Origin of the sequence: Streptomyces camelliae (assembly GCF_027625935.1) — a bacterium.
GTDB lineage: Bacteria > Actinomycetota > Actinomycetes > Streptomycetales > Streptomycetaceae > Streptomyces > Streptomyces camelliae.
In genome coordinates this window covers 4,062,942-4,176,947 of record NZ_CP115300.1, presented here as the reverse complement: position 1 = coordinate 4,176,947, position 114,006 = coordinate 4,062,942, and the positions used below count along the sequence as shown (strand labels likewise).

103 protein-coding genes, 1 tRNA gene and 2 pseudogenes (2 of these 106 running past the window's edge) are annotated in these 114,006 nt (G+C 72.0%); 66 read left to right on the top strand and 40 right to left on the bottom strand.

The annotated features are described in order from the left end of the window. The 7 genes and pseudogenes from ssd to O1G22_RS44895 all read left to right on the top strand — a co-directional run. Positions 1-847: the 3' portion of a septum site-determining protein Ssd gene (ssd, locus tag O1G22_RS19005; protein ID WP_270082431.1), read on the top strand. The gene continues 260 nt to the left of window position 1, outside the view; the window shows 847 of its 1,107 coding nt (coding positions 261-1,107); its start codon lies beyond the left edge, outside the window; the stop codon is at positions 845-847. Further along, on the top strand, positions 844-2,034 hold the full coding sequence (locus O1G22_RS19000; RefSeq protein ID WP_270082430.1) for a TadA family conjugal transfer-associated ATPase: 1,191 nt from the start codon (positions 844-846) through the stop codon (positions 2,032-2,034). The genes ssd and O1G22_RS19000 overlap by 4 nt, the downstream gene beginning before the upstream one ends. Positions 2,035-2,108: 74 nt before the next feature. After that, complete coding sequence (locus tag O1G22_RS18995; protein ID WP_270082429.1) at positions 2,109-2,990, top strand: type II secretion system F family protein; 882 nt, start codon at positions 2,109-2,111, stop codon at positions 2,988-2,990. A 98-nt stretch (positions 2,991-3,088) separates the two neighbouring features. Further along, positions 3,089-3,868 (top strand): type II secretion system F family protein, encoded by a 780-nt coding sequence (locus O1G22_RS18990; RefSeq protein ID WP_270082428.1) that lies wholly within the window; start codon positions 3,089-3,091, stop codon positions 3,866-3,868. Positions 3,869-3,943: 75 nt separating this feature from the next. Further along, on the top strand, positions 3,944-4,150 hold the full coding sequence (locus O1G22_RS18985) for a DUF4244 domain-containing protein (protein WP_270082427.1): 207 nt from the start codon (positions 3,944-3,946) through the stop codon (positions 4,148-4,150). A gap of 22 nt (positions 4,151-4,172) precedes the next feature. Then, entirely contained in the window at positions 4,173-4,511 is a 339-nt protein-coding gene (locus O1G22_RS18980) for a TadE family type IV pilus minor pilin (RefSeq protein WP_270082426.1), read from the top strand. Continuing rightward, positions 4,508-4,948 (top strand): annotated as a pseudogene (locus O1G22_RS44895) (Rv3654c family TadE-like protein); the annotation flags it as partial. The gene O1G22_RS18980 and the pseudogene O1G22_RS44895, both read left to right, overlap by 4 nt. 40 nt (positions 4,949-4,988) lie before the next feature. On the opposite strand, the gene O1G22_RS18970 reads toward O1G22_RS44895, so the two are convergent. Beyond that, a complete protein-coding gene (locus tag O1G22_RS18970) occupies positions 4,989-7,643 on the bottom strand; it encodes a DEAD/DEAH box helicase (RefSeq protein WP_270082425.1) in 2,655 nt (884 codons plus the stop codon). A gap of 81 nt (positions 7,644-7,724) precedes the next feature. Here O1G22_RS18970 and bldG point away from each other — a divergent pair, with 81 nt between their 5' ends. The 11 genes from bldG (at position 7,725) to O1G22_RS18915 (ending at position 24,544) form a co-directional block, all read left to right on the top strand. Further along, positions 7,725-8,066, top strand: coding sequence for an anti-sigma factor antagonist BldG (bldG, locus tag O1G22_RS18965; protein ID WP_225097280.1), 342 nt, complete (start codon positions 7,725-7,727; stop codon positions 8,064-8,066). 158 nt (positions 8,067-8,224) lie between these two features. Next, positions 8,225-8,659 carry an ATP-binding protein gene (locus O1G22_RS18960; RefSeq protein WP_225097279.1) on the top strand — a complete coding sequence of 145 codons (435 nt, stop codon included), beginning with the start codon at positions 8,225-8,227 and terminating at the stop codon, positions 8,657-8,659. Between the two features lie 271 nt (positions 8,660-8,930). Next, positions 8,931-11,333, top strand: coding sequence for a sodium-translocating pyrophosphatase (locus tag O1G22_RS18955; protein WP_270082424.1), 2,403 nt, complete (start codon positions 8,931-8,933; stop codon positions 11,331-11,333). 237 nt (positions 11,334-11,570) lie between these two features. After that, on the top strand, positions 11,571-12,197 hold the full coding sequence (locus O1G22_RS18950) for a small secreted protein (protein WP_270082423.1): 627 nt from the start codon (positions 11,571-11,573) through the stop codon (positions 12,195-12,197). An 88-nt stretch (positions 12,198-12,285) separates the two neighbouring features. Continuing rightward, positions 12,286-13,806 (top strand): N5-glutamine methyltransferase family protein, encoded by a 1,521-nt coding sequence (locus tag O1G22_RS18945; RefSeq protein ID WP_270082422.1) that lies wholly within the window; start codon positions 12,286-12,288, stop codon positions 13,804-13,806. A gap of 560 nt (positions 13,807-14,366) precedes the next feature. Continuing rightward, on the top strand, positions 14,367-14,564 hold the full coding sequence (locus O1G22_RS18940) for a hypothetical protein (protein ID WP_270082421.1): 198 nt from the start codon (positions 14,367-14,369) through the stop codon (positions 14,562-14,564). Between the two features lie 269 nt (positions 14,565-14,833). Further along, entirely contained in the window at positions 14,834-17,653 is a 2,820-nt protein-coding gene (gene topA, locus O1G22_RS18935; RefSeq protein ID WP_270082420.1) for a type I DNA topoisomerase, read from the top strand. Positions 17,654-17,791: 138 nt separating this feature from the next. Continuing rightward, positions 17,792-21,202: a dTMP kinase gene (gene tmk / locus O1G22_RS18930; protein ID WP_270082419.1), complete on the top strand. Its 3,411-nt coding sequence runs from the start codon at positions 17,792-17,794 to the stop codon at positions 21,200-21,202. Positions 21,203-21,419: 217 nt separating this feature from the next. After that, complete coding sequence (locus O1G22_RS18925; protein WP_270082418.1) at positions 21,420-22,625, top strand: DNA polymerase III subunit delta'; 1,206 nt, start codon at positions 21,420-21,422, stop codon at positions 22,623-22,625. Between the two features lie 100 nt (positions 22,626-22,725). Continuing rightward, positions 22,726-24,339, top strand: coding sequence for an alpha/beta hydrolase (locus O1G22_RS18920; protein ID WP_270082417.1), 1,614 nt, complete (start codon positions 22,726-22,728; stop codon positions 24,337-24,339). Positions 24,340-24,470: 131 nt separating this feature from the next. Next, positions 24,471-24,544, top strand: a tRNA-Thr gene (locus tag O1G22_RS18915). Positions 24,545-25,005: 461 nt separating this feature from the next. Here the strand turns inward: O1G22_RS18915 and grpE are convergent. Genes grpE through O1G22_RS18895 form a run of 3 tightly spaced genes read right to left on the bottom strand, consistent with a single transcriptional unit; the run spans position 25,006 to position 27,812 of the window. Further along, a complete protein-coding gene (gene grpE / locus O1G22_RS18905; protein ID WP_270082416.1) occupies positions 25,006-25,563 on the bottom strand; it encodes a nucleotide exchange factor GrpE in 558 nt (185 codons plus the stop codon). A 2-nt stretch (positions 25,564-25,565) separates the two neighbouring features. After that, positions 25,566-27,416 carry a molecular chaperone DnaK gene (dnaK, locus tag O1G22_RS18900; protein WP_270082415.1) on the bottom strand — a complete coding sequence of 617 codons (1,851 nt, stop codon included), beginning with the start codon at positions 27,414-27,416 and terminating at the stop codon, positions 25,566-25,568. A gap of 45 nt (positions 27,417-27,461) precedes the next feature. Next, a complete protein-coding gene (locus O1G22_RS18895) occupies positions 27,462-27,812 on the bottom strand; it encodes a J domain-containing protein (protein WP_270082414.1) in 351 nt (116 codons plus the stop codon). Between the two features lie 194 nt (positions 27,813-28,006). Here O1G22_RS18895 and O1G22_RS18890 point away from each other — a divergent pair, with 194 nt between their 5' ends. The 7 genes from O1G22_RS18890 to O1G22_RS18860 all read left to right on the top strand — a co-directional run bounded on the left by O1G22_RS18890 (position 28,007) and on the right by O1G22_RS18860 (position 34,547). Then, positions 28,007-28,435 carry an Hsp20/alpha crystallin family protein gene (locus O1G22_RS18890; RefSeq protein WP_270082413.1) on the top strand — a complete coding sequence of 143 codons (429 nt, stop codon included), beginning with the start codon at positions 28,007-28,009 and terminating at the stop codon, positions 28,433-28,435. 412 nt (positions 28,436-28,847) lie between these two features. After that, positions 28,848-29,234, top strand: a complete 387-nt coding sequence (locus O1G22_RS18885; protein WP_270082412.1) for a hypothetical protein — start codon at positions 28,848-28,850, stop codon at positions 29,232-29,234. A gap of 129 nt (positions 29,235-29,363) precedes the next feature. Continuing rightward, entirely contained in the window at positions 29,364-30,836 is a 1,473-nt protein-coding gene (locus O1G22_RS18880) for a lipase maturation factor family protein (RefSeq protein ID WP_270086458.1), read from the top strand. A 70-nt stretch (positions 30,837-30,906) separates the two neighbouring features. Then, positions 30,907-31,650: a hypothetical protein gene (locus tag O1G22_RS18875; protein ID WP_333492308.1), complete on the top strand. Its 744-nt coding sequence runs from the start codon at positions 30,907-30,909 to the stop codon at positions 31,648-31,650. A 280-nt stretch (positions 31,651-31,930) separates the two neighbouring features. Next, positions 31,931-33,451: a sensor histidine kinase gene (locus O1G22_RS18870; protein ID WP_270082411.1), complete on the top strand. Its 1,521-nt coding sequence runs from the start codon at positions 31,931-31,933 to the stop codon at positions 33,449-33,451. Next, positions 33,442-34,125, top strand: coding sequence for a LuxR C-terminal-related transcriptional regulator (locus O1G22_RS18865; protein WP_270082410.1), 684 nt, complete (start codon positions 33,442-33,444; stop codon positions 34,123-34,125). Before O1G22_RS18870 ends, O1G22_RS18865 begins: the two co-directional genes overlap by 10 nt. Before the next feature lie 155 nt (positions 34,126-34,280). Beyond that, on the top strand, positions 34,281-34,547 hold the full coding sequence (locus O1G22_RS18860) for a hypothetical protein (RefSeq protein ID WP_270082409.1): 267 nt from the start codon (positions 34,281-34,283) through the stop codon (positions 34,545-34,547). Between the two features lie 52 nt (positions 34,548-34,599). On the opposite strand, the gene serS is transcribed toward O1G22_RS18860, so the two are convergent. From serS to O1G22_RS18845, 3 genes are all read right to left on the bottom strand, one after another. Further along, entirely contained in the window at positions 34,600-35,889 is a 1,290-nt protein-coding gene (serS, locus tag O1G22_RS18855) for a serine--tRNA ligase (protein WP_270082408.1), read from the bottom strand. A gap of 84 nt (positions 35,890-35,973) precedes the next feature. Beyond that, complete coding sequence (locus O1G22_RS18850) at positions 35,974-37,263, bottom strand: MFS transporter (RefSeq protein ID WP_270082407.1); 1,290 nt, start codon at positions 37,261-37,263, stop codon at positions 35,974-35,976. Then, the gene (locus O1G22_RS18845; RefSeq protein WP_270082406.1) at positions 37,260-38,027 is read right to left on the bottom strand and encodes a hypothetical protein; all 768 of its coding nucleotides are present in this window, start codon (positions 38,025-38,027) and stop codon (positions 37,260-37,262) included. Before O1G22_RS18845 ends, O1G22_RS18850 begins: the two co-directional genes overlap by 4 nt. On the opposite strand from O1G22_RS18845, the pseudogene O1G22_RS18840 reads away from it, so the two are divergent. Then, positions 38,009-38,137, top strand: a pseudogene (locus O1G22_RS18840) (helix-turn-helix transcriptional regulator); the annotation flags it as partial. The gene O1G22_RS18845 and the pseudogene O1G22_RS18840 overlap by 19 nt on opposite strands. Here O1G22_RS18840 and O1G22_RS18835 read toward each other — a convergent pair. After that, the gene (locus O1G22_RS18835; protein WP_270082405.1) at positions 38,132-39,625 is read right to left on the bottom strand and encodes an MFS transporter; all 1,494 of its coding nucleotides are present in this window, start codon (positions 39,623-39,625) and stop codon (positions 38,132-38,134) included. The pseudogene O1G22_RS18840 and the gene O1G22_RS18835 overlap by 6 nt on opposite strands. A gap of 55 nt (positions 39,626-39,680) precedes the next feature. On the opposite strand from O1G22_RS18835, the gene O1G22_RS18830 reads away from it, so the two are divergent. Continuing rightward, positions 39,681-40,430: a TetR/AcrR family transcriptional regulator gene (locus O1G22_RS18830; protein WP_270082404.1), complete on the top strand. Its 750-nt coding sequence runs from the start codon at positions 39,681-39,683 to the stop codon at positions 40,428-40,430. Here the strand turns inward: O1G22_RS18830 and O1G22_RS18825 are convergent. The 9 genes from O1G22_RS18825 to O1G22_RS18785 all read right to left on the bottom strand — a co-directional run bounded on the left by O1G22_RS18825 (position 40,416) and on the right by O1G22_RS18785 (position 50,113). Then, a complete protein-coding gene (locus O1G22_RS18825; protein WP_270082403.1) occupies positions 40,416-41,261 on the bottom strand; it encodes a metallophosphoesterase family protein in 846 nt (281 codons plus the stop codon). The two genes, O1G22_RS18830 and O1G22_RS18825, sit on opposite strands and share 15 nt — an antisense overlap. Next, positions 41,258-42,412 carry an NAD(P)/FAD-dependent oxidoreductase gene (locus O1G22_RS18820; RefSeq protein ID WP_270082402.1) on the bottom strand — a complete coding sequence of 385 codons (1,155 nt, stop codon included), beginning with the start codon at positions 42,410-42,412 and terminating at the stop codon, positions 41,258-41,260. The genes O1G22_RS18825 and O1G22_RS18820 overlap by 4 nt, the downstream gene beginning before the upstream one ends. After that, complete coding sequence (locus O1G22_RS18815; protein ID WP_270082401.1) at positions 42,409-43,635, bottom strand: threonine synthase; 1,227 nt, start codon at positions 43,633-43,635, stop codon at positions 42,409-42,411. Before O1G22_RS18815 ends, O1G22_RS18820 begins: the two co-directional genes overlap by 4 nt. A 78-nt stretch (positions 43,636-43,713) precedes the next feature. After that, the gene (locus tag O1G22_RS18810; RefSeq protein WP_270082400.1) at positions 43,714-45,315 is read right to left on the bottom strand and encodes a class I adenylate-forming enzyme family protein; all 1,602 of its coding nucleotides are present in this window, start codon (positions 45,313-45,315) and stop codon (positions 43,714-43,716) included. Beyond that, a complete protein-coding gene (locus tag O1G22_RS18805) occupies positions 45,312-46,085 on the bottom strand; it encodes an SDR family NAD(P)-dependent oxidoreductase (RefSeq protein ID WP_270082399.1) in 774 nt (257 codons plus the stop codon). Before O1G22_RS18805 ends, O1G22_RS18810 begins: the two co-directional genes overlap by 4 nt. Further along, complete coding sequence (fabG, locus tag O1G22_RS18800) at positions 46,082-46,879, bottom strand: 3-oxoacyl-ACP reductase FabG (protein ID WP_270082398.1); 798 nt, start codon at positions 46,877-46,879, stop codon at positions 46,082-46,084. Before fabG ends, O1G22_RS18805 begins: the two co-directional genes overlap by 4 nt. Further along, the gene (locus O1G22_RS18795; RefSeq protein ID WP_270082397.1) at positions 46,876-47,058 is read right to left on the bottom strand and encodes an MbtH family NRPS accessory protein; all 183 of its coding nucleotides are present in this window, start codon (positions 47,056-47,058) and stop codon (positions 46,876-46,878) included. The genes fabG and O1G22_RS18795 overlap by 4 nt, the downstream gene beginning before the upstream one ends. Positions 47,059-47,134: 76 nt before the next feature. Further along, positions 47,135-48,358 carry a cytochrome P450 gene (locus O1G22_RS18790; protein ID WP_270082396.1) on the bottom strand — a complete coding sequence of 408 codons (1,224 nt, stop codon included), beginning with the start codon at positions 48,356-48,358 and terminating at the stop codon, positions 47,135-47,137. Between the two features lie 3 nt (positions 48,359-48,361). After that, positions 48,362-50,113, bottom strand: coding sequence for an amino acid adenylation domain-containing protein (locus O1G22_RS18785; protein ID WP_270082395.1), 1,752 nt, complete (start codon positions 50,111-50,113; stop codon positions 48,362-48,364). A gap of 415 nt (positions 50,114-50,528) precedes the next feature. Here O1G22_RS18785 and O1G22_RS18780 point away from each other — a divergent pair, with 415 nt between their 5' ends. The 3 genes from O1G22_RS18780 to O1G22_RS18770 all read left to right on the top strand — a co-directional run bounded on the left by O1G22_RS18780 (position 50,529) and on the right by O1G22_RS18770 (position 55,601). Further along, positions 50,529-50,936 carry a hypothetical protein gene (locus O1G22_RS18780; RefSeq protein WP_270082394.1) on the top strand — a complete coding sequence of 136 codons (408 nt, stop codon included), beginning with the start codon at positions 50,529-50,531 and terminating at the stop codon, positions 50,934-50,936. Between the two features lie 75 nt (positions 50,937-51,011). After that, positions 51,012-51,905 carry a glycosyltransferase family 2 protein gene (locus O1G22_RS18775; protein WP_270082393.1) on the top strand — a complete coding sequence of 298 codons (894 nt, stop codon included), beginning with the start codon at positions 51,012-51,014 and terminating at the stop codon, positions 51,903-51,905. A gap of 459 nt (positions 51,906-52,364) precedes the next feature. Further along, positions 52,365-55,601 (top strand): AfsR/SARP family transcriptional regulator, encoded by a 3,237-nt coding sequence (locus O1G22_RS18770; RefSeq protein WP_270082392.1) that lies wholly within the window; start codon positions 52,365-52,367, stop codon positions 55,599-55,601. 7 nt (positions 55,602-55,608) lie between these two features. On the opposite strand, the gene O1G22_RS18765 is transcribed toward O1G22_RS18770, so the two are convergent. From O1G22_RS18765 to O1G22_RS18750, 4 genes are all read right to left on the bottom strand, one after another. After that, positions 55,609-57,309, bottom strand: a complete 1,701-nt coding sequence (locus tag O1G22_RS18765) for a bifunctional 3'-5' exonuclease/DNA polymerase (RefSeq protein ID WP_270082391.1) — start codon at positions 57,307-57,309, stop codon at positions 55,609-55,611. A gap of 288 nt (positions 57,310-57,597) precedes the next feature. Next, positions 57,598-58,368: a Clp protease N-terminal domain-containing protein gene (locus O1G22_RS18760; RefSeq protein WP_270082390.1), complete on the bottom strand. Its 771-nt coding sequence runs from the start codon at positions 58,366-58,368 to the stop codon at positions 57,598-57,600. A gap of 70 nt (positions 58,369-58,438) precedes the next feature. Then, positions 58,439-59,065 carry a LysE family translocator gene (locus O1G22_RS18755; RefSeq protein WP_270082389.1) on the bottom strand — a complete coding sequence of 209 codons (627 nt, stop codon included), beginning with the start codon at positions 59,063-59,065 and terminating at the stop codon, positions 58,439-58,441. Between the two features lie 66 nt (positions 59,066-59,131). Then, on the bottom strand, positions 59,132-59,659 hold the full coding sequence (locus O1G22_RS18750) for an ArsR family transcriptional regulator (protein ID WP_270082388.1): 528 nt from the start codon (positions 59,657-59,659) through the stop codon (positions 59,132-59,134). A gap of 56 nt (positions 59,660-59,715) precedes the next feature. Here O1G22_RS18750 and O1G22_RS18745 point away from each other — a divergent pair, with 56 nt between their 5' ends. Together O1G22_RS18745 and O1G22_RS18740 are read left to right on the top strand one after the other, a co-directional pair. Continuing rightward, the gene (locus O1G22_RS18745; protein ID WP_270082387.1) at positions 59,716-60,639 is read left to right on the top strand and encodes a S41 family peptidase; all 924 of its coding nucleotides are present in this window, start codon (positions 59,716-59,718) and stop codon (positions 60,637-60,639) included. Positions 60,640-60,820: 181 nt separating this feature from the next. Next, positions 60,821-61,927, top strand: coding sequence for a DUF2786 domain-containing protein (locus O1G22_RS18740; protein ID WP_270082386.1), 1,107 nt, complete (start codon positions 60,821-60,823; stop codon positions 61,925-61,927). A gap of 6 nt (positions 61,928-61,933) precedes the next feature. On the opposite strand, the gene O1G22_RS18735 is transcribed toward O1G22_RS18740, so the two are convergent. After that, entirely contained in the window at positions 61,934-62,455 is a 522-nt protein-coding gene (locus O1G22_RS18735; RefSeq protein ID WP_270082385.1) for a DUF4232 domain-containing protein, read from the bottom strand. Positions 62,456-62,658: 203 nt separating this feature from the next. Continuing rightward, positions 62,659-63,135 carry a hypothetical protein gene (locus O1G22_RS18730; protein WP_270082384.1) on the bottom strand — a complete coding sequence of 159 codons (477 nt, stop codon included), beginning with the start codon at positions 63,133-63,135 and terminating at the stop codon, positions 62,659-62,661. Between the two features lie 715 nt (positions 63,136-63,850). Between O1G22_RS18730 and O1G22_RS18725 the strand changes: the two genes are divergently transcribed. The 4 genes from O1G22_RS18725 to O1G22_RS18710 all read left to right on the top strand — a co-directional run bounded on the left by O1G22_RS18725 (position 63,851) and on the right by O1G22_RS18710 (position 65,535). Beyond that, positions 63,851-64,255, top strand: a complete 405-nt coding sequence (locus tag O1G22_RS18725; RefSeq protein ID WP_270082383.1) for a VOC family protein — start codon at positions 63,851-63,853, stop codon at positions 64,253-64,255. A 7-nt stretch (positions 64,256-64,262) separates the two neighbouring features. Beyond that, positions 64,263-64,610, top strand: coding sequence for an ArsR/SmtB family transcription factor (locus tag O1G22_RS18720; RefSeq protein ID WP_270082382.1), 348 nt, complete (start codon positions 64,263-64,265; stop codon positions 64,608-64,610). Then, positions 64,607-65,083 carry an SRPBCC family protein gene (locus O1G22_RS18715; protein ID WP_270082381.1) on the top strand — a complete coding sequence of 159 codons (477 nt, stop codon included), beginning with the start codon at positions 64,607-64,609 and terminating at the stop codon, positions 65,081-65,083. The genes O1G22_RS18720 and O1G22_RS18715 overlap by 4 nt, the downstream gene beginning before the upstream one ends. A gap of 179 nt (positions 65,084-65,262) precedes the next feature. Then, positions 65,263-65,535 carry a DUF397 domain-containing protein gene (locus tag O1G22_RS18710; RefSeq protein WP_225097233.1) on the top strand — a complete coding sequence of 91 codons (273 nt, stop codon included), beginning with the start codon at positions 65,263-65,265 and terminating at the stop codon, positions 65,533-65,535. A 103-nt stretch (positions 65,536-65,638) separates the two neighbouring features. On the opposite strand, the gene O1G22_RS18705 is transcribed toward O1G22_RS18710, so the two are convergent. Then, a complete protein-coding gene (locus tag O1G22_RS18705; RefSeq protein ID WP_270082380.1) occupies positions 65,639-66,178 on the bottom strand; it encodes an ATP-binding protein in 540 nt (179 codons plus the stop codon). A gap of 345 nt (positions 66,179-66,523) precedes the next feature. Here O1G22_RS18705 and O1G22_RS18700 point away from each other — a divergent pair, with 345 nt between their 5' ends. The 5 genes from O1G22_RS18700 to O1G22_RS18680 all read left to right on the top strand — a co-directional run bounded on the left by O1G22_RS18700 (position 66,524) and on the right by O1G22_RS18680 (position 70,261). Then, positions 66,524-67,348, top strand: coding sequence for a helix-turn-helix domain-containing protein (locus O1G22_RS18700; RefSeq protein WP_270086456.1), 825 nt, complete (start codon positions 66,524-66,526; stop codon positions 67,346-67,348). A gap of 146 nt (positions 67,349-67,494) precedes the next feature. Then, positions 67,495-68,958, top strand: a complete 1,464-nt coding sequence (locus O1G22_RS18695) for an aldehyde dehydrogenase family protein (RefSeq protein ID WP_270082379.1) — start codon at positions 67,495-67,497, stop codon at positions 68,956-68,958. Between the two features lie 57 nt (positions 68,959-69,015). Then, entirely contained in the window at positions 69,016-69,279 is a 264-nt protein-coding gene (locus O1G22_RS18690) for a type II toxin-antitoxin system prevent-host-death family antitoxin (RefSeq protein WP_270082378.1), read from the top strand. Further along, entirely contained in the window at positions 69,276-69,761 is a 486-nt protein-coding gene (locus O1G22_RS18685) for a type II toxin-antitoxin system RelE family toxin (protein WP_270082377.1), read from the top strand. Before O1G22_RS18690 ends, O1G22_RS18685 begins: the two co-directional genes overlap by 4 nt. After that, positions 69,644-70,261 carry a PadR family transcriptional regulator gene (locus O1G22_RS18680; RefSeq protein ID WP_270086455.1) on the top strand — a complete coding sequence of 206 codons (618 nt, stop codon included), beginning with the start codon at positions 69,644-69,646 and terminating at the stop codon, positions 70,259-70,261. The genes O1G22_RS18685 and O1G22_RS18680 overlap by 118 nt, the downstream gene beginning before the upstream one ends. Positions 70,262-70,280: 19 nt before the next feature. On the opposite strand, the gene gad is transcribed toward O1G22_RS18680, so the two are convergent. Then, positions 70,281-71,690, bottom strand: a complete 1,410-nt coding sequence (gene gad, locus O1G22_RS18675) for a glutamate decarboxylase (RefSeq protein WP_270082376.1) — start codon at positions 71,688-71,690, stop codon at positions 70,281-70,283. Between the two features lie 520 nt (positions 71,691-72,210). On the opposite strand from gad, the gene O1G22_RS18670 reads away from it, so the two are divergent. After that, the gene (locus O1G22_RS18670) at positions 72,211-72,972 is read left to right on the top strand and encodes a MerR family transcriptional regulator (RefSeq protein WP_270082375.1); all 762 of its coding nucleotides are present in this window, start codon (positions 72,211-72,213) and stop codon (positions 72,970-72,972) included. A gap of 54 nt (positions 72,973-73,026) precedes the next feature. Here the strand turns inward: O1G22_RS18670 and O1G22_RS18665 are convergent, their stop codons facing one another. Continuing rightward, positions 73,027-73,395: a YbjQ family protein gene (locus O1G22_RS18665; RefSeq protein ID WP_225097226.1), complete on the bottom strand. Its 369-nt coding sequence runs from the start codon at positions 73,393-73,395 to the stop codon at positions 73,027-73,029. A gap of 166 nt (positions 73,396-73,561) precedes the next feature. Between O1G22_RS18665 and O1G22_RS18660 the strand changes: the two genes are divergently transcribed. Beyond that, complete coding sequence (locus tag O1G22_RS18660; RefSeq protein WP_270082374.1) at positions 73,562-74,491, top strand: DedA family protein; 930 nt, start codon at positions 73,562-73,564, stop codon at positions 74,489-74,491. Between the two features lie 6 nt (positions 74,492-74,497). Here the strand turns inward: O1G22_RS18660 and O1G22_RS18655 are convergent, their stop codons facing one another. After that, positions 74,498-76,153, bottom strand: a complete 1,656-nt coding sequence (locus O1G22_RS18655) for a threonine/serine exporter family protein (RefSeq protein ID WP_270082373.1) — start codon at positions 76,151-76,153, stop codon at positions 74,498-74,500. 120 nt (positions 76,154-76,273) lie between these two features. Beyond that, positions 76,274-76,765 carry an inorganic diphosphatase gene (locus O1G22_RS18650; RefSeq protein WP_029381130.1) on the bottom strand — a complete coding sequence of 164 codons (492 nt, stop codon included), beginning with the start codon at positions 76,763-76,765 and terminating at the stop codon, positions 76,274-76,276. 79 nt (positions 76,766-76,844) lie between these two features. Between O1G22_RS18650 and dacB the strand changes: the two genes are divergently transcribed. From dacB to folE, 6 genes are all read left to right on the top strand, one after another. Continuing rightward, positions 76,845-78,482, top strand: coding sequence for a D-alanyl-D-alanine carboxypeptidase/D-alanyl-D-alanine endopeptidase (dacB, locus tag O1G22_RS18645; protein WP_270082372.1), 1,638 nt, complete (start codon positions 76,845-76,847; stop codon positions 78,480-78,482). A gap of 64 nt (positions 78,483-78,546) precedes the next feature. After that, the gene (locus O1G22_RS18640; protein ID WP_270082371.1) at positions 78,547-79,695 is read left to right on the top strand and encodes a zinc-dependent metalloprotease; all 1,149 of its coding nucleotides are present in this window, start codon (positions 78,547-78,549) and stop codon (positions 79,693-79,695) included. Positions 79,696-79,886: 191 nt separating this feature from the next. After that, entirely contained in the window at positions 79,887-80,945 is a 1,059-nt protein-coding gene (gene tilS, locus O1G22_RS18635; RefSeq protein ID WP_270082370.1) for a tRNA lysidine(34) synthetase TilS, read from the top strand. 77 nt (positions 80,946-81,022) lie between these two features. Continuing rightward, complete coding sequence (gene hpt, locus O1G22_RS18630; protein ID WP_225097220.1) at positions 81,023-81,583, top strand: hypoxanthine phosphoribosyltransferase; 561 nt, start codon at positions 81,023-81,025, stop codon at positions 81,581-81,583. Positions 81,584-81,798: 215 nt separating this feature from the next. After that, positions 81,799-83,841, top strand: coding sequence for an ATP-dependent zinc metalloprotease FtsH (ftsH, locus tag O1G22_RS18625; RefSeq protein ID WP_225097219.1), 2,043 nt, complete (start codon positions 81,799-81,801; stop codon positions 83,839-83,841). Positions 83,842-83,974: 133 nt separating this feature from the next. Further along, positions 83,975-84,580: a GTP cyclohydrolase I FolE gene (folE, locus tag O1G22_RS18620; protein WP_270082369.1), complete on the top strand. Its 606-nt coding sequence runs from the start codon at positions 83,975-83,977 to the stop codon at positions 84,578-84,580. A gap of 24 nt (positions 84,581-84,604) precedes the next feature. Here folE and O1G22_RS18615 read toward each other — a convergent pair whose 3' ends face one another. The 6 genes from O1G22_RS18615 to O1G22_RS18590 all read right to left on the bottom strand — a co-directional run bounded on the left by O1G22_RS18615 (position 84,605) and on the right by O1G22_RS18590 (position 89,814). Continuing rightward, positions 84,605-85,093, bottom strand: a complete 489-nt coding sequence (locus tag O1G22_RS18615; RefSeq protein ID WP_270082368.1) for a DUF3180 domain-containing protein — start codon at positions 85,091-85,093, stop codon at positions 84,605-84,607. 92 nt (positions 85,094-85,185) lie between these two features. Continuing rightward, entirely contained in the window at positions 85,186-85,797 is a 612-nt protein-coding gene (folK, locus tag O1G22_RS18610) for a 2-amino-4-hydroxy-6-hydroxymethyldihydropteridine diphosphokinase (protein WP_270082367.1), read from the bottom strand. Next, positions 85,794-86,153, bottom strand: a complete 360-nt coding sequence (gene folB, locus O1G22_RS18605; RefSeq protein ID WP_225097215.1) for a dihydroneopterin aldolase — start codon at positions 86,151-86,153, stop codon at positions 85,794-85,796. The genes folK and folB overlap by 4 nt, the downstream gene beginning before the upstream one ends. Before the next feature lie 240 nt (positions 86,154-86,393). Continuing rightward, on the bottom strand, positions 86,394-86,939 hold the full coding sequence (locus O1G22_RS18600) for a nuclear transport factor 2 family protein (protein ID WP_270082366.1): 546 nt from the start codon (positions 86,937-86,939) through the stop codon (positions 86,394-86,396). After that, on the bottom strand, positions 86,936-87,862 hold the full coding sequence (gene folP, locus O1G22_RS18595) for a dihydropteroate synthase (RefSeq protein ID WP_270082365.1): 927 nt from the start codon (positions 87,860-87,862) through the stop codon (positions 86,936-86,938). The genes O1G22_RS18600 and folP overlap by 4 nt, the downstream gene beginning before the upstream one ends. Before the next feature lie 137 nt (positions 87,863-87,999). Next, entirely contained in the window at positions 88,000-89,814 is a 1,815-nt protein-coding gene (locus O1G22_RS18590) for a phosphatidylglycerol lysyltransferase domain-containing protein (RefSeq protein ID WP_270082364.1), read from the bottom strand. A gap of 226 nt (positions 89,815-90,040) precedes the next feature. Here O1G22_RS18590 and O1G22_RS18585 point away from each other — a divergent pair, with 226 nt between their 5' ends. Together O1G22_RS18585 and O1G22_RS18580 are read left to right on the top strand one after the other, a co-directional pair. Next, positions 90,041-91,168 (top strand): alpha/beta hydrolase, encoded by a 1,128-nt coding sequence (locus O1G22_RS18585; protein WP_270082363.1) that lies wholly within the window; start codon positions 90,041-90,043, stop codon positions 91,166-91,168. 96 nt (positions 91,169-91,264) lie between these two features. Then, the gene (locus O1G22_RS18580; protein WP_270082362.1) at positions 91,265-92,686 is read left to right on the top strand and encodes a coiled-coil domain-containing protein; all 1,422 of its coding nucleotides are present in this window, start codon (positions 91,265-91,267) and stop codon (positions 92,684-92,686) included. Positions 92,687-92,737: 51 nt separating this feature from the next. Here the strand turns inward: O1G22_RS18580 and O1G22_RS18575 are convergent, their stop codons facing one another. After that, complete coding sequence (locus O1G22_RS18575) at positions 92,738-94,120, bottom strand: PH domain-containing protein (protein WP_428986379.1); 1,383 nt, start codon at positions 94,118-94,120, stop codon at positions 92,738-92,740. Beyond that, a complete protein-coding gene (locus O1G22_RS18570; protein ID WP_225097209.1) occupies positions 94,117-94,629 on the bottom strand; it encodes a PH domain-containing protein in 513 nt (170 codons plus the stop codon). Before O1G22_RS18570 ends, O1G22_RS18575 begins: the two co-directional genes overlap by 4 nt. Positions 94,630-94,660: 31 nt before the next feature. On the opposite strand from O1G22_RS18570, the gene O1G22_RS18565 reads away from it, so the two are divergent. Beyond that, positions 94,661-95,812: an NADH-quinone oxidoreductase subunit D gene (locus O1G22_RS18565; protein WP_270082361.1), complete on the top strand. Its 1,152-nt coding sequence runs from the start codon at positions 94,661-94,663 to the stop codon at positions 95,810-95,812. Between the two features lie 24 nt (positions 95,813-95,836). On the opposite strand, the gene O1G22_RS18560 is transcribed toward O1G22_RS18565, so the two are convergent. Next, entirely contained in the window at positions 95,837-97,000 is a 1,164-nt protein-coding gene (locus tag O1G22_RS18560; RefSeq protein WP_428986378.1) for an SAM-dependent methyltransferase, read from the bottom strand. Positions 97,001-97,118: 118 nt separating this feature from the next. Between O1G22_RS18560 and O1G22_RS18555 the strand changes: the two genes are divergently transcribed. Both O1G22_RS18555 and O1G22_RS18550 read left to right on the top strand, forming a co-directional pair. Beyond that, a complete protein-coding gene (locus O1G22_RS18555; RefSeq protein ID WP_270082360.1) occupies positions 97,119-98,324 on the top strand; it encodes a sensor histidine kinase in 1,206 nt (401 codons plus the stop codon). Between the two features lie 62 nt (positions 98,325-98,386). Continuing rightward, positions 98,387-99,058, top strand: coding sequence for a response regulator transcription factor (locus tag O1G22_RS18550; protein WP_225097206.1), 672 nt, complete (start codon positions 98,387-98,389; stop codon positions 99,056-99,058). Between the two features lie 467 nt (positions 99,059-99,525). Here the strand turns inward: O1G22_RS18550 and O1G22_RS18545 are convergent, their stop codons facing one another. Next, positions 99,526-100,629, bottom strand: coding sequence for a DUF5937 family protein (locus O1G22_RS18545; RefSeq protein WP_270082359.1), 1,104 nt, complete (start codon positions 100,627-100,629; stop codon positions 99,526-99,528). Between the two features lie 161 nt (positions 100,630-100,790). On the opposite strand from O1G22_RS18545, the gene O1G22_RS18540 reads away from it, so the two are divergent. Continuing rightward, a complete protein-coding gene (locus tag O1G22_RS18540; protein WP_225097204.1) occupies positions 100,791-100,997 on the top strand; it encodes a hypothetical protein in 207 nt (68 codons plus the stop codon). Here O1G22_RS18540 and O1G22_RS18535 read toward each other — a convergent pair whose 3' ends face one another. Then, positions 100,998-102,194, bottom strand: a complete 1,197-nt coding sequence (locus O1G22_RS18535) for a threonine aldolase family protein (RefSeq protein ID WP_270082358.1) — start codon at positions 102,192-102,194, stop codon at positions 100,998-101,000. Positions 102,195-102,389: 195 nt separating this feature from the next. Between O1G22_RS18535 and O1G22_RS18530 the strand changes: the two genes are divergently transcribed. The 10 genes from O1G22_RS18530 (at position 102,390) to O1G22_RS18485 (ending at position 110,839) form a co-directional block, all read left to right on the top strand. Further along, positions 102,390-103,337: a Rossmann-like and DUF2520 domain-containing protein gene (locus O1G22_RS18530; protein WP_270082357.1), complete on the top strand. Its 948-nt coding sequence runs from the start codon at positions 102,390-102,392 to the stop codon at positions 103,335-103,337. Next, positions 103,334-104,335, top strand: a complete 1,002-nt coding sequence (panC, locus tag O1G22_RS18525) for a pantoate--beta-alanine ligase (RefSeq protein ID WP_270082356.1) — start codon at positions 103,334-103,336, stop codon at positions 104,333-104,335. The genes O1G22_RS18530 and panC overlap by 4 nt, the downstream gene beginning before the upstream one ends. Further along, positions 104,332-106,041 (top strand): L-aspartate oxidase, encoded by a 1,710-nt coding sequence (locus O1G22_RS18520; protein WP_270082355.1) that lies wholly within the window; start codon positions 104,332-104,334, stop codon positions 106,039-106,041. Before panC ends, O1G22_RS18520 begins: the two co-directional genes overlap by 4 nt. Positions 106,042-106,070: 29 nt before the next feature. Continuing rightward, positions 106,071-107,051, top strand: coding sequence for a carboxylating nicotinate-nucleotide diphosphorylase (gene nadC / locus O1G22_RS18515; protein ID WP_270082354.1), 981 nt, complete (start codon positions 106,071-106,073; stop codon positions 107,049-107,051). Positions 107,052-107,056: 5 nt separating this feature from the next. Continuing rightward, entirely contained in the window at positions 107,057-107,854 is a 798-nt protein-coding gene (locus O1G22_RS18510; protein ID WP_225097198.1) for a type III pantothenate kinase, read from the top strand. Between the two features lie 151 nt (positions 107,855-108,005). Further along, positions 108,006-108,653, top strand: a complete 648-nt coding sequence (locus tag O1G22_RS18505) for a hypothetical protein (RefSeq protein ID WP_225097464.1) — start codon at positions 108,006-108,008, stop codon at positions 108,651-108,653. A 333-nt stretch (positions 108,654-108,986) separates the two neighbouring features. Next, complete coding sequence (locus O1G22_RS18500; RefSeq protein WP_270082353.1) at positions 108,987-109,166, top strand: hypothetical protein; 180 nt, start codon at positions 108,987-108,989, stop codon at positions 109,164-109,166. 175 nt (positions 109,167-109,341) lie between these two features. Then, the gene (locus O1G22_RS18495) at positions 109,342-109,746 is read left to right on the top strand and encodes a BlaI/MecI/CopY family transcriptional regulator (RefSeq protein WP_374116090.1); all 405 of its coding nucleotides are present in this window, start codon (positions 109,342-109,344) and stop codon (positions 109,744-109,746) included. Between the two features lie 9 nt (positions 109,747-109,755). Continuing rightward, the gene (locus tag O1G22_RS18490; RefSeq protein ID WP_270082352.1) at positions 109,756-110,289 is read left to right on the top strand and encodes an amino-acid N-acetyltransferase; all 534 of its coding nucleotides are present in this window, start codon (positions 109,756-109,758) and stop codon (positions 110,287-110,289) included. 214 nt (positions 110,290-110,503) lie between these two features. Continuing rightward, positions 110,504-110,839 (top strand): histone-like nucleoid-structuring protein Lsr2, encoded by a 336-nt coding sequence (locus tag O1G22_RS18485; protein WP_225097194.1) that lies wholly within the window; start codon positions 110,504-110,506, stop codon positions 110,837-110,839. Here the strand turns inward: O1G22_RS18485 and O1G22_RS18480 are convergent. Next, complete coding sequence (locus O1G22_RS18480) at positions 110,818-111,519, bottom strand: SCO3374 family protein (RefSeq protein ID WP_270086452.1); 702 nt, start codon at positions 111,517-111,519, stop codon at positions 110,818-110,820. The two genes, O1G22_RS18485 and O1G22_RS18480, sit on opposite strands and share 22 nt — an antisense overlap. Before the next feature lie 541 nt (positions 111,520-112,060). Between O1G22_RS18480 and O1G22_RS18475 the strand changes: the two genes are divergently transcribed. Then, on the top strand, positions 112,061-114,006 hold the 5' portion of the coding sequence (locus O1G22_RS18475; RefSeq protein ID WP_225097193.1) for an ATP-dependent Clp protease ATP-binding subunit. Its footprint extends 580 nt past the window's final position; the window shows 1,946 of its 2,526 coding nt (coding positions 1-1,946); its start codon is at positions 112,061-112,063; the stop codon falls past the right edge of the window.

The window sequence follows — 114,006 nt, the reverse complement described above, 5'->3', positions numbered from 1 at the left end:
GGACCAGGACGACTCGGGGGTGTGGAAACGAGCCGTCCAGATCGGCGCCGACCACGTCCTGATGCTGCCCGACGGCGAGCAGTGGCTGGTCGACCGCATCGCGGACGTCGCCGAGGGCGTCGGCCGCCCGGCCCTCACCGTCGGGGTGATCGGCGGCCGCGGCGGGGCCGGCGCGTCCACGCTCGCGTGTGCCCTCGCTGTCACCTCCGCGCGCGAGGGACTGCGCACCCTCCTCGTGGACGCCGATCCGCTCGGCGGCGGACTCGACGTACTCCTCGGCGGGGAGAGCGCCGAAGGGCTGCGCTGGCCCGCCTTCGCCGCCTCCCGGGGGCGGGTCGGCGGCGGCGCGCTGGAGGAGTCGCTGCCGGAGGTGCACGCGCTGCGCGTGCTCAGCTGGGACCGCGGCGACTGCGTCGCCGTCCCGCACCAGGCGGTGCGCGCGGTGCTCGCCGCAGCCCGGCGGCGCGGCGGCACGGTCGTCGTCGATCTGCCCCGCCGCCTCGACGACGGCGTCGCCGAAGCCCTCGCCCAGCTCGACCTGGCCCTGCTCGTCGTCCCCGCCGAGCTGCGAGCGGTCGCGGCCGCCGGGCGGGTGGCGTCCGCCGTCGGCATGGTCGTACGCGATGTGCGGTTGGCCGTGCGCGGGCCGTACGCGCCCGGCCTGGACGCCACGGAGGTGGCCCGGCTCCTCGGTCTGCCGCTGGCCGGCGAGGTCCCGGTCGAGCCGGCACTGCTGCGCCCCCAGGGCGGTACGAAACCGCCCGGCGCGACCGGGCGCGGCCCGCTCGCCCGCTTCTGCACGGTCTTCTGGGAGCGGGCGCTGGTCGAGGCCGGAGGCACCCGATGACGCTCCCCGGACTCGACCGGGCCGACGGCGCCGCCCTGCTCGACGGCGTCCGGCGCTGGCTGGCAGAGAGCGGCGCCGAACCCACCCCGGCGCGGGTGGCGCAGGCTCTGCGCGAACAGGGTCGGGTGCTCGGTGACGCCGAAGTCCTCGGCGCGGCCGCACACCTGCGCAGCGAACTGGTCGGCAGCGGCCCGCTGGAGCCGCTGCTCGCCGATCCGGACGTCACCGACGTCCTGGTCTCGGCCCCGGACCGGGTCTGGGTGGACCGCGGCGGCGGCCTGGAGCTGACCCCGGTGACCTTCCCGGACCCGGCGGCGGTACGACGCCTCGCGCAGCGGCTGGCCGCCGTGGCCGGACGGCGCCTGGACGACGCCCGGCCGTGGGCGGACGCCCGGCTGCCCGACGGCACCCGGCTGCACGCGGTGCTGCCCCCGGTCGCCGTCGGCTGCACATGCCTGTCCCTGCGGGTCGTACGGCCCCGGGCGTTCACCCTGGAGGAACTGGTCGCGGCCGGCACGGTGCCGCCCGGCGGCGACCGGATCCTGCGGGCGCTGCTGGCGGCCCGGCTCTCCTTTCTCGTCAGCGGCGGCACCGGGAGCGGCAAGACGACCTTGCTCAGCACCCTGCTGGGCCTGGTCGGAGCGGACGAACGGATCGTGCTCGCCGAGGACTCGGCCGAGCTGCGACCGGACCACCCGCACGTCGTCCGGCTGGAGACCCGGCCCGCCAACCAGGAGGGCGCCGGCCTCGTCACCCTGGAGGACCTCGTCCGGCAGGCGCTGCGGATGCGGCCCGACCGACTGGTCGTCGGCGAGGTGCGCGGACCCGAGGTCGTGCATCTGCTCGCGGCCCTGAACACCGGCCACGAGGGCGGCTGTTGCACGGTCCACGCGAACGCCGCCGCGGACGTCCCGGCCCGGCTGGAGGCACTGGCCACGGCCGCAGGGCTCGACCGGGCCGCCCTGCACAGCCAGCTCGCGGCCGCGCTCTGCGTCGTCCTGCACCTCGCACGGGATCGCTCCGGGCGGCGCCGGATCGCCGAGGTGCATGTGCTGGAGCGGGACGGCGCGGGACTGGTGCGGACGGTGCCCGCGCTGCGCTGGGGCGAGCGGGCCTTCGTCCGGGAGCGGGGCTGGGAGCGGCTGCGGCAACTGCTCGGTCCGGCGGGGGAGTTCGAGGAGAGCTGAGGGCTGAGGGCCGAGGGGGAGAGGTGAGCGGGACAGGTGACCGGAACAGGTGCTGGGAGAGGTGAGTGAGAGAGGTGACGGATGTGATCAGTGGGGTCGGTGAGACGTCCCTGGGTGCGGCGCTGGTCTGTGTCGGTGCGCTGGTCTGGCTGCAGGGCGGGCGGCATCACGGGATGCGGCGTGCGCGGCTGCTGCTCGCGGGCGGCGGAGTGGTGCCGACCGGACCGCCCTCCTGGGAACAGGTGAGCGCGGAACTGCGGCGACTGTGCGGCCGGTTGGGTGCCGAGTGGTGTGCGCTCGCGGCCGGGCTGCTGCTCGCGGTGCTGGGCACCTCGGTGATTCCGGTCGTCGCGGGGGTGGCCGGGGTGCCGGTGCTGCGCCGGGTGCGGCTGGCCCGGCAGGCCCGGCGGGACCGGGAGCGACGGGCGGACGCGGTGATCGCCCTGTGCGGGTCCCTCGCCGGGGAGGTGCGCGCCGGACGACAGCCGGGTGAGGCCCTGCCCCGGGCCGCGCGGGACACGGGCGGGCTCGGGGACGCACAGGCGGCCGTCGTCGCGGCGGCGCGGTTCGGCGGGGACGTGCCCGGAGCGCTCGCCGCGGCCGCTCGGCAACCGGGTGCCGAGGGGCTGCTCGGACTGGCCGCGTGCTGGCGGGTGGCCGTGCACCAGGGCGCCGGACTCGCGGCCGGCCTGGACCGGCTGGACACGGCCCTGCGCGCTGAACGGGACCAACGCGCCGACCTGCGCGCCCAGCTGGCCGGAGCCCGGGCCACGGCGGTCCTGCTCGCCGCCCTGCCCGCCCTCGGTCTTCTCCTCGGCACGGCCATGGGCGCCACCCCGCTCCACGTACTTCTGCACACCGGCGCAGGACTGGGCTGCCTCGCCGTGGGCGTGGCCTTCGAGGCGGCCGGGATGGGGTGGGCGGTACGGATCGTGCGGGGTGCGGAGGCGGCGTGAGCGGCGGAAGGCGGCGGTGTGAGCGGGGCGTATGGGCGGGGTGCGGAGTGAGCCGGTGCTGGTGGGCAGTGCGGAAACGGGCGAGGAGAACGGGCGGTATGAGCGGGGAAGTTGTCCACAGGGTGGGGATGGCCGTCGTCGTGGTGCTGGGACTCGGCTGGGGGGTTCGGTGGCTGGAGTTGGTGCGGCGGCGTAGTCGGGCGCGGCGGCGGGTGGCCGAGTTGCTGGCGCTGGACGCACGGGGGCCGAGGCGGTCGTTCGAGGCCGTCGGCGCGGTGTGGCGGTGGCTGCCGCCGGCCGGGGCCGGGTGTGGCGCGTGGGTGCTGGTCGGTGGCCCGACCGGTGTCGTCCTGGGGCTGGTCGTCGGCGCCGGGCTGTGGCGGTGGCGGAGCCGGCAGACGGCGGCCGGTTCGGCGGAGCGGGTGGACACCGCCGCGGCCGCACGGCAACTGCCGCTCGCCGCCGATCTGCTGGCCGCCTGCATCGCGGCCGGCGCCGGACCGGTGATCGCCGCCCAGGCGGTGGGGGAGGCGCTCGGCGGGTCCGTCGGCCAGGCGCTGGCGCGGGGCGCGGCGGAGGTACGGCTCGGTGGTGAACCGGCGGACGCCTGGCGCCGGTTGGCCGCGCTGCCCGGTGCGGGAGCGCTGGCGCGGCTGCTGGAGCGGGCCGACGAGTCCGGGCTGCCCGCGGCGGGCCCCGCTGCCCGGCTCGCCTCGGACGCCCGTGCGCAGTGGGCCCGCACGGCGACGGCCCGGGCCCGGCGCGCCGCCGTACTGATCTCCGCGCCCGTCGGCCTGTGCTTCCTGCCGGCCTTCATCGCGGTCGGGGTGCTCCCCGTCGTGATCGGACTCGCGGGCGGGGTGAGGGGAGGGGGGTGAGTTTCACAGCGGCGAACACGAGCGAGTGAGTCCATGCACATGACCACAAATGACCTGAACCTCACGGGGGTTGGAATGAACAGGAAGATCAAGGCAGTCGCGGCGGCGGTACGGCTGCGGGGCAGGTGCCGGAAGGACGCCGGCATGGTGACGTCGGAGTACGCGATGGGGATCATCGCGGCCGTCGGATTCGCGTTGCTGCTCTACGAGGTCGTCACCAGCGGCGAGGTCCGGGCGGAGCTCCAGGACATCGTGAAGAGGGCCCTCAGTGCGCGGATGTGAGCGAGGGGCGGACCGGGGGTTTGTGACCGCGGAGGCGGCCGTGGTGCTCTGTGTGCTGGTGGCGTTCACGATGGCGCTGGTCTGGGGGCTGCTCATGGTGGCGGCGCAGATCCAGTGCGTGGACGCGGCCCGCACCGGCGCCCGTGCCGCCGCCCGGCAGGACCCGGCCGACGCGGTGGTGACGGTGACCCGGGATGCGGCGCCGCGCGGGGCACGCGTGACCGTGGAGCGCGAGGGCGACCAGGTCCGGGTCACGGTGACGGCCAGGCCGCCGGTGCTGAGCGGGCTGCCCTTCGAGGTCCGCGAACAGGCCGTGGCGCTGGCCGAGGAGACGGTGGGAGTGCGGGAGGAGGGGCCGTGAGAGAGGGGGACGAGCCGGTCTGCGGTCCCACGCGCGCGTACGGCAGGCGGCGGATCGGCCTCCCCGGCCGGGCGGGCTGTGTGCCGGAGGCGGCAAGGAAGCCGGAGGCGGCGGGGAGGCCGGAGAGGGCAAGGGAGCGGGAGTCGGCGCCGGGGCAGGGGCGAGGCCGGCCGTGTTCCGGTCGGGATCGGGGTTCCGCCACGGTGTGGAGCCTCGGGGTGATCGCCCTGCTGTGCGCGGTGTTCGGTGCCGTGCTCGCGCTCGGGCACGCCGTCGTCGTCCGGCATCGCGCTGCCGGCGGCGCGGATCTGGCGGCGCTCGCGGCGGCGGACCACTGGGCCGAGGGCGGGGCGGCGGCCTGCGCCCGGGCCGAGCGGGTGGCGGCGGCCCAGGGGGTACGGCTGGTGCGGTGCGCGATCGTGGGCGAGACCTCGGACGTGACGGTGGCGTCGGGAAGCGGACCGTTCACGGCGGAGGTCAGGTCGAGAGCGGGCCCTGCGGTGCCGCTGCCGACTCCCCCTGCGGCCCCACCGCCGACGTCTGCCCAGGCTCCTCCTGCGGCCCCACCGCCGACGTCTGCTCAGGCTCCTCCTGCGGCCCCGCAGTCGACCCCTCCCCGGGCTTCTCGTCCGGCGCTCCCCGCAGCAGCACCGTGAGGAGGCGGACCGCCCCCCGCTTGTGCAACGGGTCGTTGCCGTTGCCGCACTTGGGGGACTGGATGCAGGACGGGCAGCCGGCCTCGCACTCGCAGGAGGCGATGGCCTCGCGGGTGGCGGTGAGCCAGGTGCGGGCGGTGTGGAAGGCGCGCTCGGCGAAGCCCGCGCCGCCGGGGTGGCCGTCGTAGACGAAGACCGTCGGAAGGAGGGTGTCGGGGTGGAGCGGGACGGACACGCCCCCGATGTCCCAGCGGTCGCAGGTGGCGAACAGGGGGAGCATGCCGATCGAGGCGTGTTCGGCGGCGTGCAGGGAGCCGCCGAGGATCTCCGGGTTGATCCGGGCCTCGTCCAGTTGGTCGTCGGTGACCGTCCACCACACCGCGCGCGTGCGCAGTGTGCGCGGAGGGAGGTCGAGTTTGGTCTCGCCGAGCACCTCACCGGTGATCAGGCGTCTGCGGAGGAAGGAGACCACCTGGTTGGTGACTTCGACGGAGCCGTAGCACAGGCGGCCGGAGCCCCAGGGGATCTCGGTGTCCGTCTCCAGGACGGAGATCGAGGTGGTGTCGCGGGCGACCGTGGAGTACGGCGGATCGGCCTGCTCGACCAGGGCGACCGAGTCCTCCAGGTCGAGCGAGCGCACCAGATACGTGCGGCCCTGGTGCAGATGGACCGCGCCCTCGTGGACCGTGGCGTGCGCGGCGGCCGCGTCGACCGTGCCCAGCAGGCGGCCGGTGCCGGCCTCCACGACCTGCACGGGGCTGCCGCCCGCGCCGCGGATGTCGGTCAGATCGGCGGCCCGCTCCCGGCGGGTCCAGTGCCAGGCCCTGGTCCGTCTGCGCAGCAGCTTCGCGGCCTCCAGCTGCGGCAGCACATCCGCGCAGGCGGGGCCGAAGAGGTCCAGGTCCTCCTCGGTCAGCGGCAGTTCCGCGGCGGCGGCGCACAGATGCGGGGCGAGGACGTAGGGGTTGTCGGGGTCGAGGACCGTCGATTCCACCGGTTGGTCGAACAGGGCCTCCGGGTGGTGGACCAGAAAGGTGTCCAGCGGATCGTCGCGGGCGACCAGGACCGCCAGGGCGCCCTGTCCGGAGCGGCCCGCGCGGCCCGCCTGCTGCCACAGGGACGCGCGCGTGCCCGGATAGCCGGCGATCACCACCGCGTCCAGGCCGGAGACGTCCACGCCCAGCTCCAGGGCCGTCGTGGCGGCGAGGCCGAGGAGTTCGCCGGAGTGCAGGGCGCGTTCCAGGGCGCGCCGCTCCTCGGGGAGGTAGCCGCCCCGGTAGGCCGCGACCCGCCGGACCAGGGAGCGGTCGACCTCGGCCAGCCGCTCCTGGGCGATGACCGAGATCAGCTCGGCGCCGCGCCGGGACCGTACGAAGGCGACCGAGCGCACGCCCTGCACGGTCAGGTCGGTCAGCAGGTCGGCGGTCTCGGCGGTGGCGGTACGCCGGACGGGGGCGCCCTTCTCGCCGTGCAGGTCGGTGAGCGGGGGCTCCCACAGGGCGAAGACGAGCTCCCCGCGCGGGGAGGCGTCGTCGGCGACCTCGACCACCGGCAGGCCGGTCAGCCGGCGGGCGGCGACGGACGGCTCAGCGGCGGTCGCCGAGGCCAGCAGGAAGACGGGCGAGGAGCCGTAGCGGGCGCACAGGCGGCGCAGGCGGCGCAGTACCTGGGCGACGTGGGAGCCGAAGACGCCCCGGTAGGTGTGGCACTCGTCGACGACGACGTACTTGAGCGCCTTCAGGAAGGAGGACCAGCGCGGGTGGGAGGGGAGTATCCCGCGGTGCAGCATGTCGGGGTTGGTCAGGACGTAGTTGGCGTACTGACGGATCCACTCGCGTTCCTCGAACGGGGTGTCCCCGTCGTACACCGCGGGGCGTACGGCAGTGCCCAGAGTTTGTGAAAGTTCCTTCACCGAACGGCATTGGTCCGCCGCGAGCGCCTTGGTCGGGGCGAGGTAGAGCGCGGTGGCGCCACGCCCGCCCACCCGTCGCCCGCCACCGCCCCGTGGAAGCGCTTCGCGCTGCTGTGTCCATTGGGTGGGCGCCTCGGAGCCCTCCAGGAGGGCGGACAGGACGGGCACGAGGTACGCGAGGGACTTGCCGGAGGCGGTGCCGGTGGCGACCACCACCGAGTCGCCGTCCAGGGCGTGCTCGGCGGCCAGCGCCTGGTGCGCCCAGGGGTGCTCGATGCCGCGCTCCTGCACGGCCGCGATCACCTCGGACCGAATCCGGTCAGGCCAGACGGCATGGCGGCCCGCGCGCGGGGGCAAGTGCTCCGTATGAGTGATGCGCGCAGCCCGGCTCGGCCCGGAGGCGAGCCGGTCCAGGACCGCGCTCGGAGACGGGCGGGATGCCGGGTCCGCCGGGGATCGATCGGATCGGTGATTCTTGGCCATCGGCACCGAGTGTGTCACTGGCGTGACGGACAATGGAGCCAAGGCGTCGTGCACGCCTGCCGGTAAGTGATTGAATGCCATCGCGGCTGGCGAAGCGTCCCGGGGGCCGCAAGCCGAGATGCCCGAGGGACGACCGCTCGATAGCAAGGTGCTGGAGGACCCGTGGACCTGTCCCTGTCGACCGAGACCGTCGGCGATCGTACGGTCGTCAAAGTCGGTGGCGAAATCGACGTGTATACCGCGCCCAAGCTGCGCGAGCAGCTGGTCGAGCTGGTGAACGACGGGAATTTCCACCTCGTCGTCGACATGGAGGGCGTGGACTTCCTCGACTCCACCGGGCTCGGCGTGCTGGTCGGCGGCCTGAAGCGGGTGCGTGCCCACGAGGGCTCGCTGCGCCTGGTCTGCAACCAGGAGCGCATTCTCAAGATCTTCCGTATCACCGGCCTCACCAAGGTGTTCCCGATCCACACCTCGGTCGAGGACGCGGTGCAGGCCACCGACTGACCGTGGACCGCTCTCCGGTGTCGGGCTTCCGCCGGGAGCCCGACGCCGGACGGTCCCGTCCGGGCCGATGAGGTGACCCGGACACAGAAGTACATCTGGGGGTGCGGGCGCTCGGCGGCCCCGCCCCCGACCGCACGCCCGTTTCGCGAGGGGGATGCATGGCCACCGTCGAACTCCGCTTCAGCGCGCTGCCCGAGCATGTCCGGACCGCCCGCCTGGTGGCGGCCGCGGTGGCACGCAGGGCCGGAGTGGACGAGGCCGTCCTGGACGAGGTCCGGCTCGCCGTCGGCGAGGCCTGCTCCCGTGCTGTCGGGCTGCACCAGAGCGTCGGTATCTCGGCACCCGTGAAGGTGGCGCTGATCGAGGAGGAGAAACAGTTCTCCATCGAGGTCGGCGACGAGGCCCCGCACGCCACGCCGCGGGGCGACACGCCCGGCGGAGCGCAGGACGTCGAGGCGGACGTCGAGGAGGACGAGATGGGCCTCGCGGTCATCAGCGGCCTCGTCGACGACGTGAAGGTGACCACCGGCAAGGACGGCGGTCTCATCCGGATGACCTGGCCGACGGCACCGCCGTCGGCGGCCGTTCTCTGAGCGTCGCGCACCACTTCACGAGGGCCCTGCCGAGCAGGGCCCTCGGTGTTTTTCCGGCGCGCACACGAATTCGTGAAGGAATTCACGATCATTGGCGATCGCCGGCAATGCTTTGAAGGCATTACGCCATTCGGGTGGACTGGCGGGAACTCGATCATTTGCCGATGAGCCGGTGGAGGCTAATTCCGTTTACCGTGCTCTGTTGAGATCACTCCGGGGTACCTAGAATCCGTCCACATCTTGAGCTCAGCCCAAGCGTCAAGGAGGACGAATGGCCGGGCTTTCTACCTCTCCATCGGATCACTCCGTCACCCTCGCGGCCGCGGTCCTGACCGCTCACAACCGGATCCTCGTGGCCGTCATCGCCGTGATCGCCCTGGCCGCGCTGGTGGTCGCGGGGGTCCTGGTGCGCCAGGTGCTCACCGCGGGCGAGGGCACCGACAGCATGAAGCGGATCGCCGAGGCGGTCCAGGAAGGCGCGAAGGCGTATCTCGCCCGGCAGTTGCGCACGCTCGGCGTATTCGCCGTCGTCGTGTTCTTCCTGCTCATGCTGCTGCCCGCGGACAACTGGAATCAGCGGGCCGGGCGATCGGTGTTCTTCCTGATCGGCGCTGCCTTCTCGGCGGCCACCGGCTATATCGGCATGTGGCTGGCCGTGCGCAGCAATGTGCGCGTCGCCGCGGCCGCCCGGGAAGCCACACCGGCACCGGGGGAACCGGAAAAGGATCTCACCACCGTCTCGCACACCGCGATGAAGATCGCATTTCGCACAGGCGGCGTCGTCGGCATGTTCACGGTGGGCCTCGGCCTGCTGGGCGCCTCCTGCGTGGTGCTGGTGTACGCGGCCGACGCGCCGAAGGTGCTGGAGGGCTTCGGCCTCGGCGCCGCCCTGATCGCCATGTTCATGAGGGTGGGCGGCGGCATCTTCACCAAGGCCGCCGACGTCGGCGCCGACCTGGTCGGCAAGGTCGAGCAGGGCATTCCGGAGGACGATCCGCGCAATGCCGCGACCATCGCCGACAACGTGGGCGACAACGTCGGCGACTGCGCGGGCATGGCGGCCGACCTGTTCGAGTCGTACGCCGTGACCCTGGTGGCCGCGCTGATTCTCGGCAAGGCCGCCTTCGGCAACTCCGGGCTGGCGTTCCCGCTGCTCGTGCCCGCGATCGGCGTCCTCACCGCGATGATCGGCATCTTCGCGGTCGCCCCGCGCCGCGCCGACCGCAGCGGCATGACCGCGATCAACCGCGGCTTCTTCATCTCCGCGGTGATCTCCCTCGCGCTGGTCGCGGTCGCGGTCTTCGTCTACCTGCCCTCGAAGTACTCCGACCTGCACGGCGTGACGGACGCGGCGATCCGGGGCAAGGACGGCGATCCGCGGATCCTCGCCCTCGTCGCGGTCGCCATCGGCATCCTGCTCGCCGCCGTCATCCAGCAGCTCACCGGCTATTTCACCGAGACCAACCGTCGCCCCGTCCGGGACGTCGGCAAGACCTCCCTCACCGGCCCGGCCACGGTCGTGCTGTCGGGCATCTCGCTCGGCCTGGAGTCTGCCGTCTACACCGCGCTGCTCATCGGTCTCGGCGTGTACGGTGCGTTCCTGCTCGGCGGTACGTCGATCATGCTGGCGCTGTTCGCGGTCGCGCTGGCCGGCACCGGCCTGCTCACCACGGTCGGCGTGATCGTCGCCATGGACACCTTCGGGCCGGTCTCCGACAACGCCCAGGGCATCGCCGAGATGTCCGGCGACGTCCAGGGCGCGGGCGCGCAGGTGCTCACCAACCTGGACGCGGTCGGCAACACGACCAAGGCCATCACCAAGGGCATCGCCATCGCCACGGCTGTCCTCGCGGCGTCGGCGCTGTTCGGGTCGTACCGCGACGCGATCACCACCAATGTGCAGGGCGTCGGGGAGAAGCTCACCGGGCGGGGCGCGCCGCTGAGCCTGTCCCTGGACATCTCGCAGCCCAACAACCTCGTCGGCCTCATCGCGGGCGCCGCGGTCGTCTTCCTCTTCTCCGGGCTGGCCATCAACGCCGTGTCGCGCTCGGCGGGTTCGGTGGTGTTCGAGGTGCGGCGGCAGTTCCGCGAGCACCCCGGGATCATGGACTACACCGAGAAGCCCGAGTACGGGCGTGTCGTCGACATCTGCACCAAGGACGCCCTGCGGGAGCTGGCCACACCAGGTCTGCTCGCCGTGATGGCGCCCATCTTCGTCGGCTTCACGCTCGGCGTCGGCGCGCTCGGCTCCTACCTCGCCGGCGCGATCGGCGCGGGCACGCTGATGGCGGTGTTCCTCGCCAACTCCGGCGGCGCCTGGGACAACGCCAAGAAGCTGGTGGAGGACGGCCACCACGGCGGCAAGGGCAGCGACGCCCACGCGGCCACGGTGATCGGCGACACGGTCGGCGACCCCTTCAAGGACACCGCCGGACCGGCGATCAACCCGCTGCTGAAAGTCATGAACCTGGTCTCGCTGCTCATTGCGCCCGCGGTGATCAAGTTCTCCTACGGCAACGACAAGAACCTCGGCGTACGGATCCTGATCGCGATCCTCGCGCTCGTGGTGATCGTCACCGCCGTGTACATCTCCAAGCGGCGCGGCATCGCCGTCGGCGACGACGAGAGTGCCGAGCGGGTCGCCAACTCGCCCAACACGGCGGTGGTTTCGTAGCCGTAATCCTGGTTCGTTCGCGAGGCCCTGTGCAACGGGTGGGCGGACGGCGCGTGTTGACGTGCCGTCCGCCCACCCGCGTCTGCGGATCCGTGTGTGGGCTCGCCCACGTGGTGAGCCTTGTCTCCCATGGTGCAAAAAGTAACAAAAAGTGCTTTAGGGGGCGTACGGGGTGCTGGGGGTGTGCGTCCGCCGTGTAGGGTCCGTGGGCCGAGAGCCATGGAAGGGACCGATCCGGTGAACAAGAAGCTCACGGCCGCACTGTCCGGCGGTGCGGTACTGGTGGTGGCGCTGACGGGCTGCACCGGCAGCAGCGGCGGCGGCAGCAAGGGGCCCGACCCCAAGCTGGTCGCCTGGGCCAAGACCGTGTGTGACGCGGTGCCCGCGCAGGACGCCAAGATCAAGGCGGCCAACGCGTCGATCGCGTCCATCGCCACGGACAGCAACCTCCCGCCGCAGAGCGCCCAGAAGACCTACTCGCAGGCCTTCCAGGATCTGGCCGACGGCTACCAGGCGCTCGCCGACGCCATCGACAAGGCCGGCGCGCCCCCCGGCATCGGCGACGGCGCCAAGCGGCAGCAGGACGCCGCCAAGAACCTCGTCGGCCTCTCCACGTCGTACGTCAACCTGAAGAAGAAGGTCGACGGGCTCGACACCAAGGACCAGATCAAGTTCGCCCAGGGACTCAAGGACGTCGCCGCCACCCAGACGGACGAGGTCGGCAAGCAGAGCAGCAACGGCACGGAGGCGCTGAAGCGGCTGGAGGAGGGCGACGTCAAGCAGGCGATGGCCCAGCAGCCCAGCTGCAAGGTCGCCGCCGCGTCCGTGTCCGCGTCCCCGACGGCGCAGTCGACCACCGGCTGACGGACGGCGCGGGCCACGAGGGGCTGACGTCGGCGAACGGCCCGCGCGCGGTCGGCCCCGGGCCTCCGCCGCGGGCCACAATGGGGACGTGACTGACTCCGGACTCGCCTCCCTGCCCGCTTCCGACCGGCCCGAGACCGCCGCGCGCCTGCGGGACGCGCTGCTGGCCGCCTCCTTCACCGCCGACGGGCTGCTCGACCTGCTCGGCGCCTCCGCGTACGCGGCGCTGGCCCGCAGCGAGACCGTGCCCGCCCTGCGCGCCACCCGTGGCGACACGCCGCTGGAGACGCTCGTACGGCTGTTCCTGCTCCAGCAACCGGTGCCGTACGCGCGCGTGGCGCACGTTCTGCCCGCCGAGGAGGCCCTCGACGCCGGGTGGCTCACGCGCGCGGGCGGCGACGAGGTGGCCGCGACCGTGGACGTACGGCCCTACGGCGGCCCCGGCGGCGAGGACTGGTTCATCGTCTCCGACCTGGGCTGCGCGGTGGGCGGAGCCGGCGGGATCGGGCAGCGCGACGAGGGTGTCGTACTCGGCGTCGGCGGTGCCTCCACGACCCTCGCCGGCATCACCGTCCGTACGCCGGTCGCGTCCGCCCTGGACCTCGGCACCGGCTCGGGCATCCAGGCGCTGCACGCCGCCCAGCACGCCACGCGCGTGACGGCGACCGACCTCAACCCGCGCGCCCTTCACATCACCGCGCTCACACTCGCGCTCTCCGCCGCCCCCGCCGCCGACCTGCGCGAGGGCTCGCTGTTCGAACCGGTTCGGGACGACGAGACCTTCGACCTGATCGTCTCCAACCCGCCCTTCGTCATCTCGCCCGGCGCCCGCCTCACCTACCGGGACGGCGGGATGGGCGGGGACGATCTGTGCCGCTCGCTCGTTCAGCAGGCGGGGGAACGGCTGAACGAGGGCGGGTTCGCGCAGTTCCTCGCCAACTGGCAGCACGTGGAGGGGGAGGACTGGCAGGACAGACTCAGGTCGTGGGTGCCGCGCGGGTGCGATGCCTGGATCGTGCAGCGCGAGGTGCAGGACGTCACGCAGTACGCCGAGCTGTGGCTGAGGGACGCCGGTGACCACCGCGGGGATCCGGCGGAGTACCAGGCGCGATACGACGCCTGGCTCGACGAGTTCGAGGCGCGCAAGGTGAAGGCGGTCGGCTTCGGCTGGATCACCCTGCGCCGTACGGGGTCCGCCGAGCCCGTCGTCACCGTGGAGGAGTGGCCGCATCCGGTCGAGCAGCCCCTCGGGGACACGATCCGGGCGCACTTCGAGCGTCTCGACCATCTCCGCGAGCACGACGACGCGGCGCTGCTCGAAGGCCACTTCAGGCTGGCCGCCGAGGTGGTCCAGGAGCAGGTCGGCCTGCCCGGCGCAGAGGACCCGGAGCACGTGGTGCTGCGCCAGCACCGTGGGATGCGCCGGGCCACGAAGGTGGACACGGTCGCTGCGGGCTTCGCCGGTGTGTGCGACGGCACGCTCAGCGCCGGCCGCATCCTGGACGCCATCGCCCAACTCGTGGGCGAGGACCCGGTGTTGCTCCGCGACCGCACACCGGCACAGATCCGGCTGCTGGTGGAACAGGGGTTCCTGGAGCCGCTGGGCTGACCCGGCCGCCCGCCCGGCCTGCGCCGACGGCTCGGCCGGAAGCCGGGCGAGAGGGGGGGTGAGACGGGTGGGGCCGTGGGGCCTGACCGGCGGGCCGATGTCCGGCCTGCGCCGACAGCTCGGCCGGGAGGCTGGGGCGAGGGGCGAGGGGCGGGGAGCCGGGGGCCGGAGCTGGTGGGCGGGCCGGGTCGGTGGGGGCGGGGCCGTGTGCCTTCCGGGGCGCCGGGAGCGCGGTGCGCGTGTGCCGTGCCGGGGCAGGTGTCGTACCGGCCGTGCCTCCGCTGTCGTAGGCGTGGTCGGATCGACACATCACGGCGTCGGGATCATCGTCGTATGCCCGCGGCACGCGACCGGAATCGGTGGCCGCGGAGTGCGGGACGCGCCGGGGTCGGCAAAAAGGCCGGAAAAGTATGGGTGCCGGGTGTGCGCGGGCCGCACTCGATCTGGTGTTCGATGTCACATGGGCCCGCCGTTCACCCCGATGTCACCCGCCGGCCGCCCCCGCGTGCCACCCTCCCCGCGCTGGACGGAGCCGGACGGCGGGGAAGGGGAGCGCGGGGATGGAGAGCGGGCCGGCGATCTTCGCGGGAGTGGTGTTCGTCCTGTTCGGAGGCGCCCTGCTGGCCTGGACCGGGACCCGCGTCCGGCGCCGGGAGCCGGTGGCCCAGGGTGTGAACCAAGTCGCATCGGCCACCCTCGCGAGCGTGGCCGGGACGGCCGCGCTGGCCCTCGGCGTGTACTGCCTGACCTGCCTCTGACGTCGGCGGGCGTACCCCGCCGGGCGTGTCGCGGGAGTAAGGGGAGCGTCACGCTCCGGACAGGCGTCGTGGGGCCTCCAGGTACTCCGGGCGGCAGGAATGGCGGTAGTCGGGTTACCGTTCGAGTGGCCGTTGTGGGCTTTTCCCGTTTGACACGGGGGCGGGATGTACCGTCACACTCCGCAGCGTCACACGTGCCAGCAGTACGCCGCGACCCCGGGACGAAGGCCCTGGGGAGGCCACAGCGTCGACCGGAGAGAAGAGCGAAGTTGTCCCCGACCAGCGAGACCGCACAGGGCGGCCGCCGACTCGTCATCGTCGAGTCGCCTGCCAAGGCGAAGACGATCAAGGGCTACCTCGGCCCCGGCTACGTCGTCGAAGCGAGTGTCGGGCACATCCGCGACCTCCCCAACGGCGCCGCCGAGGTGCCCGAGAAGTACACCGGCGAGGTCCGTCGCCTCGGTGTGGACGTAGACCATGACTTCCAGCCGATCTATGTGATCAACGCTGACAAGAAGGCGCAGGTCAAGAAGCTCAAGGACCTGCTGAAGGACTCCGACGAGCTCTTCCTCGCCACCGATGAGGACCGGGAGGGCGAGGCGATCGCCTGGCACCTCCAGGAGGTCCTCAAGCCGAAGATCCCCGTCAAGCGGATGGTCTTCCACGAGATCACCAAGGACGCGATCCGCGAGGCCGTCGCCAACCCGCGCCAGCTCAACCAGAAGCTGGTCGACGCCCAGGAGACCCGCCGCATCCTCGACCGTCTCTACGGCTACGAGGTCTCGCCGGTCCTGTGGAAGAAGGTCATGCCCCGGCTGTCGGCCGGCCGCGTCCAGTCCGTCGCGACGCGTCTCGTCGTGGAGCGGGAACGCGAGCGCATCGCTTTTCGTTCTGCCGAGTACTGGGACCTGACGGGCACCTTCGCGACCGGCCGCGCGGGGGACCCGTCGGACCCGTCGTCGCTGGTCGCCCGCCTCCAGACCGTCGACGGCAGGCGGATCGCGCAGGGCCGCGACTTCGACTCCCTGGGACAACTCAAGAGCGAGAACACCCTCCACCTCGACGAGGCGACCGCCCGCGCCCTCGCCGCCGCCCTGGAGAGCACCCGCTTCTCCGTGCGCTCGGTCGAGTCCAAGCCGTACCGCCGCTCGCCGTACGCCCCGTTCCGTACGACGACGCTGCAGCAGGAGGCCAGCCGCAAGCTCGGCTTCGGCGCGAAGGCGACGATGCAGGTCGCCCAGAAGCTGTACGAGAACGGCTACATCACGTACATGCGTACGGACTCCACGACGCTGAGCGACACGGCGATCGCGGCGGCCCGTGCGCAGGTCACGCAGCTCTACGGCGCGGACTACCTCCCGCCGCAGCCGCGCACCTACGCCGCGAAGGTCAAGAACGCGCAGGAGGCCCACGAGGCGATCCGCCCCTCGGGTGATCGTTTCCGCACTCCTGCCGAGACCGGCCTGACCGGAGACCAGTTCAAGCTCTACGAGCTGATCTGGAAGCGGACCGTCGCCTCCCAGATGAAGGACGCGACCGGCAACAGTGTGACCGTCAAGATCGGTGGCGCCGCCGCCGACGGCCGGGACGTCGAGTTCAGCGCCTCCGGCAAGACGATCACCTTCCACGGCTTCCTGAAGGCCTACGTCGAGGGTGCCGACGACCCGAACGCCGAGCTGGACGACCGCGAGCGCCGGCTGCCGCAGGTCGCCGAGGGCGACGCGCTGTCCGCCGAGGAGATCACGGTCGACGGCCACGCCACCAAGCCCCCGGCGCGCTACACCGAGGCCTCCCTGGTCAAGGAGCTGGAAGAGCGCGAGATCGGCCGCCCGTCGACGTACGCGTCGATCATCGGCACGATCCTCGACCGCGGCTACGTCTTCAAGAAGGGCACGGCCCTGGTGCCGTCCTTCCTGTCCTTCGCCGTGGTCAACCTCCTGGAGAAGCACTTCGGGCGGCTCGTCGACTACGACTTCACCGCCAAGATGGAGGACGACCTCGACCGCATCGCGGCTGGTCAGGCGCAGGCCGTGCCGTGGCTGAAGAGGTTCTACTTCGGCGAGGGCACAGGTCACGGCGGGGCGGCCGAGGCCGGCAACGGCGACGGGGACCACCTCGGCGGCCTCAAGGAGCTCGTCACCGACCTGGGCGCGATCGACGCGCGCGAGGTGTCGTCGTTCCCGGTGGGCAACGGCATCGTGCTCCGCGTCGGCCGCTACGGCCCGTACATCGAGCGCGGCGAGAAGGACACCGAGGAGCACCAGCGCGCCGACATCCCGGACGACCTGGCGCCGGACGAGCTGTCCGTGGAGCTGGCCGAGGAACTGCTGGCCAAGCCCAGCGGCGACTTCGAGCTGGGCGCCGACCCGGCCACGGGCCACCAGATCGTCGCCAAGGCCGGCCGCTACGGCCCGTACGTCACCGAGATCCTCCCCGAGGGCACCCCGAAGACCGGCAAGAACGCGGTGAAGCCGCGCACGGCCTCGCTCTTCAAGTCGATGTCGCTCGACACGGTGACGCTCGACGACGCGCTCAAGCTGATGTCGCTGCCGCGCGTCGTCGGCACCGACGCCGAGGGCCAGGAGATCACCGCGCAGAACGGCCGCTACGGCCCGTATCTGAAGAAGGGCACGGACTCGCGCTCGCTGCAGTCCGAGGACCAGCTCTTCACGATCACGCTGGAGGAGGCGCTGGCGATCTACGCCCAGCCCAAGCAGCGTGGCCGCGCCGCCGCCAAGCCGCCGCTGAAGGAGCTGGGCGAGGACCCGGTCTCCGGCAAGCCGGTCGTGGTCAAGGACGGCCGCTTCGGTCCGTACGTCACCGACGGCGAGACCAACGCGACCCTCCGCTCCGGCGACAGCGTCGAGACGATCACCCCGGAGCGCGGCTTCGAGCTGCTCGCCGAGAAGCGCGCGAAGGGGCCCGCCAAGAAGACCGCGAAGAAGGCGGTGGCCAAGAAGACGGCCCCGGCGAAGAAGACCGCGGCCAAGAAGACGGCGGCGAAGAAGACGACCGCGGCCGCGAAGAAGACCACGGCGGCCAAGAAGACGACCGCCGCCAAGGCGTCGGCTTCGGGCGCGGAGGACTGATTCCGGCGCGGAGGACCGAGTTCTTCGCGCTCCTGTTCGGCTTCGCAACGCACACGCCCCGGCATCACTTTGGTGTCGGGGCGTGCGCATGCCAGGAGAGCGACGTGTGCTGTCGGTGGCTGCCGATAGGCTGAACGCATGACGCGAGCCGAGCAGCCAACGGCCCCCACCACAGCCCCGGACGACGCGCTGGTCGCGGACTCCCGCGAGCGCGCCGTCCGCTCCCTGCTGCGCCGCCCGGAGCTGCGGCGCCTGTGGAGCGCGCACCTGGTGGGCGGTGCCGGCGACGCCCTCGCCCTCCTCGTCCTGGTCGTCCTCGTCCTGCAGGCGGCGATCGCCCAGGGCTCCTTCGGCGGCGGGTACCGGGGCGTGGCGTTCGCAGTGGCGACGGTCTTCGCCGCGCGCGTGCTCGCCACGTTGCTCTTCGGCGCCGTCCTGCTCGGCCCGCTGACCTCGCTCACCGCCCAGGAAGGCCCGCTCGACCGGCGCTGGACCATGGTCGGCGCCGACGCCCTGCGCGCCCTGCTGCTGATCGTCGCGCCCCTGTGGATCGACTGGATGCCGGACAACGCCCTGGCGGTCCTGCTCGTCACCGCCTTCGTCACCGGCGTCGCCGAGCGCCTGTGGACGGTGTGCCGGGAGAGCGCGGCCCCCGCCCTGCTGCCCGGCCCGCCCCCGGAGGGCGCCACCGTACGGCCGCTGCCGGACCACATGGACGCCCTGCGCCGCCTCTCGCTGCGCACCAGCTTCCTGGCCGTCCCGCTGGCCGCCGCAGCGCTGGTCGTCGCCGGGCTGCTCAACAACCTGCTGGGCACCGGCGTGGCCTGGTTCGACCAGCACCACGCGGCCCTCGGGTCGTATGTCGCGGCGGGCCTGTTCGCCGCCTCCCTGTCCGTGCTGACCTCTCTCGAACTGCCCGCCGTGCGCACCCCCCGCGCGCGGTCCCCGCTGGAGGGCCTGCGCCGCCCGCGCACCGGCACCGGCATGGACAAGGGCCGTACGGGCGCGATCCCGCTGCTCGTCCCGGCCTGCGCCGCCGTCGCGGGCGCGATCGCCGCCGCCGTCTCGGTGTGCGTGCTGCACGCCGCCGACCTGGGCGGCGGCCCGGTCCTGTACGGCCTGCTGGTCCTCGGCCTGACCGGCGGCGTCGCCGTCGGCATCCGTACGGCCCCGGCGCTGCTGCCCTCGCTCTCGCGCCGCAGGCTCCTCGCCCTCGCGATCGCCTTCACCGGCATCGCCCTGCTGGCCGCGGGCCTGGTCCCGGACGTCACCACGGTGCTGCTGATCGTCACGATCGCCGGCGTCACCGCGGGCGTGGCCGCGAACACCGGGCACGCCCTGCTCGACCAGGAGACCGAGGACTTCCGCCGCGCGCGCGTCACCGAGCATCTGCACGCGGTGGTCCGCGTCTGCATAGCGCTCGGCGTCCTGATCGCGCCCGTGGTCGCCGGGCTCATCGGTCGGCACCGCCTGGAGAACGGCCGGTTCGTCTTCGCGCACGGCGGCGCCTCCTTCACGCTGATGCTGGTCGGCGCGCTGCTGCTGCCGGTGGCCGCGCTGGTGCTCGCCAAGGTCGACGACCGCTCCGGCATCCCGCTGCGCCAGGACCTCAAGGACGCGCTGCTCGGCGGCGACGACCCGGTCGAGGCCCCGGCCGGGACCGGCTTCTTCATCGCCCTGGAGGGCGGCGACGGCGCCGGCAAGTCCACCCAGGCCGAGGCCCTCGCCGAGTGGATCCGGGCCAAGGGCCACGAGGTCGTGCTCACCCGCGAGCCCGGCGCCACGCCCGTCGGCAAGCGGCTGCGCTCGATCCTGCTGGACGTGTCCTCGGCAGGCCTGTCGCACCGCGCGGAGGCGCTGCTGTACGCCGCCGACCGGGCCGAGCATGTCGACACCGTCGTACGGCCCGCCCTGGAGCGCGGCGCGGTCGTCATCTCCGACCGCTACATCGACTCGTCCGTCGCCTACCAGGGCGCCGGCCGCGACCTGTCCCCGACCGAGATCGCCCGCATCAACCGCTGGGCGACCAATGGACTCGTCCCGCACCTCACCGTCCTGCTCGACGTCTCCCCGGAGACCGCCCGGGAGCGGTTCACGGAGGCCCCGGACCGGCTGGAGTCGGAGCCGGCGGAGTTCCACGCGCGCGTGCGGTCCGGTTTCCTCACGCTGGCCGCCGCCGACCCCGGCCGCTACCTGGTGGTGGACGCCGGCCAGGAGCCCGAGGCCGTCACCACGGTGATCCGGCACCGGCTCGACACCGTGCTGCCGCTGTCCGAGGCCGAGATCAAGGCCCAGGAGGAGGCGCGGAAGAAGGCCGAGGAGGAGGCCCGCCGCAAGGCCGAGGAAGAGGCCGCCCGCAAGGCCGAGGAGGAGCGCCTGGAGCGCGAGCGCCAGGAGCAGCTCGCCAAGCTCCGTGCCGAGGAGGAGGAGCGCAAGCGCCGCGAGCTGGAGGAGGCGCAGCGCCGCGAGGCCGAACGGCAGGCGGAGGAGGCCCGGCAGCGGGCCGAGGAAGCCGCCCGGCGCGCCGAGGAGGAGCGGCAGCGGCTGCTCGCCGAGGAGAAGGCCCGCGCCGAGGAGGAGGCCCGCCGCAGGGCCGAGGAGGAGCGGCGCCGCAGGCAGGCCGAGGAGGAGGCCCGGCTGCGCGCCGAGGAGGAGGCCCGGCAGGCCCGGCTGCGTGCCGAGGAGGAGGCGCGACGCCTGGAGAAGCAGCGCAAGGCGGAGGAGGCGCTGCTGCGTGCCGAGGAGGCCCGCCGGCAGGCGGCCGAGGCCGCGGCGGCGGCCGACACGGCGGCCCGCCGGTCCAGCACCCCCCTGCCGGCTGCGCCGGGTGTCCTGCCCGAGGCGTCGACGGTCCCCACCCCGGTCGTGTCGCCGGAGCCGCGCGGCACCGAGGAGACCGTCCCGACGCCGGTCGTGTCGCTCGGGCAGGACGAGCGGGACGCCGAGCAGACGACCGTCCTGCGTCCCGTACGGGAGGACGGCGCCGCGGCCGACGAGGCGGCTCGGGAAACCGATGGGCGGGCGGAGACGTCCGCGCGGGACGCCCGTCCCGCGCGCGAGCCCGGGGCCGGCCCCGACGCCGAGGTGACGGCCGAGCTGCCGCAGCCTCCGGTGGTTCCGGGCGCGGCGGACGAGACGGCGGTCCTGCCGCAGATCTCCCCCGAGGAGACGGCCGTACTGCCGCCGGTGCCTCCGGGCGCGGCCGACGAGACGGCCGTACTGCCGCCCGTCCGGGGTGACGTGCCGCCGGTCCGGGGCGGCGTGCCGCCCGTGCCGGGGGACGCCCCGGCGGACCGGGTGCCGTCCGGCTTCTTCCGGGACGAGCGCCCGGCCGCGCGCCCCGACGGCTCCGAGTACCGCACCCGCGAGATGCCCCAGCTCGACGCCGACGGCACCCCGCGGCGCCGGCCGCGCCCCGACTGGGCCGAGGAGACCCCGCTGGACGACCTGCCGTCGCTGGCGGACGAACTGCTGGGGTCGTACGACGAGCGGGACTACGGCGACCAGGACGAGGAGCAGGGCCGCAGGGGCCGGGGGCGGCGCGGCTGACGGCAGGTGCCTGCGGGGTACGGCGAGTGCGCGGGCCCGTGCTGGGCGGCGGAGCACAGGGCGGTGCGGGTCGGAGGACGACCGGCGCCGCCCTCGCCTTTCGCTGCTTTTCCCTGCCCTTCCGGCCGTCGGTGACGGCTCTCGGACCGCGTTGTCAGTGCCCGCCCCCACAATGGAGGGCAGGAACGCGGAGTGTGACGAAAGGGCGGCGTGACCCATGACCGTATGGGACGACCTCGTCGGGCAGGAGAAGGTGAGCGCGGTGCTCGACGCCGCCGCGCGGGACGCCGACGCCCTCGTCACCGCCGCCGCGGCGGACCAGCCGCTGCCCGAGACGTCGAAGATGACCCACGCCTGGCTGTTCACGGGCCCGCCCGGCGCGGGCCGGAACCAGGCGGCGAGGGCCTTCGCCGCGGCCCTGCAGTGCGTGAGCCCCGACCGCGCCCTCGGCGGCTCCCCCGGCTGCGGCTTCTGCGACGGCTGCCACACCGCGCTGCTCGGCACGCACGCGGACGTCACCACGGTGGCCGCGGTCGGGGCCGAGATCCTGGTCAAGGACATGCGGGACACGGTCCGCAAGTCGTTCACCTCGCCGGCGAACGGCCGCTGGCAGATCATCCTGGTCGAGGACGCCGAGCGGCTGAACGAGAAGTCCGCCAACGCCGTCCTCAAGGCCGTCGAGGAGCCCGCCCCGCGCACGGTCTGGCTGCTGTGCGCCCCCTCCATCGAGGACGTCCTGCCGACGATCCGCTCCCGCTGCCGCCACCTGAACCTGCGTACGCCGTCCGTCGACGCGGTCGCCGACATGCTCGTACGGCGCGACGGCATCGAGCCCCCGGTCGCGGCCGCCGCCGCCCGGGCCACCCAGGGCCACGTCGACCGCGCCCGCCGCCTGGCCACGGACCCGGCGGCCCGTGAGCGCCGCGCCGCCGTGCTGAAGCTGCCGCTGCGCCTCGACGAGGTGGGCGCCTGTCTCAAGGCGGCCCAGGAGCTGGTCGACGCGGCGGCCGAGGACGCCAAGCAGCTCGCCGAGGAGATGGACGGCAAGGAGACCGAGGAGCTGAAGGCGGCGCTGGGCGCGGCCCAGGGGGGCCGGCTGCCGCGCGGTACGGCGGGTGTGATGAAAGACCTGGAGGACATGCAGAAGCGCCGCAGAACCCGTACGCAGCGCGACAGCCTCGACATCGCCCTCGGCGACCTCACCGCCTTCTACCGCGACGTCCTCGCCCTCCAGCTCGGCTCCCGCGTGGCGATCGCCAACGCGGACGCCGAGGACGCCCTGGACCGCCTCGCCCGCGGCAGCAGCCCCGAGTCCACCCTCCGCCGCATCGAGGCCATCGCCGCCTGCCGCGAGGCCCTGGACCGCAATGTGGCCCCGCTGCTGGCGGTGGAGGCGATGACGATGGCACTGCGGGCGGGGTGAGGAGTCTCAAAGGCGCCACACCCCCACCGGTGTCCCTCGTACGAGCACATCATCGCCCACGCACCGTACTCAATTCATCGCACAACGTTACGCTCGCCTGATGCACACCAGGCCATCCCTGCCATCCCCCCGCCGGACCCGGGGCGCCCGCCCCCGGGCAACGGCCCGCCTCACCGCCGGCCTTCTCACGGCCGCCGCCCTGCTCGTGTCCGCCTGCTCTCCCGGGAGCTCGACCACCTCGGCCGGTGACACGGCGGAGGCGGCCCTGGCCGCGTTGCCGCGGTCGACGCCGTCGGCATTGTCGTCGTACTACACCCAGCGGTTGCGCTGGCGCAGCTGCGGCACCCCCGGTTTCCAGTGCGCGACGATGACGGCCCCGCTGGACTACGGCAAGCCCGGCGCGGGCGACGTCCGGCTCGCCGTCGCCCGCAAGAAGGCCACCGGTACGGGCAGGCCGATCGGTTCGCTGCTGGTCAACCCGGGCGGTCCGGGCGGCTCGGCGGTCGACTACCTGCAGAGTTACGCGGGTGTCGGCTATCCGGCGGATGTCCGCGCCCGCTACGACATGGTCGCGGTGGACCCGCGGGGCGTCGCCCGCAGTGAGCCCGTGGAGTGCCTCGACGGCCGGCAGATGGACACGTACACGCAGACGGACATGACGCCCGACGACCAGCAGGAGCGGAACGCGCTGGTCGCGGCGGACAAGACGTTCGACGAGAGCTGCGGGGCCCACTCGGCGCGGCTGCTGCGGAACGTCTCCACCGTCGAGGCGGCGCGGGACATGGACATCCTGCGGGCGGTGCTGGGTGATCAGAAACTGAACTATGTGGGGGCGTCGTACGGCACGTTCCTCGGCGCGACGTACGCGGGCCTGTTCCCCGACCGGGTCGGCCGGATGGTCCTGGACGGCGCGATGGACCCCTCCATCGACGCCCGCACCCTGAACCTGGACCAGACTTCCGGCTTCGAGACGGCGTTCCAGGCGTTCGCGAAGGACTGCGTACGGCGCTCCGACTGCCCGCTCGGCGGCCGAGGCACGACGCCCGCGCAAGTCGGCGACCACCTCAAGGCGTTCTTCCGCGAGGTGGACGCGCACCCGATCGCGACGGGCGACGCGGACGGCCGCAAGCTCGGCGAGGCGCTGGCCACGACCGGGGTGATCGCGGCGATGTACGACCAGGCGGAGTGGGAGCAGCTGCGCGAGGCGCTGACCTCGGCGATGAAGGAGCACGACGGCGCGGGCCTGCTCGCGCTCTCCGACAGCTACTACGAGCGTGACGCGAGCGGCCGTTACAGCAACCTGATGATGGCCAACGCCGCCGTGAACTGCCTGGACCTGCCGCCCGCCTTCACCGGCCCCGAAGAGGTGGAGCGGGCCCTGCCCGCGTTCGAGAAGGCGTCCCCGGTCTTCGGCGACTACCTGGCCTGGGCCGCGCTGAGCTGCACATACTGGCCGGTGAGGGCCACCGGTTCGGCGCATCGCATCGAGGCGAAGGGCGCCGCCCCGATCGTCGTGGTCGGCACCACCCGCGACCCGGCGACCCCCTACCGCTGGGCCCAGTCCCTGTCCCACCAGCTGTCCTCGGCGCGCCTGCTGACCTACGTCGGCGACGGCCACACCGCCTACGGGCGCGGCAGCACCTGCATCGACACCGCGATCAACACCTACCTGCTGAACGGCACCCCACCAAGCATCGGCAAACGCTGCTCCTAGCCCCGGGAAAGCCCTGCTCACAGCCCCTGCACCCGGCCCCGGAGCCCGCCTCTCCGGGGCGTGGTCAGAGCACCCCGGAAAACTGTGTAGACTTACCGACGTTGCCGATCGCACCATAATGCGAACGGCGCGCCGCCTTAGCTCAGATGGCCAGAGCAACGCACTCGTAATGCGTAGGTCTCGGGTTCGAATCCCGAAGGCGGCTCCGAAAAAGGCCCCAGGTCGCGCGCTGCTGACCTGGGGCTTTTGCCTTGTCGTAACCTTACTCGGCCCTGGCTCGCCGCCGGTGTGTGGGGCTCGGACCTCGTCCGGTGGACGAGCGGTGGACACGACTGCAAGCGCACCGCATGGTCCATGACCTTGGTGAACAGGCTGATCACCAGGTCCAGGTGCTGCTCGTGGACCAGCAGGCGGCCCGCGAACTGGACGAGAGCTTCCTCGGCGGTGCAGCCGAACAACTGCTCGACCTGTGTGGGTTCCACAGCACGATCCGGCCCTCTGTGTCGAGCAGCACGCGGCGACGCGGCTTGAAAGGCCCGCCCTGCTCCCATGGCTCCTCCTTTCACCCCAGTGCCGCGGGGCTGCTGAGCAGGTCCGTCTTCGGGCAATGGCCGCCGGATCAGATCGGGGGTCGGGGGCGGGCACGCCGGGACGACGGCGCCCGCTTCATCCACGCGGCGGGCCGGACTGGGGAGTGGGTTTTTCGTCGTCTTGTTCCGCGTCGTCGTGGGGTGCTTCGCCGCGTCCCGCGGCCAGGTTCCTCGCGGGAGGGGGCGGCCCGGTGACCTCGACGTGGGCCGGACGCAGCAGTTGGTCACCGAGCCGGTAGCCGGGTCGCAGGACCTCCGTGCAGATCAGCCGGTCGGTGTCTGGGGAGACGTGATGGACCACAGCCTCGTGCCGGGCGGGGTCGAAGAGGTCGCCTTCCTGGCCGAACGCCTCCAGGCCCAGGCGTCCCAGCTGGGTCCGGAGCGTGCCTGTGATCTCCTTCAGCCCCGGGGGCATGGGCTCGTGCGCGCAGGCGCGGTCGACGGCGTCCAGGACAGGCAGCAGGGCGCGCAGGACGTTCGCCACGGCGATCTGACCTACGGCCATACGGTCCCGGCGCACCCGCTTGCGGTAGTTGTCGTACTCGGCCTTCACCCGCTGCAGGTCCTCCGTGCGTTCCTCCAGCAGACGCCGCAGCCGGTCGGGGTCGGTGTTCTGCAGCCGGCCGTTGTCCATCGTCAGCCCGCCTCCCCCTTCTCGTCGTCGACGATCTCGGCGTCCACCACCTCGTCGTCCGATCCCGAGGCGCCCGGAGCCTGTGCGCCCGTGGGCTGCTCGGCGCGCGACTGCTCGTACAGTGCCGTGCCGATCTTCTGAGCCGCCTCGGCCGCACGCTCCATGGCCTGGCGGATCGCCGCGGTGTCCTCGCCCTTGAGCTTCTCCTTCAGCTCGGCCAGCGCCGCCTCGGTCTCGCTCTTCGCGTCCGCCGGGATCTTGTCGGGGTTGTCCTTGATCAACTTCTCCGTCGAGTAGACCAGCTGCTCGCCCTGGTTGCGGGTCTCCGCCGCCTCCCGGCGCCTGCGGTCCTCCTCCGCGTGCTGCTCCGCCTCGCGGACCATGCGGTCGATGTCGTCCTTCGGCAGGGCGGAACCGCCGGTGACGGTCATCTTCTGTTCCTTGCCGGTGCCCAGGTCCTTCGCCGAGACGTGCATGATGCCGTTGGCATCGATGTCGAAGGCGACCTCGATCTGCGGCACGCCACGCGGGGCCGGCGGCAGACCGGTCAGCTCGAACATGCCGAGCTTCTTGTTGTACGCGGCGATCTCACGCTCGCCCTGGTAGACCTGCACGGTCACCGACGGCTGGTTGTCCTCGGCGGTGGTGAAGATCTCCGAACGGCGGGTCGGGATCGTGGTGTTGCGCTCGATCAGCTTGGTCATGATGCCGCCCTTGGTCTCGATACCGAGGGACAGCGGAGTGACGTCGAGCAGCAGGACGTCCTTGACCTCGCCCTTGAGCACACCGGCCTGGAGCGAGGCGCCGACCGCCACCACCTCGTCGGGGTTGACGCCCTTGTGCGGGTCCTTGCCGGTCAGCTCCCGCACCAGATCGGTGACCGCCGGCATCCGCGTCGAACCACCCACCAGGATCACGTGGTTGATGTCGGACACCTTGATCCCGGCATCCTTGACCGCGTTGTGGAACGGCCCCTTGCACCGCTCCAGCAAGTCGGACGTCAGCTGCTGGAACTGGGCGCGCGTGAGCTTCTCGTCCAGGTGCAGCGGACCCTGCGCGGAGGCCGTGATGTAGGGCAGGTTGATCGTGGTCTCCGACGAGCTGGACAGCTCGATCTTGGCCTTCTCCGCCGCCTCGCGCAGTCGCTGAACGGCCATCTTGTCCTTGGACAGGTCGACGCCGTAGCCGTTCTTGAACTGCTTGACCAGGTGGTCCACGATCCGCTGGTCCCAGTCGTCACCTCCCAGGTGCGTGTCGCCGTTGGTGGCTTTCACCTCGATGACGCCCTCGCCCATCTCCAGCAGGGACACGTCGAAGGTGCCGCCGCCCAGGTCGAAGACGAGGACCGTCTGGTCGTTCTCCTTGTCCAGACCGTACGCCAGTGCCGCCGCCGTCGGCTCGTTGATGATCCGCAGGACGTTCAGGCCCGCGATCTCACCGGCTTCCTTCGTCGCCTGCCGCTGCGAGTCGTCGAAGTAGGCCGGTACGGTGACGACGGCGTCGGTGACGTCCTCCGCGAGATACGCCTCGGCGTCCCGCTTCAGTTTCTGCAGCACCCGGGCCGAGATCTCCTGCGCGGTGTACCGCTTGCCATCGATGTCACCGTGATCCGGGAAGCGCCACGCATGGTCCCCCATGTGCCGCTTGACCGAGCGGGCGGTGCGCTCCACGTTGGTCACCGCCTGCCGCTTGGCGACCTCGCCCACCAGAACTTCGCCGTTCTTGGCGAACGCCACGACCGACGGCGTGGTCCGTGCTCCCTCCGTGTTGGTGATGACGGTGGGCTCGCCGCCCTCCAGGACCGAGACCACCGAGTTCGTCGTACCGAGGTCGATACCGACCGGACGCGCCATCTGGAATCTCCCTCCTCGTCCATGCCCTGCCTGCCAGGGCCTCGTTCACCTGTGGGGCTTCCATCGGACCGGTCCCGCGCGCAAGGGCGGTTCGGGGGCTGTGGTGCCGAGTACGACGACGAACCTGCGGGGCGGCCGGGGCGGTGCCGGAGCCTGGGGAGGCTCGACCGGGCTGCGGTGCGTCCGCTCGTACATCTGGTCATAGGCCGCGCGCCGAAGGGGATCGCGCAGCGTCTCGTACGCCGAGCGCAGCTGCCCGAACCGTTCCGCCGTGAGGGCGTCCACCCGGGTGTCGGGGCGCAGCTCCCGCACCTGACGCCGGAAGGCGGAGGTGATCACCTCGACCGTGGCCGAGGGCTCCACCCCCAGCTGCGCGTACAGGTCCGGCATCTCCATCCAGGCCACCTCCTCGACCGCTGTGAGCTGCGACTTCGGACCAACCTGCCTATAAGCCTGAATAAAACTTGAGTGTCCTCTTGTCAAGTCCAGCTGGACGAGGTATAGGGGTGTCGAAGGCACTCCGGGCTCCCGGAGCCCGGACCGGCGAAGTGCCGACGAACCGGTTCCCACCAGGCGAAAGGAGCTGAACGATGGTGCTCATCCGCACGGACCCCTTCCGGGACCTCGACCGGCTCACCCAGCAGGTGTTCGGCACCCTCGCCCGGCCGGCCGCCATGCCGATGGATGCCTACCAGAGCGGGGACGCCTTCATCGTCCACTTCGACCTGCCCGGCGTCGACCCGGACACCATCGATCTCAACGTCGAGCGCAACGTCCTGACCGTGCAGGCGGAGCGACTCGGACCGGACACCAAGCAAGCCGACCTGCTCGTGGCGGAGCGGCCGCACGGCGTCTTCAGCCGTCAGCTCTTCCTGGGCGAGTCGCTCGATCTGGAGAAGATCAGCGCGAAGTACGACGCGGGCGTGCTCACCCTGCACATCCCGGTGATGGAGGAGGTCAGGCCGCGCCGCATCGAGATCAGCCGGGGAGACGGAGAGGCCAGGCAGATCACGAGCTGACCGCCGCGAAGAGATGAGCGGCAGAAAGGAGGGACGAACCGTACAGGTATCCAGGACACGCGGTGAGGCCGCCGCACGTGCTGCAGCGCCGCCCGTGCGGCGGCCCGACGCGGGCATCGAGCGGCGGGAGACGGAGAGGACCATGGCTCTGTTCCTGGCGTCGCACCGGGAGGACGGCTGGGCCGTGATGGAGATCAAGGGGGAACTCGACAGCACGACCGCCACCAGCTGCATGACTTCGTGGCAGACGTGACCGGGCGGCACAGGCACTCCCTCGACCTGATCGCGGACCTGTCCGAGCCGGCCTACACCGATGTCGAGGGAGTGAGCACCCTCATGTCCACGCCACGCTCGCCGCAGCCCTCGCCGCGCCACGAGCCGTCTCCGCCGACCGGACAGGAGGTGCTGGGCAGTGATAACCGAACTTGCCGTCGAGCGTGTTGAGTTCACCTGCGGCATGTGCTGGCACCGCTGGAGCGTCGACTACGACGTCCAACGTTACCGGGACGCCCTCGACGCCGAGTGGGAGTACTTCTACCGGGACAACACGGCCGTCCCGTCCCCCTACACCCCGGCCGGCGCCCCGCCCTGCGAACGCTGCGGCCGGCGCTGGGTCGGCCGCCTCGTGGCGCGGCGCCCCATCCCCTTGTCGGGCGACACGGAAGCTCCTCGCAGCCGCGTCCCGGCCAAGGGAGCCCACCGTCCCGAGCGCCACACCGCACCCTTCCTGCAGGCGACCGGTCACCTCCAACCGGAGCCCGACGAACGAGCGGCTCGTCCGCCGGAGCAGCGACCGTGATCCACACGGCTGTGCAAAGGCTGTGGACCTCCTCGCATGCAGCAGCGGGGCGGGCTGCGGCGGGCACATTCGGTCGCTGCGGCTCCGCGGCCCGCCGATGATCGACGCCGTATGGAGGAGCCGACCGTCATGGAGTGGTTCACCAACGCCGACTACTGGTTGAGCCGCCTGGTTTTCCAGCGGGGCCTCGCCGTGCTCTACGGTGTCGCTTTCGTCAGCTCCGCCCTGCAGTTCAAGGCGCTGATCGGCGAGCGGGGACTGCTGCCGGTTCCGCGGTTCGTGGCGTCCGTGCCCTTCCGCCGGGCACCGAGCATCTTCCAGTGGCACTACTCGGACCCCTTCTTCGCCGTCGTCGCCTGGACCGGCGCGGCCCTGTCCGCCGCTGTCGCGGCGGGTGCGGCGGACCTGGTGCCGCTGTGGGCCGCGATGCCGATGTGGTTCACCCTGTGGGCGCTGTATCTGTCCATCGTCAACGTGGGGCAGACCTGGTACGCCTTCATGTGGGAGATGCTCCTGCTGGAGGCCGGCTTCCTCGCGATCTTCCTCGGCAACGACGAGGTCGCCCCGCCGGTGCTCGTGCTCGGGCTGCTGATCTGGCTGCTGTTCCGGCTGGAGTTCGGCGCGGGACTGATCAAGCTGCGCGGCGACCGCTGCTGGCGTGACCTGACCTGCCTGTACTACCACCACGAGACCCAGCCGATGCCGGGTCCTCTCAGCTGGTTCTTCCACCACCTGCCCCGACCGGTGCACCGGGCAGAGGTCGCGGCCAACCACCTCGCGCAGCTGGGCGCCCCGCTCGCGTTGTTCGCCCCACAGCCCGTGGCCGGCTGGGCGGCGGCCTTCATCGTCGTCACCCAGCTGTGGCTGGTGGCGTCCGGCAACTTCGCCTGGCTGAACTGGCTGGCGATCCTGCTCGCCGTGTCCGCGATCGACGACGTGCGCGCCGCACACCTTTTGCCCCTGCCCAAACAGCCACCGGCCTTCGGCGCGACGCCCGCCTGGTACGCGGGCCTGGTGCTCGCCGTGACCGCCCTGGTCGCCGTCCTCAGCTACTGGCCGGTCCGCAACCTGTTCTCCCGCCGACAGCGGATGAACGTCTCCTTCAACCCGCTGCACCTGGTCAACACCTACGGGGCGTTCGGCAGCGTCAGCCGCGTCCGCTACGAGGTGGTGATCGAGGGTACCGACGAGGCGGACCTCACCGATGAGACGCAGTGGAAGGAGTACGAGTTCAAGGGCAAGCCGGGCGACAGACGGCGGCTGCCGCCGCAGGTGGCGCCGTATCACCTGCGGCTCGACTGGCTGATGTGGTTCGCCGCGCTCTCGCCCGCGTACGCCGCCGAATGGTTCGTGGCCCTCCTCGTCCGCCTTCTGGACAACGACGCCGCCACCCTGCGGCTCCTGCGCCGCAATCCCTTCCCATCGGCCCGCCCCACCTTCCTGCGCGCCCGCCTCTACGCCTACCGCTTCACCACCTGGCCGGAGCTCCGCCGGACCGGCACCTGGTGGCACCGCACCCTGGTGCAGGACTACCTGCCACCCGTGACAAGCGCGGAGACCACCGAGCCCCGCTCACCGGCCACCTCACGGATGCCGCACTGAATTCCACGGAGGGAGGAGCCTACAAAACTGAATGCCAGGGATGTGGCGCGCGCGAACTTGCCCGGCTTGCGTGCGCGCGGTCTCCTTCGCCTCCTCCTTCTGCTGGAGCGGGACCAACAAGTACGGCATGCGGATGGCCGCGGCTTTCGCGCTGTCTCGTGGCCGGGGCGATCGTGTGGTGTCGTGTGTGTTCATCGCCGCGGGTGCCGTCGTCGCGGCCGCCGGCCGGCTGTTGTGGACGGCCACAGCAGAGGACGGTCGTTCTGCGCCGCGTGGCGGATCCGGCGATCCTGGAGATGTGGCAAGCGGGACACCCGGGAGCGGCCACACCACCTCGCACGGTGAACCGCGGACCGACTATTCGGGGGCGATCTACGGCGCGCTCCTGGCCGCGTCCGTGGTGGCGGGGGCCGGAGCGGTCGGCTTGTTTCCCCGCGCCGCCCTTGTGGTCCTTCTCCTCGTGACCGGCATCGTGTTCTGGGCCGCGCACGTCTATGCCCGCCTGGCCGGCGAGCGGATCCACGGGCAGCGCTTGACCTGGGACGAGATACGCCGCACGGCCCGCCGTGAGTGGCCGATGGTCCAGGCTGCCGTACCCCCGGCCATCGCCGTGGTGATCAGCCCTCTGCTGGGGCTGGGTCTCGCCGGGACGGCGTGGTTCGCCCTGGGTGTCGCCCTGGCCGAGCAGGTCGCCTGGGCGACCGTCGCCGCCGCGCGAGCCGGCGCGTCGCGTCGGCAGGCCGTGATCTCCGGGCTGGCGAACCTCTTGTTCGGCCTGATCATTGTCGTCGCCAAGACGGTGGTCCATCACTGACCGCTTGGCCAGAAACTTCCGTCCGAGGCTTTCCTTCCGGGGTAGGTGAACACCTACCCCGGAAGTAGGTTTCGGCCCATGGCGCCTGCAGGTCCCCTCGCAGCAGCATGATCTCCAGGCCGCAGCGCGTGGCCTGGATGACGAGACGGGGGGGGCGGATATGTGGCCGTTTCCGGTGCACGGGGCGGCGCCTTGGCCGGCGGGCGTGCTAGTGACGTTGACCGCGGTCTGCGCTGTGCTGGCCTTCAGGGCGGAGCAGGCGCGGGACCGGTCGGGGCGCATGGTGCGACCGGTTGGGCGGATCGGCTGGCCGGTCGTGGCGGGGCTGGTGGGTACGGCCGCTTACGGCAGTGTGCCGACCCTGCTCTTCGCCCTGCACAACAGCGCCGGATCGGGCGGCTACGTCGTCACCGTGCCGGATCTGGAACCCGGCGGGCTGCTCCCGGCGGCACTGCTGATGGCCGGCCTGCTGGCCACCACGCTGCTCGCCTCGGCGCGCGTGCCCAGGCGGTGGGTACTGCCCGTGGTCGCGGCGGTGACCGGCGAACTGCTGGAATGGACGTACTGGCTCACGCATTCCTTCGCTTCCTACGGCAGGGCACCGCTGAACGTCCTGGTGGGATGTATGACCGTCCCGGTGCTCGCCGCCCTCGCCGGTTCGGCTCTGCTCCGGCCGGCGAACGGCAGGCCGGCGCGTCTGGCCGGAGCCGACGCGCCGAGGTCCGCGCGCTGGGCCCTGCTGCTGCCCGCTGTCGTGGTGATGACCGGTGACCTGCTCGGCCTCGATCTGTGGCAGTCCGCGTCGCCGGGCACCGGGATCGGGCTGGCAGTGGTGGGTTACCTGGTGGGGCTGGCGCTGCTGGCGGCCGTCGTGGCCGGGCTGGTGCGGTGGCCGAGGGCGGCGGCGGACCTGGCGGCCCTGGGGCTGGTGGGGGTCGGGGTGTACGACGTCGCCCAGAGCGGGTTCGGGCAATCCCTGGTGGTGGTGCAGAAGTTCGGCTCCCCGCGCGGGCCGGCGCCGTTGCTCCCCGTTGAGACGGCTCACCATGCGTCGGTCCTCGGCGGGATCCAGGGGGCGGTGCTCCTGGCCCTCGGGCTGTGGCTGCTGCCGCTGACCGTGGTGCCGGACGCCCGGCGGCTGTTGGGACGGGAGCCGGACCCGGCGCTGGCCCGGCGGGTGCGGGAGCTGACCGAGACGCGGGCCGATGCGGTCAGTTCCGCGGCCGCGGAGCTGCGCAGGATCGAGCGGGACCTGCACGACGGCGCACAGGGACGGCTGGTCACCATTGGGATGAACCTCCGGGTCGCGGAGGAGATGATCCACAGCGATCCGCACGAGGCCGCCGCACTCGTCGTGGAGGCCCGCGTCGCCTCGGCGGCGGCACTGGAGGAACTGCGCGGCCTGATCAGGGGGATGCACCCGCCGATGCTGGCCGACCGGGGTCTGGGGGAGGCGGTCCGGGCGCTCGCACTGGACCTGCCCCTGCCGTGCGATACCGAGATCGACCTGCCCGAGCGGCTCGCCGCCCCGCTGGAGTCGGCCTGCTACTTCGCCGTCGCCGAGGTGGTCACCAACGCCGTACGGCACGCCTCGGCGCACGGACTCCAGATCCGCATGGCCCGCACGGACGGGCGCTTGCGCATCGAGGTGGTCGACGACGGGGTGGGCGGCGCGGATCCCGCCCGGGGCACCGGGCTGGCCGGGGTGGAGCGACGGCTGGCGGCCTTCGACGGCATCCTGGCGGTCAGCAGCCCGCCCGGGGGGCCGACGATCGTGGTCATGGAGGTGCCGTGCGCGTAGTCGTCGCGGAGGATCTCTTCCTGCTCCGGGAGGGGCTGGTCAGGCTCCTCAAGGCGCGTGGGTTCGAGATCGTGGCGGCCACCGACAGCGCGCCGGGCCTGCTCGGCGCGCTGCTGGAGTTCCGGCCGGACCTCGCGATCGTGGACATCAGGCTGCCGCCCACCCACACCGACGACGGGCTCCGCGCGGCGCTGTCCGCCCGGGAACGGATACCCGGGCTGCCGATCCTGCTGCTCTCGCAGTACGTCGAGCAGATCTACGCCCAGGAGCTGCTCGCCGACCAGGCCGGAGGGGTCGGTTATCTGCTCAAGGACCGGGTGTTCAGCGACGACCAGTTCGTCGACGTGATCCGTACGGTCGCCGCGGGCGGCACGGTCATGGACCCCGAAGTGGTCACCAAGCTGCTCGGCCGCCGCAGCCGTGGCGAACCCGGGCCGCTCTCCAGGCTCACCGAGCGGGAACGCCAGGTGCTTGAGCTCATGGCCGAGGGACGCTCCAACAGCGCCATCGCGAACCGGCTGTTCATCAGCGAGAAGGCCGTGTCCAAGCACAGCACCGGCATCTTCACCAAGCTGGAGCTCGCCCCCTCCGACGACGACAACCGCCGGGTGCTGGCCGTGCTCGCCTACCTCATGTCCGCGCCGGGGGACGGCCGCATTCCCCCGAGCCACTGAGCTGATCACCACCGAAACGTTGCCGGGCCGGGCCGACGGCCCGAGCGCCGGGCGTAGTCCGGTGCTGCCCAAAAACCCAGTGCTGCCCACAACTCCAGGGAGAGTCCGTGACAACCACGCCGTTCAGGAACCGAGAAGGAATGACGCGCCGCCGCATGCTGGGAGCCGTGCCGGCGGTCGGGGCCGCCGTGCCGATGGGCGTCGCACGCCCGGCGTGGGCGGCTTCGACCGCCCCGGGCCCCGAGCAGCTCACCCTCCGCGAGCTGATGGCCAGCGTCTGGTACCCCGCACACAAGGCCGAGGACCTGCCGCGCGCCCCCTGGATGACCGAGGGCGCGTTGCGGGCGTTCCTGGCGGACGTCGGCTTCCCCCTCGACCCCGCCCGAGAGCCCTGCCCGGGGTGGCCCGAGTGGCCGCCGTGACAAACCCCCACCAGCCCCCTCCGGAGAGGGGGGAGACGGCGGCCGGACTTTCCTAGGCGTCTGCTCGCGGACGGATGATGTCGGTGCCCACCCAGGGCCGGAGAGGCTCGGGTACGACAACGGAGCCGTCGGGCTGCTGGTTCTGTTCCAGGATGGCCGGGAGGAGGCGGCTGGTGGCCAGACCGGAGGCGTTGAGGGTGTGGACGAACTCCGTGTTCTTCCCGCCCTCGGGGCGGTAGCGGATGTTGGCACGGCGAGCCTGGTAGTCGCCCGCCCAGGACGCGGAGGAGACCTCCTTGTACGTGCCGATGCTCGGGATCCAGACTTCGACGTCGTACGTCATCTTCATGCTGGCGCTGGCGTCCCGCGCCGCGAGCAGCGACGTCTGGTAGTGGAGACCGAGCTTGCGCACCAGGTCCTCCGTGCGCTGCACCAGCTCGTCGAGCGCGGCGGGTCCGCCCTCGGGAGTGACGAACTGGAACATCTCGACCTTGTTGAACTGGTGGCCGCGGATCGTTCCGCGTTCCTGTGTTCCGTGGCTGCCGGATTCCCGTCGGTAACAGGGCGTGTAGGCGAACGCCTTGATGGGCAGCCGGTCGTTCGGGATGATCTCGTCCCGGTACACGTTCACGATGGCCGTCTCGGAGGTGGGCAGCAGGAACGAGCCGCGTTCCCCGTCCTCCGTCCGAAGGTGGAAGACGTCGTCGTAGAACTTCGGGAACTGGCCCGCCGCGTAGCCCGCTTCCTCCGTCAGCAGGTGCGGGGGAAGCATGAACTCGTAGCCCGCGGCGAAGTGTTCACGGCAGAAGAAGTCGATGAGGGCCCATTCCAGGGCCGCGCCCAGTCCGGTGTACAGCCAGTGGCCGCTGCCGCCCAGCTTGGCGCCGCGCGCGTAGTCGACCAGTCCCAACCGGGTGCTCAGCTCGACGTGGTCCAGTGCCCCCGGGCCGAGGTCGGGCTGCTCGCCCCAGGTGCGTACGACCTGGTTGGCCTCCTTGCCACCGGCCGGCGTCTGCTCGGCCGGCAGATTCGGAAGCTCCGCCATCAGGTCATGCAGACGGCTCTCGGTCTCCGTCAGCTCGGTCTCGATGGCCGCGATGCGGTCGCCCAGCTTGGAGGCCGCTCGCTCCAGCGCCGCCGTCTCCTGGCCTCGTGCGCGCAGCGAACCGATCTCCTTGGACTGCCGCTTGCGCTCGGCGCGTGCGTCCGCCGCGGCCGCCACGAGCCGGCGCCGGTGTTGGTCGGCCTCCAGCACCGGCTCCAGGTCCACCTTGTCCATGCGTTTCAGGAGCGCTTCCCGTACGGCCTCCGGGTCCTTCCTGATCAGACCGATGTCGAGCATATTGCTTGAGCCTCCTGAACGCTTTCTCGCATGGGGGATTTCGAAGTCCGCACCGGGACGGAGTCCCGGACGGCTGTCACCAGTTCATGATGCGGCCTCGGTGGCGGCAGGCCTCTCGGTTTCCGCTGTCGAGGGGGCCTGCCCGCCACTCACCTTGGCGACCAGCATCGAGGTCATCGGCAGCAGGGCCAGGACGACAAGGCCGACGCACAGCCATCCCGCACCGCCGAAGGGAATCAGCAGGGAGCCGACGACCACGGGTCCGACGATCATCTGTGCCGACACCCCCAGCCCGTAGACCCCCTGGTATGTGCCCTGCCGCTCGGCGGGCGGATAGGTGAACAGTACCTTCCAGCCGGCGGCTGAGTTCCACATCTCCGCCAGCGTAACCAGGACCGCGGCGACGACGATCGGCACGGCCGCCGCGGTACCGCGAAGGCCGGCACCGGCCGCCATCGTCAGTCCGGCCGCCCCGAGCGCGACGACCGCGCGGCGCATGAACCGTGCGGCGGCCGCGGGCTCGTCGGAACCGCGGCCGACGCGTACCTGGAGCAGCACGACCATCGCCGTATTGATCAGGAACACGCCGGCGGCCAGTCCGGGTGGCGCGTCGGCCACGCTGACGATCCACAGGGGAAAACCGACGTAGAAGATGCTCTCGCTCAACATGAGCACCGCGCTGAGGCCGACGAACCGCAGGAAAGGCAGGTCGGCGAGGGCCGCCTGCACGGCTCCGTGTTTCGATCCGGAGACCGAGGCGTCGGGCCGAGGGTCGGGGAGCCGCCGGACGAGCGCCCAACCGCCCACGTAGGAGAGCACGTTGCACGCCGTCAGCGCGATGAATCCGGCCTCTCCGCCCCATTCCAGGACGATGCCCGCGAGCGCGGTGCCCGCCGCGAAGCCGAGATTGAACAGAGCGCGTTGCACTGCCTGCAGCCGCACCCGGGAGCCGGCGTCGAGGACGTGGTAGCTCAGCGCGGAGCGGGACGGGTTGACCCCCGACTGGGCCATGGTGATCACACCGATCGCCAGGAGGAAGCCCCAGAACCCCCGGACCAGCGGCAGGAGACCGAAGGCGATGGCCAGCACCGTGTTGAGCACGAGCAGCAGCCGCCGGGGTCCGACGCGGTCCGAGAGATGGCCCAGCCACACCCCGGAGAACAGCGCCGCCGTACCGGCCAGGGACAGCCCGATGCCGACCTGCCCTGCGGGCACCGCGAGCCGCTCGACGTAGATGCTCACGCTCGCGGTGAGAAACGCGCCGGACCCGAGCGCGTCCAGGGCGGAGACGACCGCCAGTTGTCTCGCCGGTCCCTGCGGAACGCTGCGGGCCAGGCCGGAGATCCGGGATCCGGCGCCGGCGTCGATGCTCATGAACCACCCTCCTCAACTCGTGGGAGCCCGTCCGGCTCATGGGACGGACGGACGTCGATCGGCCGCTTGGCCAGGAACACCTCTCCGGCCGCCACGGCCGTCATCACCAGCGCGTACAGGCCCGGCGGGCCGTCGCCGACCCGCAGGTCCCAGTCCCGGCCGGGCCCCTCGCCCCCGGTGCGGTGCGGGGGCGGCGAGGGAGAGGCCGCCACGTCGAGCCCCCAGGGCACACGGACGATCCCGAACCGCACGGCGTCAAGACGCGGAGCGGAGTCGGGGGCGATCCGGTACGAGGCCGTTCCACCCGCACGTACGTCGAACGGCCCGTCCACCACAAGGGGGTCATGACCCGACGGGCCCTCGTACAGGACGTCACAGCCCCAGCACACCAGCCGGTCCCGGTCGCGGCTCAGCGCGGGCAGCCGGTGCGTGCGCCGCTCCACGGGACAGGCGCAGTAGGGGCAGGTACCGCCCGGTGTACCGGCCGTGGGCGGCGCGGGCCACTCGGTGTCGCCGAACGCCTCGTCGAGGCCGCCGGTACGGATCGCGAACTCCAGGCAGACATCCGCGAGTTGTTCCTGGACCGCGCGCCATGCGGCCCTCTCCCGGTGCAGCCAGGCCCGTCGTGACTCCCGCTCACCGCCGTACGCCACCGCCGCAGGAAAGCCCGACCGCAGCCGGGCGATCCCGTGGAGCCGGACGTCCAGGTCGGCGACGAGCTGTTCGGCGACGACACGGTGTGTGTCGTCTCGGGGTCTCACCACGAACGGCGCGGCGCCTCACCGCCGATCTCATGCAGCAGCTCAACGCGCGCAGCCGCTTCGAAGCCGGGGTGCACGCTGTCCGGCGCGGCTGGCTCCCCCTGCACTCATGACCTGCCTCGGAAACTCATCAGAGGCTGTCGTTGCACAGCGGGAGCCTTCTGCCGCTGGGGGACGAGGAGGTCTGCGGTGGCGATCAGCAGGGCGGCGCAGGTGAGGGCGGCGGCGGCGTAGAGGCTGTGGCTGGTGGCGTGGGGGAAGTCGCCGCGGGTCGTGGCCAGCCGGTTGTAGAAGAGGGTCGCGGCGACGGCGGTGCCCAGGGAGGTGCCGATGCGCTGGCCGGTCTGCAGCACGGCGGCGGCCGTACCGCTGCGGGCGGGGGGCACGTCGGCGAGGGCGAGCGTCTGGTTGGGGCCGATGACCAGGCCGCTGCCCAGGCCGGCGAGGAGCAGGGGGCCGAGGACGTAGAGCCAGATGTCGCCGTGCGGGTGGTGGCCGACGACGGCGGCGGTGCCGCCGAGCCCGAGCGCTACGGCGGTGATCCCGGCGATCACCATGGGCCGGCCGAAGCGGAACACGGCCCGCCCGCCCAGGGTGGAGGTGAGCGCGGAGCCGAGGGCGAAGGGCAGCCCGGTCGCGCCGGCCTGCAGGGCCGAGTAGCCGTGGCCCTGCTGGAGGTAGAGCGTCAGGACGAGCAGGAGGCCGGTGTAGCCGGCGAAGTACACCGTGCCGACGGTGCCGCCGGCGCTGAAGGAGCGGGCGCGCAGCAGCGAGAGGTCGACCAGCGGATCGCGGCCCGTGCGTCGCCACGCCGTCTCCCACGCGACGAAGCCGACGAGCAGCCCCGCCGCGAGGCCGAACAGCCACCAGCGCACCGACGCGGCCCGCTGCTCCTGCTCGATCATCGGCAGCAGGACCGCGGCGACGGCTCCGCCCAGCAGCACGACGCCCACCAGGTCCAGCCCCCGGCCGGTGCGCCGCGGTGCCGTCCTCGGCAGGCAGACCACGCCCAGGACCAGGGCCAGCAGGCCGATGGGCAGATTGACCAGGAACACCCAGCGCCAGCCGCTGTGCACCCCGGCCGCCTGGATCAGCAGGCCGCCGGCGAGCGGGCCGACGGCCGTGGAGATCGCGATCGAGGCGCCGTACAGGCCGAAGGCGCGGCCCCGCTCCGGGCCCCGGAAGAGCTGCTGGATCATGCCGATGACCTGCGGGTTGAGCAGTCCGCCGGCCACGCCCTGCAGCAGGCGCGCGACGACCAGCCAGGTGGGGTTCGGCGAGAGGGCGCACAGTGCGCTCACCGCGGTGAAGAAGGCCAGTCCGCCCAGGAACATGGGCTTGCGCCCCAGGACGTCCCCGAGCTTTCCCGCCGGCACCAGCGCGAGACCGAAGGTGAGGGTGTATCCGGAGATCACCCAGGACACGTCCGCCGGGGAGGCGCCGAGGCCTCGCTGCATGGAGGGCAGGGCGACGTTGACGATGCTGACGTCGAGCAGGGTCATGAACCCGGCGATCAGACAGACCGCCAGGGCCCGCCACCGGCGCGGGTCGGGAGCCCCGGGGTCGTCCGCGGGGGAGTGCTGACTGCTGCGTTCTTCCATGTTTACACCGTACACGCCGTCGCTTACGCCGTAAATTCAAGCTAACGTTGTACGCATGGATGCCCCCGACCGAGCCGATACCTCGATGTCCGTCTGGGAGCGGATGGCCCAGCCCCCGCCGGCCCCCCGCCCGGTGCTGACGCACGCGCGGATAGTGGCGGCCGCCCTGCGGGTCGCGGACGCCGACGGCCTCGACGCCGTCTCCATGCGGCGCCTGGCGACGGAGCTGGGTGTCTCCGCGATGACCTGCTACCGGTACGTCTCCGGCAAGGACGACATCATCGAGCTGATGCTCGACCGGGTCCGGGCGGAGATGCTGCTGGAGCAGCCGAGCGCGTACTGGCGGGAGGTGCTGCGGGCCTCGGCGCTGCGCTTCCGCCAGGTGGTGCTGCGGCATCCGTGGATGACGGAGGTGCCCGGCCGTATCCTGTTCGCCCCCACGCCGGCCCATCTCGCCCTCATGGAGCAGCAGTTCACCGCGCTGGACGGCCTCGGCCTGTCCGGGGAGCAGATGGCCGACATCACCCGGGCCGTCACGGCGTACACCCGGGCCAGCACCCACGACGAGATCGCCCGCGAGCGGCTGCGCGCCCCGGAGGGCTGGAGCAGCGGCCAGGAAGCCCGCAAGGCGAACCTGGCCCGCCTGTCGTTCCTGCTGGAGGGCGGCGACTACCCGGTCTACCAGCGTTACGTCCGCGAGGCCTCGCCCCGCGACGACGACAACGCCCGCTTCGAGTTCGGCCTGGACTGTCTCCTGGACGGCATGGCCGCCCGCCTGAACCTGCCCCAGTCACCGACCGGTTGAGGTCCCCGGCAGTATCCGCGCCGGGCGTTCCGGTGCGGTCGGGCGCGGCTGCCACTCGCGTGGGTAGCCGAGCGAGACCTCGTGGTGGGGGATGCCGTCGACCTGGAGCACACCGGGGATGTGCAGATGGCCGTGGACGACCGCCGCCGCCCGGAAGCGGCGGGGCCAGTCGGCGGTCGCCTCGGTTCCGCACCACGGAGCGAACTCCGGCCGGCGCAGCGCCTGGACGGGTGCGCGTACCAGGGGGAAGTGGTTGACGAGCACGGTAGGAAGCGCCTCGTCCACGCGTTCCAGGCGCGCCCGGGTGGTCCCGAGGCGCGCCCGGCACCACGCCGAGCGGCTCGGGTGGGGCTCCGGGTGCAGCAGGAACTCGTCCGCGCAGACCACCCATGCCTCCTCCGCGAGGGCCAGCGCCTCCTGCCTGTCCCGGGCGCCGGCGGGCAGGAAGCTGTAGTCGTACAGGACGAACAGCGGGGCGACGACGACCGGGCCGGCGGCGCTCTCCCAGACGGGGTACTCGTCCTCGGGGGTGAGCACGCCGAGCCCCCGGCACAGGTCCACGAGGTAGCCGTAGCGCGCCTCGCCGCGCAGCTGCACCGGATCGTCGGACGGCGTCCACAGTTCGTGGTTGCCCGGTGTCCAGACGACCTTCTCGAAGCGGCCGGCGAGCAGGGCGAGCGCCCAGGCGATGTCCTCGATCCGCTCGCCGACGTCCCCGGCGACCAGCAGCCAGTCGCCGGGGGAGTCGGGCGTCAGCTTCTCCAGGATCCTCCGGTTCTCCCGGTGCCCGATGTGCAGATCGCTGACGGCCAGGAGGTGCGGTCGGCTCATCGGTGCCCGGGGCCCGCGAACCGCGTGGGACGGAAGGCCGCCAGCTCCGGCGCCTCCCGCCCGTCGAGGAGTTCGCCCGTGACGAGCCAGGCGAGGTACGGGGCGAGCGTGACCCCGCTGTGGGTGACCAGCGCGTAGAGCCCCGGCAGCGGCTCGGTGAAGCCCGCCACGGTGAGCCCGTCCGCCGGCAGCGGCCGGACACCCACCCGCACCCGCTCGACCGGGACGTCCGCGAAGGCCGGGAAGACCTTGCGGGCGCGGTCGATGAGCATCGGGCCGAGACCGAAGATGCCGTGGTCGGTCCGTGGCACGCGGGAGCCCGCGCCGTCGCCGCCGAGGACCACGCGCCCGCCGGGGGCGGGCCGCAGGCCCATGTCCGGCGTGTGCAGGATCCGGCGCAGCGGCACGCGCAGCGCGGCCGTGTCGGCGAGGCCGCCCACCGCGGTGTACCGCTCGTCACCGGGTGCGCGCAGCCGCCGGTCGCCCTCCTCGACCAGGGGGACGGTGACGCCGGAATCCGCCAGCAGCCGCCCGGTGGCCGCGCCCGCGGCGCACACGACCTGGTCGGCCAGGATCTCCTCGCCGTCCGCGAGGACGACCTTGGTGCGCGCACCGGACTGTTCGAAGCGCGCCACCGGGCAGTGCGCGCGGACCTCGGCGCCGACCGCCACGGCGTCGTCGAGCAGGTCGGCGACCATGCGCTCGGTGTCGACCCAGCCCTCGTCCGGGAACCAGGCCGCGTCCAGCACCCGGTCGGGGTCGATGACCGGGTCGAGCCCGGCGGCCTGCCGGCCCGTGATCCGCTCGGCCCGGTAGCCGCGCTCGGTGAGGTCGGCGACGACGGCGTCGAGGGCGGCGGAGGAGGCCGCATCGGTGGCGATCTCCACGTTCCCCACCGGGTGGAACCAGCGGCGGCCGGCGGCGGTCTCCGCCAGGCGGTGGTACTCGGCGAGGCCCTCGGCGTTGAGCCGGAAGTACGCCTCGGGCTTCTTCTTCTGGGCGTTGGCCCAGGCGAACGTCGAGGCGCTGGCTCCCGTGCCGGGCGCCGCCGCGTCGAGCAGGGTCACGGGGACCGCTCGCACGGCCAGCGCGTGCGCCACGCTCGCGCCGAGCAGTCCGCCGCCGACGATCACCACGCGGGGTGTGTTCATACCGGAGCACCTTCCTCGGTCCAGGTCTTGGTGGACATGGGCATCTGGGCGACCGGGCGGTCCCCGCCGGTCAGATTGACCAGCGCGACCGAGTCCCGGGTCAGGGCACCCGTCTCGGCGGCCCGCAGCACGCCGGCGAGTGCCGTGGCGCTGGCAAAGCAGACACGGACGCCGGCCGTGTCGACGAGCATCTGTCGCGCCCGCCGGATCCGGTCCTCCTCGGCGGCGAGGATCCGCCCGCCGCTCTGCAGACACAGATCCCTGATGTACGGGTAGGTGCCGGTCGGGTCGCCGCGCAGGATCGCGTAGGCCAGGCCCGTCGGGTTCCTGATCACATGGTGCGGGGCGATCCGTTCGGCGCCCTCGCCGAACGCGTGCGCCATGGGGGCGCAGCTCGCCTGCTGTACGGCCATGAAGGCGGGCACCTTGCTCAGGCGCCCCAACTCCCGGTATTCCACGGCCCCCTTGAAGGCGCCGAGCAGGCCCATGCCACTGCTGACGGCCTGGAAGACGAAGTCCGGCTCGACCGGCATCTGGTCGAACGCCTCCAGATAGGCGAGCTTCAGCCCTTCCCGGCGGGCCAGGTTGAAGAAGCCGCCTTCCCAGAACAGTCCGCTCTCCCGTGCGAACCGCTGGGCGACCTTGCCGGCCGTGACGAACTCGCCGTCCACGACGTGCGTGGTCACGTTCGGGTGGTCCGGGTAGTTGAGCCGATTGACGAACTCGCGGCCGACGAAGATGTGCAGGGTGAAGCCGGGGAACAGCCCGGCCGCCCGTGCGTAGGCGGTGGAGGTGTTGCCGGTGGAGGACAGCACGAGTTCACGGACGCCCAGTTCGGCGAAGCGGGACAGGCACAGGGAGGCCACCCGGTCCTTGGTCGACCGGGTCGGGTTGACCGACTCGTCCTTGAAGAACAGCCGTCCGATCCCGAGCGCGGCGGCGAGTTCCGGCACCTCGAAGCAGGGGGTGTTGCCCTCCCCGCCCCAGCGGGCCGACGCCCGGTCGCGCAGCGGCAGCAGGGAGAAGTAGTGCTGGAGCGGGTCCGGTCCCTGACGGGACTGGGGTACGGCCGCCTGGTCCAGGTCGTAGAACGCGTCCAGGGCGCCGGCACAGGCGGTGCAGCGGGTGCGCGGTGATTCGGGGTGCTCCTTGCCGCACAGCAGGCAGAAGTAGCGGACCAGCTTGTCCGGTCCGGTCGCCGAGCCGCGTATCTTGCGGATCAAGCTCTCGTAGTTTCCGGTGATGGCTGACAATGGCCTCATCCTTCGGTGACGTGAGGAGAGCGGAGGGCGCCGGCGCGGTCACTCGGCCGAGAGCGGCTCGCCGTCCGCGGAGCCGGCGCGCAGACCGCGCTCGCGTACGAGGCGGCGGTCCACCTTGCCGCTTTCGTTGACCGGGAACTCCCGCCAGCGCACGAAGCGGACCGGTGCGTGCGTCGGTGTCATCACCCGTGCCACGTGCTCCCGGAGGGCCTCGTGGCCGGGCGGGCTGTCGGGCCGCAGGACCACGGCGGCGTGCAGTTCCTCGATCAGATCGGACCGCCGGTGGGCGTACACATGGGCGTCGATCACGCCCCGGTGCCCGACCAGCACCTTCTCCACCTCGCTGGGGTGGACCTTCGTGTCGTGGACCTTGACGACGTCGTTCATCCGGCCGCTCAGCCGCAGGTAGCCGTCCTCGCCCAGGCTGCCGTAGTCCCCGGTGTGCACCCAGCCCTCGCGCAGCACCCGGGCGGTCAGTTCGGGGTCGCCGGCGTAGCCCTCCATGGCGAGCGGGCTGCGGACGACCACCTCGCCGGTCTCCCCGCGGGGCAGTTCCCGGCCGGTGGCGGGGTCCTGGACGACGACCTCCAGGCCGGGCCTCGGCCGCCCCACGGTGGACAGCAGCTCGGGTACGTCGTGGTCGGCCGCGGTGAGCATGGCGATCTGGCCGGTCTCGGTGGTGCCGTAGGAGTGGTGGAGCACTCCGGGGAACACCTTGACGGCCTCGCGCACCCGCTCCGGGGAGGCGGGGCAGCCCACGTACAGCAGGCGGCGCAGCGAGGACAGGTCGGCCCGGTGCACATCGGGGTGGTTGACGAGTTCGTAGAACTGCGGAACGCCCATCAGGGTGTCGGTGACGCGGTACCGCTCGATGTCCGCGAGGAGGGTGCGCGGGTCGAAGCCGGTGCGCAGCACCACGCTGCCGCCGGCGGCGACGGCCGTGTCCACCAGCAGGCCGCCGGTGTGCGTGACGGCGCTCATCGCCAGGAAGACCTTGGGAGTCACCGTGGCGGTCTCCTTCAGCACGACCGTGTTCCAGGCCGCGAAGGGCTTGATCACGCCCTTCGGCCGGCCGGTGCTGCCACTGGTGTAGATCACCAGGGCGCGTGCGGGAACGCGCGGGGAGAAGCCCTTGGGCGGGCCGTCGACCGGGTGGTCGCCGGCGCTCACCGGTCCGTGGACGGGCGCGCCGAGCCGGCACATGCCGACGCCGTCGGGCAGCAGGGCACGGATCCGCTCGGCCTCCTCGCGCTGTGCCGCGTCGTGGACGAGGACGCGTGCCCCGCACTCGCCGGCCATCCGGGCGCGGGTCTCGGTGTCCAGCCGGTGCGTGGTGGTTCCGTGGTTGGCCCCGGACACGGCGACGAGGGTCGCGCCCATGAGGTGCACGGCGTACCGGGTCGCCAGCAGCCACGGGCTGTTCACCTCCGTCAGGACCGCCACGGCGGAGCCCTCGCGGACGCCGAGTTCGGCCAGCGCGCCGACGACGCGCAGCACCGCCGCCCGCAGTTCGGAGCTGGAGATGACGTTCTCGCCCCAGTGGACGACGGGGCGTTCGCTCAGGGCGAGCCGGTCGAGGACGCGGACGGCGTAGTGCGCTGGTTCCGTGCTCCCGCCGGCCGTGCTCGCGGTGCTTGTCATGGTGTGGCTACCGTTCCTCGGCTGGTTGGGGTGGGGGTCGGGGCGGGATGCCGGGCAGGCGGACGTCCGGGGAGGTAGACGCCCTGTCCGGTGAGGGCGGCCGCCGGGGCGCCGGTCAGGAGGGCGGCCTGGTCGGCGAGGTGCTCCGGGTAGCTCCCGGGGTCCGCCGGGGGTGCCGTACCGACCGGTGGGCGGGTGCCGGGGCGCAGTGCGGCCGGTGCGACGAAGTGGACGCTGATGCCGAAGGGCGCCAGCTCCGGTGCCACGGACGCGGTGAACCCGGCCAGTCCGGCCACCAGCGTCCGGCCGGTGTCCCCGGCCGTCCGCTCGGTGCGCGGGGCACGGGCGACGTTGACGATCCGGCCCCCGCCGCCGCGCAGCATCTCCCCGGCGGCGGCCCGGTTGGTGACGAAGAGGGTGCGCAGGGCCCGCCGTACCGGGGCGTATCGCGCCACGCCGGCGGTGACGTCGGCCCCCTGGCTCTCGTCCTCCTCGTCGGGGCCGGTGCCGACGCAGGTCAGCAGCATGTCGGGCCTGCCGAGATCGGAGCGGATCCGGGCGAGCGCGGCGGAGAAGGCCCCGGTGTCGGCCGGGTCCGCCTCGATCGCGGTGCACCGCCGGCCGACGGCGGTGATCCGCCGCAGCGTCTCGTCGGCGGACGCGGGGCCGGGGTCCACGAGCGCGATGTCCAGCCCGCTCTCGGCGAGCCGGACGGCGGCGGCCAGTCCCGTGCCCTCGGCCGTGCCCACGAGTACGGCGACGGGGTTCATGGCTGTCCCCCGTCGACGTACAGGGTCTGGCCGGTGAGGAAGCCGGTGTCCGGGCCGGTGAGGAAGGCGACCACTCGGGCGATGTCCTCGACGGTGCCGACCCGGCCGAGTGCGGACTGTGCGGCGGCCCGCTCCAGGAACTCCTCGCGGCCGGCCCCGAGCCGGGTGGCCAGGGCGTCGACCATCGGGGTGGCGACGAAGCCCGGGGCGACGGCGTTGACGGTGATCCCGTGCGGGCCGAGCTCGGCCGCCAGGTCGCGGGTGAACCCGGTGACCGCGGCTTTCGCCGCCGCGTAGTTGGCCTGGCCGGGGTTTCCGTCGGCCGCGACGGACGCGAAGTTGACGATGTGTCCGCCGCGCCGGCGCCGCATCTGCCCGGCCGCGGCCAGGCACCACAGCACGGTTCCGCCGAGATTGACGTCCAGGGCCGTGTCCCACTCGTCGTCGTCCATGGTCAGCAGGAGCCGGTCCCGGGTGACGCCGGCGCAGTTGACGAGGACGTCCAGGCCGCCGAAGGCGCGGACGACCTCCGCCACGGCCGCGGTGACCTGGTCGGCGGCGGCCACGTCGCAGCCCAGGCCGAGGGCCGTACCGCCGGCGGCCCGCAGCGCCGCGACGGTCTCGGCGGTGTCGTCCTCGGTCCGGTCCACCACGGCCACCGAGGTCCCCGCCGCGGCGAGGCGGGCCGCGACGGCGGCCCCTATCCCGCGGCCCCCGCCCGTGACGACGGCGACGCTTGCGTCCGTGACGACGACGACGCCGCCGTCCGGCTGTGCTGTGCGGGGTGCGGTCATCGTGCGGTGCCCGGCTCCGCCTGGGCCGCCACGTACCGTAGGCACTCGTCCCGGCCGTCCGGCCCGGCGACGGTGCGTCGGCCGCCGGGGACGTCGATGCCGGACGGCCACAGCGAGTGCTGGCCGATGTCGTTGCGCGGCACGAGACAGCCGCGCCCCTCGTCCTCGAACGCGCTCATGGATTGGGTGTCCCTCCTGGCGTGCGGTGATGGGATGGGGTGGAGCGGGGAGTGGTGGGGGATGCGCGCGGGGCGCTCAGGCGGTCAGGCGCACCGGCAGCGAACTCATGCCGTGCAGGATGCTGGAGTAGATCCACTTCTCCTCGCCGATCTGCTCCAGGTCGGTGACCAGCCGGCGCAGCCCGTCGAGTACGGCGTAGACCTCCATGCGCCCGAGGTGGTGGCCCAGGCAGTAGTGCGTGCCGTAGGCGAAGGTGAAGTGCTTGTTGGGGGTGCGGGCGAGGTCGAACCGGTCCGGCTGGTCGAAGACCGTCTCGTCGCGGTTGGCGGAGTAGATCCACACGCTCACGACGTCGCCGGCCTTGATCTGTTCACCGCCCACGACGACGTCGCCGGTGGCCGTGCGGCCGCCGTGCAGGGACGGGACCGTCCACCGCAGCACCTCCTCGGTCGCGGTGTCGAGGTCGACGTCGCCGTTCTTGAGCGCGCGCCACTGGTCCGGGTGCTCGATCAGCGCGAGGATCGCGCCGGTGATCGCGTGCCGTCCGGTCTCGTCACCGCCGATCATCAGGCCGTAGCAGTTCGCCATGAGTTCAACGGAGTTGAGCGGCTGGTCGTCGATCCGGCAGTTGGCCAGCAGGCTGACCATGTCGTCGTTGGCGCTGCCCTTGCGCTCCCGGCAGAGCTTGCTGAAGTAGAGCAGGATCTCGTTCTTCGCGACCCAGTTGTCCTCCGGCGGCGCGTCGGCGTAGTCGGAGCTCCAGGCGTGCGCGGTCTGGCTCAGCAGGAACGTGCGGTCGGCCTCGGGGATTTCCAGCAGGTCGCAGATGGCGCCGAGCGGGACGTTCGCCGAGATGTCGTGGGCGGCGTCGCACTCGCCCTTGTCCAGGGCGGCCAGCAGCAGCCGGTCCACGCTCTGCTGCAGCGAGTGCGCGATGAGGTTCAACGTCCGCTTCGAGAAACCCTTGTTCAGCACGTTGCGGATCTGGTGGTGCCGGACGCCGTCGGTGACCGCCAGCATGGTGCCTGAGGCGGAGTCACCGCCGGTGAGCAGCGTCGCCAGCGCGTTGCCGTTCTCGGTCGTGAAGTGCGCCTTGTCCTGGTAGACCTTGTTGACGTCGGCGTAGCGGCTGATCACCCAGAATCCGGGGCGGTCCGCCCGGGGCGGGTGCCAGTAGACGGGCCGGTGGGTACGCAGATGGCGCCACACCTCGTCCAGTTCGTTCTCGGCGTACAGCCGCGGTGAGGCGAGGTCGATGCTGTCGATGTCCTCGGGTCGGACCATGGGTCGGCTGGTCATCCGTCACTCCTTGGCCGCCGCGACCGCGGCGAGGGCTTCGATGGTGGGGTTCTCGATGACGTCGCGCGGGGATATCTCCAGGCCGCTCTCCTGGGCCCGCTGGATGAAGGCGATGGCGAGGATGCTGGTGCCGCCGAGTTCGAAGAAGTTGCTCTCGACGCCGATCTCGGCGTCCGTGAACAGCTCGCTGAAGATCTCGCAGAGCGCCTTCTCGGCCGGTGTGCTCGGCTGCCGTGCCTCGGGCCGCACGGTGAGGCCCGGCGCCGGGAGGGCCGCGCGGTCGACCTTGCCGTTGGGGCTGAGCGGCAGGGCGCCGAGCATCGCGTAGACGGCCGGGACCATGAAGTCGGGCAGGGAGCGCAGCATGTGCTCGCGCAGTTCGGCGGGCGTGGGCGCGGTGCCGTCGGCCGGTACGACGTAGGCCACCAGCTGCGGGCTCGTCCCGTGGTCGGTGCGCAGCGCGGCCACCGCCTGCGCCACCTTCGGGTGCCGGCCGAGTACGGCCTCCACCTCGCCGAGTTCGATCCGGAACCCGCGGAGCTTGACCTGGTCGTCGGCCCGGCCGTGGAAGCGGATCCGGCCGTCGGCGTGCCACGAGGCCAGGTCACCGGTGCGGAACATGCGCTCGCCGGCCGTGCCGAACGGATTGGCCACGAAGCGCTCCGCGGTGGTCCCGGGACGGCCGAGGTAGCCGCGGGCGAGTCCGGGGCCGGCGATGAAGAGTTCGCCCGTCTCACCGGGCGGCACCGGGCGGAGTCCGTCGTCCAGGATGTGCACCGACACTCCCGGCAGCGGACGGCCGATCGTCACCTCGTCGCCGGCGACGAGCGGCTCGGTCATCGTGGCGCAGACGGTGGCCTCCGTCGGTCCGTACGCGTTGAGCAGCAGGACATGGGGTGCCCAGCGCTCGACGAGGGCCGGCGGGCACGCCTCGCCCGCGACGACGAGGGTGCGCAGGTCGGGGACCCGCTCGGGAAGGATCGTCAGGGCGGCGGTGGGCGGCAGCACGACATGGCTGATCCGGTGCTCGCGCAGGACCGCTTCGAGGGTGTCCGCCGCCAGCGTCCCGGCCGGCGGCACGACCAGCGCCGCTCCGCTGGTGAAGGCCGACAGCAGCTCGGTCAGGAAGGCGTCGAAGCTCGGCGAGGCGAACTGCAGTACGCGGCTGTCCGCTGTCACCCGCATCCCCGAGACCTTGGCGGCGGCCAGTCCGGCGAGCCCGGTGTGGGTGACGGCGACGCCCTTGGGGCGGCCGGTGGAGCCCGAGGTGTAGATGACATAGGCGAGGTGCGCCGGGGACAGCGGGCCCGCTCGCTCGTCGTCGGTCAGGTCCGTGTCCGGCACCGACTCCAGCGCCGAGAGGTGCTCAGGGGCGTCGAGTACCAGCCGCGGGACCGGGAGCTCCGGCGGCAGGCCCGCCTGCGCGGCCTGGGTCGTGCACAGCAGCACCGGCGCCGCGTCCTCGACGATGAAGGACACGCGCTCCGCCGGATAGGTGGTGTCGACGGGCAGGAAGGCGGCGCCCGCCTTGGCCGCGGCGAGTACGCCGATCACCATCTGCGGGGAGCGGGGGAGGGCCAGCCCCACCAGCCGCTCGGGCCCCGCGCCTCGCGCGACGAGTACGCGGGCCAGCCGGTTCGCCCGGTCGTTCACCTCCTGGTACGAGAGGGATTCGCTCTCGGAGATGATCGCGATGTGGCGCGGGAACTCCCGTGCTGTTCGCTCCCAGAGTTCCGCAAGCGTTCGCAGCGTCAATTCGACAACCTCCAAAAAAATACGACGTAATCGCATGGGCCGTCACCGGATGAGCTACCTGACGAGCCATTTCGGCGCGGGGCAGCACAAGGCGACACGCGGCGGTCAGGATTTCGCCCGCATGGTTGTGTCCCGCATGGCGCCGAGTCGTCCGGGCGCGCGTGCGAGTCATGGCGGGTACTGGTGAACAGCCCGTTGTCAATGAGGGTTAATGAAGAATGGGCAGGATGGGACAGCGGTGCGACAACGTGCTGCGATGCGAAACGATCAGCGTCAAGGACGCCTACGAGCAGGGTCTTCCGGCCGACTGCGTGAGCAGCCTGCTCCGCCCTGGTCTTCTGTGTGACATTCCCCCGTCACCCCGAACCAGTCAAAGTTGGTGCGTCCTCGATCCCTGGGACCACCATTTAGTTTCATGGGACCCGAACTTTATTTCATGTTCGTATCCCGAGTGTCAAGGGTGATCCGCACGCACCGGGGACGGATCGCGTTCTCGCAGGTCGGGTCGCTGTACATTCACCGCAGGCCGGTCAAAACGGAACCATTCGATCCGGTGTGCGGCGGTCGTGTTTTTCTTTGCTTTGGGTTTCTGTACGCGGTGATCGCGGAGTGGTTCGCGTGGCGCCTGTTTACGGTGTTCCTGTCCGAGTTTACGCTGTTCCCAGGGCGTCCGACGGCGTCCGGCCGCACGCCGGGACGTCCGGTGGAGGAGGCCGACCGGGCCGGCCGGGCCGGATCGAGGGCGAGCGGTTGGTCTGCTGCCGGCAAAGCGTCGCAAAAAGGCGGCAAAGCGGATCCGAGTCGGAGCAACGGCCGTAGCTGAGGCAACATCTTGGTGAACGGTGGGCGCCGCGCGGTCGGGGTGCGGCGACGCCGTCGGCCGGATGGGATGAGGGACGTGGTGGAGCCGAGGATCGCCGTCGCCGTGGTGACCATGGGCAACCGGCCCGCCGAGGTCGACGCCCTGCTGGAGTCCGTGGCCAAGCAGGATCTCGCCCCCGCCCGCATCGTGATCGTCGGAAACGGCTGCCGGCTGCCCGAGTTCGCCCGCCGGCTCTCCCTGCCCGGCGAGGTCACCACGATCGACGTCGAGGAGAACCTCGGCTGTCCCGGCGGCCGGAACGTGGCCCTGGCCCGGCTGCGCGAGTTCGGGGACGTCGACGTCGTCGTGGAGCTGGACGACGACGGGCTGCTCGTCGACGCCGATGTGCTGCGCCGCGTGCGCGACCTGTACGCCGCCGATCCCCGCCTGGGCATCGTCGGGTTCCGTATCGCCGACGAGCACGGTGAGACCCAGCAGCGGCACGTGCCCCGGGTGGGCAAGTCGGATCCGATGCGCGGGGGGTACGTCACCGGATTCCTCGGCGGCGGGCACGCCCTGAGCATGGCGATGCTGGCCGAGACCGGGGACTGGCCCGCCGAGTTCTTCTTCGCGCACGAGGAGACCGACCTCGCCTGGCGCGCCGCCGACGCCGGCTGGAAGATCCGCTACGCGCCCGAGCTGCTGCTCCAGCACCCCAAGACCTCGCCGGCCCGGCACGCCATCTACTACCGCGTCAACGCCCGCAACCGCGTCTGGCTGGTCCGCCGCCGGCTGCCGTTGGCGCTCGTCCCGGTGCACCTCGGCGTGTGGACGCTGCTCACCCTCGCCCGCACCCGCTCTTCCGCGGGGCTGAAGGCATGGTGCGCCGGGTTCGTGGAGGGTCTGCGGGAGCCGGCCGGGGAGCGGCGGCCCATGCGCTGGCGCACGGTGTGGCGGCTCAGCCGGCTCGGGCGCCCGCCCGTGATCTGAGCGGTACGCAAGGGCGGTTGGCGCGGATCCGAGCGGCGGGACGGCGGGAGTCCGTCGGGGATCCGCCGAGAAGACGGGACGGGACCCCGGTCGTTCACCTCCGCCGACCGGGGCCCCTGCGTCCCCGGATCCAGCCTGCGGCGACACTCCCCCGAGTTACGCGATACACGCGCGCGCCGTGGGGCCGGATCCGATGGAAATGATCACATCAGGCCCCGCCAACGGATCGCTAACATGTGGCCAACGGTTCGTCGGCAGGTCGCGCACCGGTTGGCCGGAACTTGCCGAGCGTACGGGAGACCGGTCGTCGGACAGGCCGGTCCTGGGGCCGGGGCAGCAGGCAGAAGGTGGCGGGAAACCGCCCTGAACAGGGCGGATTTCCGCCAGGGAACGGCGGGCGAGCGCCCGCGGCGGAGCACGGTCGGACCCGACCGCGCGGGAAGGCAGTGGAGCGGCGTGATGCGGCGGTACGGGCTGCGGTTCGGACTGCTGGGACCGCCGGTCCTGTACGACCGACCGCCGTACGAGATCTCGTACGCGCCCTCGATCGAGACCACAGCCGGCTCCTCGGCCGGCGGCTTTGACGACACCCCCGAGGACGGTGTCCGCGCCCTCGGCAGCCCCAAAGTGCGTGCCCTGCTCGCCGCGCTGCTGCTGGAGGCGGGCCGGGTCGTGTCGGTCGAGTCGCTGAAGGACGCCCTGTGGGGCGGGGCACCGCCCGTCTCCGCGCAGGCCAGCCTGCACAACCACGTCACCCGGCTGCGCCGGCTCCTGGACGACCCCGAGCGGCTCAGGGCCGTACCGCCGGGGTATGTGCTGCGCGTCGATCACGGAGAGCTGGACGTGCACGTCTTCGACGCCCTGGTCGCCGAGGCGCGGGCCGCGCACGCCCGGCGGAAGTGGCCGGATGCCGTACGGGCGTGCACGGCCGGGCTCGCGCTCTGGCGCGGCACCCCGCTGAGCGGGCTCCCGGCCGACTTCGGCGGTTACCCCCTGGTGCAGCGCCTGGAGGAGGCCCGGCTGCTTCTGCTGGAGTGGCGCTACGACGCCGAACTCGCGCTCGGCGGCGCACGGTTGGCCGCGCTCGCGCCGGAGCTGGCGGCGCTCGTCGCCGAGCATCCGCTGCGCGAGGCGTACCACCGTCAGCTCATGCTGGCCCTGCACCGCACCGGCCGCCAGGCCGAGGCGCTCGCCGTCCACCGCGACCTGCGCGCCCGCCTGATCGACGAGCTCGGCATCGAGCCGGGTCCGGCGGTCCGTGAGGCGCATGTCGAGGTGCTGCGGGAAAGCGGCGCGGAGCGGCAGCCGGAGGCCGAGGAAACACCCCGTCAGCAGCCGTACGACCAGGACGGGTCGGTGTCGGACGGCGAGGAGGAGCGCGAGGACGGGCGGCCGCAGGAGGGCGGGCTGGCCGTGCGGCAGACCCCGCGCCCGGCCCAGCTCCCCGCTCCGCCGGCGCACTTCACGGGGCGGGCCGACGCGCACCGCGAGCTGCGGCAGGCGCTCACCGAGCCGCCCGCTCCGGCCCCCGCCATCGCCGTGATCAGCGGCATGGCGGGCGTCGGCAAGAGCGCGCTCGCGCTGTATGTCGCCCATGAGCTGAGGGAACGTTTCACCGACGGTCAGCTCTACGTCAACCTGCACGGCGCCACCCCCGGCATGACCCCGCTCACCGCCACGCAGGCCCTCGCCGCCCTGCTGCGGGATCTGGGCGTCGAGCCCCGGAACGTCCCCGAACACCCGGACGCCGCAGCGGCGTTGCTCCGCTCGCTGTTCGCCCCGGCCCGCATCCTGCTGGTGCTGGACGACGCGGCGAACGCGGCCCAGGTGCGGCCCCTGCTGCCGGCCGGACCCGGCTGCGCCGTGATCGTCACCAGCCGCTCGCCGCTGACTGCCCTCGACGGTGCCCGGCGCTTCCCGCTGACCCCGCTGACCGGCGAGGACAGCGCGGCGCTGCTGCGCGCGGTGAGCGGCCGGGAGGGACTGGACGCCGGGCACGCGCTGGTCGAGCTGACCGGTCGGCTCCCGCTGGCGCTGCGTGTGGTCGCCGCCCGGCTCGCCGCGCGCCGTGCCCTCACCCCCGAGGTACTGGCGGGCCAACTCGCCGAGACCGGCGGCCGCTTGCGCCACCTGGAGTACGACGACCTGAGCGTCCGGCGCTCCCTGGCCGTCGCCCACGACGCGCTCGCCGCCGCGGAGCGTGAGGCCGACCGGGACGCGGCCCTCGCCCTGCGCCGCATCGGTGCGCTCGACCTGCCGACCTACGGCGCCCCCCTGATCGCCCGGCTCACCGACACCGACGCACGCCGCGCCGAGGCCGCCCTCGACCGCCTGGTCGACGTCGCCCTCCTGGAGGAGACGGCCTACGGCCGCTACACCCCCCACGACCTGGTCCGCGACTTCGCCCGCGAACTGGCGGACCTGGGGCGGGGTGACGAGGGCGGCATGCGGGACGGCCGGGCGGACCCCGGGCCGGGGGAGGCCGGGGAGCGAGGTGCCGTCGGCCGGGGCGGCACCGGGGACACCGTGGCTGCCGCCGACGTGGCCGACGACCCCGATCTCCTCGCCCTGCGCTGGTATGCCGCTGTGGCCGAGCGGATGCTTGAGGTGGTGGTGGAGCCCGGGCTCGATCTGGAGGATCGGCGGCGGCCGACCGCGGCGCAGCCGGTGGAGCATGCGGCCGACGTGGCGGAACTGGGGTCCTTCGAGTCCGCCGAGGTGGCCTTCGCCTGGGGTGAGGTGGAGCTGGAGAACGTCGTCGCCCTGGTGGAAAGGAACGCGGACACCGTCGACCCGCGTCGGGCCGCCCATCTGTCGGTGCTGGTACGGCTGCTCTTCCCCTACGTCCAGCGCGGCGGCCGCGTCGCCGAGATGGAGGTGCTGGGGCGGGCGGGGCTCGGGGCGGCGCGGCGGCTCGGGGACCCGGCGGCCGAGGCGTACGCGCTGGGCGACCTCGCCGGCCTGCACTTTCTGACCGGCCGGCAGAAGGACGCACTCACCCTCACCGACCAGGCCCTGGCGATCTGGCAGCGGCTCGGCACGGCCTCCAGGATCCGGCGCTGTCTGAACAACCGCGGGCTGCTGCTGGAGGGGCTCGGACGGTTCGCGGAGTCCGGGGAGGCCCTGCGGCAGAGCCTCGCGTACTCGCGGCAGCTCAACGACCCCTACGGCGAGGCCGTCACCCGCAGCCACCTCGGCAACCTCTACGAGCACACCGATCCGCGCGCCGCCATCGAGCAGCACCGGCGCTCGCTGGCCATCGGGGACGCGATCGGCGCGGTCATCGTGCAGCACTCGGCGCACTGCAACATCGGCTACGCCCACCTCACCCTCGGCGAACCGGCCGCGGCCGCCGAGCACTTCGAGGAGAGCCTGCGCATCCTCGGCGGCGCCGGCGACTGGCACGGCGAGTCGCAGACCCGGCTCGGGCTGGTCCGCGCGCTGCGACAGCTGGGGGAGACCGAGCGGGCGGGCGGGGAGTGCGCCGAGCTGCTGCGGCGGGCCGACGCCCGCGCCGACCGGTACATCGGCGGTCTCGCCCGGCACCAGCACGGGCTGCTGCTGCGCGAGCGGGGGCGGCGGGCGGAGGCGTACGACACCTGGCGCGCGGCGCTCGCGGCGCTGGACGGCACGGACGAGCAGACCGTGCTGGGCGAACTGCGCGCGCTCCTCGCCGATCAGCCGACCGGCCCCTGATCCGCGCTCACTTGGCGTCGGCATAGCACTCCACCACCCCCGTCGTGAACGGGAACCGCACCGGTGTCTCGCCGAAGGTCAGCCGTCCGGCGAGGTCGGCCGAGGCGCGGATGGCCCGCACGACGGTGTCGGCCTCCTCGGACGGGCAGTGCACGATCACCTCGTCGTGCTGGAAGAAGACCATCTCGGCCTTGAGATCCGCGCAGGCCCTGCGGAGCGCGGCGAGCATCAGCAGGGCCCAGTCGGCGGCGCTCCCCTGGACGACGAAGTTCCGCGTGAAGCGGCCCCGCGCACGGGAGTTGGCGGAGGCGTAGCCGGGGACCCAGCCCTGGCCGTCCGCCGCCGGCGCCTCGCCGTCGTCCTCGCCGAGAGGGATGCCCGCCTCCTCCGCCGCGTCCTCCCCGGACCCGGCGGCCGGCGGGCAGGTCCGGCCCAGCCAGGTGCGCACGAGCCGGCCCTCCTCGCCCGCGCGGGCGGCCTCGTCGACGTAGGCGACGGCCTTCGGGAAGCGGCGGCGCAGCGCGGCGAGGTTCTTCAGGCCGTCGCCGGAGGTCTGGCCGTAGACCGCGCCGAGCACGGCGAGCTTGGCCTGGTCGCGGTCGCCGGAGAAGGCGCGCTCGGAGACGGACTGGTAGAGGTCGCTCTCGCGGCCGGCCACCTCCATCAGGCCGGGGTCGCGGGAGATGGCGGCGAGCACGCGCGGCTCCATCTGGTCGGCGTCGGCCACCACCAGCCGCCAGCCGGGGTCGGCGACCACGGCCCGGCGGATCACCTTGGGGATCTGCAGTCCGCCCCCGCCGTTGGTCACCCAGCGCCCGGTGACCGTGCCGCCGGCGAGGAACTCGGGGCGGAAGCGGCCGTCGCGCACCCAGTCCTGGAGCCAGGACCAGCCGTGCGCCACCCAGATGCGGTACAGCCTCTTGTACTCCAGCAGGGGTGCGACGGCCGGGTGGTCGACGGACTGGATCTCCCAGCGGCGGGTCGAGCGCACCTTGATCCCGGCCTGCGCGAAGGCCTTGATCACATCAGCGGGCAGGTCGGGACGCACCCGGCGGCCGAAGGCGGCGGACACCTCGTCGGCCAGCTCGGCGAGGCGGCGCGGCTCGCCCCCGCCCGCGTACCGATCGCCCAGCAGGCCGTGCAGCAGCTCGCGGTGGACCTCGGCGCTCCACGGCAGCCCCGCGTGGTTCATCTCGGCCGCCACCAGCATCCCGGCCGACTCGGCCGCCGTCAGCAGCCGCATCCGGTCGGGGTGGGCCGCCCGCTCGTGCCGCCGCAGCTGGTCGGCGTAGACCGCGAGGAGGTCGGTCAGGGGCAGCCGGGCGGCCGTGGGCTCGAACAGCGGGGACTGGGCGCCCGGTTCGGCCGCGCGCAGCGGCGGGTCGGGCGGTACGGGGCCGCCCCGGAGGCGGGCCAGGGCGGCGGCGGCCGAACGCGGCTCGCCGTGCCGGCCCTCATGGCCCAGCAGGAGTGTCTCGGCGTCCTCGATGTCGTAGCACCGCTCCACTCGCACCCCCGTGGCGAGCAGACGCGGATAGACCTCGGGGGTGGACCGCCACACCCAGCGCGTCACCTCCGGGCGGCTCCGCACCGCCCCGGCGAGATCACTCTCCCGCCGCACCGGCCCGGCGGGCAGCCCGTCCGGGCCGAGGGGGGCGACGTCCACGCCACCGTCCTCGGCCGGAGCGAGCGCCCACCGGTCGGTCATGGGTGCGAGTCTGGCACCCGGGTCTGACAATCGCCCTGACCTGCGGTTCGAGTCGCGGAAGGGGCGTGCCCGGGCTCGCGGACCGGCCACCGGCCGCGCCCCGCGAACCGGCCTCAGCCGTCCGACGAGCCCGCTGGCTCGGTGGTCGACGGGCCCCGCTGGCTCGGTGGTGCGGCGGGCCCCGCCGGTTCCGTGGTGCGGCGGGCTTGCCGGCTCAGCCGTCCGGCGGGCTCGCCGGCTCGCTCGTCGGACGGGCCGCCGACCGAGCCGTCCGATGGATCCGGCGGCTCAGTGGTCCGAGGAGGTGGGCTCGTCCGACGTCTCCCCGATCGCCGCCTTCTGCTGATCCACCAGCAGGGACAGCACCTTGGCGACGTACTTCTCGGTGTCGGCCTTGGTGATGCCGAGGCCGCTGAGGACGCCCTCGCCGTTCTCCTGCTCCAGGAGCGCGAGCAGGATGTGCTCGGTGCCGATGTAGTTGTGGCCGAGGCGCAGGGCCTCGCGGAAGGTGAGTTCCAGGGCTTTCTTGGCCTCGGGGCCGTAGGGGATCAGGTCGGGTACCTCCGCCGCGGCGGGCGGGAGCGCGGCCGTCGCGGCCTGCCGTACGGAGTCCAGCAGGACGCCCTGCTCGACGATCGCCCTGGCCGCCAGGCCCTCCGGTTCGGCGAGGAGGCCGAGGACCAGGTGCTCGGGGCGGCCCTCGGGGTTGCGGGCCGCCACCGCCTCGTTGTGCGCGGACACGACCACCTGCCGCGCGCGCGGGGTGTAGCGGCTGAAGCCCTGGCTGGGGTCGAGATCGTTGGACTCCTTCGGCACGAACCGCTTCTGCGCCGCCTGCCGGGTCACGCCCATGCTCTTGCCGATCTCGGTCCAGGACGCGCCGGAGCGGCGGGCCTGGTCGACGAAGTGGCCGATCAGATGGTCGGCCACGTCACCGAGGTGATCGGCGGCGATCACCGCGTCCTGGAGCTGGTCGAGGGGTTCGGGGTGAACCTTCTTGATGGCCTCGATGAGGTCGTCGAGGCGTACGGATGCCGTGATGTTCGGGTTGGTCGCCATGTGTCAACCGTAGGTTGCACCCCCTCTACTGTCAACCGATGGTTGACAGTAGAGATTTCCTGCGGACTGATCACTTCGGAGCGGCCACCAGTCGCACCGCGAGCCCCGTGAACACCGTCCCGCTGAACCAGTCCAGTCCCCGGGCCACCCGCCGACTGCGCCGCAGCAGCGAGGCGAGCTTGCCCGAGAGCAGCCCGACCGACCCGTCGACCATGACGCCCATCAGCGTGATCGTGCACCCCAGGACGAGGAACTGCTCGCGCACGTGCCCCAGTTCGGGGTTCACGAACTGCGGCAGGAAGGAGACGTTGAAGAGGATCACCTTCGGGTTGAGGAGGTTGGTGACGGCTCCTCGCCAGAACGCCCGTCGGCGTCCGCGTCCCGGCACCGCCTCCGTCTCCGCGGTGCCGCCGTCTCCGCGGAACGCCCTGAACGCGAGGAACAGCAGATAGGCCGCGCCGGCCCAGCGCAGCGCGTGATACAGCGTCGGCAGGGTCAGGAACAGCGCCGACAGCCCGAGCGCCGCGGCGACCGTGTGTACGAACATCGCGCAGGCCACCCCGACGGCCGCCGTCAGCCCGGTCAGGGGTCCGCCCCGGCTGCCCACCGCCACGATGAACATCATGTCGGGTCCCGGGGTGACGCAGAGTGCGAAAGCGGCGATCAGGAACGCCGCGTAGAGAGACATGTCCACCATGCGGCCATGCTCGGCACCGGCACGCGCGCGCAGGGTGGAATTCCAGGCTCTGAGACGCCGGCCGGCTCAGGGCCGCTCCTGTTCGTACATCACCACCAGCACACCGTGCACCGGCTGCTCCGGACCGTCCTCCTGTGCGCCGTCCACCAGCTCCGCCAGTGTCTCGCGCAGCCGCCGCGCCCGCTCCGGGGTCAGCCGCAGATGGCGCAGGCTCAGCAGGTGCTCGTCGGGGGAGCGGTCGACCTCCTGGGCGACGGCGTTCAGCAGTGCCGCGCGGTCGGCCGGGCGCGGCTCGGCGATCCGCAGGCGCCGCCCCGTGCGCCGGTAGCGGTGCTCGGTGCCGCCGCGGACCGTACGGGTCTCGGCGATGTGCACGAGCCCTGCCGTGTGCAGCGTCTTCAGATGGTGCGCCACGCTCCCCTTGGCCACGCCGAGCCGCACCGCCAACTGGCTGATGGTGGCGGCTTCGTGGGTCAGCGCGAAGAGCAGCCGCTGGCGCAGCGGATGGGCGAGCGCGGCGAACTGCTCGGGCGCGGAGATGTCCAGCACCCCGTCGGTGCCGGTCTCGCCTCCGGGTGTGTCCCGTTCCGTCATGGGGCAAGCGTCTAATTATCTTGACGCTTTCGCAAGTCCGCTGCTCTACTGCCGCCATGACGACACCGACGCAGACTCCCGTCCCAACTCCCGCCTCTGTCACCGACGTTCCCGCGGTCGTCGAGGAGACCGCCCGTCTCGTCACCGAGCACTACGTCTTCCCGGAGGTCGGTGAGCGGCTCGCCGCGCTGCTGCGCCGTCGGCTGACCGAAGGGGTGTACGACACCACCACCGCCGAGGAACTCGGCGCGAGGGTGACCGAGGACCTCCAGTCGGAGAACGGCGATCTGCATCTGCGCCTGAAGTACCACCCCGAGCCGGTCCCGCCGGAGCAGGGCGAGGCCGCTCTGGCCGCCATGCGACGCCGGTTCGACGCCTCTCTGGGCGGCGTCCCGCGCGTGGAACTGCTGGCCGGCGGGACGGCTCTGCTCGAACTGGCCCCCTTGCTCTTCCCGCTCGCCTGGGCGGCCGAGCCGCTCTCGGCGGCGCTCACCCTGGTCTCGCGCGCGGACCGTCTGATCCTGGACCTGAGAGGGAACCGCGGCGGCGATCCGGAGACGGTGGCCTTCGTGTGCAGCTACCTGCTGGACGAGCGCACGCATCTGAACACCCAGTACGCGCGCGTGGGGGAGCGTTACGACCAGTTCTGGAGCCTGCCGTACGTCCCGGGTGCCCGCTTCGGCGGCACCAAGCCGGTCTCTGTGCTCACCAGCGGGAACACCTTCTCCGCCGCCGAGGAGCTGAGTTACGACCTCCAGCAGCTGGGCCGAGCGACGATCGTGGGGGAGACCACACGAGGCGGCGCGCACCCGCGCGAGGGCTGGACCGTGCACCCGCACCTGGAGGCCACGATCCCGGTCGGCCGCTCGGTCAACCCCGTCTCCGGCACCAACTGGGAGGGCACGGGCGTCCGCCCCGACGTCCCCTGCCCGGCCGACACGGCCCTGGAGTGCGCCCTGCGGCTGGCCTCCGGCGCCTGACGCGGCACCGGGCGGCGCACGGCTGAGGGGATCACTCCGCAGTCCTCCTCCCGAACCCGGACAATCCCGCCCACTACCGTGGTCCCGCCGGCGCGTGGGGGCGGCCCGCTCCCGGACGGTTGTCCACAGGCTGTGGACGGCGCTCGGCGTGCTGTCGGTGGCGCATGGCACGATCGATGGCGTGACCAGCACTGCCAGCACCGTCGAGCGGGCCTTCCGGGCCGCGCTGTACGACGACACCGACACCGGCCTCGACACGGGCGCCTCCCTGCTCGCCGCCGACCCCGCCGCCGAGGCCGAACTCGCGCGGCGCGGCGAGGAGTTCGTCGCGGCGGCCTGGCAGCGCGGCTGGCAGCCCGCCGATGTCGTACGGCTGGTGCGGCGCGAGCTGGAGGACGGGCACGTACGCCTGGCCGCCGAGCTGATCCGGGCGCAGTCCGGGCGGGACCGCCCGCGCGGGCGCCGCTGGGCCGCCCAGCTGGCTGAGCTGCCCGAAGGCCCCGCGCGCGAGGCCGACCGCTTCGCGCGGGCCACGACCGCGCTGGAGCTGTACCGCCTGCTGCTGCGCCTGCCCGCCCTGGAGCCGCTGGAGGAGCCCCGCCGTGCGGCCGGCCCAGGCACCTCCCGGATGCTCGCCCGGATCCGCGCGCTGCTCGCCAAGGCCGAGGCGACCGGGTATCCGGAGGAGGCGGAGGCGCTCAGCGCCAAGGCGCAGGAGCTGATGGCCCGGCACAGCGTCGACGAGGCGCTGCTGGCCGCCGAGGCGCCCGCCCCGGACGCGCCCGGGGCCTGCCGGATCGGGGTCGAGCCGCCGTACGAGCAGGCCAAGGCGGTCCTGCTGGACGCGGTGGCGGGCGCGAACCACTGCCGCGCGGTGTGGAACGAACCGCTGGGCTTCTCCACGGTCGTCGGCTTCGAGGCGGACCTGGAGGCGGTCGAGCTGCTCTACACCTCGCTGCTCGTGCAGGCCACGCACGCGATGACCAAGGCCGAGGCGGCGCAGCGGGCGGGCGGCCGCAAGCGGACCAAGACCTTCCGGCAGTCGTTCCTCGCGGCCTACGCCCACCGGGTCGGTGACCGGCTCGCGGCCGCCGCCGAGACGCAGGTCAGCCAGGATCTGCTGCCGGTCCTGGCCACCAGGGAGACCGCCGTCACCCACCGCCTGGAGCGCATGTTCCCCGAGACGACCACCACCCGGCTGCGCGGGGTGAGCGACGCGGCCGGGTGGACGGAAGGCGCGCGAGCGGCGGACCAGGCACAGGTCAGATCCCGCCCCCGGCTTGAGTGAGCGGCGTCAGTCGCCGACCTGCTGGAAGGCGCTCACCGAGGCGTTCGGGCCGCTGCCCTGGAGTGCGACGGGTCCGTACGACCAGGGGAAGCTGCGGGAGGCCGTGGTGCCGGGCAGGGTGATCTTCACGGTCTTCGCGTCGAGGCTGGTCTTGTCGCCCGCCTTGCCGCGCACGTAGGCGATGGTGAAGCTCGCCGAGTCGCCCTTGTTGAGCTTCAGCTTCTGGGCCTGGGCGCCCTTGAGGACGGGCACCTTGGCCTCGGTGCCGCCGGCGCCGAGCACCACGCCGGCGAAGTCGTCCAGGGTGCAGGGGGCGCTCTGGTTGGTGAGGCTCACAGGAATCTCGCCCGTGTCACCGGCGCCCGGAGCCACGCTCGCCGACCCGATCTGCACGGAGACCTTGCCGATCTCGCAGGCCGAACCGCTGTTGCCGCCCCCGCTCTTCTTGCTCCCGCTCCCGCCGCCGTTGCAAGCGGTCAGCAGCAGGGCGGCGGCGAGGGCGGTGACGGTGAGCGGAATGGCGCGCATGAGCAGGTCCCATCGAGGTCGTGACGGTGTCCCTGCATCATGGCGCCTGCGCGGCGGCTCCGTTCGCCCACCCCTCCCGGAATCACCGCTTCAGGTGGGCCGAGCGGCCAAGGGCGACGCCACGGCTGACTCGGACGTCAAGGGACCGGCCGGCGCGCCACCCCGGCCGGCTCACCGCGCCGGCTTCACCGTCGTGACGGACGTCACTTCTTCTTGAGGTGAGTCGGCCGCGCCGACGGCAGCGTGCCGCCGTCCGCCCTGCTGTACGTCTCCTGCCCGGTCTTGCCCGACCAGGTCACCTTCAGGGACTTGGCGTCGACCGAATCGACCATGCCGGTGACCCGCTCCTTGTTGCCGCCGGGGCAGGTCAGGTGGATCATCTGCATCCCCGTCTCCACGCGCGCGACGCCCTGGCACCACACCTTCTCGCCGGTGACGAAGAGCCCGGCCTTCTTGCCGCTGATCACCAGGGCCACGATCTTGCCGCCGCTCGTGGTGAGCCAGCTGCCCTGGAGCTTGCCGGACGCGCCGGACGGCGTTGCGGAGCCCGAGGCCGAGGTGGCAGGCCTGGTCGCGCTGGGCGTGGTCTTGGCGGCGGTCTTGTCGCTGCCGCCCCCGCTGCACGCGGTCAGCGCGGCGAGCGCGCCCACCACACCGACGGCCACGGCGGCGGTCCGCACCCTTGCAGTCGCAACGCTTGCAGTCGCAGAAGTCACCGGAAAGCTCCCAAGCTCAGGCGGTAGCGGCCGACCGCCCCGTACGGACCGGCCCGCAGCAAACTACCAGCCGTCGCCAAGAGGAATTTCGCCTCGAGGCAGGAATCCGTTGTGAGCGTCTCTGATCAGCCAAGTGATCCCATGTGGACCGTAGGGTCCGGCGTGGGTTCCGCCCATCTGGGCGGGGTGGCATGAGCGTGGAGGTGGAATCCCGCGCCCAGTGCTGCTCCGCGTGGCCGGTGGCCGATGGGGGTGTGCTGATCGTGGTCACGCCCTGGTGCCGGTGGGCTGCGCGGGGCAGCCGCATCCGGTCCGTTGCTGCGTGTCCCTCCAGTGCTGCGTGTCCCTCCAGACGCTGGCCAGCCGGACCGCGGGGCCTGGCCCGTCCGCAGCAGACCACGGGCACAGGCGGTACGGCAGTCACGCCTCCGCCGAGCGGCAGTCTCCTGCTCACCGGCCCCCCTTCCCCCACCCGTGATGCTGTCATCCGATCAACGACAGACCTGCGGAAAGGTCACGTATTCGATCCACACACTCACATACGACACCGGCAGCTCGCGCTGTGCGGCGAGCCGCTCGGCCGCCGGAGGCGACAGCCGCGGTGACACTGGTCACCCGCTATAGGTAGGCATTTCTCTACGCTTGACTGGTAGGGAAATGCCTACCTATCTTCGTGCTCATGAACATCACGCACGCTTCTTTCGTCACGATTCCCGTCGCCGACCCGGACCGGGCCCTGCGCTTCTACCGTGACGTCCTCGGCTTCGAGGTCACCGCCGATCTCCAGGTGCCGCCGGGACGCTGGCTCCAGGTCGCACCCGAAGGGGCCCAGACCGTCTTCACGCTCGCCGGGCCGGGGATGGGCTGGGGGTCCGGGGGTGTCCCCCGGAAAGGAGGTGCCGAGCCCGGCTCCGCGCGGGGGATCATGTTGGTCACGACCGACGTCGACGCGGACTGTGCCCGGCTCACCGCGGCAGGGATCCCTGTGCAGGGCCCGGACGAACTGCCCTGGGGCCGCATGGCCTCCTTCACGGACCCCGACGGCAACGGTCTGATGCTGCTGACGGAGAAGGAAGGCTTCTGACCACGCGATGAACGGGACCGGTACGGCCGCAGAGGACCGCGTCTTCGCCGCGCTCGCCAACGCCACCCGCCGCGAGGTGCTGCGGCTGTTGCGCGAGCGCGGGCCCCAGCCGGTCCAGGCCCTCGCCGACCACTTCGACATGCGCCGCCCGAGCCTCTCGGAACACCTCAAGGTGCTCCGGGAGGCCGGCCTCGTCTCCGAGCAGCGCTCCGGGCGGCAGCGCATCTACCGCCTCCAGGCCGCCCCGCTCGCCGAGGTGCAGGACTGGCTCCATCCGTACGAGCGGTTCTGGCGCGAGCAGTTGCGAGGGCTCGGCGATCTGCTCGACCGCATGCCCGACGATGACCAGCCATGAGCACCGAACCCCACAGTGACGACGCCGACGACCTGACCACCGTCCGCGTCGACCAGTTCTTCCCGCACCCGCCCGCCAAGGTCTGGCGCGCACTGACCGACCCCGAGCTGCTCGCCCGGTGGCAGATGCCCGGGGCCGAGGGCTTCCGGCTGGAGGTCGGGCATCGGTACCGGATGACCTCCGTCCCGCGTCCCAACGCCAACTTCTCCGGGGTCGTCGAGGTGGAGGTGCTGGCGTACGACACCGAGCGGACGCTGTCCGTCCGCTGGGCGGATGCCGATCCCGCCAATCCCGCCGACTGGACGATCACCTGGACCCTGGAACAGGAAGGGCGCGGAACGCGTCTGTTCCTTGTGCACGAGGGATTCGATCCGGACGACCCGGCTCAGCTGATGGCGCGGAAGATCATGGGTGGGGGTTGGCGGGGGCATGTCCTGCCTGCTCTGGGGCAGACGCTGGAACAGCTTCCCTGACGCAGGCGTCTCGCCCACGCTCTCCGACGGTAAAGCGAACGTCAAAGCTGTAACCGGGGGAACACCCCGCGTGCACGTGCATTTGCTCACGCATCTGCACGTGAACAAGGTTATGATCCGGGTCAGTTGACTACAGCATCTATGGCCACACCAGCCAGTGCACCACCGGGGAGCGACCTGTGGACCGCGACGTTGACGGCGTGTACGGGGGGTACGACGTGTACAACGGCATGGCTGCCACGCAGCTGGAGGGCAAGGTGGCCTGGCAGAAGAGCAGGCACAGCAACTCGCAGGGATCCTGCGTGGAGTTCGCCCGGCTGCCGGGCGGCGACGTCGCCGTACGCAACTCGCGCTTCCCGGACGGGCCCGCGCTCGTCTATACGCGCGCGGAGATCGAGGCCATGCTCCTCGGCGTCAAGGACGGCGAGTTCGACCACCTGATCGTGAGCTGACGCGAGGATGCCGCAGCCCGACCCTGTGGCAACGATGTCGGGGCGGGCGTGCACGACGGAGCAACGCGCGTAGAGTGCGCGCGTCCGTCGGTGCCGTACCGTGTCAGCCCGCCGTCCGGAGCCGGAACATCGCCCAGACGACCTTGCCGTCGAGGGTGCCCGCGAGCGGGTGCCAGCCCCAGCTGTCGGCGAACGAGTCGACGAGGAACAGACCGCGCCCGGACTCGGCCGAGAAGTCGTCCGACTCGCGCGGGGCCGGGGTCTCGTGGCTCGGGTCGCGCACCGCGCACACCAGCCGCTCGGACCAGCGCATCAGGTGCAGCCGTACGGCGGCCCCGTGCGCGGGAGTGCCGTGCGGCGCGGCTCCCGCCGCGGATGTTCCGTGTTCCGGGCATCCCGGGCCGGCCGGCACCGCGTGGCGCAGGGCGTTGGTGACGAGTTCGGAGACGACCAGACATATGTCGTCGAAGCGGTCGCCCACGTCCCACTGGCCGAGGGTGGCGCGGGTGAAGCGGCGCGCCTCGCGCACCGCTTCGTAGCGGGCGGGCAGGGCGCACGAGGCGGCATCGGACACGGCCGCGGGATCCAGCGGCGGAAGGCCCTGCCGTAACGGCTTGAGCATGGTCGATCCATTCGTTCCCATGCGAGGCACTCCCGGGAATTCGCGGTCGTTGCGATGCAGCGGTGGCGCGGCACCATGGTTTCGGATGCGCAGAGCAGATGCAAGGGCAGATGCACGTGCACGCGACCGAAATGGCACTGCCCGTACCGCTTCTTGGCCATTTTTTCTGCCATCTTCAAGCCGTTCGGCGCCAGTGGTCCTGACCTCTTCCCGGTGTCGACCAGCCAGAAACGGCCGAGCTCTTTCCGTTTCCGTAACCGGATGAGTACTGCGCGAAGCGTTTTAGTGGCAGACTGCGGGCCCTGAAGACCGTTGGGGAGGCTGGCGAACGTGAGCGCGGGAGAGCCCGGATCGGTGGTGCGGCGGATGCTGCTCGGCTCGCAACTCAGGCGGCTGCGTGAAGCACGGGGGATCACGCGCGAGGCGGCGGGATACTCGATCCGCGCCTCCGAGTCGAAGATCAGCCGGATGGAACTGGGCCGGGTGAGCTTCAAGGTCAGGGACGTCGAAGACCTGTTGACGCTGTACGGCATCACCGACGAGGCGGAGCGCCAGTCGCTGCTCTCCCTCGCGCGCGAGGCCAACGTGGCGGGCTGGTGGCACAGTTACACCGACGTCCTGCCCAGCTGGTTCCCCACCTATGTGGGCCTGGAGGGCGCCGCCTCGCTGATCCGTGTCTACGAGGTGCAGTTCGTCCACGGCCTGCTGCAGACCGAGGAGTACGCGCGCGCGGTGGTCCGGCGCGGCATGAAGGGCGCGAGCCCGGACGACGTCGAACGCCGGGTCGCCCTGCGCCTGGAGCGGCAGCGGCATCTGTTCGCCGCCGACGCCCCCGAGTTCCACATCGTCCTCGACGAGGCCGCCCTGCGCCGCCCGTACGGCGACCGCGAGGTGATGCGCGACCAGCTCCAGCACCTCATCGACGTCTCCGAGCGGCCGAACGTACGCCTCCAGGTCATGCCGTTCAGCTTCGGCGGGCACTCCGGCGAGAGCGGCGCCTTCACCATCCTCAGCTTCCCCGACGCCGACCTGTCCGACGTGGTCTACCTGGAGCAGCTGACCAGCGCCCTCTATCTCGACAAGCGCGAGGACGTCGCCCAGTACGAGCAGGCGCTCAAGGAGCTCCAGCAGGACAGCCCGGGGCCCGACGAGAGCCGGGACCTGCTCAGGGGACTGCTCCAGCTGTCCTGAGGGTTTTCCCCGGGCTGCGCCAAGGGGTTTCCCTGAGAGGTCCCTTGTTCTTGAGGCGTTTCCTTCAACTCACTTGAAACACAAGTACGATGACGTGTGATCAGACCTGGCGTAGATCTGGTGTCCGCTAGCGATTGAGGGATCACATGGCGTCGTCCTACTTCAGCGACCTGGCCCAGCAGTACATCGACGGCGAGTGGCGTCCGGGCACCGGCTCCTGGGACGTCATCGACTTCAACCCGTACGACGACGAGAAGCTGGCCTCGATCACCGTGGCCACGGTCGACGAGGTGGACCAGGCCTACCGGGCCGCCGCCCGCGCCCAGAAGCAGTGGGCCGAGACCAACCCCTACACCCGGCGCGCCGTCTTCGAGCGGGCGCTGCGGCTGATAGAGGACCGCGAGCAGGAGATAGCCGACCTGATCATCGCGGAGCTCGGCGGCACGCGCGTGAAGGCCGGTTTGGAGCTGCACCTCGCCAAGGAGTTCCTGCGCGAGTCGATCCACCTCGCGCTGCGCCCCGAGGGCAAGATCCTGCCCTCCCCGGGTGACGGCAAGGAGAACCGCGTCTACCGGGTGCCGGTCGGCGTCGTCGGCGTGATCAGCCCCTTCAACTTCCCCTTCCTGCTGTCGATCAAGTCGGTCGCCCCGGCGCTCGCGCTCGGCAACGCCGTCGTCCTCAAGCCGCACCAGAACACCCCGATCGCGGGCGGCACCCTGATCGCGAAGATCTTCGAGGAGGCCGGGCTGCCCGGCGGCCTGCTCAACGTCGTCGTCACCGACATCGCCGAGATCGGGGACGCGTTCATCGAGCACCCGGTCCCGAAGGTCATCTCCTTCACCGGCTCCGACAAGGTCGGCCGGCACGTCGCGACCGTCTGCGCCAAGCACTTCAAGCGCTCGGTGCTCGAACTGGGCGGCAACAGCGCGCTGGTGGTCCTGGACGACGCCGACATCGACTACGCGGTGGACGCGGCGGTCTTCAGCCGGTTCGTGCACCAGGGGCAGGTCTGCATGGCCGCCAACCGGGTCCTCGTGGACGCCTCCGTCGCCGAGGAGTTCACCGAGAAGTTCGTCGCCAAGGTCCGCTCCCTGAAGACCGGCGACCCGCGCGACCCGCAGACCGTCATCGGCCCGGTGATCAACTCCCAGCAGGCGGCCGCCCTGTCGGGCGCCGTCGACCAGGCGATCGCCGAGGGCGCCACGGCCCTGGTGCGGGGCACCACGGAGGGCAACCTGGTGGCGCCCAGCGTGCTCACCGGCCTCCCCGCCGACTCCGCGCTGCTCCAGCAGGAGATCTTCGGCCCGGTCGTCTTCCTCATCCCGTTCGACGGCGAGGAGGAGGCGGTCCGCGTCGTCAACGACACCCCGTACGGCCTCAGCGGCGCCGTCCACACCGGTGACATCGAGCGGGGCGTCGCCTTCGCCAAGCGGATCGACACCGGCATGTTCCACGTGAACGACGGCACGGTCCACGACGAGCCGCTCGTGCCGTTCGGCGGCGAGAAGCACTCCGGTATCGGCCGTCTGAACGGCGAGACCACGCTGGAGGCCTTCACCACGATCAAGTGGATCTCGGTCCAGCACGGGCGCAGCGGCTTCCCGTTCTGACCGGCTTCGCTTTCAGCAGGGCCCTCGCGGACATGCATCCAGCTGCACACTGGATGCATGTCCGCTAGGTATCCCATTGCCGAGGCCAGGGGCAAGCTCGGTGAGCTCGCCCGCCGGGCCGCCCAGCACGAGCGCATCACGTTGACCGACCGCGGCGTGCCGGCGGCCGTACTCATCTCGCCGGCCGAGCTGGAGGATCTTGAGGACGCCCTCGCGCTCGCGCGCCTGGAGCGTGATCGCGCGCTCGGCCGCGCCGGACAGCCCGTTCCGCACGACGAGGCACGCCGCGCGCTGCTTCAGGCTGCCGGGCGGGGCGAGTGACCTGGGAGGTCCTGTGGGAACCGGCCGCTCTGGACGCGGCCACAGGGCACCTCAAGCACGACCCCCGGGGCGTCGACGACCTGCTCCGGGCCACTGACCGCCTTGCCGATGACCCTCGACCCGAAGGCTCCCGTGCCTGGGGCGTCGATCATCGCCGACTGCACCACGGACCCTGGCGCATCCTCTACCGCATCGACCCTGAGGCCCGCACGCTCCACATCGAGCACGTCGGGCGCCGGGAGACCCGACCGGCGCGCCGGCCCACGGCGCCCTGGAGCAGGCCGGACAGCAGTGGGCCCTGGAGCGGGTGGGGCGGCGGTACGGCAATAACCTGGACCGCATGTCAGCGATCCGTCTCCTCGTGCTGGGCGCGGTCCGCCAGCACGGGCGGGCCCACGGCTACCAGGTGCGCGGCGACCTGGAGTACTGGGGCGCGCACGAGTGGTCCAACGCCAAGCCGGGCTCGATCTACCACGCCCTGAAGCAGATGGCCAAGCAAGGGCTGCTGCACGCGCACGAGATCGCGCCGTCCACGGCGGGCGGGCCGCCGCGCACCGAGTACCAGCTGACCGAGCAGGGCACCGAGGAGTACTTCGCCCTGCTGCGCGACGCGCTGGTCACCTACGACCAGCGCGGCGACATGAAGACGGCGGCCATCGGCTTCATGGTCGACCTGCCCCGGGCCGAGGCGGTGGCGCTGCTGAAGGAGCGCACGCGCCGGATCGAGGCGTGGCGGGCCTCGGTGACCGAGCGCTACGTGCCCGAGGAGGGGCCCGGCCGGCTCGGTCACATCGGCGAGATCATGAACATGTGGGTCCACACGGCCGACTCCGAGGCGGAGTGGACCCAGGGCCTCGTCGAGCGCCTGGAGAACGGCGCCTACACCTTCGCCGGCGAGGGCGAACCGTTCGTCGGCGTGCTCGCCGAGGGCGAGGAGAACCCGTACGCGACGGGGGAGCGGCACCCGGAGGACGACCGCTGACCGGAACCCGTCGGCAGCCCTAGTGATGGAACCCGGTCGCCGACTCCTTGTCCCGGGTCAAGGGGTGCGGCTGGCGGCGCAGTTCGGGCAGCAGGCGGGTCAGGTCGGCCAGGAACAGATCCGCCAGGTCGTGCGAGAAGCCGTTGCGGCACACGACCCGCAGCACGGACAGGTCCTCGCGGTTCGCCGGGAAGGTGTACGCGGGCACCAGCCAGCCGCTCTCGCGCAGCCGCCGGGAGACGTCGAAGACGTCGTACGACGTGATGCCGTCGGCCGTCGTGAACGCGAACACCGGCAGTTCGTCGCCGTGCGTGAGCAGCCGGAAGTCACCCAGCTCGCCGATGCGCCGGGCCAGCGAGGTCGCCACGTCCCGGGTCGACTGCTGGACCGCCCGGTAGCCGTCGCGGCCGAGCCGCAGGAACGTGTAGTACTGCGCGACCACCTGCGCGCCGGGCCGGGAGAAGTTGAGGGCGAAGGTCGGCATGTCGCCGCCCAGGTAGTTGACCCGGAAGACCAGCTCCTCGGGCAGCGCCTCCTTGTCCCGCCACAGCGCCCAGCCGACGCCCGGGTACACCAGGCCGTACTTGTGCCCGGAGGTGTTGATCGAGGCCACGCGCGGGAGGCGGAAGTCCCACACCAGGTCCTCGTCCAGGAAGGGCGCCACCATCCCGCCGGACGCGCCGTCCACGTGCACCGGGATGTCGAGCCCGGTGCGCTCCTGGAGGGCGTCCAGGGCCGCGCACAGGTCGGCGATCGGCTCGTAGGAGCCGTCGAAGGTCGAGCCGAGGATGCCGACGACCCCGATGGTGTTCTCGTCGCACAGCTCGGCGGCGGCCTGCGGGTCCAGATGGAAGCGGTCACCCTCCATCGGGACCAGCCGGGCCTCCACCTCCCAGAAGTTGCAGAACTTCTCCCAGCACACCTGGACGTTGATGCCCATGACGAGGTTCGGCCGTGCCGCGCCGGGGTAGCGGTCCGCGTTGCGCTTCGCCCAGCGCCGCTTCAGCGCCATGCCCGCGAGCATGCACGCCTCGCTGGACCCGGTCGTCGAACAGCCCACCGCCGCCGCCGGGTCGGGCGCGTTCCACAGGTCGGCGAGCATCGCCACGCAGCGCCGCTCCAGCTCGGCCGTCCGCGGGTACTCGTCCTTGTCGATCATGTTCTTGTCCCGGCACTCCGCCATCAGCACCCCGGCCTGCGACTCCATCCAGGTGGTGACGAACGTGGCCAGGTTCAGGCGGGAGTTGCCGTCCAGCATCAGCTCGTCGTGCACCAGCTGGTACGCCGTGGACGGGGCGAGCGGGCCGTCCGGGAGCCGGTGCGTGGGCGGGGCCTCGGTCATGCCGCCGACCGGATTGGCCTCGCCGTAGAACGGGTTGACCGACATCGCCCGCTTCTGATGCTGCTCGGGACCTTTGTGCAGGGCCATGGAAACGTGCCTCCAGGAGCTTCCGGGAAGGTGTCAGCGGACCGGGGTGCCGTCCGGCCGCAATTGCATGTGCGGACGTCCCGTCACCAGCAGCCGGGCCGACGGCGAGGCGACACACAGCAGGGTGAATGCCCAGGACGCCCGTCGCCACGCCCGGCCCGGGACGCACGGCCGGAACGAGCGCATGGGTGGCGAGACCCACTGCCGTACCGAGAACGGCGTCAGATGACCGCCGAGCCCCGCCGGCGCCCCGAGCACGACCCCGCCGGCCGGCAGCGGCCCCCACGGCGACGGCGGGCAGGATGAACGGCAGCAGCGCCCGTGCCGGGGCCGTGGGAGCGGTCGGGGGCGGCTGCCGCGCGGTGTCCTGGGCCACGCGATCACCATAAACGCAATAAACCGGACTAAATGTGCGCAACATTCGTACGCCCCGCACCACGTCCGGCGCGGAAACCGGCTTGCACCTCACGTGACGTGAGGCCTCAGCGTGGAGGCCGTACCGACGACAAGGAGCGGAACAGTGAGCTACTCCGTGGGACAGGTCGCGGGGTTCGCCGGGATCACGGTGCGCACCCTGCACCACTACGACGAGATCGGCCTGCTCGTGCCCGGCGAGCGCACGCACGCCGGGCACCGGCGCTACACCGACGCCGACCTCGACCGGCTCCAGCAGATCCTGTTCTACCGGGAGCTCGGCTTCCCGCTCGACGAGGTCGCGGCCCTGCTCGACGACCCGGCGGTGGATCCCGGCGCACACCTGCGCCGCCAGCACGACCTGCTCACCGCCCGGATCGAGAAGCTGCAGAAGATGGCCGCGGCCGTGGAACACGCCATGGAGGCACGCACGATGGGCATTCAACTCACCCCCGAGGAGCGGTTCGAGGTCTTCGGGGACAAGGACCCCGAGCAGTACCGCGACGAGGCGGAGGCGCGCTGGGGCGACACGGAGGCGTACGCCGAGTCGCAGCGCCGCGCCGCCACCTACACCAAGGAGGACTGGAAGCGGATCAAGGCCGAGGTCGACGACTGGCAGGAGCGGTACGCCGCCCTGGTGGCCGCCGGTGCGCCCGCGACCGGTGAGGCCGCGATGGACCTGGCCGAGGAGCACCGGCAGCACATGACCCGGTGGTATTTCGAGGTGCCGTACGAGCTGCACCGGTGCTTCGCGGAGATGTACGTCTCCGACGAGCGCTTCAAGGCGTACTACGACTCCATGGGGCCGGGCCTCGCCGAGCACCTGCGCGAGGCGATCCTCGCCAATGCCGACCGCCGCACCTCCTGACCGGACCGCACCTTCTGACCGGTCCCGCCGGTCCCGGCCCGGGTGTGTGCGAGGTCACTCCGCCCGGGCCAGGACGACCGCCGTGCCGTACGCGCACACCTCGGTGCCCACGTCGGCGGCCTCCGTCACGTCGAAGCGGAACGCCAGCACGGCGTTGGCGCCACGCGCGCGTGCCTGCTCCACCAGCCGCTCCATGGCCTGGTTGCGGGTCTGCACGAGCGTCTTGGTGAGCCCCTTCAGCTCGCCGCCGATCATCGACTTCAGCCCGGCGCCGATCTGGCTGCCCAGGTGGCGCGAGCGGACGGTGAGTCCGAAGACCTCGCCGATCACCTGCTGCACCCGGTATCCGGGCACGTCGTTCGTCGTCACGACCAGCACGTCCGGCTGGGGCCCCTGGCCGCCGCCGTAGTCTTCGAGTCCCATGCGTCACAGCTTTCTCTCCGTTGTCCCACAGCGCATCCTGGAGACGCCGGTGGAACCTGGGGTGGTCACTTCACGTTGATAGCTTTGGGCGGCACCACAGGGAAGTACGCCGTTCAGCCGCCGCACCCCCGCCTTCGCGCCTTCACGCCTTCAGGAGCCCGGACCCGTGATGACACTCGCCCTCGGCCCGAGCTGGCTGGATCCCAACACCCTCCTCGACAAATTCGGCATCTGGGGTCTGCTGCTCGTCGTCTTCGCCGAGTCCGGCCTGCTCATCGGCTTCTTCCTGCCCGGTGACTCGCTGCTGTTCACGTGCGGCCTGCTGATCACCTCGCACCAGATGAACTTCCCCCTGTGGGGCGCCGTCGGCCTGATCTGCCTCGCCGCGATCCTCGGTGACCAGGCGGGCTACATGTTCGGCAAGAAGGTCGGCCCGTCCCTCTTCAACCGCCCCGACTCCCGCCTGTTCAAACAGGAGAACGTCACCAAGGCGCACGAGTTCTTCGAGAAATACGGCCCGAAGTCCCTGGTCCTGGCCCGCTTCGTGCCCGTGGTGCGCACGTTCACGCCGATCATCGCCGGCGTCAGCGGCATGAAGTACCGCTCGTTCCTGATCTTCAACGTCATCGGCGGCACCCTGTGGGGCGCGGGCGTCACTCTGCTCGGCTCCTGGCTCGGCAACATCACCTTCGTCAAGAACAACATCGAGGCGATCCTGATCCTGATCGTCCTCGTCTCGGTGGTTCCGATCGCGATCGAGTTCCTGCGCGCCCGCGGCAAGGAGAAGAAGGCCGCCGCCGCCCGCCCCGAGCCGCGGCTCGTCCCCCAGCAGCCGGCGTATCGGCACCAGCCGGCTCAGCCGGTCATGGACGACGCGACGACGCAGCTGCGCCGCATAGAGCCGGAGCCGCAGCAGCCGTACGCCTACCAGCCCCAGCAGCAGCCCTACCAGCCCCAGCAGCAGGACCAGCAGTACTGGGACCAGGGCTACGACAACCAGTACTACGACCAGGGGCAGTACCCGCAGCACCAGGGGCAGTACCCGCAGCAGCAGTACGACCAGAACGGCTACCCCTACGACCACCGCCGGCAGTAGAGCCCCTCAGAAACCCCGGGTCCGCTTGGCCGCACGGCGCTTCCCGGGGGAGCCGACCCGCAGGAACAGCCGGAAGATCTCCGAGCCCAGGTTGACCCCGATGGCGATGGCCATGGCCAGCGACGCCGCGTTGGCCAGCGACACCAGTCCCTTGTCCACCTGGTTCTGGGCCATGTTCAGCAGCCCGAAGTACGTCGCGGAGCCGGGCAGCAGCGGACCGATCGCCGCCGTCGTGTAGGGCAGCGCGGACGCGAAGCGGTAGCGGGACAGCAGCTGCCCGAACAGGCCCACCAGCCCCGCCGCCACGGCGGTGGAGGCCACCGGCGAGATGTTCCCGACGTAGTGCATCGCGCCGTACACCGACCAGGCCACGCCCCCGTTGAGGGTCACCCAGAGCACGGTCGAACGTTCCTGCTGGAGCAGGACCGCGAAGGTCAGCGACAGCACCATGGACGCGGCGATCTGGATCAGCGGCCGTTCGCTGATGTGGAGACCCGCTTCCGGGTTCAGCTTCCCGCCGACCTTCACGCCGAAGTACAGGACGACCAGCACTCCGGCGACGATGCCGACGAAGAAGTACAGGACTTCCAGCAGGCGGGCCGCGGCGGTGATGTAGAAGCCCGTCAGACCGTCCTGCACGCCCGCCACCAGTGCCCGTCCGGGCAGCAGCGCGAACAGTCCACCGGTGACCACGGCGGACGCCTTCACATCCACATCGGCCAGCGCGAAGGCCACTCCGATCGCGGCGGGCGGCATCGCGGCGACCGTGAACTGGTAGAACTCCGGCAGCCCGCGCCCGGCGCACAGCCAGGCCAGCCGGTCGCCGAGCATCGCGCCGAGGGCCGCCGCGACGAACACGATCAGATCACCGCCGACCAGGACGGAGGCCGCGCCGGCCAGCACCCCGCTGGCCAGCGTCAGCGCCCAGCCGGGGTAGGGGTGCCGGTTGCGGCGGATCTCGGCCAGCCGCCGGTAGGCCTCCTCCAGGGAGACATGCGTCTCCGGGTCCGTCAGGTCGTCCACCAGCCCGAACACGGCCTGCAGACGGGTGTAGTCGGTGCCCCGGCGCCGTACCGTCCGGGACGCCGTGACCGGGTCGTCCACCAGGGACGGCTGGTGCGAGATCGACAGCAGCGTGAAGGTGACGTTGGGCTCGCAGCGGTCCAGGCCGTAGGAGCGGCACACCGCGAACATCGCGGCCTCCACGTCCTCCGCGCCCTCGCCGCCCGCCAGCAGCAGCTCGCCGATACGCAGCGTCAGGTCGAGCACGCGCGGAACCGCCGGGCCCTCCCCCTCGGTCCGCTGCACGGCCTCCGGCGCCGGCCGCTCGGTCACCGGCATGCGCAGCATCGTGCGCATCCGGTCCTGCCAGGGCGCGTCCTTGATCAGGCTGACCAGCGGCACCCCGGCGGCGGGCGTGAACGCGGCCGGTGCGTGCTGGGCGCTGTAGACGCTCGGGGTCGTGAACGCCGACACCTCCGGCTCGGCGGCCGGCGGCTGCGGCGCCTCAAGGCCCTCCGGCACGGCGAACTCGGACGTGGTCTCCGGCTCACCGTCGCTCTCGGGGACCTCGATGCCCTCGGGAATGGCGAACTCGGACGTGATCTCCGGGTCGTACCGCGCCTCGTCCGACCGGGGCTTGCGGTCCTCCGCCTCCGTCACCTCGCACCGCTCCCTGAACGACACCTTCCGTCAGCCTCAGTATGCGCATGCGCAGGCGCCGGACACACAAACGGGCCGCACGCGCACGCGTGCGGCCCGTTTCGCCGGGACAGGCTCGGCTCAGTGGCCGCCCTGCTCCTTGAAGCGCTTGTAGGACCGCTCGATCTCGGCCTCGGCGTCCGTGCGGCCGACCCAGTTGGCACCCTCGACCGACTTGCCGGGCTCCAGGTCCTTGTACACCTCGAAGAAGTGCTGGATCTCCAGGCGGTCGAACTCCGACACGTGGTGGATGTCGCGCAGGTGCTCCACGCGCGGGTCGGTGGCCGGCACGCACAGCAGCTTGTCGTCGCCGCCCGCCTCGTCCGTCATGCGGAACATGCCGATCGCACGGCAGCGGATCAGGCAGCCCGGGAAGGTCGGCTCGTCCAGGATGACCAGCGCGTCCAGCGGGTCGCCGTCCTCGCCGAGGGTGTTCTCGACGAAGCCGTAGTCGGTCGGGTAGGCGGTCGAGGTGAAGAGACGACGGTCCAGGCGGATCCGACCGGTCTCGTGGTCCACCTCGTACTTGTTGCGCGAACCCTTCGGGATCTCGATCGTGACGTCGAACTCCACCGGTGGCTCCTCCATGATCAGCACATAGTTCTGGTGGTTAAGTGTCCCTCACGCAGGTGTGTGATCGCGAAAGGGGCTGGTGGTCGTGCCAGAGCCGAGGCCGTGGCGGGCCGCAGGACCGCAGGTGGAGCGGATCGCGAACGCCGTACGACCGCGTCTGGCGCGGGCCGTCGCGGCTGTGCAGCCGCGGGTCGCGCGGTTGACGCGGAGCCTCGCCTTCCGGTCCCCGCACCTCCCCCGTCCGCGAGCCGTCAGGACCTGGCAGTACACCGCGGGCGCCGCCACCGCCGGCCTCGCGCTCGCCGCCGGAGTGGTGACCGCGGCCGGCCCCTGGGACGCCAACGGTCAGCGTACGGCCGAGCGGGACCGCGCGATCGCTCTGGAGCGCTCAGGTGGCGCAGATCACGGGGGCCCCGCCACGAGCTCCGGGGCCCCGCTGCCCGCGCCGAGCGCCCCGCCCGTCCTCACGGCCCTGGGCGCCGCCACGGACGCCGTGAGCACCAAGAAGGCCGCCCCGGGCGGAAAGCCCCTCACGGACGTCCTGGAGCCCCTCCTGGCCGTCCCCGAGCTCGGCGACGGCCACGCGGCGGCCGTCGTCGACCTGACCACCGGCAAGCGCCTGTACGGCAGCGACGACGGCGAGGCCCTCACCCCCGCCTCCACCACCAAGATCGCCACCGCCGTCGCCGCCCTGTCCGCGCTCGGCCCCGACCACCGCTTCACCACCCGCGCCGCCATCGAACCCGGCACCGGCGAACTCGTCCTGGTCGGCGGCGGTGACCCGACCCTGACCGCCCACAAGGAAGCCGGGGGCACCTCCCGCTCAAGCGAGGCCGGAAGTGGGGGAGGCTGGGCGAGCCTGCGGCAGCTGGCGGCGGACACCGCGCAGGCCCTGACGAAGCGCGGCATCCACAAGGTCACGCTCTCCTACGACACCACCCTGTTCACCGGCCCCGCCGTGCACCCCATCGGCGTCAACGACAACCTCGCCCCGGTCAGCGCCCTGACCGCCGACGAGGGCCGTACCGACGACTCCACCAGCGGCCCCGCCCCGCGCGTGAGCGACCCGGCGGCGGACGCGGCCGGCAAGTTCGCGGCCTTCCTGAAGTCCGCCGGCATCACGACGACACCCCCCGGCCCCGCGAAGGCCTCCACGCGCGCGCAGACCCTCGCCACCGTCTCCTCGCCCCCGCTGTCCGACGTGGTCGAGCGGATGCTGACCAACAGCGACAACGACATCGCCGAGACCCTCGCCCGGCAGACGGCGCTGACCAGCGGGCAGCCGGGCAGCTTCGACGGCGGCGCCAGGGCGATCTCCGCGCGGCTGACCAAGCTGGGCCTGCCGATGGCCGGTGCCTCCTTCCACGACGGCAGCGGCCTCGACCGTGCCGACCGGCTGACCGCCGACCTCCTGACCGGCCTCCTCGTCACCGCCGGCGACCCGGGCCGCCCCGGCCTGCGCCCCGTCCTCACCGGCCTGCCCATCGCCGGCTTCACCGGCACCCTGACCAGCCGCTACAGCAACGGCGCGGCCGGCGTCGTACGCGCCAAGACGGGCACGCTGACCGGCGTCAACGCCCTGGCCGGCACGGTCGTCGACGCCGACGGACGTCCCCTGGCCTTCGCGTTCCTGGCCTCCGGCACGACCGACCCCCAGGCGGCCCAGGCCGCCCTGGACCGGGCGGCCACGGCGCTCGCGGGGTGCGGCTGCGGCTAGGACCTGCCGCGGGACGACCGCGCTGCCCTGCCCCAAGGGGGCGGGCTCACGTACGGTTGACGGCATGACTGGCTTCGGTGGCACCACATCTCCCGGGATGGTCGACTGGAACCTCGCGGTCGCGACCGCGACACGGCTCGTACGGCCGGGCCCCGACGTCAGCCGTGACGAGGCACGGGCCGTCGTCGCGGAGCTGCGTCGGCACGCGAAAGCCTCGGAGGAACACGTCCGGGGCTTCACTCGTATGGGCACCGAGGCCGGCCACGACACGCCCGTCCTCGTCGTCGACCGCCCCGGCTGGGTCCGCGCCAATGTCGCCGGCTTCCGCGAGATCCTCAAACCGCTGCTGGAGAAGATGCAGGAACGGCGCGCCGGCAGCCCCGGCAGCGCGGTCCTCGGCGCCGTCGGCGGCAAGGTCACCGGCGTCGAGCTCGGCATGCTGCTGTCGTTCCTGTCCTCCCGCGTCCTCGGCCAGTACGAGACCTTCGCCCCGGCCACCCGCGAGCTGCCCGCCGGCGGCCCCCCTGATTCGCCGAATGGCGGCGGCCGCCTCCTCCTCGTCGCGCCCAACATCGTCCACGTCGAGCGCGAACTCGACGTCGAGCCGCACGACTTCCGCCTGTGGGTGTGCCTGCACGAGGAGACCCACCGCACGCAGTTCACCGCCGTGCCCTGGCTGCGCGATCACCTTGAGGGCGAAATCCAGTCGTTCTTGGCCGAGACCGACGTCGACCCGATGACCTTCCTGGAGCGCATCCGGGAAGCCGCCCAGTCGCTCGCCGGGGGCCGCCCCGAGGGCGAGGAGGACGACGGCGGCCGCTCCTTCGTGGAGCTGGTGCAGACCCCCGCCCAGCGCGAGATCCTCGGCCGCCTCACCGCCGTGATGTCCCTGCTGGAGGGCCACGCCGACTACGTCATGGACGGCGTCGGACCCAGCGTCGTACCGTCCGTCGCCGAGATCCGCGAGAAGTTCCAGCAGCGCCGCGCCAAGGGCGCCTCCCGGCTCGACCTCGCCCTGCGCAAGCTGCTGGGCCTGGATGCCAAACTGAGGCAGTACCGGGACGGCGAACGGTTCGTACGGGCCGTGGTCGAGCAGGTCGGCATCGACGGCTTCAACCGCGTGTGGACCTCGCCCAACACCCTTCCCACCAAGGCCGAGATCGCCAAACCGGCGGACTGGGTCGCGCGGGTGCACCGCACCGCAGAGTCGTGAACATGTCGGGTGGGTCGTGAATCGAATCCGGCCTGCGGCAGGCGAACGCCCCTCCAATCACCCGTCCGAGGGACCGTGGGCCTTGCGTAGGCGTGCAATGCTCGGGGAACCTCCCGGTTCTGTCACCATCTACACACTCTGAGTGACCGATCTCGGGCTCACCCCCGACAACTTCATGAAGGGAACCGACCATGGGTCCCCATCCTGCGGTCGCGGCGATACGCCTGGCGGTCCGCCGCGTCCTCCACGACATCCTCAACGACCACACCCCGACCTCGGGCGGCCCGGGCCGACAGGCCGTCGGCGAGCGCCCGGAACGCACGGCCGAGCGGTCCCCCTCCCCGCTCGTCCTCGTCGCGTGCTCCGGCGGCGCCGACTCCATGGCCCTCGCCTCCGCCCTCGCCTTCGAAGCGCCCCGCCTCGGCGTGCGCGCCGGCGGCGTCACCATCGACCACGGCCTCCAGCCCGGCTCCGACCTGCGCGCCGACGAGGTCGCCCTGCGCCTGCGCGGACTCGGCCTCGACCCGGTCGAGTCGGTCGCCGTGACCGTCGGCCGCGAAGGCGGACCCGAGGCCGCCGCCCGCGACGCCCGCTACGCCGCCCTGGACGCCGTCTCCGAACGGCACGGGGCCGCCGCGATCCTGCTCGGCCACACCCGCGACGACCAGGCCGAGACCGTCCTGCTCGGCCTCGCCCGCGGCTCCGGCATCCGCTCCCTGTCCGGCATGGCCGCGGTCTCGGGGGCCGGCGGCCGTTACCGGCGCCCCTTCCTCCAGCTCGACCGGCAGACCGCCCGCAAGGCCTGTATGGTCCAGTCCCTCCCCGTTTGGGACGATCCTCACAATGCCGACCCGGCCTACACCCGCTCCCGGCTGCGGCACGAAGGTCTGCCCGCCCTGGAGAAGGCCCTCGGCAAGGGCGTCGTGGAGGCGCTCGCCCGCACCGCCCAGCTCTCCCGCGACGACGCCGACGCCCTCGACACCTGGGCCCGCCAGGCCGAGGCCTCCGTACGGGACGCCGCCGGCCTGCTGGAATGCGCCAAGCTCTACGCTCTGCCGCCCGCCGTGCGCCGCCGCGTCCTGCGCCGCGCCGCCATCGAGGCCGGTGCTCCGGCCGGTGCGCTGTTCGCCCGTCACATCGAGGAAGTCGACCGGCTGATCACCGGCTGGCGCGGCCAGGGAGCCATCAATCTCCCGGGCAAAGTCGTCGCCCAGCGCCAGGGTGGCAGACTGGTGATTCGGCAAGGCTGAATCCCGACCTCTCGCGGAGCGACCCTCCGGCGGGCCGGGCGGCCGGCCGGCCGGGAAGTGCGGGACGACCGAAAGTGATGCGGGTGGACGCGAAAGACATGGGTGCCGACCTTGAAAAGGTGCTCATCACCAAGGAAGAGATCGACGCGAAGCTGGCCGAGCTGGCCGCGAAGATCGACGCGGAGTACGCGGGCAAGGACCTGCTGATCGTCGGCGTCCTCAAGGGCGCGGTGATGGTCATGGCGGACCTCGCCCGGGCGCTGTCCACCCCCGTCACCATGGACTGGATGGCCGTGTCCTCCTACGGCGCGGGCACCCAGTCCTCCGGTGTCGTACGGATCCTCAAGGACCTCGACACCGACATCAAGGGCAAGCACGTCCTGATCGTCGAGGACATCATCGACTCCGGTCTGACCCTGTCCTGGCTGATCAACAACCTCGGCTCGCGCGAGCCCGCCTCGCTGAAGGTGTGCACGCTGCTGCGCAAGCCCGACGCCGCGAAGGTCGCGATCGACGTCGAGTGGGTCGGCTTCGACATCCCCAACGAGTTCGTCGTCGGCTACGGCCTCGACTACGCCGAGAAGTACCGCAACCTCCCGTTCGTCGGTACGCTCGCGCCCCACGTCTACGGCGGCTGAGCCGGACCGGGTGGTGTGAGCCACTCGGCTCAGTCCTTGTAGGACGATCGGGAACCCCGGCGGGTTCCGCGCCGTTGAAGCATGCAGAGACGGGCTTCGCAGCCGTCCGAAGCACCTTCGTGCGGCTTCGGGCAACCATGCTGGGGTACCGTCAGAAGAACTGTCTTATCAAACTCACTATGGCAGGAGGGACGGGGCGGCACCGCTCCGTATGGATGGACGTGAAGCGATACTTCCGTGGGCCGGTCATGTGGATCGTGCTGGCCGTCCTTGCCGTGGTCGTGTTGATGCAGGTCGTCGGCTCGTCCGGCGGCTACAAGACGGTGGACACCGGCCAGGTCATTGCGGCGATCAATGACAACAGGGTCCAGTCGGCCAAGCTGACCACAGGCGACGAGCAGACCGTCAAGGTCACTCTCAAGGACGGCCAGAAGGTCGACGGCAGCTCGAAGATCCAGGCGAGCTACATCGGCGACCAGCAGGGCACCCAGCTCGCCACCAAACTTCAGACCAAGTACGAGAGCAAGCAGATCCCGGACGGCTACACGGTGTCGCCGTCCAAGCAGAACCCGTTCGTCGGCGTCCTGCTGTCCCTGCTGCCCTTCGTCCTGATCGTGGTCGTCTTCCTGTTCCTGATGAACCAGATGCAGGGCGGCGGCTCCCGGGTCATGAACTTCGGGAAGTCCAAGGCCAAGCTCATCACCAAGGACACCCCGAAGACGACGTTCGCCGACGTCGCCGGCTGTGACGAGGCCGTCGAGGAGCTCCACGAGATCAAGGAGTTCCTGCAGGAGCCGGCCAAGTTCCAGGCGGTCGGCGCCAAGATCCCCAAGGGCGTGCTGCTCTACGGCCGCCCGGGTACCGGCAAGACGCTGCTCGCGCGCGCCGTCGCCGGCGAGGCGGGCGTGCCGTTCTACTCGATCTCCGGTTCCGACTTCGTCGAGATGTTCGTCGGTGTCGGTGCCTCCCGGGTCCGTGACCTGTTCGAGCAGGCCAAGGCGAACGCCCCGGCGATCGTCTTCGTCGACGAGATCGACGCGGTCGGCCGCCACCGCGGCGCCGGCCTCGGCGGTGGTCACGACGAGCGCGAGCAGACCCTGAACCAGCTGCTCGTCGAGATGGACGGCTTCGACGTCAAGGGCGGCGTCATCCTGATCGCCGCCACCAACCGGCCCGACATCCTCGACCCGGCGCTGCTGCGCCCCGGCCGCTTCGACCGGCAGATCGCGGTCGACCCGCCGGACCTGCAGGGCCGTATGGAGATCCTCAAGGTTCACCAGAAGGGCAAGCCGGTCGCGCCCGACGTCGACCTGGCCGCCGTCGCCCGCCGCACCCCGGGCATGACCGGTGCCGACCTCGCGAACGTGCTGAACGAGGCCGCGCTGCTCACCGCCCGTGGCGACCAGAAGCTGATCGACAACAAGGCGCTGGACGAGGCGATCGACCGCGTGGTCGCGGGCCCGCAGAAGCGGACCCGGATCATGTCGGACAAGGAGAAGAAGATCACCGCGTACCACGAGGGCGGTCACGCCCTGGTCGCGGCGGCCTCGCCGAACTCCGACCCGGTCCACAAGATCACGATCCTGTCCCGCGGCCGCGCCCTCGGCTACACGATGGTCCTGCCGGACGAGGACAAGTACTCGACCACGCGCAACGAGATGCTCGACCAGCTCGCCTACATGCTGGGCGGCCGCGCGGCCGAGGAACTGGTCTTCCACGACCCGACCACCGGTGCCGCCAACGACATCGAGAAGGCCACCAACCTGGCCCGCGCGATGGTCACGCAGTACGGCATGACCGAGCGGCTCGGCGCGATCAAGTTCGGCGGCGACAACAGCGAGCCGTTCCTCGGCCGTGAGATGGCTCACCAGCGCGACTACTCGGAAGAGGTCGCCGCGCTGGTCGACGAAGAAGTCAAGAAGCTCATCGAGACCGCGCACAACGAGGCCTGGGAGATCCTGGTCGAGAACCGCGACGTGCTCGACCAGCTCGTTCTCCACCTGCTGGAGAAGGAGACCCTGGGCAAGGAGGAGATCGCCGAGATCTTCGCCCCGATCGTCAAGCGCCCGCCGCGGCCCGCGTGGACCGGCTCCTCGCGCCGCACCCCGTCCACCCGCCCGCCGGTGCTCTCCCCGAAGGAGCTGGCACTGACCAACGGTGCGAACGGCGCGACGGCCGCGATCAGCACGGTCAAGTCCACGGCCGCCGAGTCCGCCCCGGTGACGGAGCAGACCCCGGAGGACCGCCCCGAGCACTGACCGCTTTTCGGCCAAAGAGGCCGGAATGAACGCCGCACCCACCAGGTTTTAGCCTGGTGGGCGCGGCGTTCGTATGTCCGCAGGAAGGCGTGTGGCCGCCGCCACGCGTCAAGGCACAGGAACGAGGAACCACATGACCGACCCCGTGACGCTGGACGGTGAGGGCACCATCGGCGAGTTCGATGAGAAGCGTGCCGAGAACGCCGTACGCGAACTGCTGATCGCGGTCGGCGAGGACCCGGACCGCGAGGGTCTGCGCGAGACCCCGGCCCGGGTGGCGCGGGCGTACAAGGAGATCTTCGCGGGCCTGTGGCAGCAGCCGGAGGACGTCCTGACGACGACGTTCGACATCGGGCACGACGAGATGGTGCTCGTGAAGGACATCGAGGTGTACTCGACCTGTGAGCACCACCTGGTGCCGTTCCGGGGGGTGGCCCACGTCGGCTACATCCCGTCGACGTCCGGAAAGATCACGGGACTGTCCAAGCTGGCCCGGCTCGTGGACGTCTACGCGCGCCGCCCGCAGGTGCAAGAACGTCTCACCACGCAGATCGCGGACTCCCTCATGGAGATCCTGGAGCCCCGGGGCGTGATCGTGGTCGTGGAGTGCGAGCACATGTGCATGTCCATGCGCGGTATCCGCAAGCCGGGGGCGAAGACCATAACGTCGGCCGTCCGCGGTCAGCTGCGGGACGTCGCCACCCGGAACGAGGCCATGAGCCTGATCATGGCCCACTGAGCCGAGGTGCGAGGAGACCGGCGGTCACGCCGCCGGCTCCGCCCCCGAGTGGTTCTGGTCCTCGTCCTCCGGGAGCTTGCACACGCGCTCCAGGAACAGGGCCGCCACTATCACCGCGATGCCCGCCAGGACCGAGAAGCCGGCGTAGATGGCCTGGTCGCGGCGGGCCGGGAGGTCCAGCAGCTCCAGCAGGAAGGCGCCCGTGCCGCCGTACATGCCGGCGACGAGGGCCGCGACCAGGGCGCTGGCCTGGCCGAAGACGACCGCGCGGGCGGCCATCAGCGGATCGACCCCCTTGGCGCCGGGGCGGCGCTCGCGCTGGGCCTTCAGCCGGGCGCGCAGCGAGAGCGCCGTCGCGAGCAGGACTCCGGCGATCAGGGCCAGCACGATGGGGGCGGCCAGGGGGACGCTGGGGAGGGTCCCGATCGAGTTCCAGAGGCGGGCGCCCGCCCAGGACAGGACTCCGGCCACGACGAACACGCCGGCCAGCACCCTGATGCGCAGCTCTCTCACGGTGTCCCTTCAGCTCCCCCGGACCGGCCCGGACTGGGTCGTGTCGACCTTGTCGTCTTGACCTTAACGACTCGTCACCTTGACCTTAACGACTATTCGGGCAGTCGGAGTTCCAGGTCCGCTCGCGGCGCCACGCCCTCACGCGTGACCGCCGAGAGCAGATCGGCCACCTTGCCGCGGCCGGGCAGCTGGGCCTGCGGGTCCACGTCGTGCCAGGGCGCGAGCACGAAGGCGCGTTCGTGGGCTCGCGGGTGGGGCAGGGTGAGCTGCGGGTCGTCGGAGGTGACGTCGGCGTAGGCGACGATGTCGACGTCCAGCGTGCGCGGGCCCCAGCGCTCGTCGCGGACCCGCTTGAAGGCCTCCTCGACGGCGTGCGCCCGCTCCAGCAGGGACGCGGGGGGCAGGGTGGTCTTCAGGACCACGACCGCGTTGAAGTACGACGGCTGGCTGCCGGGCTCGACGCCCCACGGCTCGGTCTCGTAGACCGGGGAGACCGCTTTGACGCGCACTCCCGGGGTGTCCTCCAGCGCGTCGACGGCGCCCTGGAGGGTCTCCAGGCGGTTGCCGAGGTTGGAGCCGATGGAGATGACGGCCCACTTCGGGTTCTGCAGGGTCGTGTCGGCGGCGTCGACCTGCTCGACGACGGAGGCGGGCACCGGCTGGACGGTCGGGTCGCTGTGACCCTGAAGGAAAGGTCGGGTCATACTCGGCTCCGGGTGATGGTGACGGTCACGTCGTCGAAGGGGACGGTGATCGGCGCGTCCGGCTTGTGGACGCACACCTCGACCTGCTGGACCCCTTCGTGCTTCAGGCAGGTCTGCGCGATCCGCTCGGCGAGCGTCTCGATGAGGTTCACCGGCTCGCCCTCGACCACGGCCACGACCTCCTCGGCCACGATGCCGTAGTGCACGGTCTTCGTCAGGTCGTCGTCCGCCGCGGCCGGCCGGGTGTCCAGCCCGAGGACGAGGTCCACGATGAAGGTCTGGCCCTCCTCGCGCTCCTTGGGGAACACACCGTGGTGCCCGCGGGCCTTGAGGCCGCGCAGCGCGACACGATCCACGCGAATCACTCCTGCAATCGTCGGGAAGGGCCGGCCCGTACCGCGTGCGGGCGGCACACCGGCCTGAAGACGAATCTACCTGCGGCCACTGACACAGCCGGGTCGCGGAGCGGCGGGCCCGCACGGGGACCACGAGGGTTCATCTCGTGTTTCCCCTGGGAAACCCGGCCGCGCCATGGGCTGGAAGCCGCTCATACCCGGAGGTAGGTGATTCCAACCACTTCTGTGCCCGCTGCCCGGTCAGGACAGGGGCCCGCCGTCCGGATTCGTACCGTTCGTGCCGGGCTCGTCGTCCGCGGTGTCCTCGGTCTCGTCGCTCTCCGCCATCACGGGGGAGGCGTGGTGCGCCCAGATCTTCCAGCCGGAGGGCGTGCGCCGGAACACGTTCGTGGCGACGACGAGCTGGCCGACCAGCGGTCCCAGCTCCGCGCCGTCCTCCGGGGCGGGGCCGCCGCTGAGGATGTTCTCGGTGCACGTCACGAGCGCAGTGTCGCCGGTCACGGAGACGTGCACGTCCGTGAGGAAGAACTGGATGTAGTCGGTGTTGGCCATGATCAGGGCGTACGACCTGAGGACCTCGCCGCGGCCGGTGAGCACCGGCCAGCCGGGGTGCACGCAGGAGATCACGCCGGTGTCCGCCGGATCGTGGTACTCCTCGTCCACGCCCAGGTCGCCGGGGCTCAGCCAGAGCGAGGACAGCTCCTCGAAGTCGCCGCGCTCCATCGCCTCGTAGAAGGCGGTGTTGGCGGCCTCCACCTGCTCGACATCGGTGTGGGGGGCGCTCACCGCTCGCCTTCCGCCCCGTGCTCGCTTCCCGCGCCCAGCGCTGTGCCAGGCGCTGTGCCCGCCATGCGCGCCTCCTCCACGGCGCGGGCGACGCGGACGGCGTCCGCGGTGGCGCGTACCTCATGTACGCGTACGGCCCATGCGCCGGAGTGCGCGGCGAGGGCGGAGACGGCGGCCGTGGCGGCGTCGCGCTCCCGGGCCGGCGGGGGAGCACCCTCCGGGCCGGCCAGGACACGGCCGAGGAACCGCTTGCGGGAGGCGGCCACGAGCAGGGGGTGGCCGAGGGCGCGCAGCCGGTCGAGGTGGGCGAGGAGGACGAGGTCGTGCTCGGCCTCCTTGGAGAAGCCGAGGCCGGGGTCGACGACGATGCGGTCAGGGGCGACGCCACCCGCGAGAACAGCCTCCACGCGCGCGTGCAGCTCGTCCACGACTTCGGCGACGACGTCGTCGTAGACGCCCTTGACGTTGCCGCCCTCCAGGAAGCCGCGCCAGTGCATGACGACGAACGGGGCGCCCGCGGCGGCGACCACCGGGATCATCGCGGGGTCGGCCAGGCCGCCGCTGACGTCGTTGACCAGGGCGGCACCGGCCGCGAGGGACTGCTCGGCGACGGAGGCGCGCATGGTGTCGACGGAGACGGCCACGCCCTCGGAGGCGAGGCCGCGGACCACCGGGATGACCCGCCGGAGCTCCTCGGCCTCGTCCACGCGCGTGGCGCCCGGCCGGGTGGACTCACCGCCGACGTCGACCAGGTCCGCGCCCTCGGAGACGAGATCCAGGCCGTGTTTGACGGCGGTCGTCGTGTCGAACCAGCGGCCGCCGTCGGAGAAGGAATCGGGGGTCACATTCACGACGCCCATGACCGCGCACCGGTCCCATGCCGGAAGCCCTGCCACCTGGCCGCGCCCGCTGTGGTTGTTCATACGTTCAGCGTAGGCCCAGGAGCGCGCCGTGAACGGCGGCGGCCCGGCCGGAAGCACCCGTGCTGGAGGGGTGGGGCTTCCGTCCGGGCCTGTCCTGGGCCGCGCTACGCGATCCATTCCGTGCCGTGCCGTGCCGTTCAGGCTGCGCGCATGTCCCGTTCCGCCACCGCGTGCGCGCAGGGGCGCTCGGCGGCCGCCCTGCGCCGGCGCAGGAAGCGCGGAAGAGGCAGGGCGAGGGTGACGAAGCCCTCCGCCTGCATGGCGGCGAAGCCGATGCGGGGCAGGTCGGCGGAGTGGCGGTAGACCACGAAGCGGGGCTCCCAGCGCGGCTGGAACTTCGCGTTGAACTTGTACAGCGACTCGATCTGGAACCAGCGCGAGAGGAACACCAGCAGCCCGCGCCAGGCGCGCAGCACCGGACCGGCGCCGATCTTCTCCCCGCGCGCGAGGGCGGAGCGGAACATCGCGAAGTTCAGCGAGATCCGGGTGATGCCGAACTTCGGCGCGGCCTGGAGAGCGGCGACGATCAGCAGCTCGTTCATGCCCGGGTCGGCGGAGCGGTCGCGGCGCATCAGGTCCAGCGAGACGCCGTCCGTGCCCCAGGGCACGAAGTGCAGGATCGCCTTCAGGTCGCCGTACTCGCCGGGCTCGTCGTCCTGCTTGTGGGCGGTGGCGATCAGGCAGTCGCCGTCGGCGGCGTCGCCGACGCGGCCGAGCGCCATGGAGAAGCCGCGCTCGGTGTCGGTGCCGCGCCAGTCGTCGGCCGCCCGCCGGATGCGGTCCAGTTCCCCGTCGCTGAGGTCACGGATGCGCCGCACCCGGGTTTCGTAGCCGGCTCGCTCGATGCGCTTGACCATTTGTCGGACGTTGCGCATCGCGCGTCCGGCGAGCGAGAAATCCGCGACGTCCACCACCGCCTCGTCGCCCAGCTCCAGGGCGTCAAGGCCGGTCTCGCGGGTCCACACCTCGCCGCCCGTCTCCGAGCAGCCCATGACGGCCGGGGTCCAGGAGTGGGCCTTGGCCTCGTCCATGAAGCGCTCGATGGCGCCGGGCCAGGCCTCGACGTCGCCGATGGGGTCGCCACTGGCGAGCATCACACCGGAGACGACGCGGTAGGTGACCGCCGCCTTGCCGCTGGGCGAGAAGACGACCGCCTTGTCGCGGCGCAGCGCGAAGTGGCCGAGGGAGTCCCGGTGCCCGTGCTTCTCCAGCAGCGCGCGCAGTTTCGCCTCGTCGTCCTCGGTGAGCCGCGCGGCGGGGTGCTCGGGGCGGAAGGCCAGGTAGATCGTGGTGACGGCAGTGATCCAGCCGAGCGCGCCGAGGGAGAAGGCCACCGTCCAGGAGGCGTTGCCCGAGTAGTCGACCGGGCCCTCGAAGCCGAACAGGCCGTAGACGACGTGCGTCAGTCGGTCGGCCAGGCTCGGGTCGCCGATCGTCCGGTGCGGGTGGACGCTGACGATGATGAGTCCGAGGACGAGGGAACCCGCACTCATGAGGACGAAGTTGGCCAGCGCCCGCCACCGGCTGCGCGGGTCCGGCAGTGCCGCGAACTCGCTCCGGTGCCGCAGCAGCGGTACGAGCAGCGCGACGGCGATCAGCACGCCGGCGATCGAGTGGCGGTACGCGAACTGCGCCGCGGCACCCGCCGGCAGCAGCGCGACCGCGGCCCGCCAGGCCCGGCGCTTGCGCCGCCCGAGCCCGTGCGCGAGCAGCAGCAACAGCACACCGGCGCTCAGCGAGAGCGCTGCGGCGAAGGGCCCGAACGAGCCCGGCAGCACCTCGGCGATCGCGTGCATACGGCTGTGACGGAAGCGCGGGAACACGCCCGCCGCAATGTCCAGGACGCCCACGAGCGCGGCCGCCCTGCTGACCAGGGTGGGAACGGCCTCGGGGCGCGGGCCGCGCAGTATGCGGCGCGCCCGACTGGATCGGCTCGGAACCTCGCCCGACAATTCCCCATCTATCCTGACAGACATCGCATCCCGTAGTTCTGCGAGAGACCTTGAACCCGGGCCCGATCGGGCATCCGGCGACATTGCGCCCTCTAGGACGGTGTCTCGGGGGGAGAGGTTCACTCCTCACCGGAAAGTCGGGTCAAAGGCCAAGGAAAGCCCCGGGCAAGGTCTCGCAATAAGTGCGGGTGGCAACCGGGCGGAGAGCGCAGGCAGGTAGCAGTCCATGGGTCTGACGAGCAACAAAGTGCTGATGCTGGCGATCGTGTTCGCCGTCGTGCTGTTCGCCGGCACGGTGTGGCTGTGGCCGCGACTGGCCCGGCAGAGCTGGCGGTCGATCGGCGGACGGATCGGTCTGCTGCTGACCACCCAGCTGGCGATCTTCGCCTCGGTCGGTCTCGCCGCCAACCAGGCCTTCGGGTTCTACGCCAGCTGGGCGGACCTGTTCGGCCAGGAGACCGGCCAAGGTGTGGTCGTCGACCATATAGCGGGTGGCGGCAGGACCGGCCCGATCCAGGTGGTCTCCACGTCCCGGGTCGTGGGCGTGAGCAGCTCGCTGCCGACGGTGGCCGGGCAGGTGCAGAAGGTCGACATCATCGGCCGCACGACGCACCTGACCTCCCCGGCGTACGTGTATCTGCCCCCGGAGTACTTCCAGCCGCAGAACCACGCGCGCAAGTTCCCGGTCTCGGTCATCCTCACGGGTTACCCCGGCACCGCCGAGGCGCTGGTGAACAAGCTGAACTACCCGAGCACGGCGCAGCAGCTGGCCAAGAGCGGCAAGATGCAGCCGATGATCCTGGTGATGCTGCGGCCGACCGTGGCGCCGCCGCGGGACACCGAGTGCGTGGACATCCCCGGCGGTCCGCAGGCCGAGTCGTTCTTCGCCAAGGATCTGCGCGACTCGGTCATGGCTCAGTACCGGGTGGACAAGACGCCCGCGAGCTGGGGCATCATGGGCGACTCGACCGGTGGCTACTGCGCGCTGAAGATCGCCATGCACAACCCGAAGGCGTACGCGGCCGCCGTCGGCCTGTCGCCGTACTACAAGGCGCCGATCGACCCCACCACCGGGGACCTCTTCCGCGGCAACAAGAACCTGCAGAATCGTGCCAACCTCTTCTGGGCCATCCAGCATCTGCCGGCGCCCGAGACCTCGCTGCTGGTCACGAGCAGCAAGGTCGGTGAGCACAACTACAAGGACACGCTCAAGTTCATCCAGGCCGTGCAGGACTCGAACGTGACCAGGATCTCTTCGATCATCCTTCCGAGCGGCGGGCACAACTTCAACACCTGGAGGCGGGAGATCCCGGGCGCGCTGCAGTGGATGAGCACGAAGCTGGTCTCGAACTGAGGCCCCTCGGCCTGACGCCCCGTGAAGCCCGCCGTGTGGCCGTGTTTTTACGGGGCGGGGGTCCGCGATTCGCCTACGCGCGGTAAGTTTCTGGCCATGCCACGTGGACGCCACCGCCATTCCCCACCTCTGCACCGGCTGTTGCCTTCGTCGGCGATCGCCGGTGTCTCCGTCGTCTGCGCGCTGGGTCCCTGGGTGTTCTCCGAGGCCACGGTGTTGCGCGCGCTGGCAGCGGCCGCCGCGGCGACGGCCGTCGTCGGCGCGGTCGTGATGCGCCGCTGGGACGCGCAGGCGGGCAAGCAGGTCGCCGAGCTCACGCGCGCGCGTGCCAGCGACGAATGGCGCAACGAGGAGCGGGTCGCCGAGCTGGAGACCGACCTGGAGGAGTCCCGCGAGCTGCGCGCGAAGCTGGAGCAGCGGCTGCGCGCCAAGCGCGCCGAGCTGGCGGGCCTGCGCAACGAGCACGCCGCCCTGCTGCGCCGCTACGCCACGGCGGAGACCGAGCGCGCCAGCGCCCTGGAGGGACGCCGGCTGCTGGAGATCGAGGCGGCCGTGCCCTCGTCGGCACCCGCGCTGCCGCCCGCGCGCAGCGCCGAGCCGGAGCCGGCGCCGACGTCGGCCGAGGCGAAGGGCGTGATCGAGGCGGCCGACGGGGACGAGCCGCAGGCGTACGCGGTGTTCTCGCCGGAGGGCGCCCAGCTGTACCGGAGCGCTCTGACCGCCCTGGCCCGGTTCGAGCGGGAGACCCCGGCTCAGTCCGGGGCCGAGTCCGCTTCCGTGTCCGAGTCCGCTTCCGTGTCCGAGTCGGCTTCCGTGACGCCGGGTGGCGAGGCGGCTGTTGAGGCCGTGGCAGCCGAGGCCGAGGCCGTCGAGGAGTCCGAAGAGGTCGAGAAGGCCGAGGAGGCCGAGGAGGACGGGACCGGGGCGGAGGACTCCGTCGCGGACGTCGCCGTCGCGGCCGATGCCGATGCCGATGCTCCTACGGCCATTGCGGACGAGGCCGATTCCGCCGCCAAAGGAGAAGACGCCGGGGAACACGCCGGAGACGGGGCCGCGGAGGGCGCCGCGGACAGCGTGACGGACGGTGCCGGTGAGGACGAGGCGCGGGAGCGCTCCACCGCGGCCGACGGGTACGCGCGTGTGGCGGGCTCGGCCGCCGTGACCGCGCCGGCCGAGCCCGCCAAGCCGGTGGGCCGGCCGCCCGCCGGGCACTTCACGGTGCCGACCGCGGTGGCCGTCGTACCCGCCGCACCCGCGCGACGCCCGCTGGTCCAGGGCGGTTTCGACTTCTTCGGCACCCAGAAGGCCGAGCCCAGGGCGGCGCTGGACTCCGTGCAGAACGAGGACCTCGCCGATGTCGTCGGCCAGGAGGCCCTCGCCGTGCACAAGGCCGAGACCGAGGGCGAGTTCAAGGACGCCGACGCACGGTCGCAGGGGGTCGGCCAGATCATCGACCTGACGGCACACGACGAGACCGAGCAGATCGACGTCCAGGGGCTGCGCAGCGCGGCTTCCTGAGGACGCGGTCGTACGAGGTCCGGGCCCGGCTTCCCCGAGGGGAGCCGGGCCTCATGTCATCCAGCGGTCCGGGCGGGCGTCCCGGCGTCCGGTACGGGACCTGTCGGCCTGCTCGTGCAGAAGCCGTACGGCTTCCTCGGCGTCCCGCTGCCGGGCCGTCACGGTCTTTCCGGCGCCGTTGTCCACGTGGATGTCGGCGAGCCGCCACAGCCGCTGCCAGGGCCCCTGGCGCAGCCGTACGCTCTGCACCTTGGCGTGCGGGACCAGCGAGAGCCGGCGGCGCAGCAGACCGTGCCGGGTGACGAAGACCGTGTCGGTGACCGCGAGGCGGTGGCCGCGCCACCACACCGGCACGCACCAGCGGGCCCGCCCCGGCGGCCGCGACATGGTCCGGGGCACCGTCACACCCGGCAGCACGCGCGCGATGACCGACTCGGCGACCGCGCGCGGGGCGACCGGTATCAGCACCGAGTCGGCGGACCCGGCCACGTCCAGCTCCACCCGCACCCAGCCGAGCCGCCGCCACAGCAGCGGCTCCACGATCCGTACGGTCTGCACCCGGCCGGGCGGCACCGTCTCGTGCGTACGGTCGAGCAGGCCATGGTCGATGCGCAGTCCGTCCGGGGACTCGCCCACCTTCCAGTCGAACTCGGCGACGAACCGCCGCGCGCCGCTCGCGCCGGCCCCGCCGAGCAGCGGCAGCGCGGTCGCGAGGACCGTCACCAGGTTGTGCGTGGTGAGCCACAGCACGGTCGGTACGACGAGCGCGGCGCAGAGCGAGCCCCAGGTGGCGGCCGTCAGAATCAGGGAGAGCGCGAGCGCTCGCGGGGGCACGCGCAGCAGCTCGTGCGCCGGCGCCTCGCCTATTTCACGCGCCCTCTCGGGTGCGAAACCCGCCGCGCGCGCGAGCAGCTCCGCACGCAGGGCGCGTGCCTCCTGCTCGCCGAGGAAGGCCAGTTCGTCCTTTTTGTCGGCGCCGACGACGTCGATCCGCAGCTTCGCGACGCCCGCCACGCGTGCGAGGAGGGGGCGCGAGACGTCCACGGCCTGGACGCGCTCCAGCCGGATGTGCGCGGTGCGCCGGAACAACAGGCCGGTGCGGATGCGCAGTTCGGACTCAGTGATCGCGAAGTGCGTGAACCACCAGGACAGGAAGCCGTACAGGCCGGCCGTCGGCACCAGGACCGCGAGCCCCAGCAGGAGCATGGTGTCGGTCAGCTTCGCCAGCTGGACCTGCGCGCTGTTCGGGTCGTGCGCCGCCCAGCCGACCAGTACGGCGACCGGCGCCCAGGCCCGCCGGAAGGGCGTGACCGGGTGCAGCCGGCGCTCGGTCACGGGCGCGCGCCCCTCGGCCCCGTGTGCGCCTTCTCCGGCGCCATGGGCATCCGCGGCGTCCGCGGCGGCTGTGCGGTCGCCGGGGTCCGCGGTCGTCACAGGCCCGCCGATCGTGCCTCGCCCAGCTCGGTGAGCCGGTCCCGCAGCCGTTCCGCCTCGGCCGGGTCCAGGCCGGGGATGGTCGCGTCGGTCTTGGCGGCCGCCGTGTGCAGCTGCACGGTGGCCAGCCCGAAGCGCCGCTCCACCGGACCGGAGGTGACCTCCACCAGCTGCATCCGCCCGTACGGCACGACCGTCTCCTCGCGCCACAGGACACCGCGGCTGATCAGCAGGTCGTCCGCGCGCTCGGCGTACCGCCACGAGCGCCAGTTGCGCCCCAGCAGCCGCCAGCACCACGCGGCGCACACCACGGGCAGCAGCGCGAAGGCCGCCCACGCGGGTCCCGCGAGCAGCCCGGGCAGCAGGCCCGCGGCGAGCGCGAGGGCCGCCGTCCACATCACGAGCAGCAGCCGCCGCATCCGCAGCAGGCCCGGCGGCAGCGCCCGCCACACCGGCTCGTCCCCCGGTATCCCCGCCATCCCCGCCTCGGGCGGGCTCCCCGTTTCCATGGGCCCAGCGTACGTAGGGGAAACTGGGGCCATGACTCCTACGACCCAGACCACGGTCGGGATCGGCGGCGCCGCGGAGAGCACCGACATGGTGCTCAACATCGGCCCCCAGCACCCGTCCACGCACGGTGTGCTGCGGCTCAAGCTGGTGCTGGACGGGGAGCGCATCGTGCGCGCGGAGCCGGTGATCGGCTATATGCACCGGGGCGCCGAGAAGCTCTTCGAGGCGCGCGACTACCGGCAGATCATCGTGCTCGCCAACCGCCACGACTGGCTGTCGGCGTTCTCGAACGAGCTGGGCGTGGTCCTCGCCGTGGAGCGGATGCTCGGCATGGAGGTGCCCGAGCGGGCGGTGTGGACGCGCACGCTGCTCGCCGAGCTGAACCGGGTGCTGAACCACCTGATGTTCCTCGGCTCCTATCCGCTGGAGCTGGGCGGCATCACCCCGGTGTTCTACGCGTTCCGCGAGCGCGAGGTGCTGCAGAACGTGATGGAGGAGGTCTCCGGCGGGCGCATGCACTACATGTTCAACCGGGTCGGCGGCCTCAAGGAGGACCTGCCGGCCGGCTGGACCGCACGCGCGCGTGCCGCCGTCGCCGCCGTGCGCTCGCGCATGGACGTCTTCGACGACCTGGTACTCGGCAACGAGATCTTCCGGGGGCGCACGCGCGGAGTCGGTGAGCTGGCGCCGGAGACGGTGCACGCCTACGGCGTGAGCGGCCCCATCGCGCGTGCTTCGGGCGTCGACTTCGATCTGCGCCGCGACGAGCCGTATCTGGCGTACGGCGATCTCCAGGACACCCTGAAGGTCGCCACCCGCAGCGAGGGCGACTGCCTCGCCCGCTTCGAGGTGCTCCTGGAGCAGACCCACAACGCGCTCGACCTCGCCGACGCCTGTCTGGACCGGCTCGCCGAGCTGCCGCCGGGGCCGATCAACCAGCGCCTGCCCAAGGTGCTGAAGGCGCCCGAGGGGCACACGTACGCGTGGACCGAGAATCCCCTCGGCATCAACGGCTACTACCTGGTCAGCAAGGGCGAGAAGACGCCGTACCGGCTGAAGCTGCGCTCGGCCTCCTACAACAACATCCAGGCGCTGACCGAGCTGCTGCCGGGGACGCTGGTGGCCGACATGGTGGCGATCCTGGGGTCGATGTTCTTCGTGGTCGGCGACATCGACAAGTAGGCCGACCCCGGGAAACCGGCCGGCTCAGGTGAGCGGGTCCCGGATGCCGACCGGCTGCACCAGCCAGCCGAAGTCGCCGAGCCCGCCGGACGCGGTGAGCTCAGCGGCCTCTCCGGCGTTCGCGAGGGCGCGCACGTAGGCGGAGGGGTCCGTGGAGGCCAGCGCGAGTGGGGGGCGTGCGCCGGTGATGCCCAGGGCGTGCAGAGCAGCGCGTTGCGCGAGCAGGCCCGCGGGGGGCAGTGCACGCGCTGTGGTGGGGGGCTCCTGCGCTGCGCCGTGGGGTGTGCGCGCCGTGTTCGGGAGCGTGCGTGCTGTGCCATGAGCGGGGCGCGTGGCGCCAGGTGCCGCCGCGCACGCGTCCAGGGCGACGTGGGCCGTGATGTCGCAGGAGCCGTCCGGCACGGGTGCCGTCTCGCGGCCCTCCCGGAAGCCGGTGAGCGTGCCGAACGGGGGGCGCGTGGCGGTGGTGTGCGCGTAGTCCACGGCCACCGCGAGCCCGCGCACCACCCGGTCCACCACCGACGCCCACGCCAGGTCCCGGGGCAGTCCGATCTCCGCGCGCAGCCCCTCCTCGGCGGGCAGCGGCCACCAGCGGGCGAGCCAGTCCGCCTCCGCGCCCGTCACGGGCTCCCCGAGCCGCTCGGTGCCGTCCTGCGCGACGAGCACCAGCCGGGGCACGCCCGCGGAGTCGACCTCGGCGACGTCCACGGGCACGTTGTCCAGCCACTCGTTGGCGAAGAGCAGCCCGGTGACGGCGGCCGGGGGTTCGGCGAGCCAGGTGATGCGGGCGTCCAGGCCGGGCGGGCGGTCGGCGAGTTCGACGGCGTACCCGCGCGCGCGTGCGGCCACGTCGGCCGGCAGGGCGTCGAGCACCCCGGTGACCAGTTCGCCCCGGCCCGCTCCCATGTCGACGAAGTCCAGCACGGCGGGCCGCCCCAGGGCCTCGTCCACCCGGCACAGCAGCCGGGCCACGGCCCGCGCGAACAGCGGGGAGGCGTGCACGGACGTACGGAAATGGCCGGCCGGGCCCTCCGGACGCCGGTAGAAGCCGCCGGGCCCGTACAGCGCAGCCTCGGCCGCCGCACGCCAGCCGCGCCGACCGTGCCCGTCCTGCGGGCCGCCGCCGGGACCGTCGCCCGCAGGGTCCCCGGGGGCCGGTTCCGCGTCCCGCGCCGTTTCATCCGTCACCGGAACAGACTAGGCGCACAGATGATCACTTCCTCCACCTTGCGGAGTACGCCCACCGGGCGTGGATCGGCCCTCCGGTTGACCCCTGCACGCATCCGGTTTCCCTACTCTGGGTTACGTGCAGCGCCTCTATGACTTCCTCCGCCGCCACCCGATCTGGGTCGACACCTTCTGGGCCGTCGTCCTGTTCGGGTTGTCCGGCGTGAGCGTGGTCAATCTCAGCGGGACGCATGGGCACCACGGGACGATCGCCACAGGGATGGCCGTGTCCGTCGTCCTGTGCGTCGTCGTCGCGCTGCGCCGCCGCTACCCGGAGCCGATGCTGCTGCTCGCGTGCGCGACCGGGCTGGCCCAGCTGGCCCTGGACGTCGAGACGACCGTCGCGGACTTCGCGATGCTGGTGATCGCGTACACGGTCGCGGCGCTCGGCGCCCGCTGGGCCTCCCGGCTCGCGCTCTGTGTCAGCCTCGTCGCGGCGACCCTCGCGCAGATCCGCTGGCCGGCCGAGCACGCCGGCATCCTCGGGCAGGCCGCCATCACCGTCTTCCAGACAGTGCCCTTCGCGCTCGCCTGGGTGCTCGGTGACTCCATGCGCACCCGGCGTGCCTACTTCGCCCAGCTGGAGGAGCGCGCCGCCCGCCTGGAGAAGGAGCGCGAGGCGCAGGCGAAGGTCGCGGTCGCCGCCGAGCGCGCCCGTATCGCGCGCGAGCTGCACGACGTCGTCGCGCACAACGTGTCGGTGATGGTGGTGCAGGCCGACGGCGCCGCCTACGTCCTCGACGCCGCGCCCGACCAGGCGAAGAAGGCTCTGGAGACGATCTCCTCCACCGGCCGGCAGGCCCTCGCCGAGATGCGCCGCCTGCTGGGTGTGCTGCGCACCGGGGAGCACCAGGAGGGCGGTGAGTACGTCCCGCAGCCCGACGTCGAGCAGATCGACGAGCTGATCGAGCAGTGCCGCAGCTCGGGGCTCCCGGTCGACTTCAAGGTCGAGGGCACCCCGCGCCCGCTGCCCAGCGGCGTGGAGCTGACCGCGTACCGGATCGTGCAGGAGGCGCTCACCAACACGCGCAAGCACGGCGGGCCCAACGCGGGCGCGAGCGTGCGGCTGGTCTACTTCGACGACGGGCTCGGCCTGCTGGTCGAGGACGACGGCAAGGGCGCCCCCCATGAGCTGTACGAGGAGGGCGGCGCCGACGGCCAGGGGCACGGGCTGATCGGCATGCGCGAGCGGGTCGGCATGGTCGGCGGCACCCTGGACGCGGGCCCGCGCCCGGGCGGAGGATTCCGCATCAGCGCCCTGCTCCCGCTCAAACCGGCGCACTGACACCTTCACGCGCCCCCGATTGACACCTGTAAGCCATGCCCGTCCCCGACGAAAGAGGCCCGATGACGATCCGCGTGATGCTCGTCGACGACCAGGTGCTGCTGCGCACCGGGTTCCGGATGGTGCTCGCCGCCCAGCCGGACATGGAGGTCGTCGCGGAGGCGGGCGACGGTGTCGAGGCCCTGCAGGTGCTGCGCACGACTCCGGTCGACGTCGTCCTGATGGACGTCCGCATGCCGAAGCTGGACGGGGTCGAGGCCACCCGGCGGATCTGCGCTGAGCCGGACGCGCCGAAGGTGCTGATCCTGACCACGTTCGACCTGGACGAGTACGCCTTCTCCGGGCTGAAGGCGGGCGCCTCCGGGTTCATGCTCAAGGACGTGCCGCCCGGCGAGCTGCTGGCCGCGATCCGGTCCGTGCACAGTGGTGACGCCGTTGTGGCGCCCTCCACCACCCGGCGGCTGCTGGACCGCTTCGCGCCGATGCTGCCCTCCACCGGCAAGGAGCCGCAGCACAAGGAGCTGGAGCGGCTCACCGACCGGGAGCGGGAGGTGATGGTGCTCGTCGCACAGGGCCTGTCCAACGGGGAGATCGCGGCCCGGCTGGTGCTGAGCGAGGCCACGGTGAAGACCCATGTGGGCCGCATCCTGACCAAACTCGGCCTGCGAGACCGGGTGCAGGTGGTGGTGCTGGCGTACGAGACGGGGCTGGTCCGCGCCGGCGGCCACAGCTGAGACGCGGCCGTACCGGGCCCCGTCGAAACGGCCGTACAGGTCTGCCGGACTCAGGCCGTGTGGGTACGGCGATCCGGCGGGGGCGGGCCGTGTGGGTACGGCGATCCGGCGGGGGCGGGCCGTGTGGGTACGGCGGATCCTGTGGACGCGGGCCCTGCAGATCCGGCCGGTGCGGGCCGACGGGGGCTGACGCGGGCCATGCGCGCCCGGCGCCCATCGGCCGGGATGCGCGCCCGGCGCCCTTCGGCCTCCGTCGAGGCGGCGAGTCCGACCCACTGCCCCGTCGGTCTGCATGCCCGGCGCTCGTCGGTCTCCACCGAGCCGGCATGCCTGGCGCCCACCGGCCTCCGTCGAGGCGGCAGGTCCGACCCCGCCCCGGTGCCCGGCCCCGCCGGAGCGCACGCCTGATGCCGACCGGCCCCCGCCGAGTCGGCACGTCCGGCGCCCGTCGGTCCCGCCGGACGGCGTCAGCGCAGGACGCCCTCGATGAAGTCGCTGCCCAGACGAGCCACCGCGGAGAGGTCCAGCTGGTGCTGGACGTACCGGCCGTGGCGGCAGTCGGTGATCAGGCCCGCCTTCTTCAGCACCGCGAGGTGGCGGGATATCTCGGGGGCCGACATGCCGTGGGCGTCGGCCAGTTCGCCCGTGGTGTGCGGAGCGCGCGCGAGGTGCCGGCACAGCCGCAGCCGCACCGGGTGGGCCAGCGCCTCCAGGCGGCGCGTGAGCTGCTCGACGGACGGGGCCTGCGGGCGGGTGCCGCTCGCGGGGTAGGTGATCGAGGGCTGCCAGCCGAACCGGTGCAGGACCAGGACGTGCGGCCAGCCGAGGCTGGTCGGCACCAGGACCAGGCCGCCGTCGCCGGTGGCGGTGCGGCCGACCGCGAGCTTGTCGACCGTGACGAGCGTGGCCTCCTCGTCCAGCGAGATGGCCTCGGAGAGGGAGGCGAGGGCCACGCCGAGGCCCTTGCGGCGCAGCAGTTCGGTCTTGTGCCGGGCGTCGGCGGCGAGCTGGGGCTGGATGCGGGCCCAGGTGTCGGCGAAGAAGGCCTCGTCGCAGTCGAGCATCAGTTGCCGGAACCAGGCACGGACGACCGGCGGGTCGTTCAGCAGGCGGCGCGCGAACTGCTCCTGTACGGCCCCGCGCGCGGCGGCCAGTTCCAGGGAGCGGCGGCGCAGCTCCGGGTCGTCCAGCAGGGACGGCTCCTGGACGTCGTAGCGCAGCTGGCAGGTGAACTCCAGCGCGACATTCACGAACTGTTCGTCCGTCAACTTGTCCAGCAGATCGAGCTCTTCGGCGAGGGTGGCGCCGGGCAGCGTGCGCCGGCCGGGGATGCCGGCGAAGGGGGCGAAGACGTCCGAGAACGTCGTACGCCACAGGAAGTCGGCCTCGCACAGGCGGTCGGCCAGCCGGGGGTCCAGCCGGGACGAGACGGCGGTCACCCAGCCCTGGAGGTCGGGGTGGTGACCGGGCTCGCTGAGCGCGTGCAGCGCCATCCCCAGCTCGGCCAGCGGCGAGGGCACGACCGAGACCCGCTCGGGCGGCAGTCCGGTGATGTCGATCGTCACGCTCATGCGTCCATCGTGCACCGGCCCACTGACAGTGCCCCCGTGGATTGACGGCAGCCGTCAATCCACGGGACTTCGGCACCGGGCTCGACCAGGCTGAAGGCACCGGGGCAGCCGCGGAGCCCGATCAGCCACAGATCAGTCACGTCCCGAAAAGGCGATCCGCCATGAGCATCACCCAGCAGTACCTCCTCGACAGCCACCGTGCGCGCGTGCTCGGCGAACCCGAGCCACCCGCGCCCGGCCGACACGACCTGACGGTGGCGCGCGAACTGCGCGAGTACCGGCGCTTCAGCGCGGTCATCGCCGAGCGCCCGGCACGCGGGCGCGTGCGGTACGCCCTGCGCCGCTGGCTGCGCCCGCGAGCCTTGTAGTCAGGCCTTGTCCGGCAGGTGGTCCGTGAAGTCCCGTACGGCCGCGCGGACGTCGTCCGCCGTCCACTCCAGTCCCCTGGCACGGACGGTGACCTCCGTGACCGCAAGGCCGGGCCCCCGGCCGTCCCAGGGGTTCGCGAAGAGCATCACCGAGGTCTCCTCGCCTTGGCGGACGGCTGCCTCGGCGACCACCTCGGGCGCGTACGGCAGCCAGACCTGGAACTCGTAGGTGTGCGGCACCCCGGGGTGGACGCGGGCCCACGGCAGCCCGGCTTCGGCGAACCCCTCGCGCAGTGCGGCGGCGACCACGCGCGCGTGCCGCACGTATTCGGGCAGCCGGGGCAGTTCCCGCTCCAGGCCGACGAGCGCGGACAGCGCGGTCGGGAACTGCTGGAAGACCGTCCCGCCGTACCGGTGCCGCCAGGTCTTCGCCTCCTCGATCAGGCTCCTGGGACCGGCGAGCGCCGCGCCGCCGAAGCCGGCGAGGGATTTGTAGAACGACACGTAGACGCTGTCGGCCAGGCCCGCGATCTCCTCCAGCGGGCGCCCGAAGTGCTCCGTGCACTCCCACAGGCGCGCGCCGTCGAAGTGCACCACCGCGTCGCGCTCCCGCGCGGCCTCGACGACCTCGGTCAGCTCCTCCCAGGTGGGCAGCACGAAACCGGCGTCCCGCAGGGGCAGCTCCAGCATCAGCGCCCCGAAGGGCTCGGCGAGGTCGCGTATCTCGGCGGCCGTGGGCTGCCGTGGCTCGTCCGTCACGCGGACCGGGCGCAGGCCGCTGACCTGGCTGAAGGCATGCCGTTCGTGCACCTCGGGGTGGGACAGGGCGTGCAGGGCCACGGCCGGGTCGCCGGTGCGGGCCGCCCAGCAGCGCAGGGCCACCTGCTGGGCCATCGTGCCGGTCGGGAAGAACGCGGCGGCCTCCGTGCCGAGCAGCCCCGCGACCCGCTCCTCTAGGGCGGCCACGATCCGGTTGCCGTAGATGTCCGACTGCTCGTCCAGGTCGTACACCTCGGGTGCCGCCGCCATGAGATCCGTCAGGCGTTCGCGGAGGGTGCCGCCCCAGCCCGCGCGGGACAGCGTGCGCCGCGCCTGCCGCTGGGCCGCCATGCGGCGGTCCCGCAGCCGCTCCTGGGGGGAGCGTTCGTCGTCCTGCTGCCTGTCAGGTCCGTTGTCCTGCTCAGCCGTGTCCGTCATGCCGGGGATCATGCCGCGCCGCACGCGCGCGATGCACCGGGGTTTCCGCCCGGTGGCCCGGTCCGCGGGCGTGGCGTAACCCACAGCCTGTGGACGACCGGCCGCCTCCGAACCCGATAGCGTTAACATGACGAGAAATCGTCCGGTACATCGTCCGGTACCCAGAGCGGACTGGAACGGGAAGGCCGCCGTCGCGTGAGTACAGTCCACCAGCCAGATCTCAAGGACCGCCCCGCGCGGCTCACCGTCGGCGTCGTCGGCGCCGGCCGCGTGGGCCCCGCGCTGGCCGCGTCCCTCCAGCTCGCCGGGCACCGCCCGGTGGCCGTCTCCGGTGTCTCCGACGCCTCCCGCAGGCGCGCCGAGACCATGCTCCCGGACGTGCCGCTGGTACCGCCCGCCGAGGTGCTCCAGCGCGCCGACCTGGTGCTGCTCACCGTCCCCGACGACGCCCTGCCCGGCCTGGTCGCCGGCCTCGCCGAGACCGGTGCCGTACGGCCCGGCCAGCTGCTCGTGCACACCTCCGGCCGGTACGGCGCCCAAGTCCTCGCCCCCGCCACGCGCGCGGGCGCGCTGCCGCTGGCGCTGCACCCGGCGATGACGTTCACCGGCACCCCGGTGGACGTCCAGCGCCTCGCCGGCTGTTCCTTCGGCGTCACCGCGCCCGAGGAGCTGCGGCTGGCCGCCGAGGCCCTGGTCATCGAGATGGGCGGCGAACCGGAGTGGATCAGCGAGGAGAACCGCCCGCTCTACCACGCGGCCCTCGCGCTCGGCGCCAACCACCTGGTGACCCTCGTCGCCCAGTCCATGGAGCTGCTGCGCACGGCCGGCGTCGAGGCGCCCGACCGGATGCTCGGCCCGCTGCTCGGCGCCGCCCTGGACAACGCGCTGCGCTCCGGCGACCTGGCGCTCACCGGGCCCGTCGCGCGCGGGGACGTCGGCACGGTCGCCGCGCACGTCACGGAGCTGCGCAAGCACGCCCCGCAGACCGTCGCGGGCTATCTCGCGATGGCCCGTGCCACCGCCGACCGGGCCCTCGCCCACGGCCTGCTGAAGCCGGAACTCGCCGAGGACCTGCTCGGCGTGCTGGCCGACGGATCCAACGGCACCAACGGCACCAACGGCACCAAGGGGGACGCCCGATGACCACCGTCCTGCTGAGCACCGCCGACGAACTGCACGCGCGCGTGCGCCGCGGCCGCCGCGCCGTCGTCATGACCATGGGCGCCCTGCACGAGGGCCACGCCACCCTGATCCGCACCGCGCGCGACCTGGCCGGACCGGACGGCGAGGTCGTCGTCACCGTCTTCGTCAACCCGCTGCAGTTCGGCGCGGGCGAGGACCTCGACCGCTACCCGCGCACCCTTGAGGCCGACCTGAAGATCGCCGAGCAGTCCGGCGCGGACGCCGTCTTCGCACCCTCCGTGGACGAGGTCTACCCGGGCGGCGAACCCCAGGTGCGCATCACCGCCGGCCCCATGGGCGAACGCCTGGAGGGCGCCTCGCGGCCCGGCCACTTCGACGGCATGCTCACCGTCGTCGCCAAGCTGCTGCACCTCACCCGCCCCGACGCGGCCCTGTTCGGGCAGAAGGACGCCCAGCAGCTGGCCCTGATCCGGCGCATGGTGCGGGACCTGAACTTCGGCGTCGAGATCGTCGCCGTACCGACCGTGCGCGAGGCGGACGGGCTCGCCCTGTCCAGCCGCAACCGCTACCTCTCGCCCGCGGAGCGCGGCACGGCGCTCGCGCTGTCCCGGGCGCTGTTCGCGGGCCGTGACCGGCACGCCGCACAGGAGGCGCTGCGCGCGCGTGCCCGTGAAGTGCCCTCCACGCACGCGCGTGCGGAGGCGCTGAGCGCCATAGGGGAGTCCCGCGCGGCGGCCGACGCACACGCGGTCGCCACCGCGGTGCCCGGCTCTCCGGCCGCGGTCCGAGCGGCGGCCCGCCAGGTGCTGGACGAGGCCGCCCGCCTCGTCCCGCCGCTCCGGCTGGACTACCTCGCCCTGGTCGACCCCGCCGACTTCACCGAGATCGGCGACGACTTCACCGGCGAGGCCGTCCTCGCCGTCGCCGCCCGGGTCGGCACGACCCGGCTGATCGACAACCTTCCGCTCACCTTCGGAACCCTCGGAGCCGCCTCGTGACCAGCACAGGCACCAGCACAGGCATACGACTGCACGCACCCGCCCCCGGGTGGGCCATCTCGGCGGACGTGGTCGTCGTCGGCTCCGGCGTGGCCGGTCTGACCGCGGCCCTGCGCTGCGAGGCCGCCGGGCTCACCACGGTCGTCGTCACCAAGGCCCGCCTGGACGACGGCTCCACGCGCTGGGCGCAGGGCGGCATCGCGGCCGCCCTCGGCGAGGGCGACACCCCCGAACAGCACCTCGACGACACCCTGGTGGCCGGCGCGGGCCTGTGCGACGAGGAGGCCGTACGGATCCTCGTCACCGAGGGCCCCGACGCGGTACGGCGGCTGATCTCCACCGGCGCGCACTTCGACACCGACGGTGAGGGCGACATCCACCTCACCCGCGAGGGCGGCCACCACCGGCGCCGGATCGCGCACGCGGGCGGCGACGCCACCGGCGCGGAGGTGTCCCGGGCGCTCGTGGAGGCCGTAGACGCGCGTGGGCTGCGCACGATCGAGAACGCGCTGGTGCTGGACCTGCTGACCGACGCCGAGGGCCGCACGGCCGGTGTCACGCTGCACGTGATGGGCGAGGGCCAGCACGACGGCGTGGGCGCCGTGCACGCCCCCGCGGTGGTCCTCGCGACCGGCGGCATGGGCCAGGTGTTCTCCGCGACCACCAACCCGTCCGTGTCGACCGGCGACGGTGTGGCGCTGGCGCTGCGCGCGGGCGCCGAGGTCAGCGACCTGGAGTTCGTGCAGTTCCACCCGACCGTGCTGTTCCTCGGCCCGGAGGCGGAGGGGCAGCAGCCGCTCGTCTCCGAGGCGGTCCGTGGCGAGGGCGCCCACCTGGTCGACGCCGACGGCGTGCGCTTCATGGTGGGCCAGCACGAGCTGGCCGAGCTGGCGCCCCGGGACATCGTCGCCAAGGGCATCCTGCGGCGGATGCTGGAACAGGGCGCCGAGCACATGTACCTCGACGCCCGGCACTTCGGCGCCGACATGTGGGAGCACCGTTTCCCGACCATCCTGGCCGCCTGCCGCGCCAACGGCATCGACCCGCTCACCGAGCCCATCCCGATCGCCCCGGCCGCCCACTACGCCTCCGGGGGCGTGCGCACGGACGCGCTGGGGCGTACGACGGTGCCGGGCCTGTACGCGTGCGGCGAGGTCGCCTGCACCGGCGTGCACGGCGCGAACCGGCTCGCCTCCAACTCCCTGCTCGAAGGCCTCGTCTACGCCGAGCGCATCGCCGCCGACATCGCCGCGGCCCGCGCGGAGAACGGCCTCCACGCGCGCGTGCCCGCACCGGTCCCGTACCCGGAGACTCCCGCCCACCCGCTGCTCGCCCCCGAGACCCGCTTCGCCATCCAGCGGATCATGACCGAGGGCGCCGGCGTGCTGCGCTCCGAGGAGTCCCTCGCCCGGGCCGCCGAACAGCTCCAGAAGCTGCACACGGACGCCCGTGACGCCCTGGAGGAGCACGGCAAGACCGCCGAGCCCGGCGTCGACACCTGGGAGGCCACCAACCTCCTGTGCGTCGCCCGCGTCCTGGTCGCCGCCGCCCGGCTGCGCGAGGAGACCCGCGGCTGCCACTGGCGCGAGGACCGCGCCGAGCGCGACGACACCGACTGGCGGCGGCACATCGTCGTACGGCTGAACCCCGACCGGTCGCTGGCCGTGCACACGACCGACACCGCAGACTTCCCCCCTACCCGGTAACACCCAGCGCCTCAGGAGCAGTGACAGACGTGAGCACCGACGACCTTCCCCTCGCCTCCGCCGGCGGCTGCGGCGACGACTGTGCCTGCGGCGGCGCCGAGGGCGACGAGGAGTACCTGGAGTGCGGGCTCGACCCCGCGCTCGCCGAGCTGCTGGCCGCCGCCGGGCTCGACCCGATCGAGGTCGAGGACATCGCCAACGTGGCCATCCAGGAGGACCTGGACGGCGGCGTGGACGTGACGACCGTCGCGACCATCCCCGAGGAGGCGGTGGCCACCGGCGACTTCACCGCGCGTGAGGCGGGCGTCGTGGCGGGCCTGAGGGTCGCCGAGGCCGTCCTGTCCGTGGTCTGCACGGACGAGTTCGAGGTCGAGCGGCACGTCGAGGACGGCGACCGGGTCGAGGCCGGGCAGAAGCTGCTGTCGGTCACCACGCGCACGCGTGACCTGCTCACCGCCGAGCGCAGCGCGCTGAACCTCATGTGCCGCCTGTCCGGCATCGCGACCGCCACGCGCGCGTGGGCGGACGCGCTGGAGGGCACCAAGACGCGCGTGCGCGACACCCGCAAGACCACGCCGGGCCTGCGCTCGCTGGAGAAGTTCGCGGTCCGCTGCGGCGGAGGCGTCAACCACCGCATGTCGCTGTCCGACGCGGCCCTGGTCAAGGACAACCACGTGGTCGCCGCAGGTGGCGTCGCGCAGGCCTTCAAGGCCGTACGGGAGACCTTCCCGGAGGTGCCGATCGAGGTCGAGGTCGACACCCTGCACCAGCTGCGCGACGTGGTCGAGGCGGGGGCCGACCTGATCCTGCTGGACAACTTCACGCCCGGCGAGTGCGCGGAGGCCGTCGGCATCGTCGGCGGCCGGGCGCTGCTGGAGGCCTCCGGCCGGCTGACGCTCGGCAACGCGCGCGTGTACGCCGACACCGGCGTGGACTTCCTGGCGGTCGGCGCGCTCACCCACTCCTCGCCGATCCTGGACATCGGCCTGGACCTGCGCGAGGCGGAGTAACGGCGATGCTGCTCACGATCGACGTCGGCAACACGCACACCGTCCTCGGCCTGTTCGACGGCGAGGACATCGTCGAGCACTGGCGCATCTCCACGGACGCGCGCCGCACGGCGGACGAGCTGGCGGTGCTGCTCCAGGGCCTGATGGGCATGCACCCGCTGCTCGGCGACGAGCTGGGCGACGGCATCGACGGCATCGCGATCTGCGCGACCGTCCCGTCGGTGCTGCACGAGCTGCGCGAGGTCACCCGCAGGTACTACGGCGATGTGCCCGCGGTGCTGGTCGAGCCGGGCGTGAAGACGGGCGTGCCGATCCTCACCGACAACCCCAAGGAGGTCGGCGCGGACCGGATCATCAACGCGGTCGCGGCCGTGGAGCTGTACGGCGGCCCGGCGATCGTCGTCGACTTCGGTACGGCGACCACGTTCGACGCGGTCTCCGCGCGCGGGGAGTACGTCGGCGGGGTCATCGCGCCCGGTATCGAGATCTCCGTGGAGGCGCTCGGCGTCAAGGGCGCGCAGCTGCGGAAGATCGAGGTGGCCCGGCCGCGCCACGTGATCGGCAAGAACACCGTCGAGGCCATGCAGGCGGGCATCGTGTTCGGCTTCGCGGGGCAGGTCGACGGTGTGGTCGAGCGGATGGCGCGGGAGCTGGCCGACGACCCGGACGATGTGCGGGTGATCGCCACGGGCGGGCTCGCGCCGATGGTGCTGGGGGAGTCCTCGGCGATCGACGAGCATCAGCCGTGGCTGACCCTGATCGGGCTGCGCCTGGTGTACGAGCGGAACGTGTCGCGTCTGTGAGGTGACCGGGCACGCGCGTGCGTGCCGTGCGTGGCCCCGGTCGGGGGAAACCCAGGAGCGACACGCGACGACACAGCAGTCCGATCCGTCACTTTTGTCCGATTAGCGGTAGCGTCGCCGCATGCCCACGCCATACGGATCCCGCGGCGGCATGGCGTTCGGCGTGGAGGAGCTGCGTGTGCTCCGCCGCGCCCTCGCCCTCGCCCTTCACCCAGGTCCCGCCTCCGCCGGGGACGTCCAGGACTGCTTCCGGCTCGCCGAGTCGCTCGACGAGGCGATGTGCGAGGGGGCGAGACTGCGCGCGTTCCTGGTGGCGGACCTCGGGCGGTACCGGGCCGCGCTGCCGGGTACCGCCGCCGGTTATCTCACCCTCCTGGAGGAGGCGCTGGGTGCCGGGCACCGGCCGACCGCGGACGACCTCGCCGCACTGCGGGCGCTGCGCGGCAGTCCCGCGGCGGCCGCGCTGCTGGACCGCTGCCAGGCGCTGGCCGAGCAGGACGTACGGGCCCGGTTCGCACAGGGCGCCCGGACCGTGCCCGCGCCCGCCGTACCCCCCTCACGGACGCGCCTGCTGGCCCTTCCCGGCGGCGCGGGCGGGCCTGAGGCGGGAGAGTCCGAGGAGCCGGCGAAACCGCCGCAGAAGCCCGCGCAGAAGCCTGGACCGGCCCCCGCGGAGCCGCCGGCGCCCGAGCCGGCGAGTCCGAAGCGGCCCATCCCGACGCCGGGGGAGGTCTTTCCGCGCCGCAAGCCGGCGCCTCCGGCGGAGGGCACCGACTCCCGCCAACTCGCCGCCGGCTGACCTCGTTCCCCCCCACCCGCCCCCGTGCGGCTTTCGTCGCCGGGTGCGGGTGGCCCTCGCGGGGCGCCTGTCACCGCCGGCGGCCTCCGGCCCGGTGGGCGCTTCCGCGCCGGCGGCTTCCGGCCCGGTGGGCGCTTCCGCGCCGACGCTATGCCCCACCGCCAACCCTGCACCCACCGCCGCTGCTCCCCACCGCGCCGCTGCTGCCCCATCGCCCTCGCACCGGTGGGCCCCGATCCCGCTCCCGGGCGCATCCGTGCAGGTCGGGCCCGAGCTCGGGCGGTTCGCGCACCCCGCCCCTTTCGCCCGGTACCGGCTGGCTACCCTGGAGTCATGGACTATGTCTCCGCGCTCGTGCCCCCGGTCGTGATGGCCGTGTTCTTCATCGGTGTGGTCAGGGTGATCGTGAAGACCCAGGGCGGGGCCGCCAAGGCCAAGGAGGACGCGGCCGTCGACGCCGCCCTCGCGCGCGCGGAGGGTGCACGGCAGGCCTCCGCCGGCGGCGACGCCTGAGCCAGGCCTTCGGCTTCCCCGGCGTACGACTTCCGCATCCCGGTGCGGCTTCGAGTCGTACGCCCTTTTTGTTCCGATTCACAGGGTTAGTGCACGTCCGGCACGCCATTGTCGCGATCTCCCACTATTGTTCTGAGTTGTGCCTCGCCCATTGGGAGAACTCGAAGACGCGGTCATGACGCGGGTGTGGAAGTGGAACCGCCCGGTGACCGTTCGAGAAGTCCTGGAAGACCTCCAACAGGAACGCTCGATCGCGTACACCACCGTGATGACCGTTTTGGACAATCTCCATCAGAAGGGCTGGGTGCGCCGCGAGGCGGAAGGCCGGGCCTATCGATATGAGGCCGTCTCGACGCGAGCCGCGTACGCCGCCGCCCTGATGAACGACGCATGGTCGCAGAGCGACAACCCGGCCGCCGCTCTCGTCGCCTTCTTCGGGATGATGAGCGAGGAACAGCGCCAGGCCCTCCGGGACGCCGTACGCATCGTCCAGGGCCCGGAAACCCTGGAACCCCCCGAAGCCGCCGAACCGCGGCAAGGAGAGAACCCCGACTCGGCAGAGGGCACGGTCGGGCGATAGCGTCCGCTCATGTCAGCAGAGCACCCCGAAGCCTCCGCAAAAGCCATCACGGTCCGCCGGGCGCGGACCAGCGATGTCCCGGCCGTACGCCACCTCCTCGACGCCTACGTGCGTGACCGCATCCTGCTCGACAAAGCCACCGTCACGCTTTACGAGGACATCCAGGAGTTCTGGGTCGCGGAACGCGACGACAACGCCGAGGTGGTCGGCTGCGGTGCGCTGCACGTCATGTGGGAGGACCTCGCGGAAGTCCGCACTCTCGCGGTGAACCCCGGCCTCAAGGGCTCCGGCGTCGGCCATCAGTTGCTGGAGAAGTTGCTCCAGACCGCGCGCTGGCTCGGTGTTCGCCGGGTTTTCTGCCTGACCTTCGAAGTCGACTTCTTCGGGAAGCACGGCTTCGTCGAGATCGGAGAGACGCCCGTCGACACCGATGTCTACGCGGAGCTGTTGCGTTCCTATGACGAGGGCGTCGCCGAGTTCCTCGGTCTCGAACGAGTGAAACCGAACACCTTGGGCAACAGCCGGATGCTTCTGCATCTGTGATCGTCATTGCTCGGGTGCCCTATGTCCGAAACGCGCATGTTTCCGGGCGGATCCGGTCCACCACCCCTCTACCGCTCCTCTCCCAGGGGTTTGTGTTTTTCCGGCAAAAGCGGTTTGCTTTCCGACGTACTGCAGTACTGCATATAACAGGGGCGGCGAAACGGCGGACGCCGCACACCCCTGCTCCTCAACGTTATCGATGAAAGGAAATCCGGTGGCACAGAAGGTTCAGGTCCTTCTTGTCGACGACCTCGACGGCGGCGAGGCGGACGAGACGGTGACGTTCGCGCTGGACGGCAAGACGTACGAGATCGATCTCACGACCACCAATGCGGACAAGCTGCGTGGTCTTCTGGAGCCGTATGTGAAGGGCGGCCGTCGCACCGGAGGCCGTGCCTCTGGTGGGCGTGGAAAGGCCCGTGCCGCTTCCGGTGGCAACCAGGACACCGCGGCGATCCGCGCCTGGGCCAAGGAGAACGGTTACGAGGTCAACGACCGCGGTCGTGTTCCCGCGTCCATTCGCGAGGCTTACGAGAAGGCCAACGGCTGATCCCGCCGCAGGGCGGCCTGCGGCCCGGCGCACGCGCGCCGCAGCCGGGCGCGGTGACACTCCAGGGCCACCGTGTCCACCAGTCGCACGAGATCGGGGGCGCTCCCCTCGCGCCCCATGGCCGGCAGCGCCGGCAGCGAGGCCTCGACCTCGCGGCCCGGCCCGGGGGGTCGCAGCCACACAGCGGCCCCCCGTACGGAACCGGCCTCCCGCGCCCCCGGTAGGGGCGGCACCGGCGCCTCCAGCGCGTCGCCCGCGCCCAGGGCCCGCAGATCGAGCGAAACGGCGCCCCACTCCAGCCAGTCCAGCAGCCCCGGCAGCTCCTCCGCGCTGCCCGCGGCCACCAGCAGCTCCATCCGGTCGCCCCGAAGGGCCACCGGAGAGCCCGGCGCGAGATGCCGGAGCGCCCCCGCGCCCGCCTCGGCCGGCACGTCCAGGACGTCGAACCGCACTCCCGTGAGCAGCCGGAGCGGCCGTCCGGGCACGATCGCCCACCCCAGATCGTTCTCGTACCAACGGCGGGCCCGTGCGTCCGGGCCCGCCGGCGGAGCACAGGGCTCCGCTTCCGGTGGTTCCGACGGATCGAGCGGCCTACGGGGAAGGGGGACGGCATGGACGGCGGGGACACCCGGTGCGACGGGAGCGCCGGCATCCGGTTTGACGGAAGCATGGGCATCCAGTGCGGCCGGAGCGTGCGTCGTGGAGCCCGCGGGTTCCGTGGGCGGCATGGGTTTCATGGGATTCCCGGGACTCGTGCGAGTCGAGTGGTTCTCGGGGGCCTGGCCGGCCATGCCCGGTGCAACCGCGGAAGCGACCCGGAAGTTACGCTGAGTGCCCTGCCGAGTGCGCATGGTGTCGAAAACGGGGGCGCGTGGGGGACCGGGGAGGCGCGAGGTTGTTCGCCCATAGCGGAGGGAACGGGGGCGCGCGGCATGGAGTGTCAGTGCCCGCGGGTAAGACATGCCTAGTGGGAGGGGGCGACACGCAGGACGGGCCGTCTCACGTTCGCCATCGGCGTACTGGCGATGGGGGTAACTGCCTGGCCTGCGGGAACATCGTCTCGCACCATCAGGTTGGAGCAGATGTCGGCGTTCGGGGTCAGGAGGCCAAGGACGGTGTCGGCAGTTGGAATGAGCGGTCCCCGCTTGCGGGACTAAGCTGCGGAAGGACAGGGAGGGGAAGTTCCCCCCACTGCCTGACCGCTCTGAGGAGCGATTAACGATGTTCGAGAGGTTCACCGACCGCGCGCGGCGGGTTGTCGTCCTGGCTCAGGAAGAAGCCCGGATGCTCAACCACAACTACATCGGCACCGAGCACATCCTCCTGGGTCTCATCCACGAGGGCGAAGGTGTCGCCGCTAAGGCCCTGGAGAGCCTCGGCATTTCGCTTGAGGCGGTCCGCCAGCAGGTGGAGGAGATCATCGGTCAGGGCCAGCAGGCCCCGTCCGGGCACATCCCCTTCACCCCCCGTGCCAAGAAGGTCCTGGAGCTGTCGCTCCGCGAGGCTCTTCAGCTGGGCCACAACTACATCGGCACGGAGCACATCCTGCTCGGCCTGATCCGTGAGGGCGAGGGCGTCGCCGCCCAGGTCCTGGTCAAGCTGGGCGCAGACCTCAACCGGGTGCGGCAGCAGGTCATCCAGCTGCTCTCCGGTTACCAGGGCAAGGAGACCGCCGCCGCCGGCGGCCCGGCCGAGGGCACCCCCTCGACCTCTCTCGTCCTGGACCAGTTCGGCCGGAACCTCACCCAGGCCGCTCGTGAGTCCAAGCTCGACCCGGTCATCGGGCGCGAGAAGGAGATCGAGCGGGTCATGCAGGTGCTGTCCCGCCGTACGAAGAACAACCCGGTCCTGATCGGTGAGCCCGGTGTCGGCAAGACCGCCGTCGTCGAGGGCCTCGCCCAGGCCATCGTCAAGGGCGAGGTGCCCGAGACGCTCAAGGACAAGCACCTCTACACGCTGGACCTCGGCGCCCTGGTCGCCGGCTCCCGCTACCGCGGTGACTTCGAGGAGCGCCTGAAGAAGGTGCTCAAGGAGATCCGCACCCGCGGCGACATCATCCTGTTCATCGACGAGCTGCACACGCTGGTCGGTGCGGGTGCCGCCGAGGGCGCCATCGACGCCGCGAGCATCCTCAAGCCGATGCTGGCCCGTGGTGAGCTGCAGACCATCGGTGCGACCACCCTGGACGAGTACCGCAAGCACCTGGAGAAGGACGCGGCCCTGGAGCGCCGCTTCCAGCCCATCCAGGTCGCCGAGCCGTCCCTGCCGCACACGATCGAGATCCTCAAGGGTCTGCGCGACCGCTACGAGGCCCACCACCGCGTCTCCATCACGGACGAGGCCCTGGTCCAGGCCGCCACCCTGGCCGACCGGTACATCTCGGACCGCTTCCTGCCGGACAAGGCGATCGACCTGATCGACGAGGCGGGCTCCCGGATGCGCATCCGCCGGATGACCGCTCCGCCGGACCTGCGCGAGTTCGACGAGAAGATCGCCGCCGTCCGCCGGGACAAGGAGTCCGCGATCGACTCGCAGGACTTCGAGAAGGCCGCCTCCCTGCGTGACAAGGAGAAGCAGCTCCTGGCCGCCAAGGCCAAGCGGGAGAAGGAGTGGAAGGCCGGCGACATGGACGTCGTCGCCGAGGTCGACGGCGAGCTGATCGCCGAGGTCCTCGCCACGGCCACCGGCATCCCGGTCTTCAAGCTGACCGAGGAGGAGTCCAGCCGCCTGCTCCGCATGGAGGAGGAGCTGCACAAGCGGGTCATCGGCCAGAACGACGCCGTCAAGGCGCTGTCGAAGGCGATCCGCCGTACGCGCGCGGGCCTGAAGGACCCGAAGCGTCCGGGTGGTTCGTTCATCTTCGCCGGCCCCTCCGGTGTCGGTAAGACCGAGCTGTCCAAGGCGCTCGCCGAGTTCCTCTTCGGTGACGAGGACGCGCTGATCTCCCTCGACATGTCGGAGTTCAGCGAGAAGCACACGGTGTCGCGTCTCTTCGGTTCGCCCCCCGGTTACGTGGGCTACGAAGAGGGCGGCCAGCTGACCGAGAAGGTGCGCCGCAAGCCGTTCTCCGTCGTCCTCTTCGACGAGGTCGAGAAGGCCCACCCGGACATCTTCAACTCGCTGCTGCAGATCCTGGAGGACGGTCGCCTGACCGACTCCCAGGGCCG

What these genes read in the sequence shown, in the direction of transcription:
- O1G22_RS18795 (WP_270082397.1), bottom strand. Translation starts at nt 47,058, where the DNA reads ATGAGCGCGTTCGAGGACGAGGGGCGCGGCTGTCTCGTGCCGCGCAAC.
- ftsH (WP_225097219.1), top strand. Translation starts at nt 81,799, where the DNA reads ATGGACGTGAAGCGATACTTCCGTGGGCCGGTCATGTGGATCGTGCTG.
- O1G22_RS18890 (WP_270082413.1), top strand. Translation starts at nt 28,007, where the DNA reads ATGGTGCTCATCCGCACGGACCCCTTCCGGGACCTCGACCGGCTCACC.
- dnaK (WP_270082415.1), bottom strand. Translation starts at nt 27,416, where the DNA reads ATGGCGCGTCCGGTCGGTATCGACCTCGGTACGACGAACTCGGTGGTC.
- O1G22_RS18925 (WP_270082418.1), top strand. Translation starts at nt 21,420, where the DNA reads ATGACCGTATGGGACGACCTCGTCGGGCAGGAGAAGGTGAGCGCGGTG.
- O1G22_RS18725 (WP_270082383.1), top strand. Translation starts at nt 63,851, where the DNA reads ATGAACATCACGCACGCTTCTTTCGTCACGATTCCCGTCGCCGACCCG.
- O1G22_RS18700 (WP_270086456.1), top strand. Translation starts at nt 66,524, where the DNA reads ATGCTGCTCGGCTCGCAACTCAGGCGGCTGCGTGAAGCACGGGGGATC.
- serS (WP_270082408.1), bottom strand. Translation starts at nt 35,889, where the DNA reads ATGCTCGACATCGGTCTGATCAGGAAGGACCCGGAGGCCGTACGGGAA.
- O1G22_RS18940 (WP_270082421.1), top strand. Translation starts at nt 14,367, where the DNA reads ATGGAGAGCGGGCCGGCGATCTTCGCGGGAGTGGTGTTCGTCCTGTTC.
- O1G22_RS18820 (WP_270082402.1), bottom strand. Translation starts at nt 42,412, where the DNA reads ATGAACACACCCCGCGTGGTGATCGTCGGCGGCGGACTGCTCGGCGCG.
- O1G22_RS18690 (WP_270082378.1), top strand. Translation starts at nt 69,016, where the DNA reads ATGTCCGCTAGGTATCCCATTGCCGAGGCCAGGGGCAAGCTCGGTGAG.
- O1G22_RS18895 (WP_270082414.1), bottom strand. Translation starts at nt 27,812, where the DNA reads ATGGAGATGCCGGACCTGTACGCGCAGCTGGGGGTGGAGCCCTCGGCC.
- O1G22_RS18720 (WP_270082382.1), top strand. Translation starts at nt 64,263, where the DNA reads ATGAACGGGACCGGTACGGCCGCAGAGGACCGCGTCTTCGCCGCGCTC.
- folK (WP_270082367.1), bottom strand. Translation starts at nt 85,797, where the DNA reads ATGACCCGACCTTTCCTTCAGGGTCACAGCGACCCGACCGTCCAGCCG.
- O1G22_RS18640 (WP_270082371.1), top strand. Translation starts at nt 78,547, where the DNA reads ATGACTGGCTTCGGTGGCACCACATCTCCCGGGATGGTCGACTGGAAC.
- O1G22_RS18765 (WP_270082391.1), bottom strand. Translation starts at nt 57,309, where the DNA reads ATGACCGACCGGTGGGCGCTCGCTCCGGCCGAGGACGGTGGCGTGGAC.
- O1G22_RS18780 (WP_270082394.1), top strand. Translation starts at nt 50,529, where the DNA reads ATGGGACCCGAACTTTATTTCATGTTCGTATCCCGAGTGTCAAGGGTG.
- O1G22_RS18985 (WP_270082427.1), top strand. Translation starts at nt 3,944, where the DNA reads ATGAACAGGAAGATCAAGGCAGTCGCGGCGGCGGTACGGCTGCGGGGC.
- O1G22_RS18495 (WP_374116090.1), top strand. Translation starts at nt 109,342, where the DNA reads ATGACGCGGGTGTGGAAGTGGAACCGCCCGGTGACCGTTCGAGAAGTC.
- O1G22_RS18825 (WP_270082403.1), bottom strand. Translation starts at nt 41,261, where the DNA reads ATGAGCCGACCGCACCTCCTGGCCGTCAGCGATCTGCACATCGGGCAC.
- panC (WP_270082356.1), top strand. Translation starts at nt 103,334, where the DNA reads ATGACCACCGTCCTGCTGAGCACCGCCGACGAACTGCACGCGCGCGTG.
- O1G22_RS18750 (WP_270082388.1), bottom strand. Translation starts at nt 59,659, where the DNA reads ATGACGGAACGGGACACACCCGGAGGCGAGACCGGCACCGACGGGGTG.
- folE (WP_270082369.1), top strand. Translation starts at nt 83,975, where the DNA reads ATGACCGACCCCGTGACGCTGGACGGTGAGGGCACCATCGGCGAGTTC.
- O1G22_RS18540 (WP_225097204.1), top strand. Translation starts at nt 100,791, where the DNA reads ATGAGCATCACCCAGCAGTACCTCCTCGACAGCCACCGTGCGCGCGTG.
- O1G22_RS18990 (WP_270082428.1), top strand. Translation starts at nt 3,089, where the DNA reads ATGAGCGGGGAAGTTGTCCACAGGGTGGGGATGGCCGTCGTCGTGGTG.
- folP (WP_270082365.1), bottom strand. Translation starts at nt 87,862, where the DNA reads ATGAACAACCACAGCGGGCGCGGCCAGGTGGCAGGGCTTCCGGCATGG.
- O1G22_RS18810 (WP_270082400.1), bottom strand. Translation starts at nt 45,315, where the DNA reads ATGACAAGCACCGCGAGCACGGCCGGCGGGAGCACGGAACCAGCGCAC.
- gad (WP_270082376.1), bottom strand. Translation starts at nt 71,690, where the DNA reads ATGGCCCTGCACAAAGGTCCCGAGCAGCATCAGAAGCGGGCGATGTCG.
- O1G22_RS18960 (WP_225097279.1), top strand. Translation starts at nt 8,225, where the DNA reads ATGGCCACCGTCGAACTCCGCTTCAGCGCGCTGCCCGAGCATGTCCGG.
- O1G22_RS18565 (WP_270082361.1), top strand. Translation starts at nt 94,661, where the DNA reads ATGACTCCTACGACCCAGACCACGGTCGGGATCGGCGGCGCCGCGGAG.
- O1G22_RS18665 (WP_225097226.1), bottom strand. Translation starts at nt 73,395, where the DNA reads ATGGGACTCGAAGACTACGGCGGCGGCCAGGGGCCCCAGCCGGACGTG.
- hpt (WP_225097220.1), top strand. Translation starts at nt 81,023, where the DNA reads ATGCGGGTGGACGCGAAAGACATGGGTGCCGACCTTGAAAAGGTGCTC.
- grpE (WP_270082416.1), bottom strand. Translation starts at nt 25,563, where the DNA reads ATGGACAACGGCCGGCTGCAGAACACCGACCCCGACCGGCTGCGGCGT.
- tmk (WP_270082419.1), top strand. Translation starts at nt 17,792, where the DNA reads ATGACGCGAGCCGAGCAGCCAACGGCCCCCACCACAGCCCCGGACGAC.
- O1G22_RS18805 (WP_270082399.1), bottom strand. Translation starts at nt 46,085, where the DNA reads ATGAACCCCGTCGCCGTACTCGTGGGCACGGCCGAGGGCACGGGACTG.
- O1G22_RS18860 (WP_270082409.1), top strand. Translation starts at nt 34,281, where the DNA reads ATGCTGGGAGCCGTGCCGGCGGTCGGGGCCGCCGTGCCGATGGGCGTC.
- O1G22_RS18500 (WP_270082353.1), top strand. Translation starts at nt 108,987, where the DNA reads ATGGACTATGTCTCCGCGCTCGTGCCCCCGGTCGTGATGGCCGTGTTC.
- O1G22_RS18870 (WP_270082411.1), top strand. Translation starts at nt 31,931, where the DNA reads ATGGTGCGACCGGTTGGGCGGATCGGCTGGCCGGTCGTGGCGGGGCTG.
- O1G22_RS18695 (WP_270082379.1), top strand. Translation starts at nt 67,495, where the DNA reads ATGGCGTCGTCCTACTTCAGCGACCTGGCCCAGCAGTACATCGACGGC.
- O1G22_RS18755 (WP_270082389.1), bottom strand. Translation starts at nt 59,065, where the DNA reads ATGGTGGACATGTCTCTCTACGCGGCGTTCCTGATCGCCGCTTTCGCA.
- O1G22_RS18770 (WP_270082392.1), top strand. Translation starts at nt 52,365, where the DNA reads ATGCGGCGGTACGGGCTGCGGTTCGGACTGCTGGGACCGCCGGTCCTG.
- O1G22_RS18490 (WP_270082352.1), top strand. Translation starts at nt 109,756, where the DNA reads ATGTCAGCAGAGCACCCCGAAGCCTCCGCAAAAGCCATCACGGTCCGC.
- O1G22_RS19000 (WP_270082430.1), top strand. Translation starts at nt 844, where the DNA reads ATGACGCTCCCCGGACTCGACCGGGCCGACGGCGCCGCCCTGCTCGAC.
- O1G22_RS18760 (WP_270082390.1), bottom strand. Translation starts at nt 58,368, where the DNA reads ATGGCGACCAACCCGAACATCACGGCATCCGTACGCCTCGACGACCTC.
- O1G22_RS18510 (WP_225097198.1), top strand. Translation starts at nt 107,057, where the DNA reads ATGCTGCTCACGATCGACGTCGGCAACACGCACACCGTCCTCGGCCTG.
- O1G22_RS18715 (WP_270082381.1), top strand. Translation starts at nt 64,607, where the DNA reads ATGAGCACCGAACCCCACAGTGACGACGCCGACGACCTGACCACCGTC.
- O1G22_RS18570 (WP_225097209.1), bottom strand. Translation starts at nt 94,629, where the DNA reads ATGGAAACGGGGAGCCCGCCCGAGGCGGGGATGGCGGGGATACCGGGG.
- O1G22_RS18580 (WP_270082362.1), top strand. Translation starts at nt 91,265, where the DNA reads ATGCCACGTGGACGCCACCGCCATTCCCCACCTCTGCACCGGCTGTTG.
- O1G22_RS18585 (WP_270082363.1), top strand. Translation starts at nt 90,041, where the DNA reads ATGGGTCTGACGAGCAACAAAGTGCTGATGCTGGCGATCGTGTTCGCC.
- O1G22_RS18545 (WP_270082359.1), bottom strand. Translation starts at nt 100,629, where the DNA reads ATGAGCGTGACGATCGACATCACCGGACTGCCGCCCGAGCGGGTCTCG.
- fabG (WP_270082398.1), bottom strand. Translation starts at nt 46,879, where the DNA reads ATGACCGCACCCCGCACAGCACAGCCGGACGGCGGCGTCGTCGTCGTC.
- O1G22_RS18920 (WP_270082417.1), top strand. Translation starts at nt 22,726, where the DNA reads ATGCACACCAGGCCATCCCTGCCATCCCCCCGCCGGACCCGGGGCGCC.
- O1G22_RS18830 (WP_270082404.1), top strand. Translation starts at nt 39,681, where the DNA reads ATGGATGCCCCCGACCGAGCCGATACCTCGATGTCCGTCTGGGAGCGG.
- O1G22_RS18790 (WP_270082396.1), bottom strand. Translation starts at nt 48,358, where the DNA reads ATGACCAGCCGACCCATGGTCCGACCCGAGGACATCGACAGCATCGAC.
- O1G22_RS18955 (WP_270082424.1), top strand. Translation starts at nt 8,931, where the DNA reads ATGGCCGGGCTTTCTACCTCTCCATCGGATCACTCCGTCACCCTCGCG.
- O1G22_RS18850 (WP_270082407.1), bottom strand. Translation starts at nt 37,263, where the DNA reads ATGAGCATCGACGCCGGCGCCGGATCCCGGATCTCCGGCCTGGCCCGC.
- O1G22_RS18705 (WP_270082380.1), bottom strand. Translation starts at nt 66,178, where the DNA reads ATGGGAACGAATGGATCGACCATGCTCAAGCCGTTACGGCAGGGCCTT.
- O1G22_RS18550 (WP_225097206.1), top strand. Translation starts at nt 98,387, where the DNA reads ATGACGATCCGCGTGATGCTCGTCGACGACCAGGTGCTGCTGCGCACC.
- O1G22_RS18970 (WP_270082425.1), bottom strand. Translation starts at nt 7,643, where the DNA reads ATGGCATTCAATCACTTACCGGCAGGCGTGCACGACGCCTTGGCTCCA.
- O1G22_RS18745 (WP_270082387.1), top strand. Translation starts at nt 59,716, where the DNA reads ATGACGACACCGACGCAGACTCCCGTCCCAACTCCCGCCTCTGTCACC.
- O1G22_RS18505 (WP_225097464.1), top strand. Translation starts at nt 108,006, where the DNA reads ATGGCGTTCGGCGTGGAGGAGCTGCGTGTGCTCCGCCGCGCCCTCGCC.
- O1G22_RS18735 (WP_270082385.1), bottom strand. Translation starts at nt 62,455, where the DNA reads ATGCGCGCCATTCCGCTCACCGTCACCGCCCTCGCCGCCGCCCTGCTG.
- tilS (WP_270082370.1), top strand. Translation starts at nt 79,887, where the DNA reads ATGGGTCCCCATCCTGCGGTCGCGGCGATACGCCTGGCGGTCCGCCGC.
- O1G22_RS18880 (WP_270086458.1), top strand. Translation starts at nt 29,364, where the DNA reads ATGGAGTGGTTCACCAACGCCGACTACTGGTTGAGCCGCCTGGTTTTC.
- O1G22_RS18535 (WP_270082358.1), bottom strand. Translation starts at nt 102,194, where the DNA reads ATGACGGACACGGCTGAGCAGGACAACGGACCTGACAGGCAGCAGGAC.
- O1G22_RS18835 (WP_270082405.1), bottom strand. Translation starts at nt 39,625, where the DNA reads ATGGAAGAACGCAGCAGTCAGCACTCCCCCGCGGACGACCCCGGGGCT.